The sequence below is a fragment of the Nocardioides sp. genome, assembly GCF_030150155.1.
Lineage (GTDB): Bacteria > Actinomycetota > Actinomycetes > Propionibacteriales > Nocardioidaceae > Nocardioides.
Window position 1 is genome coordinate 56,610 of record NZ_JASLGR010000044.1, and the last position, 85,177, is coordinate 141,786.

83 protein-coding genes, 2 tRNA genes and 1 pseudogene (1 of these 86 running past the window's edge) are annotated in these 85,177 nt (G+C 70.4%); 35 read left to right on the forward strand and 51 right to left on the reverse strand.

The annotated features are described in order from the left end of the window. On the forward strand, positions 1–109 hold the 3' portion of the coding sequence (locus tag Q1V88_RS13905) for a sialidase family protein (protein WP_300681887.1). Its footprint begins 2,297 nt before the window's first position; only the last 109 of its 2,406 coding nucleotides appear in the window; its start codon lies off the left edge, out of view; its stop codon occupies positions 107–109. 77 nt (positions 110–186) lie between these two features. Here the strand turns inward: Q1V88_RS13905 and Q1V88_RS13910 are convergent, their stop codons facing one another. The 20 genes from Q1V88_RS13910 to Q1V88_RS14005 all read right to left on the reverse strand — a co-directional run bounded on the left by Q1V88_RS13910 (position 187) and on the right by Q1V88_RS14005 (position 20,896). Next, positions 187–1,776, reverse strand: coding sequence for a carboxyl transferase domain-containing protein (locus Q1V88_RS13910; protein WP_300681888.1), 1,590 nt, complete (start codon positions 1,774–1,776; stop codon positions 187–189). Next, on the reverse strand, positions 1,773–2,411 hold the full coding sequence (locus Q1V88_RS13915; RefSeq protein WP_300681889.1) for a PaaI family thioesterase: 639 nt from the start codon (positions 2,409–2,411) through the stop codon (positions 1,773–1,775). Before Q1V88_RS13915 ends, Q1V88_RS13910 begins: the two co-directional genes overlap by 4 nt. 104 nt (positions 2,412–2,515) lie before the next feature. Continuing rightward, positions 2,516–3,355, reverse strand: coding sequence for an SDR family NAD(P)-dependent oxidoreductase (locus Q1V88_RS13920; protein ID WP_300681890.1), 840 nt, complete (start codon positions 3,353–3,355; stop codon positions 2,516–2,518). Next, positions 3,352–3,858 (reverse strand): nuclear transport factor 2 family protein, encoded by a 507-nt coding sequence (locus Q1V88_RS13925; RefSeq protein WP_300681891.1) that lies wholly within the window; start codon positions 3,856–3,858, stop codon positions 3,352–3,354. The genes Q1V88_RS13920 and Q1V88_RS13925 overlap by 4 nt, the downstream gene beginning before the upstream one ends. Before the next feature lie 29 nt (positions 3,859–3,887). After that, the gene (locus tag Q1V88_RS13930) at positions 3,888–4,724 is read right to left on the reverse strand and encodes an IclR family transcriptional regulator (protein WP_300681892.1); all 837 of its coding nucleotides are present in this window, start codon (positions 4,722–4,724) and stop codon (positions 3,888–3,890) included. 112 nt (positions 4,725–4,836) lie between these two features. Then, positions 4,837–5,634 (reverse strand): DUF4328 domain-containing protein, encoded by a 798-nt coding sequence (locus Q1V88_RS13935; protein WP_300681893.1) that lies wholly within the window; start codon positions 5,632–5,634, stop codon positions 4,837–4,839. Positions 5,635–5,729: 95 nt separating this feature from the next. After that, entirely contained in the window at positions 5,730–6,557 is an 828-nt protein-coding gene (locus tag Q1V88_RS13940) for an amidohydrolase family protein (protein WP_300681894.1), read from the reverse strand. A 162-nt stretch (positions 6,558–6,719) separates the two neighbouring features. Then, positions 6,720–7,970, reverse strand: coding sequence for an amidohydrolase family protein (locus Q1V88_RS13945; RefSeq protein WP_300681895.1), 1,251 nt, complete (start codon positions 7,968–7,970; stop codon positions 6,720–6,722). Positions 7,971–7,992: 22 nt separating this feature from the next. Then, positions 7,993–8,835, reverse strand: coding sequence for an alpha/beta fold hydrolase (locus Q1V88_RS13950; protein ID WP_300681896.1), 843 nt, complete (start codon positions 8,833–8,835; stop codon positions 7,993–7,995). A gap of 14 nt (positions 8,836–8,849) precedes the next feature. Further along, the gene (locus Q1V88_RS13955) at positions 8,850–9,713 is read right to left on the reverse strand and encodes an alpha/beta fold hydrolase (protein WP_300681897.1); all 864 of its coding nucleotides are present in this window, start codon (positions 9,711–9,713) and stop codon (positions 8,850–8,852) included. A gap of 26 nt (positions 9,714–9,739) precedes the next feature. Beyond that, the gene (locus Q1V88_RS13960) at positions 9,740–11,221 is read right to left on the reverse strand and encodes a sugar ABC transporter ATP-binding protein (RefSeq protein ID WP_300681898.1); all 1,482 of its coding nucleotides are present in this window, start codon (positions 11,219–11,221) and stop codon (positions 9,740–9,742) included. Beyond that, the gene (locus Q1V88_RS13965) at positions 11,218–12,246 is read right to left on the reverse strand and encodes an ABC transporter permease (RefSeq protein ID WP_300681899.1); all 1,029 of its coding nucleotides are present in this window, start codon (positions 12,244–12,246) and stop codon (positions 11,218–11,220) included. Before Q1V88_RS13965 ends, Q1V88_RS13960 begins: the two co-directional genes overlap by 4 nt. Further along, entirely contained in the window at positions 12,243–13,262 is a 1,020-nt protein-coding gene (locus Q1V88_RS13970; RefSeq protein WP_300681900.1) for a sugar ABC transporter substrate-binding protein, read from the reverse strand. The genes Q1V88_RS13965 and Q1V88_RS13970 overlap by 4 nt, the downstream gene beginning before the upstream one ends. A gap of 96 nt (positions 13,263–13,358) precedes the next feature. Then, complete coding sequence (locus Q1V88_RS13975; protein ID WP_300681901.1) at positions 13,359–14,540, reverse strand: acyl-CoA dehydrogenase family protein; 1,182 nt, start codon at positions 14,538–14,540, stop codon at positions 13,359–13,361. 11 nt (positions 14,541–14,551) lie between these two features. Then, entirely contained in the window at positions 14,552–15,436 is an 885-nt protein-coding gene (locus Q1V88_RS13980) for a VOC family protein (protein ID WP_300681902.1), read from the reverse strand. 185 nt (positions 15,437–15,621) lie between these two features. After that, positions 15,622–16,146, reverse strand: a complete 525-nt coding sequence (locus tag Q1V88_RS13985; RefSeq protein ID WP_300681903.1) for a hypothetical protein — start codon at positions 16,144–16,146, stop codon at positions 15,622–15,624. 37 nt (positions 16,147–16,183) lie between these two features. Beyond that, entirely contained in the window at positions 16,184–17,173 is a 990-nt protein-coding gene (locus Q1V88_RS13990) for a D-2-hydroxyacid dehydrogenase (RefSeq protein WP_300681904.1), read from the reverse strand. Then, positions 17,170–18,297: an alpha-hydroxy acid oxidase gene (locus Q1V88_RS13995; protein ID WP_300681905.1), complete on the reverse strand. Its 1,128-nt coding sequence runs from the start codon at positions 18,295–18,297 to the stop codon at positions 17,170–17,172. Before Q1V88_RS13995 ends, Q1V88_RS13990 begins: the two co-directional genes overlap by 4 nt. A gap of 62 nt (positions 18,298–18,359) precedes the next feature. Further along, the gene (locus Q1V88_RS14000) at positions 18,360–19,157 is read right to left on the reverse strand and encodes a class II aldolase/adducin family protein (protein ID WP_300681906.1); all 798 of its coding nucleotides are present in this window, start codon (positions 19,155–19,157) and stop codon (positions 18,360–18,362) included. 98 nt (positions 19,158–19,255) lie between these two features. After that, positions 19,256–20,896, reverse strand: coding sequence for a class I adenylate-forming enzyme family protein (locus Q1V88_RS14005; RefSeq protein ID WP_300681907.1), 1,641 nt, complete (start codon positions 20,894–20,896; stop codon positions 19,256–19,258). A 159-nt stretch (positions 20,897–21,055) separates the two neighbouring features. Here Q1V88_RS14005 and Q1V88_RS14010 point away from each other — a divergent pair, with 159 nt between their 5' ends. The 10 genes from Q1V88_RS14010 to Q1V88_RS14055 all read left to right on the forward strand — a co-directional run bounded on the left by Q1V88_RS14010 (position 21,056) and on the right by Q1V88_RS14055 (position 30,856). Beyond that, positions 21,056–21,901 carry a hypothetical protein gene (locus Q1V88_RS14010; protein ID WP_300681908.1) on the forward strand — a complete coding sequence of 282 codons (846 nt, stop codon included), beginning with the start codon at positions 21,056–21,058 and terminating at the stop codon, positions 21,899–21,901. After that, complete coding sequence (locus tag Q1V88_RS14015) at positions 21,898–22,881, forward strand: LLM class flavin-dependent oxidoreductase (RefSeq protein ID WP_300681909.1); 984 nt, start codon at positions 21,898–21,900, stop codon at positions 22,879–22,881. Before Q1V88_RS14010 ends, Q1V88_RS14015 begins: the two co-directional genes overlap by 4 nt. 70 nt (positions 22,882–22,951) lie before the next feature. Further along, complete coding sequence (locus tag Q1V88_RS14020; RefSeq protein WP_300681910.1) at positions 22,952–23,758, forward strand: FCD domain-containing protein; 807 nt, start codon at positions 22,952–22,954, stop codon at positions 23,756–23,758. A gap of 29 nt (positions 23,759–23,787) precedes the next feature. Beyond that, on the forward strand, positions 23,788–24,315 hold the full coding sequence (locus Q1V88_RS14025; protein ID WP_300681911.1) for a flavin reductase family protein: 528 nt from the start codon (positions 23,788–23,790) through the stop codon (positions 24,313–24,315). A 102-nt stretch (positions 24,316–24,417) separates the two neighbouring features. Continuing rightward, positions 24,418–24,627, forward strand: a complete 210-nt coding sequence (locus tag Q1V88_RS14030; protein WP_300681912.1) for a hypothetical protein — start codon at positions 24,418–24,420, stop codon at positions 24,625–24,627. Continuing rightward, entirely contained in the window at positions 24,624–26,708 is a 2,085-nt protein-coding gene (locus Q1V88_RS14035) for a hypothetical protein (protein ID WP_300681913.1), read from the forward strand. The genes Q1V88_RS14030 and Q1V88_RS14035 overlap by 4 nt, the downstream gene beginning before the upstream one ends. A gap of 74 nt (positions 26,709–26,782) precedes the next feature. Then, complete coding sequence (locus Q1V88_RS14040; RefSeq protein WP_300681914.1) at positions 26,783–27,790, forward strand: sensor domain-containing diguanylate cyclase; 1,008 nt, start codon at positions 26,783–26,785, stop codon at positions 27,788–27,790. A gap of 297 nt (positions 27,791–28,087) precedes the next feature. Continuing rightward, the gene (locus Q1V88_RS14045; protein ID WP_300681915.1) at positions 28,088–29,503 is read left to right on the forward strand and encodes an ATP-binding protein; all 1,416 of its coding nucleotides are present in this window, start codon (positions 28,088–28,090) and stop codon (positions 29,501–29,503) included. Then, the gene (locus Q1V88_RS14050; RefSeq protein ID WP_300681967.1) at positions 29,503–30,243 is read left to right on the forward strand and encodes an HNH endonuclease; all 741 of its coding nucleotides are present in this window, start codon (positions 29,503–29,505) and stop codon (positions 30,241–30,243) included. The genes Q1V88_RS14045 and Q1V88_RS14050 overlap by 1 nt, the downstream gene beginning before the upstream one ends. Positions 30,244–30,625: 382 nt before the next feature. After that, positions 30,626–30,856: a tyrosine-type recombinase/integrase gene (locus Q1V88_RS14055; RefSeq protein ID WP_300681916.1), complete on the forward strand. Its 231-nt coding sequence runs from the start codon at positions 30,626–30,628 to the stop codon at positions 30,854–30,856. A gap of 96 nt (positions 30,857–30,952) precedes the next feature. On the opposite strand, the gene Q1V88_RS14060 is transcribed toward Q1V88_RS14055, so the two are convergent. The 3 genes from Q1V88_RS14060 to Q1V88_RS14070 all read right to left on the reverse strand — a co-directional run bounded on the left by Q1V88_RS14060 (position 30,953) and on the right by Q1V88_RS14070 (position 33,401). After that, positions 30,953–31,026: transfer RNA gene (locus Q1V88_RS14060), tRNA-Met, on the reverse strand. 15 nt (positions 31,027–31,041) lie between these two features. After that, the gene (locus tag Q1V88_RS14065; RefSeq protein ID WP_300681917.1) at positions 31,042–31,851 is read right to left on the reverse strand and encodes an MBL fold metallo-hydrolase; all 810 of its coding nucleotides are present in this window, start codon (positions 31,849–31,851) and stop codon (positions 31,042–31,044) included. A gap of 92 nt (positions 31,852–31,943) precedes the next feature. Further along, positions 31,944–33,401 carry an amidohydrolase family protein gene (locus Q1V88_RS14070; protein ID WP_300681918.1) on the reverse strand — a complete coding sequence of 486 codons (1,458 nt, stop codon included), beginning with the start codon at positions 33,399–33,401 and terminating at the stop codon, positions 31,944–31,946. Positions 33,402–33,568: 167 nt separating this feature from the next. Here Q1V88_RS14070 and Q1V88_RS14075 point away from each other — a divergent pair, with 167 nt between their 5' ends. Together Q1V88_RS14075 and Q1V88_RS14080 are read left to right on the forward strand one after the other, a co-directional pair. Then, a complete protein-coding gene (locus tag Q1V88_RS14075; protein ID WP_300681919.1) occupies positions 33,569–34,156 on the forward strand; it encodes a TetR/AcrR family transcriptional regulator in 588 nt (195 codons plus the stop codon). Next, positions 34,153–35,391: an MFS transporter gene (locus tag Q1V88_RS14080; protein ID WP_300681920.1), complete on the forward strand. Its 1,239-nt coding sequence runs from the start codon at positions 34,153–34,155 to the stop codon at positions 35,389–35,391. The genes Q1V88_RS14075 and Q1V88_RS14080 overlap by 4 nt, the downstream gene beginning before the upstream one ends. A 6-nt stretch (positions 35,392–35,397) precedes the next feature. On the opposite strand, the gene Q1V88_RS14085 is transcribed toward Q1V88_RS14080, so the two are convergent. Beyond that, entirely contained in the window at positions 35,398–36,894 is a 1,497-nt protein-coding gene (locus Q1V88_RS14085; RefSeq protein WP_300681921.1) for an MFS transporter, read from the reverse strand. A 120-nt stretch (positions 36,895–37,014) separates the two neighbouring features. On the opposite strand from Q1V88_RS14085, the gene Q1V88_RS14090 reads away from it, so the two are divergent. The 3 genes from Q1V88_RS14090 to Q1V88_RS14100 all read left to right on the forward strand — a co-directional run bounded on the left by Q1V88_RS14090 (position 37,015) and on the right by Q1V88_RS14100 (position 40,446). Continuing rightward, positions 37,015–37,806, forward strand: a complete 792-nt coding sequence (locus Q1V88_RS14090; protein ID WP_300681922.1) for an alpha/beta hydrolase — start codon at positions 37,015–37,017, stop codon at positions 37,804–37,806. 199 nt (positions 37,807–38,005) lie between these two features. Further along, complete coding sequence (locus tag Q1V88_RS14095) at positions 38,006–39,166, forward strand: NAD(P)/FAD-dependent oxidoreductase (RefSeq protein ID WP_300681923.1); 1,161 nt, start codon at positions 38,006–38,008, stop codon at positions 39,164–39,166. Between the two features lie 29 nt (positions 39,167–39,195). Continuing rightward, the gene (locus tag Q1V88_RS14100; RefSeq protein ID WP_300681924.1) at positions 39,196–40,446 is read left to right on the forward strand and encodes an MFS transporter; all 1,251 of its coding nucleotides are present in this window, start codon (positions 39,196–39,198) and stop codon (positions 40,444–40,446) included. A gap of 52 nt (positions 40,447–40,498) precedes the next feature. Here the strand turns inward: Q1V88_RS14100 and Q1V88_RS14105 are convergent. After that, a tRNA-Met gene (locus tag Q1V88_RS14105) sits at positions 40,499–40,575 on the reverse strand. Between the two features lie 68 nt (positions 40,576–40,643). Continuing rightward, positions 40,644–41,153 (reverse strand): RimK/LysX family protein, encoded by a 510-nt coding sequence (locus tag Q1V88_RS14110; protein WP_300681925.1) that lies wholly within the window; start codon positions 41,151–41,153, stop codon positions 40,644–40,646. 17 nt (positions 41,154–41,170) lie between these two features. On the opposite strand from Q1V88_RS14110, the pseudogene Q1V88_RS14115 reads away from it, so the two are divergent. From Q1V88_RS14115 to Q1V88_RS14120, 3 genes and pseudogenes are all read left to right on the forward strand, one after another. After that, positions 41,171–42,028: pseudogene (locus Q1V88_RS14115) on the forward strand (RimK family alpha-L-glutamate ligase); the annotation flags it as partial. Next, positions 42,002–42,370, forward strand: a complete 369-nt coding sequence (locus Q1V88_RS19610; RefSeq protein WP_366914089.1) for a TrkA C-terminal domain-containing protein — start codon at positions 42,002–42,004, stop codon at positions 42,368–42,370. The pseudogene Q1V88_RS14115 and the gene Q1V88_RS19610, both read left to right, overlap by 27 nt. Before the next feature lie 83 nt (positions 42,371–42,453). Continuing rightward, a complete protein-coding gene (locus tag Q1V88_RS14120) occupies positions 42,454–42,666 on the forward strand; it encodes a hypothetical protein (protein WP_300681927.1) in 213 nt (70 codons plus the stop codon). Between the two features lie 31 nt (positions 42,667–42,697). Here the strand turns inward: Q1V88_RS14120 and Q1V88_RS14125 are convergent, their stop codons facing one another. Together Q1V88_RS14125 and ugpC are read right to left on the reverse strand one after the other, a co-directional pair. Then, a complete protein-coding gene (locus Q1V88_RS14125) occupies positions 42,698–43,894 on the reverse strand; it encodes a DUF4032 domain-containing protein (RefSeq protein WP_300681928.1) in 1,197 nt (398 codons plus the stop codon). Between the two features lie 32 nt (positions 43,895–43,926). Then, positions 43,927–45,012 carry a sn-glycerol-3-phosphate ABC transporter ATP-binding protein UgpC gene (ugpC, locus tag Q1V88_RS14130; RefSeq protein WP_300681929.1) on the reverse strand — a complete coding sequence of 362 codons (1,086 nt, stop codon included), beginning with the start codon at positions 45,010–45,012 and terminating at the stop codon, positions 43,927–43,929. Between the two features lie 213 nt (positions 45,013–45,225). On the opposite strand from ugpC, the gene Q1V88_RS14135 reads away from it, so the two are divergent. Genes Q1V88_RS14135 through Q1V88_RS14145 form a run of 3 tightly spaced genes read left to right on the forward strand, consistent with a single transcriptional unit; the run spans position 45,226 to position 48,522 of the window. Beyond that, a complete protein-coding gene (locus Q1V88_RS14135; protein WP_300681930.1) occupies positions 45,226–46,602 on the forward strand; it encodes an extracellular solute-binding protein in 1,377 nt (458 codons plus the stop codon). Positions 46,603–46,651: 49 nt separating this feature from the next. Then, on the forward strand, positions 46,652–47,596 hold the full coding sequence (locus Q1V88_RS14140; RefSeq protein ID WP_300681931.1) for a sugar ABC transporter permease: 945 nt from the start codon (positions 46,652–46,654) through the stop codon (positions 47,594–47,596). Continuing rightward, complete coding sequence (locus tag Q1V88_RS14145) at positions 47,593–48,522, forward strand: carbohydrate ABC transporter permease (RefSeq protein ID WP_300681932.1); 930 nt, start codon at positions 47,593–47,595, stop codon at positions 48,520–48,522. Before Q1V88_RS14140 ends, Q1V88_RS14145 begins: the two co-directional genes overlap by 4 nt. Positions 48,523–48,607: 85 nt before the next feature. On the opposite strand, the gene Q1V88_RS14150 is transcribed toward Q1V88_RS14145, so the two are convergent. The 7 genes from Q1V88_RS14150 to Q1V88_RS14180 form a co-directional block, all read right to left on the reverse strand. Next, positions 48,608–49,978: a GH1 family beta-glucosidase gene (locus Q1V88_RS14150; protein ID WP_300681933.1), complete on the reverse strand. Its 1,371-nt coding sequence runs from the start codon at positions 49,976–49,978 to the stop codon at positions 48,608–48,610. Positions 49,979–50,128: 150 nt separating this feature from the next. Further along, entirely contained in the window at positions 50,129–51,541 is a 1,413-nt protein-coding gene (locus tag Q1V88_RS14155) for a trypsin-like peptidase domain-containing protein (RefSeq protein WP_300681934.1), read from the reverse strand. Between the two features lie 163 nt (positions 51,542–51,704). Beyond that, positions 51,705–54,695, reverse strand: a complete 2,991-nt coding sequence (locus tag Q1V88_RS14160; RefSeq protein WP_300681935.1) for a UPF0182 family protein — start codon at positions 54,693–54,695, stop codon at positions 51,705–51,707. Further along, positions 54,692–55,192 carry a PPA1309 family protein gene (locus Q1V88_RS14165; RefSeq protein ID WP_300681936.1) on the reverse strand — a complete coding sequence of 167 codons (501 nt, stop codon included), beginning with the start codon at positions 55,190–55,192 and terminating at the stop codon, positions 54,692–54,694. The genes Q1V88_RS14160 and Q1V88_RS14165 overlap by 4 nt, the downstream gene beginning before the upstream one ends. Next, entirely contained in the window at positions 55,192–56,313 is a 1,122-nt protein-coding gene (locus Q1V88_RS14170; protein WP_300681937.1) for a PDZ domain-containing protein, read from the reverse strand. Before Q1V88_RS14170 ends, Q1V88_RS14165 begins: the two co-directional genes overlap by 1 nt. 13 nt (positions 56,314–56,326) lie before the next feature. Further along, positions 56,327–56,494, reverse strand: coding sequence for a hypothetical protein (locus tag Q1V88_RS14175; protein ID WP_300681938.1), 168 nt, complete (start codon positions 56,492–56,494; stop codon positions 56,327–56,329). Positions 56,495–56,498: 4 nt separating this feature from the next. Next, positions 56,499–56,921: a molybdenum cofactor biosynthesis protein MoaE gene (locus Q1V88_RS14180; protein ID WP_300681939.1), complete on the reverse strand. Its 423-nt coding sequence runs from the start codon at positions 56,919–56,921 to the stop codon at positions 56,499–56,501. Positions 56,922–56,969: 48 nt separating this feature from the next. Between Q1V88_RS14180 and Q1V88_RS14185 the strand changes: the two genes are divergently transcribed. Both Q1V88_RS14185 and Q1V88_RS14190 read left to right on the forward strand, forming a co-directional pair. Further along, the gene (locus tag Q1V88_RS14185) at positions 56,970–58,256 is read left to right on the forward strand and encodes a zinc-dependent metalloprotease (RefSeq protein WP_300681940.1); all 1,287 of its coding nucleotides are present in this window, start codon (positions 56,970–56,972) and stop codon (positions 58,254–58,256) included. Further along, positions 58,253–58,810, forward strand: a complete 558-nt coding sequence (locus Q1V88_RS14190; RefSeq protein WP_300681941.1) for an NUDIX domain-containing protein — start codon at positions 58,253–58,255, stop codon at positions 58,808–58,810. The genes Q1V88_RS14185 and Q1V88_RS14190 overlap by 4 nt, the downstream gene beginning before the upstream one ends. Before the next feature lie 18 nt (positions 58,811–58,828). Here Q1V88_RS14190 and Q1V88_RS14195 read toward each other — a convergent pair whose 3' ends face one another. Continuing rightward, on the reverse strand, positions 58,829–59,440 hold the full coding sequence (locus tag Q1V88_RS14195; RefSeq protein WP_300681942.1) for a M48 family metallopeptidase: 612 nt from the start codon (positions 59,438–59,440) through the stop codon (positions 58,829–58,831). Positions 59,441–59,442: 2 nt separating this feature from the next. Continuing rightward, positions 59,443–60,483, reverse strand: a complete 1,041-nt coding sequence (locus Q1V88_RS14200; RefSeq protein ID WP_300681943.1) for a PHP domain-containing protein — start codon at positions 60,481–60,483, stop codon at positions 59,443–59,445. Positions 60,484–60,952: 469 nt separating this feature from the next. On the opposite strand from Q1V88_RS14200, the gene Q1V88_RS14205 reads away from it, so the two are divergent. Both Q1V88_RS14205 and Q1V88_RS14210 read left to right on the forward strand, forming a co-directional pair. After that, positions 60,953–61,111: a DUF5679 domain-containing protein gene (locus Q1V88_RS14205; protein WP_227782839.1), complete on the forward strand. Its 159-nt coding sequence runs from the start codon at positions 60,953–60,955 to the stop codon at positions 61,109–61,111. A gap of 191 nt (positions 61,112–61,302) precedes the next feature. Further along, positions 61,303–62,166, forward strand: coding sequence for a hypothetical protein (locus Q1V88_RS14210; protein ID WP_300681944.1), 864 nt, complete (start codon positions 61,303–61,305; stop codon positions 62,164–62,166). A 73-nt stretch (positions 62,167–62,239) separates the two neighbouring features. Here Q1V88_RS14210 and Q1V88_RS14215 read toward each other — a convergent pair whose 3' ends face one another. From Q1V88_RS14215 to Q1V88_RS14245, 7 genes are all read right to left on the reverse strand, one after another. Then, positions 62,240–62,662 (reverse strand): ASCH domain-containing protein, encoded by a 423-nt coding sequence (locus Q1V88_RS14215; protein ID WP_300681945.1) that lies wholly within the window; start codon positions 62,660–62,662, stop codon positions 62,240–62,242. Beyond that, complete coding sequence (locus Q1V88_RS14220) at positions 62,662–63,471, reverse strand: VOC family protein (protein WP_300681946.1); 810 nt, start codon at positions 63,469–63,471, stop codon at positions 62,662–62,664. The genes Q1V88_RS14215 and Q1V88_RS14220 overlap by 1 nt, the downstream gene beginning before the upstream one ends. Positions 63,472–63,508: 37 nt before the next feature. Further along, positions 63,509–63,664, reverse strand: a complete 156-nt coding sequence (locus tag Q1V88_RS14225; RefSeq protein ID WP_300681947.1) for a hypothetical protein — start codon at positions 63,662–63,664, stop codon at positions 63,509–63,511. 62 nt (positions 63,665–63,726) lie between these two features. Then, positions 63,727–64,035, reverse strand: coding sequence for a WhiB family transcriptional regulator (locus Q1V88_RS14230; RefSeq protein ID WP_300681948.1), 309 nt, complete (start codon positions 64,033–64,035; stop codon positions 63,727–63,729). Between the two features lie 421 nt (positions 64,036–64,456). Beyond that, positions 64,457–66,508, reverse strand: a complete 2,052-nt coding sequence (locus Q1V88_RS14235; RefSeq protein ID WP_300681949.1) for an ATP-dependent helicase — start codon at positions 66,506–66,508, stop codon at positions 64,457–64,459. Between the two features lie 45 nt (positions 66,509–66,553). After that, on the reverse strand, positions 66,554–67,012 hold the full coding sequence (locus tag Q1V88_RS14240) for a hypothetical protein (protein ID WP_300681950.1): 459 nt from the start codon (positions 67,010–67,012) through the stop codon (positions 66,554–66,556). Between the two features lie 4 nt (positions 67,013–67,016). Then, positions 67,017–67,844 (reverse strand): carbon-nitrogen hydrolase family protein, encoded by an 828-nt coding sequence (locus Q1V88_RS14245; RefSeq protein WP_300681951.1) that lies wholly within the window; start codon positions 67,842–67,844, stop codon positions 67,017–67,019. A 104-nt stretch (positions 67,845–67,948) separates the two neighbouring features. On the opposite strand from Q1V88_RS14245, the gene Q1V88_RS14250 reads away from it, so the two are divergent. Genes Q1V88_RS14250 through Q1V88_RS14260 form a run of 3 tightly spaced genes read left to right on the forward strand, consistent with a single transcriptional unit; the run spans position 67,949 to position 69,591 of the window. Next, the gene (locus Q1V88_RS14250; RefSeq protein ID WP_300681952.1) at positions 67,949–68,761 is read left to right on the forward strand and encodes an SDR family NAD(P)-dependent oxidoreductase; all 813 of its coding nucleotides are present in this window, start codon (positions 67,949–67,951) and stop codon (positions 68,759–68,761) included. A gap of 44 nt (positions 68,762–68,805) precedes the next feature. Further along, positions 68,806–69,057 carry a mycoredoxin gene (locus Q1V88_RS14255; protein ID WP_300681953.1) on the forward strand — a complete coding sequence of 84 codons (252 nt, stop codon included), beginning with the start codon at positions 68,806–68,808 and terminating at the stop codon, positions 69,055–69,057. Positions 69,058–69,096: 39 nt separating this feature from the next. Then, a complete protein-coding gene (locus tag Q1V88_RS14260; protein WP_300681954.1) occupies positions 69,097–69,591 on the forward strand; it encodes a PH domain-containing protein in 495 nt (164 codons plus the stop codon). Here Q1V88_RS14260 and nudC read toward each other — a convergent pair whose 3' ends face one another. Beyond that, positions 69,592–70,521, reverse strand: coding sequence for an NAD(+) diphosphatase (gene nudC / locus Q1V88_RS14265; protein WP_300681955.1), 930 nt, complete (start codon positions 70,519–70,521; stop codon positions 69,592–69,594). Positions 70,522–70,577: 56 nt separating this feature from the next. Here nudC and Q1V88_RS14270 point away from each other — a divergent pair, with 56 nt between their 5' ends. Next, positions 70,578–71,705: an NAD(P)-binding domain-containing protein gene (locus tag Q1V88_RS14270; RefSeq protein WP_300681956.1), complete on the forward strand. Its 1,128-nt coding sequence runs from the start codon at positions 70,578–70,580 to the stop codon at positions 71,703–71,705. Here Q1V88_RS14270 and Q1V88_RS14275 read toward each other — a convergent pair. The 3 genes from Q1V88_RS14275 to moeB form a co-directional block, all read right to left on the reverse strand. Then, positions 71,642–74,818, reverse strand: a complete 3,177-nt coding sequence (locus Q1V88_RS14275) for an ATP-dependent DNA helicase (protein WP_300681957.1) — start codon at positions 74,816–74,818, stop codon at positions 71,642–71,644. The genes Q1V88_RS14270 and Q1V88_RS14275 overlap by 64 nt on opposite strands. Next, on the reverse strand, positions 74,815–78,012 hold the full coding sequence (locus tag Q1V88_RS14280; protein ID WP_300681958.1) for an ATP-dependent DNA helicase: 3,198 nt from the start codon (positions 78,010–78,012) through the stop codon (positions 74,815–74,817). The genes Q1V88_RS14275 and Q1V88_RS14280 overlap by 4 nt, the downstream gene beginning before the upstream one ends. Before the next feature lie 101 nt (positions 78,013–78,113). Then, positions 78,114–79,361 (reverse strand): molybdopterin-synthase adenylyltransferase MoeB, encoded by a 1,248-nt coding sequence (moeB, locus tag Q1V88_RS14285; RefSeq protein ID WP_300681959.1) that lies wholly within the window; start codon positions 79,359–79,361, stop codon positions 78,114–78,116. Positions 79,362–79,598: 237 nt separating this feature from the next. Between moeB and Q1V88_RS14290 the strand changes: the two genes are divergently transcribed. The 3 genes from Q1V88_RS14290 (at position 79,599) to Q1V88_RS14300 (ending at position 80,878) form a co-directional block, all read left to right on the forward strand. Beyond that, positions 79,599–80,177: a TetR/AcrR family transcriptional regulator gene (locus Q1V88_RS14290; protein ID WP_300681968.1), complete on the forward strand. Its 579-nt coding sequence runs from the start codon at positions 79,599–79,601 to the stop codon at positions 80,175–80,177. A gap of 38 nt (positions 80,178–80,215) precedes the next feature. Continuing rightward, positions 80,216–80,437, forward strand: a complete 222-nt coding sequence (locus tag Q1V88_RS14295) for a DUF3107 domain-containing protein (RefSeq protein ID WP_300681960.1) — start codon at positions 80,216–80,218, stop codon at positions 80,435–80,437. A 132-nt stretch (positions 80,438–80,569) separates the two neighbouring features. Further along, positions 80,570–80,878 (forward strand): hypothetical protein, encoded by a 309-nt coding sequence (locus tag Q1V88_RS14300; protein WP_300681961.1) that lies wholly within the window; start codon positions 80,570–80,572, stop codon positions 80,876–80,878. A 64-nt stretch (positions 80,879–80,942) separates the two neighbouring features. Here the strand turns inward: Q1V88_RS14300 and Q1V88_RS14305 are convergent, their stop codons facing one another. Then, the gene (locus Q1V88_RS14305; protein WP_300681962.1) at positions 80,943–81,662 is read right to left on the reverse strand and encodes a ferritin-like fold-containing protein; all 720 of its coding nucleotides are present in this window, start codon (positions 81,660–81,662) and stop codon (positions 80,943–80,945) included. Positions 81,663–81,754: 92 nt separating this feature from the next. Between Q1V88_RS14305 and Q1V88_RS14310 the strand changes: the two genes are divergently transcribed. Continuing rightward, complete coding sequence (locus Q1V88_RS14310) at positions 81,755–83,215, forward strand: DEAD/DEAH box helicase (protein WP_300681963.1); 1,461 nt, start codon at positions 81,755–81,757, stop codon at positions 83,213–83,215. Between the two features lie 7 nt (positions 83,216–83,222). On the opposite strand, the gene Q1V88_RS14315 is transcribed toward Q1V88_RS14310, so the two are convergent. Together Q1V88_RS14315 and Q1V88_RS14320 are read right to left on the reverse strand one after the other, a co-directional pair. After that, a complete protein-coding gene (locus tag Q1V88_RS14315; protein WP_300681964.1) occupies positions 83,223–83,435 on the reverse strand; it encodes a hypothetical protein in 213 nt (70 codons plus the stop codon). A 145-nt stretch (positions 83,436–83,580) separates the two neighbouring features. Beyond that, a complete protein-coding gene (locus Q1V88_RS14320; protein ID WP_300681965.1) occupies positions 83,581–83,838 on the reverse strand; it encodes a hypothetical protein in 258 nt (85 codons plus the stop codon). Between the two features lie 466 nt (positions 83,839–84,304). Between Q1V88_RS14320 and Q1V88_RS14325 the strand changes: the two genes are divergently transcribed. Continuing rightward, positions 84,305–85,177: DUF222 domain-containing protein (locus Q1V88_RS14325; RefSeq protein WP_300681966.1), on the forward strand; the 873-nt coding region annotated here is incomplete at its 3' end.

Consider the following 85,177-nt stretch of genomic DNA (forward strand, 5'->3'; position numbering starts at 1 on the left):
CAGCGCCGGCAAGGCCGACACCTTCCGGGTCGTGGCCACCGCGGCCAACGGCACGAAGGCGGTCTCGGAGGGCTACACCGCTGCGCCGGTGACGCTCACCGTGCAGTGACGGCACGCTGACAGGCCGGGGTCGGTCGCTCAGGCGGCCGGCCCCGTCCTACGTCTCCTCGCGAAAGCCGTGGCACGTCAGGGCAGGTACCCCACCCGACTCACCGGCTCCGGTGCCGCGGCCCGGCGTGAGCCCAGCGTCCGCAGACCGTCGAGCAGAGCGGTGCGCAGCTCGCGGGGGTCGATGATGTCGTCGTACGTCGCGGTGGCGGCGAGCTGCCACGGCCCGGAGGCCTGGGCGGAGACCAACGCGTCCCGGGTAGCGTCGTCGGCCCCCGAGGTCGCGGCTCCGACGCCCGCCGGGATCCCGCCCAGGGTGACGCCGGGGAACGCCAGCGACAGGCTCTGCCCCCCGAAGGCGTTCTGCCCCATGATCGAGCTGCCGAACCCGAACGCCTTGCGCAGCGTGACGTGGATCTTCGGCCCGGCGGCACGGTGCTGCGCGGCGAACATCCGGGCACCCGAGCGCAGGATCCCGGCCCGCTCGGAGGCCGATCCGGCCAGCACCCCCGGGTTGTCGGCGAGCTGGATCAACGGCAGGTGGAAGGCGGCGGCCCGCTCGACGAAGCGGGCGCCCTTCTCGGCGGCGTCGACGTCGATCGCGCCGCCCCGGACCGCAGGCTGGTTCGCCACGATCGCGACCGGCTCCCCACCCAGGCGCCCCAGGGCGGTGAGCATCGCGGTGCCGTACGCCGGCGCCAGCTCGTACAGCGAGCCCGCATCGACCAGCTCGGCCAGGACCGCGCGCATGTCGTAGGGCCGTCGTGGGTTGGGCGGGATGATCTCCAGCAGCCGGTCGAGCGAGCGAGGCCCGACATCACGAGAGTCGCCGGCCACCGGCGGCCACTGCCAGGCACTCGAGGGCAGGTAGGACAGGTAGCGCGCCACCGCGGCGACCCCGTCGGCATCGCTGCCGACCACCTGGTGCACCACCCCGGAGGCCTCGGCGTGCACCGCGGCACCGCCCAGCGCCTCCTTGGTGACCTGCTCCCCCGTCGCGGCCGTCACCAGCGGTGGTCCGGCGGAGAACAGGCAGCCGGCCGGGTCGACCAGGATCACGTGATCGGCCAGTGGTGCCGCCAGCGCACTGTGCCCGGCGGCAGGACCGGCTACCAGCACGACCACGGGGACCAGTCCGGCCAGGTCCACCATCGCCTGCAGGTCGTTGGGTGCGGGTCGGTGCGGGGTGAGGGCGTTGGTGGCGCGATGCCCGGCACCCTCCAGGATCAGCACGACGGGCACCCGCTCCCTCCCGGCGAGGTGAAGGATCCGGGCGCGCTTGGTCGCTCCGGCGGTGCCGATCGAGCCACCGGCGACGGTGACGTCCTCGGCGCCGACGTAGACCGGGCGGCCCGCGACCAGGCCCTGACCGGCGACGAACCCGTCGGCGGCGTGCCCCTCGGTGCCGGCCAGGACGCCGAGCTCGACGAAGCTGCCCGGGTCGCACAGCGCCGCGATCCGGCTCCGGGCGTCGAGCCGCCCGTGCTGGCCGGCCGCCGTCGCCGCAGCGGCCCGACGGGCCACCTTCGCGGCCCCGCCCATCGCGGCACCGGCCTCACGGCGTACGGCGAGGTCGGCGAGCAGGCCCGTCCAGCCGTCGCGGTTCTCGACGGCCTCGGAGCCGGCTGCGCCGTCGGCAGCGCTGTCGGCAGCGCGCGGAGTGGTCACGACGGCGAGGCCGCCACCTCGGCCGGCGTCGGAAGCGCCTCGATGAAGAGCCCGGTGGCGGTCACGGTGCGCTCGCCGTCGCACTCGATCCAGCCCTCCATCCAGGTCTTGCGACCCTCGACCCGGGTGATCCGGGAGCCGAGCCGGAGCGGCACGTCGAGCGGCGTACGACGGCGGTAGGTGACGTCCAGGTTGGCGGTGTAGGCCCGGCGGCCCTTGGACTGGATCACGATGCCGAGGATGCAGTCCATCAGCCAGGCCGACAGCCCGCCGTGCAGGTGCTCGCGCGGTCCCTCGTGCCGGGCGTCGGCGCAGAAGTCGGCCTGGGCGCCGTCACCGTCGGCGTCGAAGTGGACCTCCAGCGGGATGCCGAACGGGTTCATCGCCGCCAGCCGGAACGGACGGCCCTCGGCCACCGCGGCGCCCGGGGAGTCGAACGGTGCCCGGATCACCCGCGGCCGGGTCGCGGCGGCCAGCCGCCCACGCAGTGCCGCCAGCTCGGCGGTGACGGCGGCCAGCTCGGCCTCGTCGACGTCGGTGGTGCCTGCGGCCAGGACCATCGCCCGCGCCTCCTCGATCAACCCGGACAGGGTCGGGGCGTCGGCGGGGTCGGCGGTTTCCAGGACGATCGACACGGGGGTTCCTCCACAGGGGTGATGAATGACTACGGCGGACGCTAGGCCCGCAGCGGTACGCCGACCCGCGCGCTCCCGCTGATCGGAAGCGCGCCAGGTCGGGCTCAGCCGGGCAGCGCGGGCAGCGGGTCGTAGAGCGGCCCACCGCCGAACATCAGCCGCGGCGAGACCGGCCGTGCCCCACCGGGCTCGGTGAGGCCGTACTCGGCAGCCAGCTCGGCGGTGATCACCGCGGTGCCGGTCCGCTCGGCCAGGGCCGGGTCGGCCAGCAGCGCGGCCAGCACCCGACCCTGGAGCTCGGGGGTCTCGGCGTCGTCGACGGGGACCCCGGCGATGTCGCGTACCCCGCTGGCCAGAAGCTGCTCGGTACGGACCAGGCCGGGCCACAGCGACACCGCGCTCACCCCGAAGGGCTGCAGCTCGGCGGCCATGTCGAAGGTCATCTTGTCCAGGCCGGCCTTGGAGATGCCGTAGAGCACCGAGTGCAGGTAGGCCCGGGCACCGATGGAGGAGACGTTGACGATCACCCCGGAGCCCTGCCCCACCATCAGTGGTGCGACCGCATGGCTGGCCGACCAGTGCGCTCGCAGGCCGACCCCGATCAGGGTCTCCCAGTCCGAGCGCGGTCGCTCCCAGAACCGTTCGGGGTGGGCGTGGTTCATCCGCGGTCCGGCCCAGGCGTTGTTGACCAGCAGGTCGATCCGGCCTGCTGCGTCCCAGACGTCGGCGACCACCCGGTCGATGTCGGCGTCGTCGGTGTGCTCGCAGGCGTGCCCGATCCCGACCCCACCGGCGGCCTCGATCCGCTCCAGGGTGGTGACCAGCCGGTCGGTGTCGCGGCTGGTGACGTGGATGGTCCAGCCCGACTCCGCCAGGCCGACGGCGATGCCCTGGCCGACGCCGCGGGAGGCGCCGGTGACGAGGGCGACCCGGGTGGCGCTCATGAGAGCGTCTCGATGATCTGGTGGCCCTCGGGCAGTGGGGTGACCAGCGTCCAGAGCGTGCGGACCAGGCAGGTCTGGATCCGCCAGCGCCCGTCCTCGACGACGTAGGTGTCGTCGTACTCGATCGCACTCACCCGCTCGGTGCCCGCACGGCGGTCGACCTGACGGAAGCGCAGGGTCCAGCGTCCGGTCGCCCGGGTGTCGGACTCGACCTCGATGTCGGGGTGCAGGCCGTGGTGCATGTCGAAGATGACGAGCTCCCCGTCGACCCGCTCCAGGGCGATCTTCGCGAAGACGGCGGCGATGCCGTCGGCGTCCTCGAACCTCCCGATCCGTGGCCCGTAGTCGACGGTGGCGCCGTGGGCGACGAAGCACTCCCGGAAGGTGTCGGGCTCCTTGAGGTCGCACGCCCGCAGGTAGCGGTGCTTGAGCTGACGGATCGCCTCGATCGCCTCCAGTCGGGCGATCCGCTCCTCCAGGCTCGGCTGGGCTGGTGCGCTCATCGGGTGGGTCCTCTCCAGGGGTACGTCGTTCACGCCCGGCCCAGGGTGGCCGGGACCAGGTGCAGGGCGGGGCGTGGGTGGGCCCCACGGCAGCTGGTCCGGGTGGACGCGACCGCCTGTGAGACATGCTGGACCGCGGCGTGCAGCAGCGGGGCGACCTGCTCCAGCGGCGCCCGCCGGTCACCAGTCAGCGAGAGCGCGGCGACCATCCCGCGCCGGGTGTCCAGGGCCCCGGCGACGCACGAGATCCGGTCCAGGCACTCGCCTCGCTCGAAGGCCAGGCCGTTGCGGGTGCGGATCCGGTGCAGCTCCAGGTGGAGCTGCTCGCGCACGCCGATGGTGCGTGCGGTGGGGCGGTCCAGGGCACCGGCGACGCGTTCGTCGACCTCCTCGGCGGGCAGCACGGCCAGCATCGCCTTGCCCAGCGCGGTGGCATGGGCCGGCATCCGGCCGCCGACCTGGGACGGGATCGTGACCGCCTGCCGGCCGCCGACCTTGTCCAGGTAGCTCACCTCGGCGCCGTCGAGGACCGCGAGGTGGACGACCATCCCGGTCCGCAGGGCGAGCTCGTGCAGGATCGGCGCCGAGGCGGCCCGGAGGTCGAGCTGGTCGTGGTCGCAGGCGGCCAGGGCCCGGGTCCGGGAGCCGAGCCGGTAGCCCGGCTCGTCGCGCTCCACCCAGGCCAGCTTGATCAGGTGGTCGAGGATCCGGTGGGCCGTGGACCGGGCCAGGCCGGTGCGCTCGCAGACGGTCTCCAGCAGGAGGTGGGCCTCAGGACCGTCGAAGGCGTCCAGGATCGAGGTCATCCGGTCGATCATCGACGGCGGCGGTGCCGCGTCGAGCTGCTCCGGCTTCGTTGCCACCATCCGCTGTCCTCCTCGGCCCCGCCACGAGCTCGCCCTCGCGATCGCTATATGCCGAAAGATAACACTCTTGCTAGGCATAGTCGGCGGGTTCCTCCCACCGGCGCGGGGCAGATCAGAGCGGAGCGTCGGCCTTCGCCGCAGCGGTCTGGTCCTGGTCGATCCGCCGCATCACCCGGGCGAGCACGAGCGCCTGGACGGCGGTCAACACCGCGGTGACGACGTACAGGATGGCGACGGCCGAACCCCGGTCGGCGACCTCGCTGGCGCTGCCGAACGGCTCGGCGACGAGCTCGGGCAGCACCGTCGCGAACGACATCACCAGGAACGCCGTCCACCACCAGCCGACGCCGCCCCAGCCGGGACGGCCGGTCGCACGCAGCACGTCGCGCACGCACTGGTAGGGGAACCAGAGCGAGACCACCGGGACCAGCCAGCCCGCCCAGGTCCAGTTCCGCGACCGGGCATGGACGGCTCCAGGCCGCAGCGCCTCGGCATTGCGGCGCACGCCCCACAGCCAGACACAGCAGGCCGCCACGGTGCCGGCCATCACCAGGAGCCGGACGAAGTTGACCACGTCGAGCAGGGTGAAGGTGGCGTACGGGTCGCCGCCGACCAGGATCTCGGTGCCCAGCCGGCGCAGCGACGAGGGCGCCACGGCCGCACCGAGGACCTGCATCAGCGCCACCAGCCCCATCCCGGCCAGCGCCAGCAGGCCGGGGACCCGGACGCGGCGGTACTCACGCACCGGGGCCAGGGCGGGCCCGCCGGGCTGCATCGCCGGCCAGGCACCGTAGGCCGCCGGGGCACCGCCCTCGGGCTGGGCGACGTGGTCGGTCCACTGCCGACCGTCCCAGTAACGCAGGCCTCCCGGAACAGTGGGGTCGGGATACCAGTTGGCAGGGGCAGTCACGTTCGTCCTGTCGTTCAGGTGGCCGGCGCCGCGCCGGCCACCCGAATCCTAGGGGCCCGAGACCCCCTCAGGAGCGCATCTGGGCCAACCGCTGATCACATCCGGTACGCCGCTGCCGCGTTCTCGCTCCAGAACCGCTCCCGGTCCTCCTCGCTGACCCCGGCCAGCATCTCCTCGATGCCCGCCAGCAGGCGCGGGTACTGCATCGCCGAGGTCTCCAGCGGCAGGGTGGAGGCGAACATCAGGCGCTCCCAGCCGAGGATCTCCGCGGCCGTCTCGAGCCACGGCTGGAGCTTGGGCCAGGTCACCGCGGCCACACGTCCGTCGTGCGGCAGGGTGACCTGCCAGCGGTCGACGTTGCCGTCGGCGTACGTCGAGAACGCACGGCGCCACTCGTCGGTGACCGCACCTCGCGGCTCGATCACCCAACCGTCGTACCCGACCACCGAGACGATCTCGGGGTGACGCTCCAGCGCCTTGACCCAGCCGGCGACCTGCTCGGCCAGCGGGGAGATCTCGACGACGAGCTCGCGTTCGGCCAGCCACTCCAGCAGGCCGTCGACGAACGGCAGGTAGGCCGGCACACCCAGCGGCATCCGGACGCCGCGGAAGGACTCCGAGGCGCCGAGCTCCTCCAGGTCGGCGAGGATCTCGGCTCCGCCGCGACCCGGGTCGATCCCGGCGATCATCACCAGGTCGAGGTCGTGCAGCTGCGCGATCTCCTCGACCCAGGCCGCCTCCTCGACGCAGGTGGCGCGGACCTTGGCCTTCGACACGTGGACGAAGGAGTCGACCCGGCCGTCGCGATGGGCGGCGTAGACGCAGTCGGCGCCGGTGCAGCCCACCGCGCCGTCGCGATGGCGGTTGAGCATCAGCTCGCGCTCGGTCCGCCAGTCCGCGCCCGTCACATCGACGAGACGCACATGAGTGTCAATGACCCGCACCGGTTCCTCCTCGTTCGCCGCAGGTGCCACCTCGGCTCTGCGGTGTCCCACCATGACCACATCAAGAGTGTGACGCGCGCCACATCCTACTGATCGGGCACGCCCGGCAGGCGTGCCCGATCAGATGTCGTCAGTTCGTGCTCAGAACGAGTTCGGGTCGGCGATGACCGACTCGGGCACCGGGTGCCGGTAGAGCTTCGACGCGTTCTCCCAGGTGACCTTGCGGATGTTCTCCGCGCTCAGCCCACGGACGGACTCCCCGACGACGGCCTGGGTGCGCGGCCACAGCGAGTCCGAGTGCGGGTAGTCCTCCTCGACCATCACGTGGTCGACGCCGATCCGGTCGAGCAGGGCGAACGTCGACGGATCCTCCACAGCGCAGAAGTAGAAGTTCCGCTGCAGCACCTCGGCCGGGGTGAGGTCGATGCCGTCCCAGGTGCCGTACATCTCGTGGTACGTCGCCATGTGGTCGAGTCGGTCGAGCAGGGCGGGCACCCAGCCGATGCCGCCCTCGGACATGCAGATCTTGAGGTCGGGGAATTTCACCGGCAGCTTGGAGTAGAGCCAGTCCACGGTGGCGTGGATGGCGTAGGCGAAGAAGAGCACGCCGACCACGTCGGCCGGGGCGTCCTCGGAGGTCGACGGGGAGGTGCCCGAGGAGCCGATGTGCAGGTTGATCACCGTGCCGGTCTCCTCGCACGCGCGCATGATCGGGTCCCAGTGCCCCGAGTGCATCGACGGGAAGCCCTGCAGGTGCGGCGCCTCGGAGAAGGTGACCGCCTTGAACCCCTTCTCGGCGTTCTTGTAGATCTCCTCGGCCCCGATCTTCGGGTCGAGCATGAAGGGCAGCTGGCACGGGATCATCCGGTCCGGGTAGGCACCCGACCACTCCTCGATGTTCCACTGGTTCCAGGCGCGCACGGCGGCCAGGGCGAGCTCGGGGTCCTTGGTGGTCTGCTGCAGGCGGACGCCGCCGAAGCCGGCCAGGAACGACGGGAAGCACAGCGAGGCGTAGACGCCCGACAGGTCCATGTCCTTGATCCGGTGGTCGATGTCCCACGAGCCGCGACGCATGTCGGTGAAGCGGGCGGGCTCGAAGCCCCACTCGTCGATCGGGCGGCCCACGACGGCGTTGAAGCCGACGTTGGGCAGCTCCTTGCCGTCGTAGATCCACACGTCGGCGCCGTCCTTCTCCACGACGTGCGGGGCGAGGTCGACGTACTTGGCCGGCATCCGGCCCTCGAAGGTGTTCGGCGGCTCGACCATGTGGTCGTCGGCCGAGATCAGCGGGAACTTCCGATCCGCCTTGTCCGGCTCGGGCAGGAAGGTCACCTTCCCCTTCACCGCGTTGGTGAAGCTGGTGTTCCGGGTCAGCTCTTCGATGTCAGCCATGATGTGCCTTTCGTTGGGGTGTTCACGAGGTAAGGAAGTCGGTGACCAGCCGGGTGACGTCGCCCGGCCGCTCTCGGTGGGGCCGCGCACCGCAGCCCGACAGGGCGATCACGTCGGCCCGGGGCATCCGGCGGGCGCCGTACAGGGCGCCGTCGAGCAGGAAGTCGCGGTTCTCGCGGCCCCACAGCAGCTGCACCGGCTGGGTGATCCGCCAGCACTGCATCCACAGCGCCGACTCCTGCTCCCAGCCGTCGAAGGTGCGTGCGACCGCCTTGAGCCGGGCGATCGCGCCGGGCACCATCGCCCGCGCCAGCTCGACCTCGAGCTCGTGGTCGGTGATCGTGGACGGGTCGGCGACCTGGGTCTCCAGCCAGGCCAGCATCCCCGGGGCCGAGGGTCGGGCCAGGAACGCCGACAGTGCCCGGGCGCCCTCGGCCGGGCGGGCACCGGCGGAGTTGATCGACAAGATCCCCGGCGCAGTCAGCGCCAGCCGGCCGAACCGGTCGGGGTGGCTGAGCGCTGCCTGCAGGCTCACCCAGCCGCCCAGGGAGGAGGCCAGCACGGCGGTCTGCTCGATCCCGAGCTCGTCCAGGCTCGCCACCAGCCGGTCGACAGCGTCGTGCAGGTAGTCCGCCACGATCGGCAGGTCGGCCGAGAGACCGAAGCCGGGCAGGTCGAGCATCACCACCCGGAAGCCGCGCGCCAGGGTCTCGACCTGGTCGGCGAACTCGGCGGCGGAGTCGCTGCCCGGGGAGAAGCCGTGCAGCACCACCACCGGGTCGCCGGTGCCGAGCTCGCGTCCGCGCAGCCCGTTCTCCGTCGTCACCAGCCGGCCGACGCCGGAGGAGGTCAGCATGAGCGTCATCGGGCAGCCTCCGCTCACGCGTCCAGGAGGTGGCCGATCACGACCCGGTTGAACTCCCGGGCGCGCTCGGTCTGGGCCCAGTGACCGCAGCGGGACATCACGTGGAAGCTCGCGTTCGGCATCTGGGAGAACGCGAACAGGCCACCGTCGTACGGGTTGACCAGGTCCTCGCGGCCCCAGATCATCAGGGTCTCGTGGGTCAGCTGCGCGGCCTCGCGCCACAGCTGGCCACGGGTCAGGCCCTCGCCGGAGAGGAAGCTGACCCGCATCCGCTCGAAGTTCACCGCCGCCTCGGGGCGCTGGGAGCGCTCGAACCGGTCGGCGATCATCTCGTCGGTGACGTAGGACGGGTCGAAGACCATCCCCTTCATGAAGACCTCGAGCTTGTCCACGCTCGGTCCGGGCGGCGCGTTGAAGTCGTAGAGCCGGGTGTGGCCCAGGGTCGGCTCGGGGGTGAACATCCGGGTGGTCATGCCGCCGGGACCCATCAGGGCGAGCCGGTCGGCGCGGTCGGGGAAGTCCAGGGCGAACCGGGCCGCGGTGCCGCCACCAAGGGAGTTGCCGACCAGGTGGGCCTTCTCGATGCCGAGGTGGTCGAGCAGCGCCGCCAGGGTGCGGGCGCTGTGGGAGAAGTAGTCGCCCTCGAAGTCGCGGCCGTCGCTGGCGCCGAAGCCGGGCTGGTCGACGATCAGGGTCCGGAAGTGCTGGGCGAAGGCCGGCAGCGAGTCCGCGAAGTTGGCCCAGCCCGAGACGCCGGGGCCGGCGCCGTGCAGCAGCACGCAGACCGGTCCCTCCCCCGCCTCGTTGTAGTGGATGCCCAGCCCGTCGAGCTCGGCTCGGCGGGTGGTGGCGGTGTAGCTCAGGTCCGTGTCGGACACGTGGTCTCCTTCGGTTCGGTGGATGGTCAGTCGGCGTGGCCGGCAGCGGCGGCCATCAGCTCGACCTCGGTGACGTCGCCGGTGAACTCGGCGACGAGGGCGCCCTCGCGCATGATCAGGATCCGGTCGCACAGACCGATCAGCTCGGGCAGCTCCGAGGAGACCAGCAGCACGCCCATCCCCTCGGCCGCGGCCTCGTCGATCAGGCGGTAGATGTCCTGCTTGGCGCCGATGTCGATGCCGCGGGTGGGCTCGTCGAGCAGCAGTCCGCGCGGGTTGTGGTCGAGCCAGCGACCCAGCACGATCTTCTGCTGGTTGCCGCCCGACAGGGTCGAGACCGGGGCGAGGTCGTCGGGTGCCTTGAGCTGCAGTTTGGCCCGCAGCAGGTCCATCAGGGAGTCCGATGCCTGCTCCCGTACGCCGCTGAGCAGCGGCTTCGCGCCGTGCTGGACGGCCGAGGCGTTGGCCCGCACGCTCTGCTCCATCGCCAGACCGCGGGTGCGTCGGTCCTCGGGGACCAGGCCGAGCCCCGACGCGATCGCCGTACGGGGACGCAGGCGCGGCAGCCGCTGACCGGCGATCTCGACCTCGCCCTCGCGCCCGATCAGGCCGTAGATCGACTCCAGCACCTCGGAGCGTCCGCTGCCGACCAGACCGCCGATGCCGACGACCTCGCCGGCCCGGACGGTCAGGTCCAGCGGCTCGCGGGCCCCGGTGGGGAGCAGGCCGCGGGCCTGGATCACGACGTCGCCGGTCGGGGCGGGGTCGCGCCGGTAGGCGGCGTCGATGGTGCGCCCGACGAGGAGCTCGATCAGCTCGGCCTCGCTGGTCTCGGCGGTCTGCACGGTGGCGACGAACTCGCCGTCGCGCAGCACCGTGACGGAGTCGCAGATCTCCAGCACCTCGGGGATCCGGTGGCTGATGAAGACCTGCGCGGCGCCGTTGTCGCGCAGGCCCCTCATCACGTCGAAAAGACGTGCCACGTAGTCCTCGGTGAGCGAGGCGGTGGTCTCGTCGAACCCGATCACCTGGCAGTCCCAGGCCAGCACCCGGGCCACCTCGACCATGTGCCGGTCGTCCTGGGACAGCTCCCGGATCCGGGCGGTCGGGTCGATGTCGAGCCCGGCCCGGTCGAGCACCTCGGCGGCCTGACGGACCAGCCGGGGCCACGAGACCAGGCCGCGGCGCCCGACCCGGCCCAGGGCCAGGTTCTCGGCCACGGTCAGGTCCTCGCACAGCATCGGGTCCTGCATCACGACGCCGACACCGGCGTTCAGCCGGGCGTGGGCGTCGCCACCGGCCAGGGCCCGCCCGGCCACGGCGACCTCGCCGCGGTCGGGGGTGATCTGGCCCGAGATCACCTTCATCGCGGTGCTCTTGCCCGAGCCGTTCTCACCGATCAGGCCACGGACCTCCCCCGGCGCGACCTCGAAGGAGAGGTCGGCGAGGGCGACCGTGCCGCCGTACGTCTTGCGCACGCCGGCGAGCCGGAGGGCGGGGGTGCTCATGCTCTGCCTCGCGAGCGCATCCGGTCGATCCCGACGGCGACGATCAGCACGACGCCGGTGACCAGGCCCTGCCAGAACATCTGCACCTCCAGGAGGTTGAGCACGTTGGCCAGCAGCGAGACGAAGACGACGCCGACGAAGGTGCCGAAGAACGTGCTGTTGCCGCCCATGAAGGAGGAGCCACCGAGCAGCACCGCGGCGATCACCTCGAGCTCCATGCCGGTGCCGATCGACGGCGAGGCGGCCTGGATCCGGCCGGCCATCACCAGGGCGGCGATGCCGACGAAGAAGCCGTTGAGGGCGAACGCCGCCATCTGCACCCGCTCCACCGGGATGCCGGCGATCCGAGCCGCCTCCGGGTTGCCGCCGACGGCCATCAGGCTGCGGCCCAGGGTGGTGTACCGCATCAGCAGCATCGAGCCGACCAGCAGGAGCAGGGCCAGCACGACCGGCACCGAGACCGAGCCGACGGTGCCGTCACCGAGCCAGGCCACGAAGCCGAAGCCCTTCTCGTCGGAGAGCTGGACCGAGTTGCCGTTGGTCTTGAGCTGGGCGATCGCCCGGAAGACCGACATCGTGCCGAGGGTCACGACCATGAAGAAGAGCTGGAACTTCGCGATCAGCAGTCCGTTGACCAGGCCGCCGAGGGCGGCCGAGGCGAGGATCACGACCAGCACCGCGAGCGGCACCGGCAGCCCGGCCTGGATGCCGCCGAGCAGGATCACGGTGTTGAGCGCCATCAGGGAGGCGAGCGAGAGATCGATCATGCCGACGGTGATGACGTACGTCGTCCCGATGGCGAGCAGGAGCGAGACGACCGCGCCCCGCATCACGTTGTTGAGGTTCGTGTAGGTGAAGAACGAGTCGTTGGTCACCGACATGAAGACGAACATGACGACCACCAGCACGGCGATGCCGGTCCACGGCGGTGCCTTGCGCAGCAGCTCGAGGCGGTGGGCCGCCCGAGACGGCGCGGAGGTGACCTCCGGCGCCGTCCCCGGCACGGGGTTGAGAACGCTGGTCACGACGCGTTCGACCCCTTCGTGGCGGTCGCGCAGCGCTCGGTGTTGCTCGGCACGGTGGCGTTGTCCTTGGTGTACCTCGTGTAGGGCACCGAGACGAAGTCGACCTTCTCGCCGTCCTTGACCTTCTGCGCCTGGACGCTGCCGAGGTAGCCGACGGTGAACAGGTCGGCACCGAAGGAGGCGTTGATCTCGCCGGCCTTGACCGCGGCCAGCGTCTCGGCGTCGGAGTCGATCGAGATCACGGTGAGCTGCTTGCCCTGGCTCTTGGCGGCCAGGGCGGCACCGCGGGCCATCGCGCCGTTCTGGGCGAAGATCGCGTCGATGTTCGGGTCGCTGGTGAGGAGGTCCTCGACCTTGGTCTGGGCGGCCTCGGTGGTGATCTTGTCCAGGTTGATCACCCGGGCGACCTCGATGCCGGCGGCCGCTGCCTTCTCCTTGAACGCCTGGGCGCGCAGGTCCGACATCGGCTGGCCCGGCGGCGGGGAGAGCACCGCGACGCGCTTGACCCCGGTGGCCTGCTTGGTCAGGTAGTCGACCAGCATCTGCGGGACACCGGCGTCGTCGGGAGCGACGTGGCTGGAGGCGTCGGTGGCGTAGGTCCCGTCGGCGTTGGGCGAGACCGGGTCGATCACGGCCATCTTGGCGTCGATGGCGCGCTTGTAGGCCGGCTTGAGGGCGGCGGGGTCGACCGGCATCACGAAGAGGCCGTCGATCTTGCCCGAGCGGGCGATCAGGCTGTCGATGTCGTTGAGCTGCTTGTTGACGTCGCCGTCGGCCACGGTGGTGACCGGGGCGGAGAGGTGGTGCTGGTCGGCGTAGCAGGTCATCCCGGCGATGAAGTCGTCGACCGGACCGCCGCCGGAGAAGCCGTTGACGAAGGCCATCCGGACGCCGGAGCTCGTCGTGCCCTCCCCTGCCTTGGACGAGTCGCTGCCACAGGCGGCGACGCTGAGCGCGAGTCCGGCGACCGAGGCACCGGCCACCAGTCGCACGGCGGTACGGGAAATGCTGTTCATCGTTCGTTCCTCCTCAGAGTGTGCGGGCAGGGCCCGGTAGGGGGACCCGACCGGAGTGGCCGGTCGGGTCGTTGGCGTTCCGAGATCGCCGGTGCGTCAGAGGAGCGCGCCCTCGGGCTGGATCCCCATCAGGGCCAGGGCCGCCGTCTGGTACGTCGGACCGGGCATGTTGACCGCGTGGTTGAGGCCCGCGTGGGCGTCGCGCCACAGCCGCTGGAGCGGCTTGTCGGCCCGGATGGCGTTACCGCCGGTGCGGGCGAAGAGCTGGTCCACCGCGGCCACCGCACGCCAGCTGGCGCGGACCTGGTCACGGCGGGAGGCGGCGCGCAGCTCGAAGGAGGGAGTGCCTCCGGCGAGCAGGACGTCGTAGACCTGGGAGACGTTGTCCAGGATCTGGAGCCGGCTGGCACGGATCTCGCTGGCCGCCTCGGCGATGCTGGGCAGGGTGAAGGAGTCCGAGGTGATCCGGGTGCCGAAGACGTCGGCACGCTCACGCTGGTAGTCGACGGTCGCGGCCAGCGCGCCCTCGCAGATCCCGACCACGGTGGCCGAGACGGCGTTGCCGAACAGGGTGAACCACGGCATCGCGTAGAGCGGGTTGTCGCCCTTGCCGACCGCGGCGGCGGCGGTGCCGTCCACGACGGTGGCGTACTCCAGCACGCGGTAGGACGGCACGAAGGCGTCGTCGACCACGATGTCGTTGGAGCCGGTGCCCTTGAGGCCGACGGTGTTCCACGAGTCCGGCACGATCTGGAAGTCGCTGCGCGGGATCAGGAAGTGGTGGTCGGTGCCGGGCGTGGTCTGGCCGTTCTCGTCCTCGATCAGGCCACCGAGGTGGACCCAGTCGGCGTGGTCGCTGCCCGAGGAGAAGGTCCAGCGCCCGCTGAAGCGGAAGCCGCCCTCGACCCGCTTGGCGCGCCCCAGAGCGACGTACGGCGACGCGATCCAGGTGTCCTGATCGGTCCCCCACACCTCCTCCTGGACGCGCGGGTCCATCACGCCGACCTCCCACGGGTGCAGGCCGACGACGCCGCCGACCCAGCCGGCCGCGGAGCAGCCCAGCGCGCCGGCCGCCATCACTGCCTCGATGTACTCGGTGGGGGTGGACTCCAGGCCGCCGTACTCCTTGGGCTGCATCATCCGGGTCAGGCCGGTGCTCTTGACCAGCTCGACGGTCTCGTCGGGCAGGCGACCGAGCCGCTCGGCCTCCTCGGAGAGCTCGGTGATGCGGCCCTTGATCTTCTCCAGGTTCTCCAGCACGGAGGTGGTGGTCGTCATGGCTGTCTCGCTCACTGCTCGGGCAGACCGAGGACCTGGTGGCCCCACATGTCCGGGAAGGGGATGTTGACGGAGGTGTGGCTGGCCGGGTCGACCTCGATCGCCCCGGAGCCGACCTCGATCGGGAAGCCGGCCGGCGAGTTCACGTAGAACGAGAACATCTGGTCGTTGGCGTGCTGCCCGATGGTCTCGAAGAACTCGATGCCGGCGGCCTGGGCGCGGTCGTGGGCACGGCCGACGTCCTGGGGCGAGTTGAGCTCGACCATCAGGTGGATCAGGCCGCCCTTGACGAACCAGGCGTTCTTGTCGCAGCCGATCAGCGCGAGGCTGTGGTGGCGGCTGTTGGTGTGCAGGAAGTGACCGGGCGTGCCGCCCATGTCGGCGAAGTCGGTCAGGCCGAAGCCGAGGGTGCGGCGGTAGAAGCGGTTGGACTCCTCGAACGGGGCGCAGGCCAGCACCACGTGGCCCAGGCCCTGGTCGCCGGTCTTGAAGCCGGCCGGCGCGTACGCCGAGGAGAACGGCGCCTGGGCGACCTGGTGGCCCCAGAAGAACTCCAGGACGTAGCCGGCCGGGTCGATCACCCGGACGAGCTCCTCCACGGCGCGGCGCTGGGCCAGGCCCTCGACGCGCTCGTAGGCGACGCCGGCGGCGTCGAGGTCGGCCAGCAGGGCCTCGAACTCGACGTCGTTGCGCAGCTCCCAGCCGATCGCGGCGACCTCGTCGGTGGCACCGGCCTCGACGATGACGCGGTGCACGCGCTCGTCGGCGCGCAGCCACAGCTGCTCGGCGTCGTCGGTGGCGCCGACGACCAGGCCGAGGATCTCGGTGCCGAACGTGCGCCAGGCGGCGAGGTCCGTGCTGCTGACCACCAGGTAGCCCAGAGAGTGAATCTTCATCTCGATCGATCCTTCAAATCTTCTAGTAGATTATTTTGGGCGCAAAACGCCCCGTAGCACGAGCAAAGGTCGGCCTGGGCGCCTAGTGCCTCGGGGATGTGACCTGGGTCTCACCCTAGGAGCCGGAGCCGAATACTTCAATATCTTCTTGAAGATTCAGTCCGATTTGTTGCAGCGGAGGTGGTTCAGGCGTGCAGCCGGCGCAGCACCGCGGCGACCTCGTCGATCGCCTCCCGCAGGTCGGCGCGCTCGACCAGACCGGCCAGCTCCCCTGCCCCGGCGTAGCTGAGCATCGCCGGCAGGTTCGAGCGCAGCCGTGCCAGCGTCCAGGCCTCCGGGTCGCCCTCGGCGAACTGGTCGAACCGGATCACCTGGTTGGTCTGCTCGGTGTTGCGCACGTAGTGGTAGTGCGGCTCGTTGTCGAAGCAGTCGAAGCGCAGCCACTCAGCGCCGCCCTCGGTCTCCAGCACGTGCACGCAGGCACCGCCGTCGTCGATGCCGGTGTCGAAGGTCTGGTCGGGACGGCCACGGTCCACGGCGTTGGTGTTGATCGCCTCGTCGGAGAGGTTGCGGGACTCGACCACGAAGGTCACCGGGCCCGCCGGCACCTCGACGCAGTGCTCGGGGATCATCGGGATCGGCATCACCTCGAAGGTGCGGCCGAGCTGGTAGGCCTCGATGCCACTGGAGACGGCGTTGGTCATGCTCATGGGATCACTCCTGGTTGGGGGGTTGTTCGGTCGGCGGTCACGGGGCGGAGGTCGCCGCCGCGGAGGACGAGTCGGGGCCCGCCACCTGGTGCAGCGGCGCCTGCCCCGCCAGCACCCGGTGCAGGTTCTGCACGAGGAGCTCCTCGACCTGCACCAGGGCCGCGTCGGGGACGCTGGAGCAGTGCGCCGAGACACGCACTCCCGGCGCGGTCCACCACGGGCTCTCCGGTGGCAGCGGCTCGGTCTCGAAGACGTCGAGCGCGGCCCGGATCCGGCCGGCGGCGCAGGCCCGGCGCAGCGCCGGACCGTCCACCGCGTTGCCCCGACCGACGTTGATCAGCAGAGCTCCGGCCGGCAGGGCGTCGATCACGGCCGCGTCGATCAGGGCGGTGGTCTCCGGCGTCTGCGGCACCGCCGAGACCAGGTAGCGCACCGCGGCGGCGAGCCGGGGCAGCTGGTCGACGCCGCACTGCTCGACCACCCCCGGCGGCAGGTCGCCGCCCGGTGCTCGGCGTACGACGCGCACCACCATGCCCAGCACCGCGGCCAGCTCGGCGACACGCTGGTTGAGCGCCCCGAAGCCGACCAGCACCAGCTCGGCACCGCGCAGCGACTCACCGTAGAGGTGCTCCCAGCGGTGCTCGTGCTGGGCGGCCCGGATCTCGTCGAACCGCTTGGCGTCCTCGAGGATCCGGCCCAGCACGAACTCGGCGATCTCGGCGGCCGAGGTGCCGGCGGCGTTGCAGATCCGGGTGCCGTGGGCGCGCAGCCCCTCCAGCGGGAGGTGCTCGACGCCGGTGCTGACCGACTGCAGCAGCCGCAGCCCGGAGAGCCGCTCCACCGCGACCGGCGGGAAGGCGTAGCAGGCCAGCGCCTCGACCTCCTCCCAGCGGTAGTCCGCGGTGAGCTGCTCGACGCCGTCGACGCTCCAGCCCTCGAACTCACGCTCCAGGCGCTCGCGCAGCAGGGCCGAGCGCGGCCGTCGCGGCCCCATCAGGGGCTCGGTCACCAGGATCCGCCGGGTCATCGCCACCACTCCTCGTCCATCGTCGTGTCGTCGTACCGGGCACCCCAGCCGATCGGGACCTCGCGCAGCGCGGCCAGGTCGGGGGCGCCGAGCAGCCGCATGGTCTGCTCCAGCTCACAGCACAGCAGGTCGAGCACGCGGGCGGCGCCGTACTCGCCGGCCACGGCGACGCCGTAGAGGTAGGGCCGCCCGACCAGGACGGCGTCGGCGCCGAGCGCGATCGCCCGCGCGATGTCGGCCCCCGAACGGATGCCGCCGTCGAACAGCACCGGGACGGCGCCGGCGACCACGGACCGGATCACCGGCAGCGCGCGCAGCGTGGCCGGTGCCCCGTCGAGCTGGCGCCCGCCGTGGTTGGAGACGATCACGCCGTCGGCACCGGCGGCGACGGCGCGGTAGGCATCGTCGGGCAGGGTGATCCCCTTGACCAGGATCGGCCCGTCCCAGGCCTCGCGGATCCAGGCCAGGTCCGCCCACGTCGGGGGCTGGTCGAAGAGCGTGCCCATCCCGCCGTCGGGCAGGCCGTGCACCCGGTTGCCGATCCCGAGGGTGGACGGGTGGCGTGCCACCCGGGCGGCCCAGCGCGGTCGGGCCAGCACCTGCGGTGCCAGCCGTGCCATCGCGGCGGGCGAGTACGTCATCGGCAGGCTCAGACCGTGGCGCGCATCCCGATGCCGTACGCCGGCCACCGGGGTGTCCAGGGTCAGCACCAGGCCCTCGTAGCCGGCCGACCGGGCGCGGGCGAGCAGCTGCTCGGCACCGGCGCGGCCCCCGGCGAAGTAGCACTGGAACCAGCCGTGCGGGTGGCCGCCCTCGCGCGCGACCTGCTCCAGGGACCGGGTCGCGGTGGTCGAGAGCACGGCGCCCAGCCCGCGCTCGGCGGCGGCCCTGAAGACGCCCGGCTCGGCGTCGGGGTGGGAGGCCCCGACGAGACCGCACGGGGCGGTGAGCAGCGGCGCGGCCAGGGTCCGACCGAAGAGCGTGGTGCGGGTGTCGACCGTGTCGACGGCGACCCCGACCGGCTGGCGCCAGACCAGCTCGCCGAAGGCGTCCACGTTGCGGGCCGCGGTGACCTCGCGCTCGGCAGCGCCGTCGACGACGTCGTAGACGGCAGCGGGCAGCACCCGGCGTGCCCACTGCCGGGCGTGCTCGACCGAGGAGATCCGGGCGGCGCGCCGCCGGGCGTTCAGCCCAGCACCTCCGGCTCCGTCCGGAGCAGGCGCCGCACGGCACCACCCCAGTAGACCTCGGCGGCGCGCTCCAACAGCGACGCCTTCATCCCGATCATCGCCGAGCGACGCAGCTTCAGCGGCTCGTGGCCGGAGACGAGGACGTCGTACGCCAGCTTGCAGGCACGCTCGAAGGAGGCGGCCCGGTAGGTGGCCTCGATCGGGTTGGCACCGGTCACGATGACGCCGTGGTTGGCCAGGACCGCGACCTTGGCGTCACCGATCCGCTCGGCGAGCTCCTGGGCGAGCAGCGGGGTGTCGATCTCGCCGTCGTACTCCTCGACCATGACCATGTCGTCGAGGTACATCGAGCCGGTCTGGTGCACCAGCTCGGGGAGCCGTCCGAGGGCGGCCAGGACGCAGACGTAGTAGGGGTGGTTGTGCACCACGACCCGGGCGTCGGCGCGGCGACGGTGCAGCTCGGTGTGGATGTGGATGGCCGGGGTGACGTCCCAGTGGCCGCTGACCACGCGGGCGTCCTCGTCCACGACGCACATGTCCGAGGCGCTGACCTCGTCCCACCACAGTCCCCACGGGTTGACCAGCATCTCGGTCTGGCCGGGGCGCTGCCAGGTGATGTGACCGGCCATGTTCTCCGAGAAGCCCTCGTGGGCGAGCACCCGGAACGAGAGGGCGAGGGTCTGCTCGTCGGTGAGCTGGCCGCGGATCACGGGCGGCATCACCGACGGGGCCCACACCTCCAGGCCGCCCTTGCGGGGCTCGGCCTCGGTGGGGTCGACGGCTGACAGCTGCATGGTTCCTCCTGGGGACGGGATGGCGGAGCATGGGGGGGGGTGGCGAGAGGGTGGCGAGGAGTGGCGGGACGCCGGACGAGCAGGGTGCGGGGTGCGGACTACGGGGTCGGGCCGGCGAGCTCGGCCTCGACCAGCGCGGCGATGCGCTGACGCAGCTCCCCCTTGGCGACCTTGGCGCCGCTGGAGCGCGGCAGCTCGGCGACCACCTCCAGTCGCTCGGGGAAGAGCTCGCGGGAGGCGCCCTGCTCGGTGAGGTGGGCGGTGAGCCCGGCCAGGTCGAGGTCGGCGTCGGCATGGAGCTCGACGAAGAGGCAGACCCGCTCGCCGAGGACCGGGTCGGGCATCGCGACAGCGGCGGCGTGGCGCACCGCGGGGTGGGTGAGGGCGTCGGCCTCGACCACGGCCAGAGAGATGTTCTTCCCACCTCGCACCACGAACTCCGAGATCCGTCCGACGACGCTGAGGTAGCCCTCGTCGTCGATCTCGCAGATGTCGCCCATCAGCATCCAGCCCTCAGGGGTGAAGAGCTGGGCGTTGGCGGCGTCGTCACCGAGGTAGCCCAGCGACAGCGCCGGGCCGAGGCAGGCCGGCTGGCCGCGACCGGTGTCAGTCACGTCGCGGCCGGCGTCGAGGAGTCGGACCTGCATCTCGGGCACGATCCGGCCGGCGGTGGTGAGCCGGCGCTCCTCGGAGTCGGTGGTCGTGGTGCCGCTGAGCAGGCCGGTCTCGTTGGAGCCGTAGAACTGCAGGATGCGGGCGCCGGTGCGGCGCTCGAACTCGCTGGCCTTGGCGTAGGGCACCGCCTCTCCCCCGGTGAAGACGACGCGCAGCGAGCTGAGGTCGAACTCGTCGAGCGAGGGGTCGGCCAGCATCATGATGAACTGGGTGCTGACACAGCACAGCACGGTGACCCGGTGGCGCTCGATCGCCTCGGCGGCGGCGCGGGCACTGAACTTCGGCAGCACCACGGTGTGGGCGCCGAGCTTGGCCGGGGTGATGTGCGAGGTCCACAGCCCGAACCCGAACGGGGCGGGCACGATCGAGAGCATCACCTCCTCCTCGCGCAGCTCGCCGTTGGCGACGGCCTGGGTGTGGAAGTAGTGCCACCGGTTCTGGGTGTGCATCACGGCCTTGGGCAGGCCGGTGGTGCCCGAGGTGGAGTTGATCAGGTAGAGCCCGTCGGGGTCGGGCGTCACCGCAGGGGCGGGGGCGGGCTCGATCTCGCGCAGCCAGCCGCTGGGCTCACCGGCCCACGCCAGGGTGGGGGTGAACCCGTCCAGGCCGAGGACGAGGTGGCGCACCGTGACGCCGCGCTCGGCCAGGGTCGCGGCCAGGGCCTCGGCCGGGCGTCCGTCGTGGCGGGCGAAGGTGATCAGGGTGGTGGCCGAGGACTGGCCGAGCAGGTGGGCGATCTCGCGCACCCCGGCCTTGGCCCCCAGTCCCACGATGGTCGCGCCGAGCCGCTCCAGGGCGAGGAAGGCGAGGTGGATCTCGATGCCGTCGGCCAGGCAGACGGCGACCCTGTCGCCGGGTACGACGCCGGCGCCGGCGAGCAGGCCCACCAGGGTGTCGACCCCGGCATCGGTCCTCGCCCAGTCCATCGTCGTGTCCGCACTGGTCCAGGCCGGAGCCTCGGGCCGGATGCGGGCGTTCTCGGCCACGGCTCCTGCGATGGTCGAGTCACTCCACCAGCCGCGCCGCCGGTACTCCGCCGCCAGGGCTGCATCGATCTCGGTCATGTAAATGTTCTAGAACTTAGATGTGATCTATGTCAACCTCTTGCCCACGAGAACCCTGCGAACTCCGCCCGTTTGAGCGAGAATGACAGCGTCCGTCGCTTGTCACTCGGATCCAAGATGTGGCAATCTTCCATAAGATTCACGACGAAAGGAGGCCCGATGCCGACTCCGCCGGCTGTCGCGTTCCTCAGCCTCTCCCGTGCCCGCGCACCGCATCTGCACCGCGAGATCAACGCGTGGCACCAGCTCGACCACCGCCCCGAGAACCTTGCGCTGGCCGGGGTCGCGCACGGAGAGCGCTTCGTCCACTCCCCCGCACTGGCCGCCGCCTCGCGCCGTGCGGGCGAGTTCGCCGACTTCCACTACGCCAACATCTACTGGTTCGACGAGCCCGCCGGTGCCGCCGTCGAGGAGTGGGCCGAGCTGGCCGAGCAGTCGCTGCGCGAGGGCCGCCGCCCCGACGTCGACCTGGTCGACCGGGCCTACATGGACTTCTTCCGCGTCGCCGGGACCGCGCTCTCCCCCGGGCTGCGGATCGGCGGCCGAGCACTGCACTACCGGCCCGTGACCGGGGTGGTGCTGCTGGTCACCGCCCTGCCCCACGACCTCACCCGCAGCGAGCTCCAGGCCCGCCACGCCTGGGAGATCGACGAGCTGCTGCCCGCGCTGGCCGGCGTACCCGGGATCGCGGCGGCCTGGTCCCTGGAGAGCGACCCCGGCCTGGCTCCGAGCGAGTGGGCCCGGCGCGAGGCCGCGCAGGGGACCTCCGAGCGCGAGACCATCAGGGTGGTCTACCTCGCCTGCGAGATCGACCCGCCCGCCACCGCGCTGGAGCGGCTCGAGGCCGGTGCCGTCCCCGGCTGGCTGAACCCACCGGCCGGTGACCGCGCCAGCGTCCGCTTCGCCGGGGCCCTGGAGACGATCACGCCGTGGCAGTGGTCCTGGTTCGACGACGAGCACCCCACCTCCCCCGACCCCGCCGCCCCCGCCGGGGGCGAGCGATGACGCTCTCCCTGGGGCTGCTCTTCGACCTGCGCAACCCCGCCCCGTGGTCCAGGCCGTGGCCCGAGGTGTACGCCGAGGCGCTCGACCTGGTGGTCGCCGCCGAGCAACGGGGCGCCGACGCGATCTGGGCCACCGAGCACCACCTCTTCGACGACGGCTACCTGAGCCAGCCGCTGACCTTCCTGGCCGCTGCCGCGGCCCGCACCGAGCGGATCCGGCTGTGCACCGGTGTGATGCTGGCCGGCCTGCGCCACCGGCGCGACGTCAGCGAGCAGGCGGCCCTGGTCGACAACCTCAGCAACGGCCGGCTTGAGATCGGTGTCGGTGCGGGCTACGCCCCGGCCGAGTTCGAGCTCTTCGGGCAGGACCTCTCCCGCCGGATGACCCTGGCCGACCGCAGCGTCGCGGCCCTGCAGGAGGACCTGTGGGGCGCCACCCTGCAGCCCTCGCCGGTGCAGCAGCGGATCCCGCTGTGGCTGGGCTACCAGGGGCCCCAGGGCGCCCGCCGGGCCGGACGGCTCGGCGTCGGCCTGCTCTCCCCGCAGCCGGCCCTGCTGGAGCCGTACGTCGCCGGGCTGCGCGAGGGCGGCCACGATCCCGCGATCGCCCAGATGGGCGGCCTGGTGCCGCTGCTCCTCACCCGCGACCCCGAGCGCACCGCCGCCCAGGTGGCGCCGCACCTGGCCCACCAGATCCAGACCTACGCCCAGGCCCGGCTCAGCGACGGCTCGACGGCCCCGACCCCCGACCTCGGCGACCTCACCCGGGCGATGCTCGACCTCGACTCCAGCGGCCTGCGGGTGGTCACCGTCGACCAGGCCGCGGCGATCCTGCGGCCGATCATCGACACCGCCCCGATCCGTCACCTCTACTTCTGGGCCAGTGTCGCCCAGATGCCGAACGACCTGGTCGAGGAGCATCTCGACCTCACGTTCGGCGCGTTGGCCCCGCTGCTGCGTGGCTCGCAGGAGGACGCATGAAAGGCTTTCCTCGTGCGGCGCGGTGCCGACATGCGATAGACCACTCTGGTCGACTCCCGGAGAGGAAGCCATGACCCAACAAGGCCCCAGCGCGACCGGCGGTGGTGTGCGCTTCGCACGCCTCGCCGAGCAGATCGCGGACGATCTGCGCAACCGGCTGCTGGTCGGCGACCTGGCCGACGCCAAGGAGCTGGCGGTGGAGGAATCGCTCCGCGGGCACTACGGGGTCTCCAAGCCGACCTTCCGCGAGGCGATGCGGGTGCTCGAGGCCGAGGGCCTGATCACCGTCCGCCGTGGTGCGATCGGCGGTGCCCTGGTGCACCGCCCCGATGCCGAGCACGTCGCCTACAGCCTCGGGATGGCGCTGGCGGGCCGCGGGGTCCCGATCAGTGACGTCGCTGCCGCGCTGCGTGAGGTGGAGCCTGCCTGTGCCGCCGCCTGTGCGGCCCGCGAGGACCGGATGACCGAGATCGTGCCGGTGCTGACCCGGCTGCACGAGAAGGCCGTCAAGGTGGTGGACAACCTGGTCGAGGTGACCGCGCTGTCCCGGATGTTCCACGAGGCGCTCGTCGACCTGTGCGGCAACCAGTCCCTGGCGATGCTCGCCGGGGCCCTGGAGTCGCTGTGGAGCTCGCACGAGGCCGCCTGGGCCAGCCGCAGCAAGGACACCGCCCCGATCCCCCGCGCCGAGCGGCTGGGGGCGTTGGACCACCATCGCGAGCTGCTCGACGCCATCACCGCCGGGGACACCGAGCGTGCCCGGCGTACCGCTCTGGAGCACCTCAAGGTCTCCCAGATCTATCCCGGCGACGAGAACAGCGAAGTGCTGATCTCGCCGGTCTCGGTGCGTAACCGGTTCATCGCTTCCTCCGGGTGAGGGAGCCCACCTCTGTTTGGAGCCCATCGATGAGTGTCCTCACCGCCCCCACGCCGCACGAGATGCGCCGGCACATGGGTCAGTTCGCCAGCGGCGTCACCGTCGTGACCGGCACCGCCGCCGACGGGTCCCCGCTGGGCTTCGCCTGCCAGTCGTTCGCCTCGCTGTCGCTGGAGCCGCCGCTGATCCTGATCTGCGTCGACCACGGCGGCCGGTCCTGGCCGCAGATCGCGCCCCAGGGCGTCTTCACCGTGCACGTCCTCGGCGCCGACCAGGGCGAGCTGTGCGAACGCTTCGGCTCCAGCCGTGGGCGTCGCTTCGAGGGACTGGACTGGACCACGTCCGCACTGGGGACGCCGTCCCTGCCCGACGTGCTGCTGCGGGTCCACGCCCGCGTCCACCAGGTCGTCCCGGCCGGTGACCACGACATCGTGATCGGCGAGGTGGCCGGCCTGGAGCACGACCGCGACGCCAACCCGATGCTCTTCTTCCGCGGACGCCTGGGCATGCCCGACCACATCCAGGTGAGCACCGAGACCCTCGGCTGGGGCTGGTGAGCGGCGCGGGCCGATGCCCGCATCGTGAGCGCGCCGGGCACTAGTGTTCGCAGTACCCCGAGTCCTCCTCCATGACATCGGGACCCGGCGAGGAGCACCGACATGTCCGACTTCCTCAAGGAGCGCTGGCTCGCGATCGTCCTGGCGGTGATCGCGATCGTCTTCATCGTGCAGAACCGCGACAAGACCCACATCAACCTGCTCTGGATCAACATCACCTGCCCGCTGTGGCTGACCATGACGGTGATGACCCTGATCGGGATGGGGATCGGCTTCATGCTCAGCCGACACCGCGCCCGGGCGAAGGCGTGAGGCGCGGAGGCGCCCACCTCCTCACTGCGCTCGGCGCACTCCTGATCGCTGCCGGTCTGCTCGCCGGGGTGGTCAACCGCGAGGTGCTCGACGGCAGCCGCTTCGCCCAGCACGCCGACGCCATCCGGACCGACTCCACCGTCGCACGGCAGGTCGGGCTGGTGATCAGCACCGAGGTGATCGCCCAGCAGCCGGAGCTGATCGCGCTGCGCCCGCTGCTCGAGACCGCCGCCACCGCGGTGGTGTCGAGCCCGTCGCTCGGCCCGCTGGTGCGCACCACGATCGCACCGCTGCACCGCGCACTGGTCTCGGGCAGCGACGACGAGGTCGTGCTCCGGCTGGCCGACGTCGGCGCGCTGCTGGTCGCCGCGATCACCACGATCGCGCCCGACACCCAGGCCGTCATCCCCGACGACCTCGACGTGACGCTCTCCTCGATCGGGTCGCGTCAGCTCACCTCGGACCTGATCTCGACGGCCCACACCGTCGCCCTGCTGTCCTGGCTGCTCCCCCTGCTCGGGGTGGTCGCGCTGCTGGCGGCCTGCGCCCTGCGCCGGCGCGACCGGCGGGCCTGGCTGGAGGTCGTACGCCGAGGGCTGCTCGGCGTCACGGGCCTGCTGGCCCTGATCACGCTCCTGATCGGTCTGGTCGTGGGCCGCTTCGACACCGACACCCTGGGCGGTGCCCTGGTCCAGGCCGCCTGGCACGAGCTCGACGGCGCCTTCTGGAGATGGGTGATCGTGGTCGGCATCGCCGCCCTGGTGGTCACCCTGGTGAGCCGTTCCGGTCTCCGGCTGAGCCGGCAGGCGCTGCGTGCCGAGCTGACCTCCTGGATCGACGGCTCCCGCCTCACCCCCGGCGAGCGGCTCGCCCGTGCCGCCCTGGTGGTGCTGGCCGGCGTCGCCCTGATCCTCGAGCCGCTCACCGTGCTGGCCCTGCTGGCCGGCGCGGTCGGGGTGGTGCTGGTGCTGGCGGCACTGCGCGACCTGGGTGCGGCCACCCTCGCCGCACTGCCCCGGCTGGCGGCGCGGCTGCGTCCGGCCGCCCTGCGCGGCTTCGCGCTCGGCCTGGCCGCCGCGGTGGTCGTGGCGACCGTCGTGGTCGGTGCGTGGCCCGGCGGTACGTCGCTCCCCACCGCCTCCGCGAGCGGGGACGGCACCGCCTGCAACGGCCACGTCGAGCTGTGCACCCGGCCCTACAACGACGTCGCGTTCCCGGCGACCCACAACTCGATGTCGGCCGCCGACGGACGCGGCTGGTTCCTGGCCGAGCAGCCCACCGGCGTGATGGGCCAGCTCGACGCCGGCATCCGGGTCTTCCTGATCGACTCCTGGCCCGCGCAGGCGACCTCGCAGCCGAGCATCAACGCCAACACCGAGGCCAGCCGCGCCACCGCGCTCGCCCAGGCCCGCACCGACTTCGGCACCGAGGTGGTCGACTCCGCGCTCCGACTGCGCGACGCCCTGAACCTGACCCCGCGCGGCGAGGTCAAGCCGTACCTGTGCCACGCCCTGTGCGAGCTCGGCTCCACCGAGTGGATCCCGCTGATGCAGCAGGTCAGGTCGTGGATGGAGACCCATCCCCGCGAGGTGGTGACCTTCTTCATCCAGGACGAGGTCAGCCCCACCGACACCGCCACGGTCTTCGACAAGGCGGGCCTGCTCCCCTACGTCTACACCCCCGAGGCCGGCCGGCCGTGGCCGACTCTGGAGCAGATGATCGACTCCGGTCGCCGGATCGTGGTCCTGCACGAGCATCACGTCGACTCCCGAGTGCCGTGGATCCTGGACGGGGAGGTCTGGTCCCAGGACACGCCGTACGACTTCCGCAAGGCGAGCCAGTTCAGCTGCGCGCGGTTCCGTGGGCCGGCGAACGCGCCGCTCTTCCTGGTCAACCACTGGCTCAGCAACCCCGGTAGCCGGGTCGCCGACGCTGCCGTGGTCAACGCCGAGCCGGTCCTGCTGGCCCGGCTCAAGGAGTGCCAGGCCGAGCGCGGCCAGATCCCGAACTTCGTCGCCGTGGACAACTACGACAAGGGCGACCTGATCGCCTCCGTCGACGCTCTCAACGGATTCGGCTGAGGCGGCCACCGGGTCTCGTCTACGATCCTCACTCCGGCCGGCCTGCAGAACGGGGACCTGAGATGACCGCCTGGATGACGAAGCACCTGCCACCGCAGCACCGTGGCGTGACCTGGCTGCCGACCGAGCTCCATCCGCGGGAGGAGGAGCGCATCGCGGCCGTCAGGGCGCTGCACATCGTGGGGGCCAGCCCGGAGCCGGAGCTGGACCGGATCGCGGAGGTGGCGGCGTCGCTGTGCGGAGTGCCGTACGGCTCGGTCAACATCATCGACGCCGAGCAGCACTACACCGCTGCCTCCTTCGGGGCGCCGCGGGTCAACGCGAGCCGGGCCGACTCGCTGTGTGCCCTGGCGATCCTGGGCGGCTCGGTGCTGCGCTCGGAGAACGCCACCGAGGACCCGCGGTTCGCGCACAAGGCGTTCCTGGGGCAGGTCGACCCGCCGATCCGGCTCTTCGCCGCTGCACCGATCCTGACCTCGGACCGTCTCCCGATCGGCACTCTGCGCGTGTACGGCGAGCAGGTGGCCGCCCTGAGCCAGGGCCAGGTGGCCGGCCTGGAGCGGTTGGCCGAGCTCACCATGAGCGTGCTCGACATGCGAGCCGCCGCGGTCAACCTCGGCGGGCTGGCGGTCCAGGACGCCCTCACTGGGCTGCCCAACCGGCGGGCCTTCGACACCGTCGCCACCCGCCATCGCAGCGGCGAGGCGACGTACGCCTCCCTGGCCTTCCTCGACCTCAACGGGTTCAAGGCGGTCAACGACACCTTCGGCCACCAGGTCGGCGACGCCGTGCTGGCCCAGACCGCCCGCCGGATCGAGGCCGTGGCCGGCCACGGCGACCTCGTGCTGCGCATCGGCGGCGACGAGTTCGTCGCCCTCTTCGCCGAGCGCACCGACGTCGACCAGATCGAGGCCGACCTGCGCGACGCTGTCAGCGTGCCGACCGAGCTCGACGGGCGGCTCCACCAGATCCGCGCCGCGATCGGAGCGGTCAGCATCGCCGACGGCGAGGACCTCGAGGAGGCCCTGCAGCGCGGGGACGAGCTGATGTACCTGCACAAGAAGCGCCCCGGGCGCGGGTAAATGACACGAGGCTAGCCGGACAGGATTGGAACATGAGATTCCGAGGTTCATTGGTTGTTTCTCGGGATCCCACCCCTACTCGGCCGAAGAGCGGCGAAGGCGGCAACCGCTGCCTCGCTCGCCCTCTGGCACTCCCAGGCAACGCACTGCTCCGCGCCACCGCAAGGGGCCGGAGACAACCGACACGCCGTGCGACCGGATCGGGCCAACTCACAGCTTGCGAACCTTTCGACTCCTGAGAGACAGGGGATGGGTAGGTTAGTCCCGGACATCCGCCGACAACGATTGGAACCGAGCATGTACCTGCGTCGGATCGTGTGCCGCAACATCCGTGCGTTCGCGGAACTCGACATCAACCTCTGCCCGCTCTACTCACCCAGTAAGAGCGAGATGAACAGCGGTCTCTCATTGATTCAGCGGATCGATTCACTGCTCGACGACAGGAATTTGACGGAGCGACCCGGCACACCATTCCCCGGCTGGACAGTCATCACTGGCGACAACGGATCCGGAAAGTCCACGATCCTGAAGGCGATCGCACTCGCGCTCATGGGGCCAGATAAGGCCCGCTTCCTGCAACCGTCCTACGACGGCTGGGTCACCCAGGGGGCTCCGAGCGGCTCGATTTCCCTCGAGGTTCGACCCGATCCCGACATTGACAAGACCCGGTCCGGCGGTCGCCCCTACAAGGACACGTTCTGGGCCGAGGTCGATATCGAGGCAGATACTGAGCAGCCTGGCGGAGCCGTATGGCTTCTACGAGCCGGGGACAACTTCCGGAAGAAGAAGCGGGGAGCCGAGACCGGCCCCTGGCAGGCCGCTACGAGCGGCTGGTTAGGCATCGGGTACGGGCCATTCAGGCGCTTGTACGGAACCTCGCCTACAGCAGCAGGCGTTGAGGCCGATCCCCTGAAGGCCCGTTTTGCCACCCTTTTCCTGGAGGAAGCAACCCTCCGCGAAGGCGAACGCTGGCTCCAAGAACTTGACTATCGCCGAGTTCGAGCAGCTAGCACACACGAACAGAAACTCGCCGACGTCCAGCTCAACGCAGTCACTCAACTCCTCTCGGCAGACTTCCTCCGAAACGGAATGGAATTCGATACAGTCGATGCCAGCGGCGTATGGCTCTTTGACGCAGAGCGACGCAGACTTCGCCTCTCCGACATGAGCGAAGGCTACCGCGCTGCGCTCGCAATGCTTATTGACATCATCCGACACATCTTCCTTTGCTATGACGATGCATTGGACTACCTTGTCGAAGACGACGAGGGGGAGATTACGTTGGCCGCTCCTGCGGTTGTCCTGATTGACGAAGTTGACGCCCACCTTCACCCCGCCTGGCAACGTGATATCGGGACCTGGCTCACCCGCCACTTCCCCTTGGTTCAATTCATTGTTACAACCCACAGTCCACTCGTCTGCCAGGCAGCCACGGGCGGACGTGTCTTCACGCTTACAACGGACGAGACGGGTCGAACAGCTGGCGCAGTCTCTCCAATCGATTACGAGCGCCTTGTTAAGGGAGACACAGACGACGTGCTTTCCTCCCCTGCCTTCGGGCTATCGCAAACACGTTCAATCCGGGTCGTTAAGGCAATGCAACGACACGCCGAGCTTCAGCAAATGGCGCTGTTTGACCTCCCCGACACGAAGGCGAACGAGTACGAGCAGCTTGAATTGTTCTTCGAGGGCCGGCTGTCGGAGACGGAGTGATGCGACGCCTTATTCGCATCGACTGCCCGCCTACTCTCAACGTCATCCTGCAGCGGAGACAAACCAAGGTTGATAGTGGATCCGCAATAAAGGGAGAATGGAATTCCTTCCGCAAACTTCAAGCCTACCGCGACCTAAGGGCCGTCCTCGAGGAAGCGCTCGGATGGCGGCGGCGATGTGCCTATTGCAGCGACTCTCTCGGGGCGGATGTGGAGCACTTCTGGCCGAAGGAAAAGTTTCCGGGTCGAGCATTTAAGTTCGAGAACCTTTGCTTGATCTGCACACCTTGCAATCGAAAGAAGACCGACCGTTTCCCCGTGGACGCCGAAGGCCAGCCCGCGCTGATCGATCCTTTTTTTGACGACCCTTGGGATAGTGTCTTTTTCTCCCATACGACTGGCTGGATCAGTGCTCGCGTGACCGGAATCGACCCGAACGGGAACCCCATCCACGCCCAAAAGGGGGTCGCAACACTGGACGTTCTTGGCGATCTAATCAACGCTCAGCCAGTTGCGTCGTCTCGGCGCCGCTCTTGGGGAGCATTAGTTGAGCGATTCCATGAACTTGTTACCGGCAGCAGACAGGCCACAAGCCTCCAGGAAGCCTTCGGCGATATCGATGACTACGGACTTGCAGAATGGCTCATCTATCGCGAAGGAAAAGAAGCACCAGAGGTGTCCGCACTTCGCTCATCCTACCCGGCAAACTGGCTCGCGATTCGCGAGCTTCCTCGAACATAGTAGTCAAACTCCCATTCGAGAAGCTGGCTCTCTCGACCGCATCGAAATTCACCAATACCGAACATACGACTCCGCTTCAAGAAGTCGATTTAGCCAATCGTCCGGGCCTTCCCGCGTCTCCAGTCCTGCCTCTACCTCGTCGTAACACCTTTGCTGCTCAACCCACGCATCGAATGCCCCCTTAAGGGCCGCAGGTGACGAGAACCTGCCTCGCTTCGGTCGACCGACGGTCGGCGAGACTCTCGCAGTCAACGCCGGTGACTGACTCCACATCTTCGAGGACACATTGATCCACGGCCGGTCGCTGGTCCCCGGGTGCCGGCCGACGAGTGTGAGAGCTGGATTTCGGCCACCTCGATCGACCTGCACGGCCGCGAGGCGCGTGCTCGCCAGTGCCGGTACGAAGTGGGCTGGAACGCACACGTTCCGGCGCACGGTTGCGACCTGGATGGACGAGGCGGGCTACTCGCTTGCGAGTATCGCCAACCAGCCCGGCCACGCGGACACCGACGTCACGGCCAAATATCTCGGTCGCCAGGACATTGCCACGAACGCGGCCACAGTCATGGTTCTTCCGTCGATGACCAAGGAGCACCGGACAGCCATGAATTGAAGCGGCGCCTCACGCCTTCTCGGCAATGAATGGGAAACCGGGAGGAAAATAGACAGGACCTGATCTGCGTTTCCGCACATCAGGTCCTGTATTTTGTAGCGGGGACAGGATTTGAACCTGTGACCTCTGGGTTATGAGCCCAGCGAGCTACCGAGCTGCTCCACCCCGCGTCGGTGAAAGAAACACTAGTCCCTCGCCTCGCCGACACCCAAATCCCGGGCCCGGTCCAGCAGCCAGGGGTCGTGGGCGTTGACCAGCATCAGGTCGGGCTCGCCTGCCTGCCACAGCTCGCTGAGCCGGGCATGGTTGGCCTGCACGGTCGCCCAGTCCGCGGCGATCACCCGTTCCATCAGGGTCAGGGCACGCGGTGCCGACCCGCCGCTGAGCTGGCGGTGGTCGTAGAACGCGTCGCCGACGTGCAGCACCCACCGGTCCCCCGCGTCGACGGCGACCGCGGCATGACCGCGGGTGTGGCCGGGCAGCGCGATCAGCATGATGCCGGGCGCGATCGCGGTCAGCTCGCTGACGCCGGCGAACCCGCGCCAGCGCTCGGCCGAGTCGAGGGTGTGCTCGACGATCCTCGGCTGGTGCGCCCGCACCGCGGGCAGGTAGCGGCTGCGCTCGATCATCCCGCGCGGATGCAGTGCCGCCTCGTTCTCCGCCCGGGTCAGGTGCACCTGCGCCCAGGGCAGGTCCGCCACGCCGCCGGCATGGTCGGCGTCGAAGTGGGTGAGCACCACATGGCGTACGTCGTGCGGGTCGAAGCCCAGCGCGCGGACCTGGTGGATCACCGCCTCGCCGGGGTCGTAGACCGGCCGGATCAGATGCCGCGAGCTGCCCAGCCGCCCGCGGGGGTCGGCGGCGTCGGCGAGGCCGAAGCCCGCATCGACCAGCGCCAGCCCCTGCGGTGTCTCGATCAGGAGGACGTGGCAGACCAGGCCGCCGACGATGCCCGGCGGTCGCATGGTGCCGCAGTTGAGGTGGTGCACGCGCATGGTGACGCTCCGTGAGGTCGGCCTGAGAGCCCCGAGAGCCCCGAGAGCACTGGGTGCTGGACGAACAGGGCCGACCCTAGCCTCAGCGGCGCTCAGTGCCCCTCGAACATGCCCGCGTAGGCGCCGCCGAAGTTCTTCGTCGCCATCCGCTCGGCCTGGCCGAACCAGCCGTAGATCGCCGCGTCGTCGAGGTTCGGCAGCACCGAGGCGGCCTTCTCGATCCGGTCCAGGGCGTTCTCCGCGGACCGGCGTACGGCGGCGACGTCGACCCCCACCAGGCGACCGTCGCGCTTGCGCAGGACACCGTTGACCAGCACGGTGCTGACGTCGGCGGCGGTCGACTGGAGCACGATGGAGCCGATCGGGTTGCTGGAGCGGACCAGGTCCATCCGCGGCTTGACCACGATCACGTCGGCGTACTTGCCGGGAGTCAGCGACCCGATCCGGTCCCCCATCCCGAGGGCGTCGGCACTGTTGCGCGTGCCCCAGGTGAGCGCGTCGCGCACGCCGAGGTCGACGGCGACCGGCATCGTCCCGGCGGCGTGGACGGCGTCGTGGTCGGTGCACCGGGTGAGCTGGAGGCCGAGCCGCATCTGGGAGAACAGGTCACCGGAGCCGACGCCGACGATGTCGGTGCTCAGGCCCGGCGCCAGACCGGCGTCGAGGGCGGCCCGGAACGGCGGGTGCCCCATCCCCATCTGCATCTCGGTCTCCGGGGCGATGGTGACCTTGCCGCCGGTGTCGGCGATCAGCTGCCACTCGGCCCGGGTGAGCGCCGGGCAGTGGATGTGCAGGTGCCCCTCGAGCAGCAGCTCGCGGTCGTGCAGCTCGCGCAGCCCACGCAGCAGCACCGAGCTGGTCGCGGCGCCGGTGTGGGAGGCGTAGGTCAGGCCGAGCTCGCGCGCCAGCCGGATCTCGGCGGCGGTGTCCTCGAACGGGACGATGCCGAAGTCCCCCAGCAGCATCCCCATCCGGGACAGGTCGTCGTCGGCGGCGAACAGCTCGCTGCGCAGCCGACGGGCGTCGTCGAGGCGCTGCCCGTGGGTGGTGAAGTGCGCCGGCTCGTAGTCGAAGTGCTGCATCCCGTAGGCGTAGACCGAGCGGATCCCGCTGGCCCGCAGCGCCGCGACGTCGGCGTCGGCGTGGGCCGGCGTGTTCACGCAGTCGTGGCAGTCCAGGATCGTGGTGACACCGGCGTCGAGCGCCTCCCAAGCACCGACGGTGGTGGAGATGGCGGCGTCCTCGGCCTCCATGATCGAGCCGCGGCCGTAGAACGTCCGCGCCAGGAACTGCAGCAGCGACTGGTCGGCGCAGAAGCCCCGCATCAGTGCCATCCAGGTGTGCCGGTGGCTGTCGACCATGCCGGGCAGGATCCATCCGCCCCGGGCGTCGATCACCTCCGCGTCGACCCCGTCGAACGCGTCCCCGGTGCGGCCGACCTCGAGGATCCGGCCGTTCTCGATCAGCAGCGCGCCGTCGGCGATGTCGCCCAGCGTGTCGTCCTGGGTGATGACGGGGCCGCCGGTGACGACGGTTCTGTGCTGCGACATGGCGACTGCTCCTCGGGACCGATGGTGTGCGACCAGGGTGCCGGGCGTGACCCCCCTCACACCAATGCCTCTTTCGCTCCCGCTATGCGCTCACGACATGGCACCCGCCGGTCCGTGACGCCGACCGGAGGCATAAAGTGAAGTGACATTTCACTTTAAGGAGACCCGTGCCCACCCCCGCCCCGGCGCTCAAGCCCGTCAGCGACCGCCCCCGCAGCCAGAACGCCCACACCCAGGTCCTGATCGCGACCAGTGAGCTGCTCGACACGATCGAGTTCGACAAGATCACCGTCGAACGCATCGCCGCCCGCTCCGGCGTCTCGACCGCCACGATCTACAAGCACTGGCCGAGCAAGCTCGCCATCGTCGCCGAGGCCTTCGGCCGTACGACGGCCAGCAACGTCCCGATCGAGGTGAGCGCCGATCCCCGGCACGATCTGGTCACCTTCGCCGTGGCCTCGATGACCTACCACGGGCTCCCCTCGAGCCGGGTCTTCGTCCAGCTGATCGCGGCGTGCGCAGTGGAGCCGAGCGGCGCCGCCTACCTGGCGGAGTACTACCTCGGGCCGCGGCGCGACTCGATCCGGCCGCTGTGGAACGCCGCCGTCGAGGCCGGCGCGGTCCGTGACGACCTCGACTTCGACCTGGCGATGGACGTCCTCTTCGGCGCCTCGGTCTTCCGCCTGATGCGCGGCTGCGACGACACCCTCACCCGGGCCGCCGTCGAGGCCTCGCTGGCCGGGCTGCTCCGGTGAGCGCCCTCGACCTGACCGGACCCGACACACGCGCCTCCCGGTCCCGGATCCGCCGTCCCCGCACCGCGGTCGCGGTCAGCACCGGCGCCCTGGCGCTGGTGGCGGCCCAGTCGGCGGCCCCGACCCCGCTCTACCCGCTCTACGCCTCGCGCTGGCACCTCTCCGCGCTGGCCACCAGCGAGATCTTCTCCGCCTACGTACTGGGCCTGGCGGTGACCCTGCTGCTGGCCGGCTCGCTGTCCGACCACGTCGGACGCCGACCGGTGGTGATCACCGCCCTGCTGTGCGCGGCCGCCGGCATGGTCGCGCTGATGAGCGCCGACCGCCTGTCCGGCATCCTGCTCGGCCGGGTGCTCCAGGGGATCGCCTCGGGGCTCGGCTTCGGCACCCTGGGTGCCGCGATGCTCGACCACGCCCCGCAGCGTCGGCACGCCACCGTGGCGGTGATCAACGGCACCGTGCCGCCGGTCGCGCTCGGCCTGGGCGCCGTGCTCAGCGGCGTCCTGGTCGAGTTCGGGCCGTTCCACTACCAGCTGACCTACGCGATCGTGCTCGGGCTGACCCTGGTCGCGCTGGCCGTCGTCGTGCTGGTCGACGACCCGAGCCCGCACCACCCCGGCGCCTGGCGCTCGCTGATCCCGCGCCTGGCCTGCCCGCCGAGCGTGCGCACCACGTTCCTGGTCGCGGCCGGGTACCTGTGCGCGAGCTGGGCCCTGATCGGGCTCTACCTCGGCATCGGCCCGACCATCACCCGCGAGCTCTTCTCGGTCACCTCCCCCACCGTCAGCGGCCTGGCCGTCCTGCTGATGAGCGGCACCGGCGCCGTGGTCGGGATCGCCCTGGGCCGCGGCGGGGCGCGCCACATGATGCAGGTCGGCGGCGCGACGATGCTGGCCGGTGTCGCCCTGATGGCCCTGGCCGTCAGCCTGGAGAACATCGAGCTCTTCCTGCTCGCCACCGTGGTCGGCGGGGCCGGCTACGGCGGCTCCTTCCAGGGCGGCCTGCGGGCCGTGATGACGGCGACACCGCCCGCCCAGCGCGGGGCCACGATCTCGCTGCTCTACCTGGTCAGCTACGTCGCCTTCGGCACCCCGACCCTGGTCGCCGGACTGCTGATCCCGCACCTGGGCCTGGAGACGGTCGTCCTCGGCTACGGCGTGGTGGTGGTCGCCCTCACCCTGGGTGCGTGGGTCCTGCTCAGCCGTACGCCGGCCACGCAGCGCCCCGCCGCCTGAGCCGCCTCACGCCTGCGGGCTGGCCGACGGGATCATCCGCCAGGCCAGCACCGCGGCGACCGCGAGGATGACGGCGGCGACCACCGCCGTGGACTGCATCGCGGTGGTGAAGGCGTCCTGAGCGGCGAGGATGACCTTCGGGCTCTCGGCGCGATGCAGTGCTGAGGCGAGGGACTCGTGCGCGGCCTGGAGGTCGGAGACCGGCACCCCGACCGGGAGGTCGAGGGAGTTGCGGTAGAACGCCAGGTTCCACGAGCCGAGCAGGGCGATCCCGAGCGCCCCACCGAGCTCGAAGCCCGTCTCGGAGACGGCCGAGGCGGCCCCGGCACGCTCGGTGGGGACCGAGCCGACGATCGCGTCGGTGGACAGTGTCATCGCGATCCCGACCCCGAGGCCGACGATCACCAGGCCGAGGCCGAGGCCCCAGTAGCCCTCGCCCCGGGCGCTGGCCGCCATCACCACCAGGCCGATCGCCCCCAGCCCCAGACCGAGCCCGATCGAGCGACCGACCCCGACCCGGGTGATCAGGAACCCGATCAGGGCGACCACCACCATCGAGGACAGCGTGCCGGGCAGCTCGGCCAGACCGGCCTTGAGGGTGGAGTACTCCCGGACCATCTGGAGGTACTGGGAGAAGAAGAACAGCAGCCCGAAGAAGCCGAAGATCGACAGCACGTTGGCGAAGAACGCCCCACTGAACGCCGGGATCCGGAACAGGGTGACGTCGATCAGCGGCACCGCCAAGCGCAGCTGGCGCCGGATCAGGAACCATCCCGCCACCAGGCCGATCACCAGCGCCGCGATCCCGAGACCGTCGACGCCCTCGGAGACGACGTGCTTGATCGCGAAGACCAGCGGCACGATGGTGAGGATGGAGAGCAGGGCCGACAGCAGGTCGACCGGCGCTCCGGTCTCCCCCTTCGACTCGGGCAGGATCAGCCAGCCGCCGACGAAGGCGAGCGCCATCACCGGGAGGTTGATCAGGAAGACCGAGCCCCACCAGAAGTGCTCCAGCAGCGCTCCCCCGACCAGTGGTCCGAGGGCGGCGCCCGCGGTGGCGCCGACCGACCACCAGGCGATCGCGGTGGTCCGCTGCCGGGAGTCGGTGAACATCGCCCTGATGATCGACAGCGTCGAGGGCATCAGCGTCGACCCGGCCACGCCGAGCAGGGCCCGCGCCGCGATCAGGGTGTCGGCGTTGGGCGCGAAGGCGGCCGCGAGTGAGGCGGCACCGAAGGCCGCCGTACCGATCAGGAGGAGGCGCTTGCGGCCGATCCGGTCGGCGATGTTGCCCATCGTGATGAGCAGGCCCGCGAGCACGAACCCGTAGATGTCGCCGATCCACAGGATCTGGTCGGCCGACGGATCCAGGTCGGCGGTCAGGGACGGCACCGCCAGGCTCAGCACGGTCCCGTCGATGGCGAGCAGCATCACGACCAGGACGAGGACCCCGAGCCCGAGCCACTCGCGCCGACCAGCCGTCCCGCCCACCACCGTCGTCACATCCGACACCGTAAACGACGGCCGCAACCGGAGGGCAGGTCCGGGTTCTGACCCGCAGAACTCCCCGGCCGCCCGGCGGACCCGCCAGTAGCGTGGCAACGCCTGAAGGAGGACAGATTCGTGAGCAACAAGCACTCAACCGTGGTGAACCCGATCGACGGGACCTCGATCGCAGCCACCCGGATCGGCGAGGGCCGCCCCGTCGTGATCGTGCACGGCAGCATCGCCGACGGCAGCCAGTGGGACCTGGTCGCCCAGGAGCTGGCCGCCGATGCCGAGTCCTGGCTGGTCGACCGCCGGGGTCGGGGTCTGAGCGGTGACGCCACTGAGCACTCGCTGGCCCTGGAGGCCGCCGACGTCGCCGCGATGCTGGCCGAGGCCGGCCCCGACGCCGTCCTGGTCGCGCACTCGTACGGCGCGATCGTGGCCCTGGAGGCCCTGCGCTCCGGTGCCACCGCCGCGGCGGCGGTGATCTACGAGCCGCCGCTGCCCGTCGTGGGTCCGGTCGCCGGTGCGGCGCTGGAGCCGTTCGCCGCCCTGGTCGCCGAGGGCAACCTCGACGACGCCCTGGCGCTCGCCCTCACCGAGGTGGTGCACGTCCCGGCCGAGGTGGTCGCCGGCATGCGCCAGTCCCCGGCCTGGGCGCCGATGGCCGCCCTGGCCCCGACCTGGGTGCGCGAGCTGCGGGCGATCGACGCCCTGGAGCCCTCGGCGCAGGCCTACGCCACGATCACCACGCCGCTGCACTTCCTGCTCGGCGAGGTCACCGCACCGCACCACGTCGCCGCGACCGACGCCCTGCGCGAGCTGTTGCCGACCAGCACCCTGACCGTGCTGCCCGGCCAGGAGCACTTCGCTCACATGGCCGTCCCGGACCAGGTCGCCGCCGTGATCAGGACCGCCCTGGCCTGAGCCCTCACTGCCCCTACGGAAGCCGCGACCTGGAGATCCAGGCCGCGGCTTCTGTCGTCTCCGGGACAGGGTCGGCACCACCTCGCTATGCGCGCTCGTCATAGGAACTCCTCGATTAGGCATTGGCCCGACATGAGACCTGCGTCACAGGATGGAGCCACCCACCGCCACTGAGAACGCCCCCGAGGGAAGGACCGTCATGGCATCGAGCAGGACCGCGGAGATCGTCGGCGCAGGACTCGCCGGGCTGACCGCCGCCACCGCCCTGGCCCAGCGCGGCTGGACCGTGCGACTGCACGAGCGCGACTCCGAGATCCGCGCCATCGGCGCCGGCATCTACGTCTGGGGCAACGGCCTCGCCACCTTGGAGGCGCTCGGCCTGGACGCCGCGATGGAGGGCGCCCACGTCGGTCCCGCCCTGGAGAGCCGCGACCACCGCAACCGGACCATCGAGCGGGTCCCGATCAACGGCCCCGGGCAGGCCCGGGTGCTGACGATCATGCGCGACAGGCTGATCGACACCCTGGTCCGCGGCGCGCAGGAGGCCGGCGTCGAGATCCACACCGGCTCCGAGGTGGTCGAGGCCGCCCCCGACGGCACCGTGATCACCCGGTCGGGCCAGACCCGCCGCGCCGACGTCGTCCTGGCCGCCGACGGGATCAACTCCCGGATCCGCCGCCAGTACGACGTGGTGGAGCGCCGCGCCCGGATGCACCAGGGCGCCACCCGCCTCACGATCCCCCGCGCACCCGGCCTGGTGCCGCTCGCCGACCAGGAGAAGTACCTGGAGTACTTCAGCGGCCGACGGCGCGTGCTCTACACCCCCAGCAGCGCCACCAGCCTGTACGTCGCCCTGGTGGCCGACGAGGACGACCGCGCGGCCAGCCGGCTGCCCGTCGACGTCGACTCCTGGGTCCGCTCCTTCCCGCACCTGGAGCAGCTCCTCACCGCCTGCGGTGAGGCCGAGGGACGCTGGGACACCTTCGAGTTCCTCACCCTGACCCGCTGGTCGATCGGCCGGCTCGCCTTCCTCGGCGACGCCGCCCACGCCCAGCCGCCCTACCTCGGCCAGGGCGGCGGCTGCGCCATGATGAGCGCGCTCGGCCTGGCCGACACGCTCGCCGGACCGGGGCCCGTGGACCAGCTGCTCCGCGACTGGGAGCACACCCAACGTCCCGTGATCGAGCACACCCAGCGCTGGTCCTACCGGCTCCGTCTGGTCAACAACGTGCCCGACGTCGCCCGCGCCGCACTCCTGCGCGGAGCCGACCTCATCCCCACGCTCGGCGCCTCCCGGCTCCGCGCCGCCCGCACCATCCCGACCGGCGTCGACCACTTCGCCGGCGCGGTGGGCAGCTGACCCGTCCGCGCTCATCTCGGAGGACACCCATGTCTCATCCCAGCCACGACCGCACACTCCCCGACCACCCGGCCACCCGCTGGTGGATGCTCGCGCTGGTCTGTGCGGGCTTCATCGCGATGGTGGTCAACTGGTTCGACATCTCCACCGGCTTCCACGCGATCGGTGACGAGTACGGCCTCGCCATCCCCGATGTGGCCTTCCTGATCTCGATGTTCGTCGCCGCCTACGGCCTGCTCCACATCCCCGGCGGCTTCCTCGCCACCCGGTGGGGCCTGCGTCGTACGATCGCCGTCGGCCTCACCATCGAGGGGATCGGCGCGATCGGCTCGGCCTCGGCGGGCTCGTTCGCCCAGCTGGTGATGTGGCGGGCGCTGGCCGGTGCCGGTGCCTCCATCTTCGCCGCCGTCGGCATCGCCGCGGTCAGCATCTGGTTCCGCGAGCGGCACCACGGCCTGGCCCTCGGCATCTCCTCGGCGGCCTTCAGTGTCGGCACGGCGCTGGGGCTCTACACCTGGGCCGACATCACCGACGCCACCTCCTGGCGCACCGCGGTGGTGATCAGCGGGGCCCTCGCGCTCGTCGTGGCGGCGCTGAGCCTGCTGTTCTTCCGTACGCCGCGCGGCGTGGACTCCCTGGCCGGGGTCCGCCTCACCGTGGCCTCGCTCAAGGAGACCCTGGGCAACCGCAGCATCTGGATCTTCGGGTTCGCGTTCTTCGGTGCCTACGGCTCCTTCCTGGCCGCCTCCCAGCTGCTCTCCGACTACGGCGACAGTCGCGCCATCGGCAGCAGCGAGGTCGGCTTCGCCGCCTTCCTGATCGGCATCGCCGGTGTCCCGGGCAGCATCGCCGCGGGCTGGATCACCGACCGCTACCTCTCCCCGCGGATCCTGTTCATCGCCGGGGCGACCCTGGAGGCGGTCTTCCTGGCCGCGGTGCCGTTGAGCGGACCCGGCACGTTCTGGATCCCCGCCCTCGGGATCGGCTTCATGTTCAACTTCACCTTCGCGGTCTGGCAGACGGTGCCGGGCAATCTCGCGATCGCACCGGAGAACATCGGCACCGCGATCGGCCTGATGCTCTCGCTGTCGGCGATCGGCGGGTTCGTACTGCCGTGGGCGTTCGGCCTGATCACCGACCACCAGTCCTACCGGGCGGCCTGGATCTTCCTGGGCGTGGTCAGCGCGTGCACCGCGCTGCTGGGGGCGCTGGGCCGGAGTCGGTCGCGCCGCTTCGCCGTCAGGCCGACGGCGGCCCGACTGGGCGGGAGCAGCGCCTGAGCCGGAAAGCACAGAAGCCGCGACCTGGAGATCCAGGCCGCGGCTTCTGCCGTGGTAGCGGGGACAGGATTTGAACCTGTGACCTCTGGGTTATGAGCCCAGCGAGCTACCGAGCTGCTCCACCCCGCGTCGGTGAACGCAACACTACAGGGCCGAGCACGCGAACCCAACTCGCGGTGCCCACGGGCCTCCCGGGCTCAGGCGTCGACGGCCTTGTGCGCGTCGCGGATCCGGCGCTTGGGCTTCCCACCCAGGTACGACGACGCGGAGTCGACCAGGAAGCCCTGGGCCAGCAGCTCCCGCCCGACCAGCATCCGATAGCCCATCGAGTCCCGTCGGGTGAGGGTGACCTCCGCGGAGACGACCTGGTCCAGCAGACGGACGTCGAGCACGACGACGTACCGCACCTGCGCGACGCCGTTGGAGGAACGCACCGAGCGCCGGTCGGCGACCGGGAGCTCGACCTCGACCGCGTCACGCGAGGAACGCTGCAGCGGCTGGATCTCGAAGCGCACCCAGGGCTCGCCGTCGCGATCGAACTCCTCCACGCCGAACGCGTGCAGGGACGACGTCTGGGCTCCAGTGTCGATCTTGGCCTTCATCCACTCGACACCGAGGTCTGGTAGGCCTACCCATTCACGCCATCCAACCAGGCGCGTTGAATGATGGCTGTCAGAGCCAGCGTCTGCCTTTGTCACGTCCTCCATCCAACCAGGAAGTTCCAGTGAAGATCGCCATCTTGTCTCGTGCGCCCCGTGCCTACAGCACCCAGCGGCTGCGTGCAGCCGCCGATGCCCGCGGCCACGAGGTGAAGGTGCTCAACACCCTGCGGTTCTCGATCGACCTGTCCGGCGAGGACCCCGACCTGCAGTTCCGGGGCCGGCCGATCTCGGACTACGACGCGATCCTGCCGCGGATCGGGAACTCGATCACGTACTACGGCACCGCCGTGGTGCGGCAGTTCGAGCAGATGGACGTCTACACGCCCAACACCGCCGCCGGGATCACCAACAGCCGCGACAAGCTCCGCGCCGCCCAGATCCTGTCGCGCCACGCCGTGGCGATGCCGGCCACCGCGTTCGTCCGCAACCGGGCCGACGTGATCCCGGCGATCGAGCGGGTCGGCGGCGCCCCGGTCGTGCTCAAGCTGCTGGAGGGCACCCAGGGCATCGGCGTGATCCTGGCGCCGGACAAGAAGGTCGCCGAGGCGATCATCGAGACGCTGCAGTCGACCCGGCAGAACGTGCTCATCCAGAAGTTCATCAAGGAGTCCAAGGGCCGAGACATCCGCGCCCTGGTGGTCGGCGATCGGGTGGTCGCGGCGATGCGGCGCAGCGCCCAGGGCGACGAGTTCCGCTCCAACGTGCACCGCGGTGGCTCCGTGGAGCGGATCGAGATCAGCGAGGAGTACGAGCAGACCGCCGTCCGCGCCGCCCAGATCATGGGACTCAAGGTCGCCGGCGTGGACATGCTCGAGGGCGAGGACGGCCCGCTGGTGATGGAGGTGAACTCCTCCCCCGGTCTCCAGGGCATCGAGGAGGCGACCAAGCTCGACGTGGCCGGCGCCATCATCGACTACATCGCCAACCAGGTCGCGTTCCCGCAGATCGACGTACGCGAGCGGCTCTCGGTCTCGACCGGGTACGGCGTCGCCGAGCTGGTCGTGCACGGCGACGCGGACCTGGTCGGCAAGTCGCTGGGCGAGTCGGGTCTGCGCGACCGCGACATCACGGTACTCACCCTGCACCGCGGCTCCCTGGTCATCCCGAACCCGTTCTCCCAGCACGTCCTGCAGGCCGAGGACCGACTGCTGTGCTGGGGCAAGCTGGAGGAGATGCGCTCGATGATCCCCGAGCGGCCCAAGCGTCGGCCGCGGGTCAAGAAGCTGCCGAAGAACCCGATCCCGGAGTCCGAGATCGGTTGAGGCGGCATGGATTTGGGCACACCGGGTAGGACAGAAGGACGAGTCGGACCAGCTCGGTTCGTCCACCATCCACAGGAGGAACGATGAAACCACTCGCCGTGATCGCCGCCCTGGCCGCTGTCGCCTACCTGATCGCCCGCAAGACCGGCCTGCTCTCCAAGGAGCAGGTCCAGGACCTCGCCGACCAGGCCAAGAGCGTCGGGGAGAGCGCGTTGTCGACCGTGACCGACACCGTCTCCGAGGCCGTCGAGACCGTCTCCAACCACGCCTCGGACGTCCTGCCCAAGCACAGCTGAGCCTCGGGCCTCCAGCCCTGGGGGCGAGGGCTCAGGGCTGGAAGTCGAGGACCGTCTTGACGTAGTTCGAGACGGCCTCCTCGCGGCCCACGTCCTCGCCCCGGATCTCGCTCATGAACCAGCGGTGCTGGCTGATCTCGAAGAAGAGCTCGGCGTCGGACAGCTTCCCGCGCAGATGCTCCGGCACCAGCGAGAGCGTGCCGTAGTACTTGTCGTCGAGCCACTCCCGGGCCGCCTGGTCCTCCGGGATCGGGTGACCGACACCGGCCTCCCAGCGGGCCCGGAAGCGGGCCAGCTCGGCGAGCAGGCTGCGGGCCTGGTTCTCCTGGACGTCGAGGCCGGTGAGCTGGAAGAGCCGCCGGACGTGGTGTCCGGGCTCGAACACCTGGGGCTGGTAGCGCAGCCGGGAGCCGCCCTCGATCGGCACGATCTCCATCTGCTCGACGTCGAAGCCGAGCTGGTTGAGTCGGCGTACGCGCTGATCGATCCTGAAGCTCTCGTCACGTGGGATGACCTCGGGACTGGTGATCTCCCACCACAGCCGCTCGTACGTCGGCCGGAGCTGGTGGGCGATCGCGACCGGGTCCAGATCCGCCGTGGTCACGCCACTGGCCTGGACGTCGAGCAGCTCGCCGAGGATGTTGCCGGTGGCGACCTCGATGTCCCAGTCACGCTTGCCGTCGGACAGGGTCGGGTGGATCTCGCCGGTCTCGGCGTCGACCAGGTACGCCGACAGCGCCCCGGCATCACGTCGGAAGAGCGTGTTCGACAGCGAGCAGTCGCCCCAGTAGAACCCGGCGAGGTGGAGCCTGACGAAGAGCACCGCGAGGGCGTCGATCAGCCGGTCGCGGACCTGCACGCCGCGCGGGTGCAGGAAGAGGGTGCGATAGGGCACCGAGTAGGCGAGGTGCCGGGTGATCAGCAGACCACCCAGCTCCTCGCCGTCGTCGGTACGCCGTCCGGTGACGGTGCCGAAGGCCTGGACCGCCGGCACACCGCGCTCCTCGAGCTCCTTGAGCAGCCGGAACTCACCGATCACGAACCGATCGGTGGCCTCCTTGACCGCGAAGGTCTGCTCGTTGGCGCGGACGAACCTGACCACGTGCCGCGAGATGCCTCGCGGCAGGTCGATCACCTTGCGGTCGTCCCACTCCTCCAGCGGCCGGCGTAGCGGCAGATCCAGAAGCTCTGTCGCTACGCCGGAGAAGGTGAGCTTGTACTCACCCATCAGTGCTGTCTCCGCTCGTGTCGCCGGAGGTGTCAGTCACCGAGGCGCAGGCCGGAGGTGCCGTCGAACAGGTGCACCTGGGTGGGGTCGGCGACCACGCTGAGCGTGGAGCCCTTGGCCACCTTCTGGCGCGAGCCGACCCGGACCACGACGTTGTGCTCGGAGCCGTCACCGAGGTCGACGGTGCCGTAGACATAGGCGTCCGAGCCGAGCTCCTCGACCACGAGCACGGTGACCGGCAGACCGGTCTCGCCCTCGCCGGCCAGCTGCCAGGACTCCGGACGGATGCCGACGGTGACGCCGCCGCCACCCTGCTGGACCGCGGCCGCGCCCGAGGGCACGGTGTAGGCGCCGAGCTTGAGGGCGTCGCCCTCGATGGTCGCCGGCAGAAGGTTCATCTGCGGCGATCCGATGAAGCCAGCGACGAACACGTTCGCGGGCTTCTCGTACAGCGCCAGCGGCGTGTCGACCTGCTGGAGCTCACCGTCGCTCATCACCGCGACGCGGTCGCCCATCGTCATGGCCTCGACCTGGTCGTGGGTGACGTAGACGGTGGTGACGCCGAGGTCGCGCTGGAGCTTGGCGATGTCGGTACGGGTCTGGACACGCATCTTGGCGTCCAGGTTCGACAGCGGCTCGTCCATCAGAAAGACCTGCGGGTTACGCACGATGGCGCGCCCCATCGCGACGCGCTGACGCTGGCCGCCCGAGAGCGCCTTCGGCTTGCGCTCGAGGTACTCGGTCAGCCCCAGGATGCGGGCCGCCTCGGCGATCCGCTTCTCCTGCTCCTCCTTGGGCATCTTCGCCATCTTGAGCGCGAATCCCATGTTCTCCGCCACGGTCATGTGCGGGTACAGCGCGTAGTTCTGGAACACCATCGCGATGTCGCGGTCCTTCGGCGGCATCCGGGTGACGTCGCGGTCACCGATCAGGATGCGACCCGAGTTGACCTCCTCCAGCCCCGCCAGCATCCGCAACGTCGTGGACTTGCCGCAACCCGACGGTCCGACGAGCACCATGAACTCGCCGTCGTGGATTTCGAGGTCGATACCCGGGACAGCGGGACGTTCCGCGCCGGGGTACCACCGTTGGGCCTTCTCGAAGGTGATCGATGCCATGAAGATCCTTCTCCCCTCGCCGGACGACATCCGCGCCGGACAATGTGTGGACACCCCGTAGGTTACGCAAGTACCGTGACCGTCGTCACCACCTGTGTTCACGTCGTGATGGTAAATCTCGCTCAACGGGCAACCAAGAGGGACGTTATGGCCATAGCGTGACCACAGGAACCACTCCACCCCTAGTCCAACTCGATGAGGAGTTGAAGGCACATGAGCAACACGCACCTCCCCCGCTGGGGTCTTGCGTTCGGCGCTGTCGTGGCGAGCTCGGCGCTCGTCCTGTCCGGTTGCGGTAGCAGCGACAGTTCCGGCAAGGCCAGCGGCACGTCCCCCGGCGAAGGCAAGGCCGAGTGCTCGGCCCTGACGCAGTACGGCGACCTCACCGGCAAGACGGTCCACGTCTACACCGGCATCGTCGCCCCCGAGGACCAGGCGCAGAAGGACAGCTACAAGCTGTTCACCACCTGCACCGGCGCCAAGGTCGAGTACGAAGGCTCCAAGGACTTCGAGGCCCAGGTCGTCGTGCGCGCGCGTGGCGGCAACGCCCCCGACATCGCCTACGTCCCGCAGCCGGGTCTGCTCAACACGCTGGTCCAGACCGGTGCCGTCGTCGAGGCGCCGCAGAGCGTTGCCGACAACGTCGACAAGTTCTGGTCCAAGGAGTGGAAGAACTACGGCTCGGTCGACGGCAAGTTCTACGCCGCCCCGCTCGGCGCCAACGTGAAGTCGTTCGTCTGGTACTCCCCCAAGGCGTTCAAGAAGAACGGCTGGACCGTCCCCACCACGTGGGACGAGATGATGACGCTCACCAAGAAGATCTCCGAGACCGGGATCAAGCCGTGGTGTGCTGGTGCCGAGTCCGGTGAGGCCACCGGTTGGCCGCTCACCGACTGGCTCGAGGAGTCCGTGCTCCGCTTCGCCGGCCCGGAGGCCTACGACAAGTGGATCAGCCACGAGATCCCCTTCAACGACCCGTCGATCGCGACCTCGCTCAACAAGGTCGGCGACATCCTGAAGAACCCGGCCTACGTCAACGGCGGCATCGGTGACGTGAAGTCGATCGCCACCACGGCGTTCCAGGAGGGTGGCATCCCGATCACCACCGGCAAGTGCGCCCTGCACCAGCAGGCCTCGTTCTACGCCGCCAACTGGCCCAAGGGCACCGACGTCTCGGAGAACGGCGACATCTTCGCCTTCTACCTCCCGGCCGCCGACGCCAGCGCGGGCAAGCCGGTCGAGGGTGGCGGCGAGTTCGTCGCGGCCTTCAACAAGAAGACCGAGACCCAGGCGTTCCAGACCTACCTGTCGACCGACACGTGGGCCAACGAGAAGGCCAAGGCCACCCCTGACGGTGGTTGGGTCAGCGCCAACAACGGCCTCGACGTGAACAACCTGGTCAGCCCGATCGACCAGCTCTCCGCGAAGCTGCTGGCCGACCCGCAGACGGTCTTCCGCTTCGACGCCTCGGACCTCATGCCCGGCGAGGTCGGCTCGGGGTCGTTCTGGAAGGAGATGGTCAACTGGATCACCGGACAGGACACCCAGAAGACCCTCGACAACATCCAGTCGTCCTGGCCCAAGTCCTGATTCTTCAGGCACGCTAAGCACCAAGTAGAGAACGTAGTCGGGAGGTCCCATGTCCACCGGTGAGAAGTTGTTACAAGCACTTCTGATCATCGCCATCTTCTTCGCGGTGATCGCCATCATCTTGGCGGCGACCTCCCGACTGCATTCTCGGGTCGGGGAGATCATCCAGTCGGCGGCCTTCGTGCTGCCGGCGTCGCTCCTGATCGGCGTGGGGTTGCTGTACCCCGCGATCAACTCGATCTACCTGTCCTTCAAGGACCGCTACAGCAACCACTTCGTCGGCTTCGACAACTACAAGACGATCTTCACCGACGCGGATCTGCTCCGCGTACTGGCCAACACCGCGGTGTGGGTCGTGGTGACACCGATCGTCGCCACAGCGATCGGCCTGGTCTACGCCGTCCTGGTCGACCACGCCCGGTTCGAGAAGACCGCGAAGGCCCTGATCTTCCTGCCGATGGCGATCTCGCTCGTCGGCGCCTCCCTGATCTGGAAGTTCGTGTACGACGACCGGATCGGCATCCTCAACGCCACCACCGACGCCCTCGGCCTGGGTCGCCACCACTGGCTGATCAACTCGCCGTGGAACACCTTCTGGCTGATCATCATCCTGATCTGGGTCCAGGCCGGCTTCGCGATGACGGTGCTGTCGGCCTCGATCAAGGCGATCCCCAACGACATCGTGGAGGCCGCTCGCCTCGACGGCGTCGGCGGCTGGCGGATGTTCCGCTACATCACCGTGCCGAGCATCAGGCCGACGATCATCGTCGTGCTCACCACCATCACGATCACCACCCTCAAGGCGTTCGACATCGTGCGCCAGACCACCGGCGGCAACTACAAGACCAGCGTGCTCTCCTACGAGTACTACCGGCAGAGCTTCCAGTCGGCGAACTGGGGCCTGGGCTCCGCCCTCGCCGTGCTGATCTTCGTGCTCGTCCTTCCCGTCGTGATCTACAACATCCGCCAGATGCGTCAGCTGGAGGCCCGATGACCGCCGTACCGCTCCCCGACACCGCCACCCCGGCGCCGTCCCCGAAGCGCGACTCCGCCGCCGCGAGCGCCAAGAAGGCGCTCACCAGCCCCTGGGCCTCACTGGCCGCGTTCGTGATCGCGGTGCTGTGGACGATCCCCACCGCGGGTCTGCTGATCTCCTCGTTCCGCCCGGAGAACGACGTCAAGACCACCGGCTGGTGGCACGTCTTCACCAACCCGCACCTGACCCTGGAGAACTACAAGACGGTCCTGTCCGGTGGCGGCGACGCCTCCCTGGGCGGGTTCGTGATCAACTCGGTCGCCATCACGGTGCCCGCGGTGATCATCCCGATCTTCCTGGCCACGATGGCGGCGTACGCCTTCGCCTGGATGAACTTCAAGGGCCGCAACATCCTCTTCATCGCGATCTTCGCGCTGCAAATCGTCCCGATCCAGGTCACCCTGGTGCCGCTGCTCAAGCTCTACGGCAAGCTCGGCCTGCAGGGCCAGAACGCTCCGGCGGGCGGCTTCTACTCGCTGTGGCTCTCCCACACCATGTTCGCCCTGCCGCTGGCGATCTTCCTGCTGCACAACTTCATGCGCGAGATCCCCGGTGAGCTGATCGAGTCCGCCCGGATCGACGGTGCCACCCACCCGCAGATCTTCCTGCGCCTGATCCTGCCGCTGATGATGCCCGCGATCGCCGCCTTCGGCATCCTGCAGTTCCTCTGGGTCTGGAACGACCTGCTCGTCGCCCTCGTCTTCGGCGGCTACCAGATCTACCCGATCAACGCTCAGCTGGCGGCCCTGGCGGGCACCCGCGGCTCGGACTGGCACCTGCTGGCCTCGGGCGCGTTCGTCTCGCTGATCATCCCGCTGATCGTGTTCCTCTCCCTGCAGCGCTTCTTCGTCCGCGGCCTGCTGGCCGGCTCCGTCAAGGGCTGACCCACCGCGCTGCACCTGCACCAACGAACAAGGCCTTGATCCTCCTCGGAGGATCAAGGCCTTGTTGTTTGCCTCAGTGGTGGGCTCAGCGCTCCGCGAGGTAGGACTGCAGCCAGCGGTACGACGCCTTGGGCGTGCGGTCCTTCGTCTCCGGGTCGACGTGCACGATGCCGAAGTACTTCGTGTAGCCCTCGGCCCACTCGAAGTTGTCCAGCAGCGTCCACACGATGTAGGCGCGGATGTCGGCACCGGCGGCACGGGCCCGCTCGGTGGCGGCGATGTGCCCCTCCAGGTAGGCACGCCGGTCGTCGTCGGCGACCACGCCGTCGACCACCTCGGTGTCGGCGTACGCCGCACCGTTCTCCGTGATCAGGACCGGCACGCCGACCCGCTTCGCGGTGGTGATCAGCAGCTCCTCCAGACCGGCGGGCTCGACCTCCCAGCCGATGTCGGTGCGGGGGTCGCGGACCACGAAGGTGACCGGCTCGACGCCCGGGTAGGCGTCGGTCTCGGGGTGCTGGGTCTCCCCCGGCGCCAGCGGCGCGGCCTTCCCCGGACGGACCGGGGTGTAGTAGTTGATCCCCACCCAGTCCGCCGAGCCCTTGATCAGGTCGAGGTCGCCGTCACGGACCAGCTCGGGGTCGGCGAGCTCCGGGGCGACCCGGAGCAGACCCTCGTCGTAGGCGCCGTCGACCAGCGGGTCGAGCCAGACCCGGTTGCGCACCGCGTCGACACCGTCGGCGGCCAGCAGCAGCTCCGGGTCGTCGCTCTCGGGCCAGATCGGGGCCAGGTTGAGCACGATGCCGACGTCGGAGTTGCCCTGCTCGTGCAGGCGCTGGGCGACCAGACCGTGACCGAGCATCAGGTGGTGGGCGGCGCGGTGGGCCTGGCCTCCGGCACGCAGACCCGGGGCGTGCACCCCGGCGGCGTACCCGAGATAGGCGGCACACCACGGCTCGTTGTGCGTGGCCCAGACCTTGACCCGGTCACCGAGCCGGTCGTGCACGACCATCGCGTAGTCGGCATACGCCTCGGCGGTGCCACGGTCCAGCCAGCCGCCGCGGTCCTCCAGGGCCTGCGGGAGGTCCCAGTGGTAGAACGTGCCCGTCGGCGTCACGCCGCGGGCGAGCATGGCGTCGACCATCCGGTCGTAGTAGTCCAGGCCGCGGGTCTCGATCCGGCCGACGCCGTCGGGGATGATCCGGGGCCAGGCCACCGAGAAGCGGTAGTACTCCACGCCGAGGTCGCCGACCAGCTGGGCGTCCTCCTCGTAGCGGTGGTAGGAGTCCGGCGCGTGGCGCCCGTCCTTGCCGTCCTTGACCGCTCCGGGCTTGGCCGCGAACGTGTCCCAGATGGAGACGCCGCGCCCGTCCTCGGTGATCGCGCCCTCGATCTGGTACGACGCTGTGGCCGCCCCGAACACTAGTTTCTTGCCGTCAGGAAGGTAACGCGTCATACCCCGAATCCTATCGGTGCGGGTGAGCCCGATCACGTTGTCGAGACCCCCGTCCCACCTGCCGGATCGGCCCTGGACGCAGACGCCGGAACGGGCGCTGATTCCCCCCTCCACGAGGAACCAACGCCCGCTCCAGTCGGGTCGGATCGACTAGGCGATCGCACCCGTTCCCAGCGAGACCGTCGCGGACTTCGACGTCCCGCTCGAGGTCTGCCAGGTGACCTTGACCTTCTGCCCCGGGGTGGTTCCGGCGACCAGCTCCTGGAGCTGCGAGGCCGACGTCACGGCGGTGCCGTTGAAGGCGGTGATGGTGTCACCGGCGGTGATGCCGGCCTTCGCGGCGGCCTCCCCGGTGACCACCTCGGCGACGGTAGCGCCGCTCGACGTGGCCGAGAGGCCGACGCCCAGGTAGCCGGTGTAGCCGTAGCTGATCTGGCTCGAGCTGGTGCCCGAGAGGATGTCCTGGGCGATCGACTCGACCGTGCTGGCCGGGATCGCGTAGCCGACCACCGTGCTCGACCCGCTGCTGGCCGCCACGTTCATCCCGACCACGTCGCCCGAGGAGTCGAAGACCGCGCCGCCGGAGTCGCCCGGGACGATGTAGGCGTCGAGCTCGATCAGGTTGCTCAGCGTCGCCGTGTTGCCGTCGTCCTCGGAGACCGTGATGTTCTGGTCGAGGGCGGAGACCGTGCCGGGCGAGGCGGTCAGCGAGCCACCGTCACCTCCGGCGTCACCGACCGAGGTGATCGTGTCGCCGGTGGCGGCCGCCGAGCTGGCGAAGCTGACCGGGGTCAGTCCGCTGGCGTCCTTGAGCCGCAGCACCGCCACGTCGGTGGTGGCGTCGCCGCCGACGTACGTCGCCTCGTAGGTCTTCCCCGTCGACACGTCGGTCACCTTCACCGAGGTCGCGCCCGCCACCACGTGGTGGTTGGTCACGATCACGCCCGAGGAGGTCAGGATCATCCCGGTCCCGGCGGCGGTGCCGCCGTTGAGGGTCGAGGTGATCTCGACCAGGCCCTGGGACTGCGCCGCGGTGGCGTCGCTGGTCGAGTCGGCGGTCGCGCCCTGGGCGCTGGAGCCGCCGCTCTGGGTCGGGTCGGAGAGGCCGAACTGGGAGAAGTCACCGAACTGCGGGTACTGGCCGTACGTCGACGAGCCGGAGCCCGAGCCCGACTCCGACGAGCCGTAGCCGCCGTACCCCTGGGTGCTCTGGCTGCCCTGCGTGCTCTGGCCGTTGCCGTAGGTCTGGAGCGTCTGGCTGTAGCCGTTCTGCGCGGTGCTGGCCTGGTTCGAGCCGGTGTCGTTGTGCCCGTAGACGGCGGCACCGACCCCGGCGGCGGTGCCGCAGCCGACCAGGAAGGCCGCCGTCGCCGCCACCCCGAGACGCCACTTCGCCGGCAGCCGGCGACGGTGCGCCACGGTCGGCTCGGGGGTGGGAGCCGGGGTGGCGAACTGGACCGGGACCCAGGTCGGGGCCTGGGCGGCCGCGGTGGGAACAGGGGTGGCGGCGGTGTCGGTGCCGTCGTTCTCAGGCGTGGGGTTCGAGGCTTCGCTGTCGCTCATCGGTCTCATCTCCAGTTCGTAGGACCTTCATGACGATGCTCTCCACCGAATCTGTGACATCACTGGAAAACGTCGAAGGAGGACCCAGGAACTGCCTACAAGGTTCCTGAGAACGACGATCGGGCCGCCCCCGCAGGGACGGCCCGATTCGTGTCGCTCGGTGCTACTGGAGCTTGCTCAGCGCGGCCTGCACCTTCTCCTCGGCCTGCTTGAGCAGGGCCTCCCGCTTGGCGTAGTCCCCCAGTCGGCCCGCCGCATCGGCGTCGGTGAAGAGGGTCTGGGCCTGGTCGAGGAGCTGCTTGGCCGTCGCGTTGCCGGCCGGGGTGCTCGGCGTCGTCGACGGCGAGGCACCGCCCGACGGCGACGCCGACGGACTGGCCGACGGCGTCGACGAGCCGGTTCCACTGCCCGTCCCGGAGCCGGTGTCCTTCGACACCAGCGCCGAGCTCAGCGCCTCGGCCAGCGTCCTGCCGTAGCCGACCTTGTTGTCGTAGGAGGCCAGCACATAGGCCAGCACCGGGTACGGCGACGTGGTGGCCTGCCGGGCATAGACCGGCATCAGGTACACCAGGCCGTGCGAGCTGGTCGGGATGGTCAGCAGCGAGCCGTAGTTCAGCAGCCCCTGGGAGCTGGTGTACGGCAGCAGCGCCTGCCGGATCGCGGCGTTGTTCTTCATGTCCGAGGCGACCTGGCTCGGCCCCTGGGTCTGCTGGTCGGGTCGCTCCAGCACCTGGATCTTGCCGTAGCCGGCCGACGTCGCATCGGAGTTGACCGTCATCACCGCGGACAGGTTGTTACGCCGGTACGGCGTGAACGTGGTGCTCAACGACCAGGTCTGTGCCTGCGTGCCGGTGGTCGCGTCCTTCTGGTCGAGGAACATCCGGTAGGCGGGCTGCAGCGCCGTCGAGGTCGCCCCCAGGTTCGGGTCGGTGGGGACCTCCCACCAGTCCGAGCCGTTGAGGAAGTCCGACGCACTGGTGACGTGGTACTTGGCCAGCTGGTAGCGCTGCACCTTGAACAGGTCCTCGGGGTAGCGCAGGTGCGGGGTGAGCCACGTCGGGATCTGCGACTTGGCCTTGACCGTCCCGGGGAAGACCTTGGACCAGGCCTTCAGGATCGGGTCGGACTCGTCCCAGGCGTAGAGCGTGACGGTGCCGTCGTACGCGTCGACGGTCGCCTTGACCGCGTTGCGCATGTAGTTGATCTCGTCGGTCGGCACGGTGCGCAGGCCGGTGTCGGTCTTCTGCGAGTCGGCCGTCATCGTCTTGTACGACTCCTTCTCGGCGCCCGGGTAGCGGCTCGTCGTGGTGTAGCCGTCGAGCACCCAGGTGATCCGGCCGTCGGCCACCACCGGGTAGGCGTCGTCGTCCAGCGTCAGCCACGGCGCGACCTTGGCCACGCGCTCCTTGGGGGTGCGGTCGTAGAGCACCTGGGAGTTCGCGTTGACCCGCGAGGAGAGCAGGATGTTCGCCGAGTTGAACTTGATCGCGTAGAGCAGCTGGCGCCAGGTGGAGCCGATCTTGACGCCACCCTTGCCGTCGTACGTCGAGGTGGTGTCCTCGGCGGTCTTCGCCCCCTTGGACGGGTCGGTGACGGTGGTGCCCGACTTGCTGGCGGTGCCCAGGTCGACCTCGACCGGGGCGGCACCCTTCTCGCGTCCGACGATGGAGTACGTCGGCGAGTCCTCGCCGAAGTAGACGCGCTGCTCGAACTCGCCCGGCCCCGCCGTCACCAGGTCGTTCTGGGCCGGCTCGATGCCCTCGGCGAACTGGATGTCGCTCGACTCGGCCGTGTCGGCCTTGTTGCGCTGGTTGGCGTAGGCCGCGATCACACCGGAGCCGTGGGTGTAGACGGTGTGCAGGTTGGTCCAGTTCTGGTCCTTGGTGCTGAGCCCGGACTGGGTCAGCTCACGCACACCGAGCACGAGGGCGCGGTCCTTGCCGGCGATGTCGTAGCGGTCCACGTCCAGGTTGCTGGCCACGCCGTAGTACGACCGGCCCTGCTGCTGCTCCTGGAAGAGGTCGTGCACGAGCTTCGGGTCGACCAAGGGGGCCGAGCGGGTCTGGTTGTCCAGGGCCGTGGCCGTGGTCTCCTGGGCCTTGGCGTCCTGGTCGTAGTTGCTGACCGTGACGTGCTGGTCGTCGATCGCGAACGCCTGCCGGGTCTGGGCGATGTTCGTCGCCTGGTAGGAGTTCTCCTTGTCCTGCTTGGACGGGTTGACCTGGACGCCCTGCACGATCGCGGGCCAGATCAGGCCGAGCAGGATCGCCGAGACCGCCATCAGCGCGACCCCGACACCGGGCAGCAGCCAGGTGCGTCGCCACACGTTGACCAGGAAGAGCACCGCACAGATCAGGGCGATCCCGGTCAGGGTGGACTTCGCCGGCAGCACGGCGTGGTCGTCGGTGAACCCGATGCCGGTGAACAGCGGCGAGTCCGACGTGGTCAGGTCGTAGCGGTCGAGCCAGTAGTCGGCCGCCTTGGCCAGCACGAAGATGGCCAGCAGCACCGAGATCTGCACCTGGGCCGGCCCGGAGAGACGGTCACCGGGGCTCTGCAGCCGGATGCCGCCGTACAGGTAGTGGACGAGCAGGTTGGCGACCACCGCGATCACGGCGGCGGCCATCACGAACGAGACCACCATGTGCAGCCAGGGCAGGTCGAAGACGTAGAAGCCGAGGTCCTTGTGGAAGTACGGGTCCTTCTGACCGAAGGAGCCACCGTGCAGCCACAGCTCGAAGGTGCGCCAGTTGCCGGCCGCCGAGGCGCCGGCGAAGGCACCGCCGACCAGGGAGATGCCGAGCCACAGGTAGGTGCGGATCGGGTTGATCGCCTCGCGGTAGCGCTCGGTGCCCGACTGCAGCATCGCCGGGTGCAGGAACGGGCGGGTGCGGAACGCGGCCCACATCGCCGCCGCCAGCGCCACCGCCATCACCAGGCCGAAGCCGAGGAAGAGGCCGATCTTGACCCACACGATCTTGGTGAAGACCGAGCCGTAGCCGAGCGCGTCGAACCAGAGGTGGTCGGTCCACAGTCCCGCGAAGCCGGTCAGCGCGAAGAGCGCGGCGATCGCGATGATGACCACCCAGATCACGGTCCGGGTGCGGCGCGACACCCCCTGCACGGGTCCGGGGTCGTCAAACAGGTCACTCACTGGTCCTCCTCGAGCACAGCACGGAGGAGATCAACGAGTGCGGGCACCAGATCGTCCCCGGTCACCACGGCCTCGGGCCGATCGTGCACCCGCGAGCGCGCCGCGCAGTACGCCGATCCGGCGCGGGTCACGCCCGCGATCACCCGCATGTGCTCCTGCTCGCCGCCCTCCGCGGTGGGGACGCCCGCCTCGGCGGGCCGCTCCACCACGACCGCGATCCCGACCACGTTGTCGTCGAACGCGATCGTCGGGAGCACCTGCTCCAGCGGCTCGTCGAAGTGGTCCTGCTCGATCGGGGTCAGGCTGCCGGGCTCGATCTGGCCCGGCTCCAGGCCGAGCAGCGAGGCCAGGCTGGGCTGGGCCGCAGCGAACGCGGCGGTGTCGACCAGGGCGTAGAGGGTGGCCGGACGGTCCCAGCCGGACTGGGCGGCGTGGGCCTCCAGCTCCATCACGACGTCGGACAGGGCTGCATCTGGGGCGAAGGTCGACTCACTCATCACGAAGCAGCCTTGCAGGTCGGGAGCGTGGCGTCATGATCGGCGACCCAGCTCTGGATGGACTCACGGGCGTCGTGCATGGTCGTCACCTTCACCAGCCTGATCTTCTTGTTCTCCGCGTCGACGGCGCCGATCGCCTCGTCGCAGTTGTCGGCGGGCACCAGGAAGAGCTTGGCGCCGTCGCGGGTCGCCCCGGCGATCTTCTGCTGGATGCCGCCGATCGCGCCGACCGAGCCGTCGGGCTCGATCTCGCCGGTGCCGGCGATGGTGTTGCCACCGGTCAGGGAGCCGGGCGTGAGGGTGTCGTAGATCGCGAGGCTGAAGATCAGACCCGCGCTGGGGCCACCGATCGAGTCGCTGATGTTGACCCCGACCTTGACCGGGAGGTCGTAGCCGATCCCGATGCTGGCCCCGATCCGCGGCGTGCCGTCGTGGTCCTTCGGGGTGAGGGAGACGTGCAGGGTCTTGCCGTCGCGCACGATGGTGACGTCGCGGGAGGCGCCGGTCGGCGTGCTGCGGATCGCCTTGAGCAGCCCGTCCGGGTCGACCTTCGCGCCGTCGACGGCGACCACCGTGTCGCCGGACTTGAGCTTGCCCGAGGCCGGCTCCCCGCTGACCACCTGGACGATCTTGGTGACCTCGGGGACCTTCGCGCCGAGCTCACGCAGCGCCACCGCGGTCGCGGTGTCCTGGGAGGAGGCCATCTGCGCGGCACCCTCGGCCCGGGACTGGTCGTTGGACTCGCCCTTGGAGTACACCGAGTCCCACGGATAGACGGCGTCGCGCTTGTTCAGCCACGCCCCGACCAGGTCGACCAGGTGCAGCTTGGTGTCGGGCGAGGTCACCGAGACCGTCACCATCCGCAGCTGACCGTCGTCGCGATAGACCTTGTACGACGACCCGCTGGGCACCTCCACGATCGGCTTGCCATCGTTGCTGCCCAGGACGTCCACGGTCAGACCGGGCCGGTAGACGACGTACGGCATCGGCGCGAGGAAGACCACGCCGGCCAGGCAGACCGTCAGCACCAGCGCGATCACCCCCGCCCAGACGCGTCGTGACATCACGAAGCCGGGGTCGCCCGTAGGCGTCGGCGGCGGGGTCGTCTCAGGCCCAGACATGGGCCCAAGACTGTCAGAACCGGCCAACCTGCTTCTGCTGGCCCCGGGCCAGCGCCTCGCCCATCCGCCGCGCGGCCTCCTCGCGGCTCATCTCGGGCCGCTCCCGACCACGCCAGCTCACCCAGAGCGCGGCGAGCACCGTCACCACGACCGCGGGCAGGAGCCAGAGCAGGATCAGCACCCCCTCAGGGTAGGCCGACCCACTCCGTGGAGCCATCGACGAAACGCTGGTGCTTCCAGATCGGCACCCGTTCCTTGAGGGTGTCGATCAGTGCCCGGGTGGCCTCGAAGGCGTCGCCACGGTGGGCCGCCGCGGTGCCGAGCACGACCGCGAGGTCGCCGACCTCCAGGGAGCCGACCCGGTGGATCACGGCCACCGCGCCGACCTGATGGGCGGCGGCGATCTCGGCGGCGACGGCCTCCAGCTCGGCCAGGGCCTGCGGATGCGCCTCGTAGACCAGACCGCTCACCCCGGAGCCGTGATCGTGGTCGCGGACCCGCCCGATGAAGAGGTCGACTCCCCCGCAGGCGGGGTCGTCGAGCGCGGCCATCACCTCGGCCACGTCCAGCGGTGGCTCGCGCAGAGCGACGAGGCGTACGACGTTCACCCGCCTCACCCTAGGGCGTCGCTCCCACCCACACCCTAGTCTTGACCTATGGCTGAGAATCCGAACCCCTTCGGTGGTGGCGACCTCCCGTTCGACCTGAACGCCCTGTTCGCCCAGGTGCAGTCGCTGTTCAGCGACTACGACGGCCCGATCAACTGGCCCGCGACGCTCGACCTCGCCCGCAAGGCCGCTGCGGCCACGCCCGACCCGACCCCGACCGCGGGCCAGTCCTCGGCGACCGCCGACGCGCTCCGGCTCGCGGACCTGTGGATCGACCCCACGACCTCCTTCCCCAGCGGCGTGCAGACCGCCCAGGCCTGGTCCAAGGCCGAGTGGCTGGTCAACACCGCCGACGTGTGGCACGGCCTGATCGAGCCGATCGCCGCGTCCTCGGTGCGCACCGTCGGCAACCAGATGCCCGAGGACCTCAAGGCCGTGGCCGGCCCGTTCTCCGGCTTCATGGGCAAGGCGATCGGCGCGATGATCGCCCAGCAGGCCGGCCAGGGTCTGGGCACCCTCGCCGGCGAGGTGCTGGCCAGCTCCGAGATCGGCATCCCGCTGTCCACCCCCGGCCGGGCCGGGATCCTCACCCAGAACCTCAAGACCTTCGCCGAGGGGCTCGAGGGCGTCTCCGAGGCCGACGTGCTGCTCTACGTCGCGCTGCGTGAGGCGGCCCACCAGCGGCTCTTCGCCGGGGTGCCGTGGCTGCGCCAGCACGTGATCGACGCGGTGACGGCGTACGCCGCCGGGGTCGAGGTCAACCTCGGCGCGATCCAGCGCCAGGTCGAGGACAAGCTGTCGGGGATGAACCCGATGGACCCCGCGGCGATGCAGGAGCTGATGGGCGACGCCAGCCTCTTCGCGATCGAGCCGTCCCCGGCCCAGCGCGCCGCCCAGGAGCGCCTGGAGATCGTGCTGGCCCTGGTCGAGGGCTGGGTGGACGAGATCGTCACCGAGGCCACCCGGGAGCGGATGCCGGCTGCCACCGCGCTGGCCGAGGCGTTCCGTCGTCGGCGTGCCGAGGGCGGCCCGGCCGAGCAGGCCTTCGCCACCCTGGTCGGCCTGGAGTTGCGTCCGCGCCGGCTGCGCGACGCCGCCACGCTGTGGGGCTCGCTGCGGGCCCGGCAGGGTGCCGAGGCGCGCGACGGCGTCTGGATGTCCCCGGCGCTGCTGCCCACCGCCGCCGACCTGGACGACCCGCTCGGCTTCCGTGAGGGTGCCGACGCCCTGGAGCTGACCGACGCCGAGTTCGACGCCGGCCTGCAGGCACTGCTCGACGGTCCGGCCAAGCCTGACACCGACGGCACCGACGGCGCTGACGGCGAGCAGGCGTGAGCCTGTACGACGCCACCCTGGCCGCCCTGCGCGGCTGGACGGCGCCCTCGGCCGAGCAGGCCGCGCTGCGGGACCGGTTCGTGGCCTACCTGGAGTCCGATCCGAACGGCACCTCGCGGACCAGTGCCCCCGACCACATCACCTGTGGCGCACTCGTCCTCGACCACACCGGCACCCGGGTGCTGCTGAACCTGCACGGCAAGGCCGGGATCTGGGTCGCCTTCGGCGGCCACTGCGAGCCCGAGGACGCCTCGCCGCTGGCCGCGGCGACCCGGGAGCTGGCGGAGGAGTCGGGGCTGAGCGCGTTCGAGGTCGACCCCGAGATCGCCCAGCTCGACGTCCATCCGGTGGACTTCTGCACCCCGCACGGCCACGTGCACCACCTCGACATCCGGTTCGTGGCGCGCGCCGGGGCCGACGCGCAGGAGCAGATCAGCGACGAGTCCCTGGACCTGCGCTGGTTCGACGTCGACGACGTGCCCACCCAGGAGGCGTCGATGCTCGCGCTGATCGGGATCGCCCGGGAGCGCTTCGCCGCGGTCGCGGGCTCCTAGGGGCTCTGCGCTGTCGACTCAGTCGACCGGGTCGAGCTCGCGGTCGAACCCCTCGACGTCGTCGAAGTCGTCATCGTCGGTGCCGTCGTCGGCATGGCCCGGCGGCTCGTCCAGGCGCGCGGCGGTGGACCAGCCGAGCAGATAGCCCTTGGCACGCTCGGCCTGCGGGTAGCGGTCCACCCACGCCCAGAACTTGGTGTCGTGGTTGGGCTCCAGCAGGTGGGCGAGCTCGTGGATCAGCACGTAGTCGATCACCCACGACGGCATCGGCTGGAGCCGGGTGCTGAGCCGGATCGCGCGGTCGCTCGGCGTACAGCTGCCCCAGCGCGAGCGCTGGTTGGTCACCCAGCGCACCGACTCCGGGTTGGCCATCCCGCCGAGGTAGGAGTCCGAGAGCGCGCGGGCCCGACGCATCAGGTCGGCGTCGCTGGGCTTCTTGCGCTTGCGCCGCTCCGAGCGCTGCAGCCGGGCGACCATCTGCTCGACCCACTCGGCCTCCTCCTTCTTGGAGAGGCGGTCGGGGATGAGCACGATGATGGTGTCGCCGTCGCGGTAGGCAGAGACCGTCCGGCGCCGACGCTTGCTGCGCCGCACCTCGATCTTCGGGCCACTCCCCGATGGGTCTGCCATGCCTAGACCTTAGGCGTAGCCCAGCCCAGAAGGCGGTCGATCGGCCAGGTGTTCACGATCCGGTCGTGTACCAGCCCGAGCTCCTCGGCCCGTTCGCAGCCGTAGATCTGGAGGTCGAGCTGGCCCGGGGCGTGCGCGTCGGAGTCGATCGAGAACAGGCAGCCGACCTCGATCGCGAGCTCCAGCAGCCGGGTCGGCGGGTCGCGGCGCTCGGGCCGGGCGTTGATCTCGACGGCGACGTCGTGGGCCGCACAGGCCTCGAAGACGGCCCGGGCGTCGAACTCGGACTCCTCGCGCCGGCCACGGCTGCCGCCGGTGAGGCGGCCGGTGCAGTGGCCCAGGACGTTGGTGAACGGGCTCTCCACGGCGGCCACCATCCGGGCGGTCATGGCGCCCGCGGGCATCGCGAGCTTGCTGTGCACGCTCGCCACGCGTACGTCGAGGCGGGCGAGCATCTCCTCGTTCTGGTCCAGACCGCCGTCGTCGAGGATGTCGACCTCGATGCCGCTGAGCAGCCGGAACCGCTCCCCCTTCGCGTTCGGGGCCAGATCGGCGGCCAGGTCGGCGTTGACCTGCTCGATCACGTCGAGCTGCTGGGCCAGCCGGGCCGCGGACAGGCCCCGGGCGACCTTGAGCCGGGGGCTGTGGTCGGTCAGGACCAGGTAGTCGTGGCCGAGCTCGGCGGCGGTGCGGGCCATCTCCGCGATCGGCGATCCGCCGTCGCTCCAGTCGCTGTGGGAGTGCAGGTCGCCGCGCAGCGCGGCGCGGGTCGCCTGGCCCGTGGCGGTCAGCGGGCCGCCGTACTCCTCCTCGACACGCCGAAGACGATCGGGAACTTCTCCGCGGGTCGCCTGGGTGATCACGGCCGCCGTGGTGGCGCCGATGCCGGTCAGCTCGGTGAGGGTACCGGCGGCCACACGGGCGGCGATCTCGTCCTGGCTCAGGGTGCTCAGCGTGGTGACGGCGGCGCGGTAGGCCTTGACCTTGTAGGTGTCCTCACGAGCGCGCTCGAGTAAAAAAGCGATCCGACGCAAGGCCGACACGGCATCTGGGGTGGATTCCACCTCCACAATTTTTCCTCCACACCTGGGGAAACGCCATCCGTGCAGGTCAGAGCGGCGTTTCGGGTCCGACGAGGAGGGGTTACCCACAGCCCTCTCCCTAGGTTGTCTACAGGCTCCACGGCGTTTCGCACAGGCTGTCCACAAGGTTTTCCACAGGGGTGGAATTTTGCGCGTTGACGGCGTTACCGAGGCCTCCTAGGTTTCTTCTTCAGATGAGACCCCCGGCGCCGCCGGACGTCCTGAGCAAGGGGAAGGCCCGGGACGATCCAGGACACCGGGGGTCTCGCTCTCGTTTCGACCGCGACACGCTCACTCGAAGTGTGCTTCACGCTTGAGCGTGCCGTAGGGTCGAGGCGGTTCGGGGCACAGCGCCCCAGCTTCGGCAAGGCCCTCCTCACGAGGACCGAACCGCAATGACCATCGAAATACCTAGGGCAAGGGGGCCATCATGGCTGAGACCTGGAGCGGCGAGTTCTACTGCGTGAAGTGCAAGGAGAAGCGCGAGGCGACCGGCGAGATCAAGGTCAACGACAAGGGCACCAAGATGGCTAAGGCCGTTTGCCCGGTCTGCAGCACCAACCTCAACCGCATCCTCGGCAAGGCCTGAGGATTCGCCTTCGCGAGTTGAGCAACAGACTTCGGCCCCCGGACCACTCGTTTGGTCCGGGGGCCTTGTCGTCGAATTCCGGGTTCACCACCGCCGAGATCCGGGTTCACCACCGGTGAGATCCGGGTTCACCACCGCAGCCTGTGGAGAACTTCCGCGCCGCAGGGACCGTTCGTGCCACCCTCGGCGCCATGAGACGCCCCTTCCTGCGGCCCGGCTTCGAGGTGCTGCGCCGCGACGACCATCACCTGCAGGTCGGACTCGAGCATCCGACCCGCGTCGTACTGCCGGATCACCCTGCCGTACGTCGCCTCCTGCACGATCTCACCGACGGGACGCTCTCGGTGGTGCCGGCCGAGGAGCCTGCGGCGGCGCAGGCACTGACCCGGCTCCGTACGGCGGGCCTGCTGCTGGAGGCCCCGGCCCGGCACGATGAGCGGCACCAGGCCTCGGCGTACGGCCCGGACTGGCCGCGACGGAGCCAGGCGCGTGCGGCCGCCGGTGTCGCCGTCTCGGGCCCCGACGACCTCAGCCGTGCGCTGGCTGCCCTGCTGCACGCCGACGGCATCGGTACCTGCTCCACCGACGCGACCGTGCCGGACCCGCTGCACACCGCGGCCGGTGTCGGTGTGACGGTCGTGATGGTGGCGGGTGTGGTGCCGCGCGAGTCGCTGGACCAGGTCGCTACGCCGACGTTGCCGGTCTCCTTCGCGGAGGGCCGCAGCGAGATCGGCCCGTTCCTGGTCCCGGGGCACAGCCCGTGCCTGCGGTGCGCCGACGCCGCCCGCCGCGACCTCGATCCACGCTGGCCACTCCTGGTCGAGCAGGCCGCCCACCGCGAGGCCATGTCCCCACCGCTTCCGCTGGTGCTGCCCCACCTCGCGCTCGCCCTGATCGCCCGGGACGTACTCGCCTGGATCGACGGCGAGACCCCGGCGACCTGGGGCGCCACAGTCACGATCGACCGCCGCGGGCTGCCGTCGCGCACCCCGTGGGCCCAGCACCCCGCCTGTGGCTGCTCGTGGGCCACCCAGCTCCTCGCCGACGGCGCGTGAGGTGTGGTGAACCCGGATCTCACCCGTGGCGAACCCGGATTTCACCCGTGGTGAACCCGGATCTCGGCGGTGGTTAACCCGGAAGTCGGCGGAGGAGGCGGAAGGCCACACAGACCACCAGGGTGTCGTCGTCGACGGTGAAGGTCGGGTCGTCCAGCTCGGCACGGACCTCGGCCGAGTGCCAGAACTCCTCGTGCCCGGCGCGCCACTGCGCGACGGTGCTGAACCCCTCGCCCTCGGCGATCGCGTGCTCCAGCGTGACGTCGGCCAGCCGGCAGACGGTGACGGCGACGTTCTCGGTGACGCAGACCGGCTGACCGTCCGAGTCGACGACCGCCTCCCGGTCGCCGACCTGCGGCAGCGGCTCGCCGTCGTGCTCCCACCCGATCACCAGCGACGACGTCGAGGTCTTCTCCCCGGCGAGGATGGCGCCCACGAGGCGGTCGCGCAGCGGTCCGGGGAAGGCGTACTCCCCGATCGGCAGATCCTCACTCATCAGGGCGCTCCGGGCGGCGGGACGTCGGCGGGGATGCGGCCGGTGTCAGGGCTCCGGGTGGTGAGGCAGGTGACCAGCTCACCGGGCGTCTCGACGACGGTCCAGCGCGGGCCCTCCCCGATCACGCGGGCGCCCAGGTCGCTCCAGCGCGCCAGCTCGGCGGCCCGGTCGTCGCAGGAGACGTCCAGGTGGGACGAGGTCTCCCCCACCTGCCGCCGCTGGAGCAGCACCCGCAGCGGCCAGGCCGCAGGGGTCCACAGCCGCGCCCAGGCGTCGTCGCCGCGCAGCGGCCAGCCGGTCAGGGCCGCCCAGAAGGCGCACTCGGCGTCCCAGGCCTCCGAGGCGATGTCGAGGCAGACCTGATCGACGCGCGAGCGTCCGCCGGGCCAGGCAGCCGGCGCCGGGGCGATCGGAGCGTTGGTGCCGGAGTCGGGGAGGAGACAGAACGGCACCCCGGCGGGTGAGGCCATCACGGCGTACGACGTCTGGGTGACGAGACGGGCGCCGTGCCGCTCCGCGTGGCGGACGGCCCCGGCGAGGTCGACGCTGCCCGAGGCACCCGGTCCGACGTGCAGATCGAGGTGGACACCGGGCTCACCGTCGATCAGACGCTGGAGCCAGAGGTAGGGGGTGCCGGTCTCGGGCTGGAGCACGGCGTAGTTGGGGTCGTTGTCCGAGGACAGCTGGGGGCGGAACCCGGTCGCGGCACCCCAGAACGCCTTCCCGAGGCCGAAGCTCTCGTCGGGGAGGTCGAGGGTGGCGTTGAGCCAGGTCCAGGTGGGGGCCACGGTGGCCGCGACGTCGTTCATCGCGGCCACCGTAGCGGCTCACCGGCTCGGGCGAGGGTCACAGTGCCCGAGCGAGTGCGAGGCGTGCTGCCTGGGCGGCACGCTCTGCCTTGCGGGCCAGACGCCGGGCTCGGGCGATCTCATAGGAACGCCGGATCTCGGTCGCCTGGCTCAGGTGCGCCTCGGAGTGAGCGCGCACCAGGTCTTCGGCCATGAAGTCCACGGTGGTGTCTCCTGAAGGTGAGGTGATGGCGGAACGGGTGGAAGGTCCACGGCTCATGCCGCGTCCTTGCGCGGCCGCCCACGCGGCCGCTTCCGGGGGATGACGACGCCCTGGAGGAAGAGCTCGCCACCCCACACGCCCCACGGCTCGCGGCGCGCGAGGGCACCGTCGAGACAGAGGGACTGCAGGGGGCATGCCAGGCACAGGGCCTTGGCGGACTCGACGTCGCTGGGCGACTCGGCGAACCACAGCTCCGGGTTGTTCACCCGGCAGGGAAGCAGTTCGCGATTGACCGTGTCCGCCAGGTAGGCGAGCCCAGCCTCGGGCGCCTGGTAGGCGCGATCGAGAACGCTGGTGGTCATGACAGATCTCCTAGGGGTGAGTGGGCGAATGACGTTGTGAAAAATCGGGGTCTGAGAAACAGAAAGGCCGCGGACCCGTTGTTCGGGTTCCGCGGCCTGGTGGCTGCTGATCGTCGTTCCTACGACGTCAGTGAGCTCCAGGCAGGGGTCCCCCATCGGGTGGCCGTTGCGGCCCAAATACCGGTCGTGACATTGCGGCCCTCGGGACGGAGGTGGTCGCAGACGACGGCGGACAGCACGGAAGACGGCTTGTAAGCCGGCTTGAGCGTCTTCAGCTTCATCATCAGGGCCACCTCCTCGGCGGGATCACACACGAACCACTCGTGCTTTTTCGGGACGAGATGACCCTACGAGTCATCCCAGGGAGAGCGCAAACGAATTAATTCATTTGTTTCTGAACGTGCTTCTGAACGCGCCTGGATCAGGCGGAGACGTGGGCCTGAACGACCTCGAGCACTGCCTCGCCGTAGGTCTCCAGCTTGGTCCGCCCGACACCGTGCAGACGGAGCAGCTGAGCCATCGAGGTCGGCGCGGCCTCGGCGATCGCCTCCAGGGTGGCGTCGGTGAAGACCACGAACGCAGGCTTGGAGATCTCCTCCGCGGTCGCCTTGCGCCACGAGCGCAGCGCCTCGAACAGCGCCTCGTCGTACGGCGCCGGGCACTCCTCGTGACGGCGTCGGGCCTTCTCGGTCGACGTGGTCAGCGGCCGGCCGCAGCCCTGGCACATCCGGGCGCCGCGGCTGCCGCGGGAGGCGGCCGGGGCGGGACGGGCGGAGTCGGGCAGCAGCGGCTCCAGGAACCGCGAGGGCTTGCGAGAGCCGCGCCCGCCGGGCTGGCGAGCGGCAGCCCACGACAGCGACAGGTCGCGTCGGGCGCGGGTGATGCCGACGTACAGCAGGCGTCGTTCCTCCTCGATCGCGGCCGGCGAGTCGAGGGAGTAGGAGAACGGCAGCGTGCCGTCCTGGAGGCCGACGAGGAAGACCGAGTCCCACTCCAGGCCCTTGGCGGCGTGGAACGTCGCCAAGGTGACCGAGTCGGCGACGGGGGCGTGCTGGTCGGCGGCGCGATGGTCGAGGTCGTCGACGAAGTCGGAGAGGCTCGCCGACGGGTTGGCCTCGACGTACGCCGTGGCCTGGTCGACCAGGGCCTGCCAGGACTCCCACCGGTCGCGGACCTGGCCCCGCGCCGAGGGCGGCTGCTGGGTCCAGCCCATCCCGGCCAGGGTGGCGTGCACCGTCTCCAGCAGCTCGTCGGCCTCACCGGAGCGGGCCGCACCGCGAAGCCGGGTGACGGCCTCACGGACCTCGGCACGGTCGAAGAAGCGTGCCGCACCGCGCACCGTGTAGGGGATGCTCGCCGCCGACAGAGCCTCCTCGTAGGCCTCGGACTGGGCGTTGATCCGGAACAGGATCGCGATCTCGGAGTAGGGCCGGCCCTCGGCCCGCAGCGCCTTGATCTGGGCCGCCACCGCGCTGGCCTCGGCGACCTCGTCGGTGCGGCCGAAGAAGCCGACCGCGGGCCCCGCCGGACGCTGGGCGCGCAGGTCGACGCCGGCCGACTCGGTGCCCTTGAGCAGGTCGTTGGCGATGGTGATCACCTGCGGCGTGGAGCGGTAGTTGCGGACCAGCTCGATCGAGGTGACGTGGTCGAACTTGCGGGTGAAGCCGCGCAGGTAGTCGGCGTCGGCACCAGCGAAGGAGTAGATGGTCTGCGCCGGATCGCCCACGACGCAGATCTCGTCGCGGCCACCGAGCCACAGGTCGAGCAGGGCCGACTGGAGCGGGGAGACGTCTTGGAACTCGTCGACGACGAACCACTTGTACTGCCGGCGCACCTGGGCCGCGACCCGTTCGTCCTCGGCGAGCATCCCGGCGGTGAGGAGGAGCACGTCCTCCATGTCCATCCGGCCCTGGCCGCGCTTGGTCTCCTCGTAGGCGGCGAAGACCTTGCCCACCGAGGCCGGATCGACGCCGTCGACCGAGCGACCGCGCCGCGGTGCGACCTGGGCGTAGGAGTCGGGGTGGACGTTGGAGACCTTGGCCCACTCGATCTCGGAGGCGAGGTCGCGCAGGGTGGCCTGGTCGGTGCTCATCCGCTGCCGCCGGGCCGCCTGGCCGACGATCGGGAGCTTGGACTCGATCAGCGAAGGCAGCTCGGTCTTGTAGACGTGCGGCCAGAAGTAGCGCAGCTGGCGCAGCGCGGCGGAGTGGAAGGTGCGGGCCTGAACCGCCCCGGCGCCCATCCCCCGCAGCCGCGCCCGCATCTCGCCGGCGGCGCGGGTGGTGAAGGTGACGGCGAGGATCTCGCTGGGGGCGTAGACGCCGGTGGCGACGCCGTACGCGATCCGGTGCGTGATCGCCCTGGTCTTGCCCGTGCCGGCTCCGGCCAGGACCCGCACGGGGCCTCGCAACGCCTCGGCGACCCGCCGCTGCTCGGGGTCCAGCGCGTCGAGCAGAAGGTCGGGGTCAGGCACGCGATCAACCCTAGACTCCCCCGCCGACAGAACCCGATCGACGGGTCAGTCGCAGTAGTCGCAGGCCTTCGAGCCGGCCGGCAGCTGCATGAAGCAGCGCGGGCAGACCGCCGGGGCGGGCGTCTCGGGCACGGCCGGGGTCGGCCGGGCGGTGGCGCGGGTCGGCCGCGCGGAGCCGGGCACCCGCGAGCGGGCGGACTTGAGGGTGTCGGCGGCGATCGCCTCGCGCAGGCTCATCACGGTCAGCTCGAGCCGGGTCAGGACCGTCCGCAGGTCGGCGGGCAGCTCGTCCTCGCTCAGCAGGTCACCGGTGAGCTTGCGGTACGCCGCCACGACCAGCACCCGGGCGTCGTACTGCTTCCCGCGCTCGACCACCATCAGGTCGGCGGCCTCGGCGTCGAGGCCGAGCTCCTCGTAGCGCTCGCTCAGCGCCTCCGGATCCTTCGGGTAGTCCCGGATGGCCGCGAGAAGGTTGATCTTGGACAGGCGACCTAGGGAAGACACACCCTCAGGGTAAGGACTCCGTGCCCGGCCGAGCCAGTTTGACGTCGGCCCGGCGGACGGACCGGACACCGAGGTCGGCACGTCGCTCGGCCCACATCCGCTGCCCGGCCCGCGCCTGCGCGATCAGGTCGGGGTCGAGCGCGGCGATCGCGAGCCCCTCGCCGCCCTCGACCCGGGCCACCGCCGTGCCGAACGGGTCGTAGATCGCGGTGCCGCCGATGAAGGAGCTCGGCGCCCCGACCAGGCCCGCGAACGCGACGTAGATCCCGTTGTCCAGAGCCCGTGCGGCCATGTGCAGCTCGCAACGGCGCTCGCCGCCGGGGAAGAACGCCCCGCTGCACAGGTAGGCCTCGACGCCGTCGGCCGCCGCGTCAGCGGCGTGCTCGGGGAAGTTCGCGTCGTAGCAGACCGCCAGGCCGAGCCGCCGCTCGGCGACGACCAGGCTCGCCCCGCCCTCACCGGCGACGAAGCGGTGCCGCTCGGAGGCGTAGAGATGCTGCTTCGCGTACGCCGCCACGGGCCGCTCCCCCGGCGCCAGCACCACATCGGCCAGCCGAGCCGCCCCAGCACCGGAGAGTGCGGTGTTGAGCACCACCACCGCACCGGTCTCCTCGACCGCCGCCTGGAGCGGGGCGACCCACCGGTCCTCGTCGAGCCGCGGCAGCGCGCGGGCGAACACCTGGTCGTCGTACCCGGTGACGAAGGCCTCCGGGAAGAGCACCACGTCGGCCCCGGCCTCGGCCGCGCGGCGCACCCACCGGGCCGCGGAGGCGACATTGCGCTCGACCTCGCCGGGGAGCGCTTCGGCCTGGACGGCGGCGAGGGTGAGCACCTGCTCAGCCTAGGGTCGCGGCCGTCCGCACCGCCGCGCAGACCGCGACCACCTAGAACATGTTCTACTATTGCCTCACCTCTCCCCTGCCGACAGGACTCCCCATGCGCACCCTGCACAACCGCGTCGCCGTGATCACCGGTGCCGGCTCCGGCATCGGCCGTGAGATCGCCCTGGACCTCGCCACGAGGGGCTGCCACATCGCCGCGGTCGACATCCGTCCCGAGGGGATCGAGGAGACCGCGGCGGCGGTGCGTGAGCTCGGTCGGCACGCCTCCACCCATGTCGCCGACGTCTCCGACGCCACCCGGATGGCGGCGCTGCCAGCGGAGGTGGTCGCCGCGCACGGGCGGGTGCACATCCTGGTCAACAACGCCGGTGTGACCTCAGCAGGTGTCTTCGAGCAGGAGCGGATCGAGGACCTGCAGTGGATCGTCGGGATCAACATGTGGGGCGTCGTGCACGGCTGCCATGCGTTCCTGCCGCTGCTCAAGGAGGCCGACGAGGCGCACATCGTCAACGTCTCCTCGATGGTCGGACTGATGGGGATGCCGCACAACGCCAGCTACGCGCTGACCAAGGGGGCGGTGAAGACCTTCTCCGAGGCGCTCCGTGCCGAGTTGGTCGCCACCGAGGTCGGCGTCACCACCGTCTTCCCCGGCGCCCACCGGACCGCGATCACCGAGGGCGCCCGCGGCTCGATGGGCACCAAGCTCACCGAGATGGGGCGCTCCCGGTTCACCGGCATCGCGATGCGCTCCCCCCAGCGCCTGGCCCGTCGGGTCGGCAACGCCATCGAGCACGGCCGGGCCCGGGTCGTGGCCGGCCCGGACGCCCACCTGATCGACGCCTGGGCGCGGATCGCGCCGGGCCGGATCGGCCTACTGGGTCACGTGACGGGGCGCGGGGCGTCCTGAGCCCGCATGGGAACAAACCCTCGCCCCCAGCTCGTTGGCCCGACATGAGCACTGCGACCTTCACGATGTACTCCACCCCCTGGTGCGGCTACTGCCAGCGCCTCAAGGCCCAGCTCGGCCGCGAGGGGATCACCTTCGAGGAGATCGACATCGAAGCGGTGCCGGGCACCGCGGAGATCGTGGAGAAGGTCAACAACGGCAACCGGACCGTGCCCACGCTGGTCTACAGCGACGGCTCCGCGCAGACCAACCCGAGCCTGCGCGACGTCAAGGAGAAGCTGGCCTCCCTCGGCTGAGGCCTGCCCCCGGCCGCGTCGCGATGCGATGATGCCCCTATGGGCATCTCCACTCGACTGCTGAACGACGGCGAGGACGTCGTCGTCAGCACGCGCACGCACCCCAAGGCGCTGATCCTCCCGGCCATCGTGCTGGTGGTCAGCCTCGCGATCGGGCTGGCGGTGCAGATCCGCACCAGCACCGCGATCCTCCAGATCGTGGTCTGGATCCTGGTCGTGGCCGCGTTCGTGATCTGGTGTGTGTGGCCGTTGATGAACTGGCTCGCGGCGACGTACACGATCACCAACCGTCGCCTGATCACCCGGCACGGGGTGCTGACCCGGCGCGGGCACGACATCCCGCTCTCGCGCGTCAGTGACGTCGAGTACGAGATGGACCTGATCGACCGGGTGCTGGGCTGCGGCACCCTGATCATCAGCGACGCCAGTACCGACGGCGAGGTGAAGCTCCCCGACATCCCGCGCGTCGAGGAGGTCCAGCGTCAGCTGAACCACCTGATCCACGTCACCGACGGTGGCAAGCGGGGCGAGTGATTACCAGCTCCCCGGCAGGCGGTGACCCATCCAGCCCTCGATCAGGGACCTGCTGATCGAGACGCCGCCGGGGAGCACCAGGGTGCCGGCCTGGGCGCCCTCGAGCAGCTGGGCCCGGGTGAACCAGCCGACCTCGGCCAGCTCGTCGTCGTCCAGGGAGGTGTCGCGCGAGAGCGCGGTGCCGGTGAAGCCGAGCATCATCGACGCCGGCAGCGGCCAGGGCTGGTTGCCGACGTAGGAGACAGCTCCCACCCGTACGCCGGCCTCCTCGGCCACCTCGCGCCGGACCGCGTCCTCCAGGGACTCCCCCGGCTCGCAGAACCCCGCCAGAGTGGAGAACCGACCCACCGGCCACTCGCCCTTGCGCCCCAACAGGCAGGCCTCCTCGGGAGAGCCCGGCTCGCCGTGGGTGATCAGCATGATCACGGCCGGGTCGGTGCGCGGGAAGTGCTGGTGACCGTCACTGCAGACCAGCACGTGGCCCGAGGACTGCAGCACCAGCGGCCCACCACAGCGGGAGCAGAACCGGGTCGCGGCCAGCCACTCGGCCATCCCGATCGCGTGGAAGACCAGCGACGGGCTCGCCTCGGGTGCCGTCTCGGCGACCGGCGCGTCCTGATCGGGCAGCCGCACCCCAGCCAGCTCGGGCAGCAGCGCCCGCAGCGGGCGCCAGGTCTCGGCGGCGTGATCCTTGCCGACGATGACGGCGAAGAAGGTCCGGCCACGGAACTCGCCCAGCAGCAGGCGATGCCCCTCAGGAGCCTGCCGCGGGCTCACCCAGGTCAGCGGGGAGGCGACCTTCGTGCGTGCCACCACCAACACCCGCGACGACGGGTCGGCCCACCGTTCGGCCTCCCAGTCATCATCCCCGCGATGCAACGCGAGCCTGTCGTGCGCGCCCTCGTGCAGGCGTTCGTGGGCATGGATCACACCCCCCAACGTAGACCTGCGGTGAATAACGCGTAAGCCCGCGGTGTTCCACCGACGTGACCACAGCGACCGGAGTGCTCGACTCGATCGTGATCGGCGCCGGCCAGGCCGGTCTCTCGGCGAGCCACCATCTGTCCCGCCGTGGCATCGACCACGTCGTCCTCGACGCCGAGCAGCGCCCCGGCGGCGCCTGGCAGCACCGCTGGGACGCCCTCACCCTGGCCGACGTGCACGGCATCGCCGAGCTCCCCGACGCCGAGCCGCTGCCGACCGACTCGACGGCCGCCGCGGCCCGCGCGAACGTCGCGGTGCCGACGTACTTCTCCTCCTATGAGACCGAGCAGCAGGTGCCGGTCCTGCGGCCCGTCAAGGTCGACCGGGTGAGCAGCCGCGACGACGCGCTGCTGGCCGTCACCGCCGGTGAGCGGACCTGGCTCGGTCGGACCCTGGTCAACGCCACCGGCACCTGGACGCAGCCGTACTGGCCGTTCTACCCCGGGCGCGAGACGTTCCTGGGCGAGCAGCTGCACACCCACGACTACCCCGGTCCCGAGCACTTCCGCGGCCGCCGGGTGCTGGTCGTCGGCGGCGGTGCCTCCGCGGTCCAGTTCCTGGGCACCCTGGGGCCGATCACCGACGTGGTCTGGGTGACCCGCCGGCCGCCGGTGTGGCGCACCGACCGGTTCGACGCCGAGGCCGGGCACGACGCGGTGGCGCTGGTCGAGGATCGCGTACGCCGTGGGCTGCCGCCGACCTCGGTGGTCTCGGTGACCGGACTGATGCTGCGGCCCCAGGAGGCCGAGGCGGCACGGCTCGGGGTCTATGACCGACGACTGCCGATGTTCTCCTCGATCGAGCCCGACGGGGTGCGCTGGGCCGACGGCTCCTTCGAGGCCGTCGACGTGATCCTGTGGGCGACCGGCTTCAGGCCGGCGATCGCGCACCTGGCACCGCTGCGGCTACGCAGCGAGGCCGGTGGCATCCAGCTGGACCGGTTCGGCACGACGGCGGTGGTCGACCCGCGGATCCAGCTGGTCGGCTACGGCCCCTCGGCCTCGACCATCGGAGCCAACCGCGCGGGACGGTTCGCTGCCCGCGGGGTCGCTGCCTGGCTGCGCGATCACCCGCCGAGCAACGCCTCCAGCTCCGTCCTGTCGAGCAGGTCGGGCGGCTCGACCAGCTGACCGCTGCGGACGTAGTAGAACGCCGCCCGGACCTGGGCCGGGTCGACTCCCTGGAGCTCGGCCCAGGCCAGCCGGTAGATGCTGAGCTGGAGCGGGTCGGCACTCGCGGTCCTGCTGGTCTTCCAGTCCACGATCAGCCAGCGCCCCTCGGGCTCGGCGTAGACGGCATCCATCCGGCCGCGCACCACCTGTCCGGCCAGCACCAGCGCGAACGGGACCTCCACCTGGGCCGGCGGCCGGTCGGCGAACGGACCCGACTCGAACCCGGCGATCACCTCGTCGAGCTCGGCGTCGGTGGTGATCCCGGCGTCACCGGCACCGGGCAGGTCGTCGAGGTCGAAGAGGTCCTGCTGGTCGAAGCGGGCCTCGACCCAGGCGTGGAACCGAGTGCCGAACCGGGCCGCCGTGGATGGCTCGTGCGGCATCGGCCGGGCCAGCTCGCGGGCGAAGGCGTCGGGGTCCTCGCGTAGCCGGGTCAGTGCGGTGGCCGAGAGCGAGTCGGGGCGGGCCACCGTGATGTCGTCGGAGACGGCGGCACGGGCCTCCTCCAGCAGCCGCCCGATCTCGTCGTCCCACTCCGCGACGCGGGCGGCCTCGATCATGTCGAGCCCCTCGTCGCCGTCCGCCGGTGCGGCGGCCGGGTCCAGGGAGGCGACCAGGGCGGCAGCACGGGACCGCAGGACGCCCTCGGTGCCGGGACCCTCGGGCGGCCAGGGGTGCCGCTCGATCTCGGCCGTGAACGGGTTCGGGGTGCCACGCTCGGGCTTGTCCAGCCAGACCACCTCGACCCCGGCCGCACGCAGCCGGTCGCGGACGATCACCTGGTACTCCGAGGGGCCCAGCGGGGTCTTGGTCTCCTTCCAACAGAAGGAGGTGACCGAGAGCCGATCCTCGGCCCGGGTGAAGGCGACGTACCCCAGGCGGCGCTCCTCCGCGGCGCCGTGCTCCTTCACCGCGGCCCGGTAGGCGTCGATGGCGGCCTTGTCGTAGCCGGTCAGGTGCGGCAGGTCGTGGGCGTCGCGGCGCAGGTGGGAAGGCAGCTCGGCAGGCGTGGCCAGCCAGATCGACCGGCCCCGATTGGACGGGAAGACCGTCTCGCAGACCCCGATCAGGAAGACCTCGGCGAACTCCAGGCCCTTGGAGCGGTGCACGGTGAGCAGCTTGACCGAGTCGACGGCGCTCGGCGTGGCCAGCTCCATTCCGCTGCCCTGCTCGTCCTCGGCGGTCAGGTAGGCCAGCAGCGCCGCCATCGAGACGTCGCCGTCGATCGCCTGGAAGTCGGCGACCGCCTTGATGAACAGGTCCAGGTTGTCGCGCCGGGAGGCCGCCGCGGCGCTGACGGCCGAGGCCAGCTCGATGTCCACCCCGGTGGTGTCGACCACCCGGCGTACGACGTCGAGCAACGGCTCGGACGCGTGCGAGCGCAGCATCCGCAGCTCCGCAGCGAGCATCGCGAACCGCTCCAGGGCCTCGGGTGAGTAGTCGCCCTCCCCGGGGTCGGCGAGCGCGTCGTCCAGCGCCGCGAGCTCGGAGGGGTCGACGCCGTCGGCGATGGACTCCAGGGCCTCGGCGATGCTGCCCTCCTCACTGCCCGGCCCGTTCCCGGCCAGCTCTCGGGCCCGCGAGGCCAGCAGCTTGAGGTCACGCGGGCCGATCGCCCAGCGCGGGCCGCTCAGCACGGTGAGCAGCGACGCGTTCGCGGTGACGTCGTGGAGCAGGTGCAGCAGGGCGACGATCTCGGCCACCTCGGGCAGCCGGAGCAGGCCCGACAGGCCGACGATCTCGACCGGGATCCCGGCCGCGGAGAGCACGTCGTAGGCCTTCGCCGCCGACCCGTTGTCGCGGGTCAGCACCGCGATCGTGGACCACGACGGCGTGGCCATCGCCGCATGCACGCGGGCGATCTCCTCGGCCAGCCAGCGATGCTCCTCGGCCTGGCTGGAGAAGACCTGGGCGCTCAGTCGCCCCTCGCCCCGGCGCGGGTCCGGCACCAGCGGTAGCACCCCGGGGGTGGCCTCGTAGAGCGGGGCGGCCAACTCGTTGGCCACCGCCAGGATCTCGCTGCCCGAGCGTCGGTTGACGGTCAGGTTGTAGCGCCGACCCTCACCGTGCCGGGGCCGGAAGTGCTCGTGGAAGCCGAGGATGTTGGAGACCGAGGCACCTCGCCAGCCGTAGATCGCCTGGTTCGGGTCGCCGACCGCCATCACCGCATGGCCGCCGGTGAAGAGCCGCGACAGCATGATCGCCTGGGCGGTGGAGGTGTCCTGGTACTCGTCGAGCATGACGACCTTGAACTTCGCCCGCTCCAGGTCACCGACCTCCGGCTGCTCCTCGGCGAGCCGGGCCGCCAGCGCGATCTGGTCGCTGAAGTCCATCAGCCCCAGGTCGGCCTTGAGCCGGCGGTAGGTCTCGACCAGGTCGAGCAGCTCCCCGCGCCGGTCGAGGGTGTTGATCGCGTCGGCGTACGTCGACAGGTAGGTCTTGCGCGGCTTGGTCGCCGCCTCCTCCTCGATCCGCTCGGCGACCAGCGCCCGGCGGGCCACCTCGTCGGCGAGCCGGACGTCGGCCGGCGTACGGAGGTGTTCGGAGAGCTGACCGTCGAGGGCGAGCAGGTTCTGGATCGCCGTCGGCGGGTGGTCGGTGAGCACCGAGACCTGGCCGACGTGACGGTCCAGGGCGCGGGCGCCGAGCTGGTAGCGGGCCGCGTCGGTGACCACCCGGGTGTCGGGCTCATGACCGATCCGCAGGCCATGCTCGCTCAGCAGCGCCGCCGCATAGGCGTTGTACGTCGACACCGTCGGTTCCAGGATCTCGCCCTCGGCACTCTCCCCCAGCGCTCCGGCCTCCCGCAGCGACGCCCTGATCTTGGCGTGCAGCTGGGCGGTGGCCTTGGTGGTGAAGGTGAGGCCGAGCACCTCGTCGGGACGGACCTGTCCGGTCAGCACCAGGTAGACCACCCGCGCCGCCATCAGGGTGGTCTTGCCCGAGCCGGCCCCGGCGATCACGACGACAGGCTCCAGCGGGGCGGTGATCGCCGCCCACTGCTCGGGTGAGGCGGGATGCCTCTCCCCCATCACCGCCTGCAGCTGGGCCGGCGTGGTGATCTCCATCATCGGGTCACCGCCCTCGCGCCGCGGGCCGGGCAGAGGCTGGTGAAGGAGCACCGTTCGCAGTGCGGTCCGGGCTGGGCGGGCATGGTCTCGCGTCGCAGCAGGGCGGCCGCCTCCTCCAGGGAGCCCTTGAGCGCCTCGCGCTCGGGGCTGGCGTCGGTGTGGATCGACTGGGCGAGCACCTTCACCCCGGGGACGAGGTCCTTCTCGCCGAGCTCGATCAGCTCGCCGCCGCCGCTGCTGGTGCCCGGGGCGCGCTGCTCGAGGGCACCGCGGTCGATGGCGAGCTGGTAGAGCGCCAGCTGGACGTTGCGCTGCACGGCGGGACCGCTGGGCAGGGTGCGGCCGGTCTTGAAGTCGACCACGACGACCCGGCCCTGGTGGTCGAGCTCGAGACGGTCGGCACGGCCCCGCAGCCGGACCGTCTCCCCGGAGTCGAGGGCCACCTCGCAGGAGAAGTCGATCTCGGTGCCGAGCGGGCGGCGGGTGTTGGCCTCGTGCCACTCCAGGAACCGCTCCAGGGCACGCCGGATCCGGTCGTGCTCGCGGGCGTCGGACCAGCTGGTGCGGAAGGTCAGCCGGCTCCAGACGGAGTCGACATGGGCCATCAGCTGGTCGAGCTCGGGGGCCAGCTCACCGTCGGCGACCCGCTGCGCGACGGCGTGCACGATCGAGCCGACGTTGGCGGCCTGGTGGCTGGCCGCGGCACCGCCGGCCTCGCGTTCGAGGAACCAGTGCATCGGGCACTCGATCAGCCCCTCCAGCACCGTCGCCGAGATCGTCACCGGTGCGTCGGCCGGGCGCAGCGGGGTGACCGCACGGGTCATCGCCTGGGTGCCCCACCACGTCGACGGGTCGGCGGCGGGGACCAGCGGCCGTTCACCGCGGGTCTGGGCGGCGAGCATCGCCAGCCGGCGCGCAGCAGCCAGCCGGAGCGGCTCGGAGGTGTCGGGGTCGGCGCTGACCCGGCGCAGCTCGGCGACCAGACCGCCCAAGGAGAGCGGGCGGCGCGGGCGTCCCACGACGTGCTCCACGCCGACGCCGAGCTCGTCGAGGAAGCGGCTGGGCTGCTCGCCGTCGTCGGCGTCGGAGCGGACCGCTGTCACGATCAGCCGGTCGCGGGCGCGGGTGGCGGCGACGTAGAACAGCCGGCGCTCCTCGGCCAGCAGCTCACGGATCCCCAGCGGCGGGATCAGCTCGCCGGTGCCGATCCGGTCGGGCTGGAGCAGCGAGGAGCGGCGTCGCAGGTCGGGCCAGGCCTCGGCCTGGACGTGGGCCACGACGACCAGGCGCCACTCCAGACCCTTGGAACGGTGCGCGGTGAGCAGCCGGACGGCCGCACCTCGGGCACCGCGGTCGGCCAGGGTGTCGGCGGGGATCTGCTGGGCGCTCAGCGTGGCCAGGAAGGTGCGGGCGTCGGTGTGGTCCCGCTTGGCCTCGACCCGGGCCGCAGCGTCGAAGAGCGCCACGATCGCGTCCAGGTCGCGGTGGGCGCGACGTGCGGCCCCGCCCCCGGCGTCGACCCCACGGCGCAGCCGCTCGGGCCACGACGTCGAGCTCCACAGCTCCCACAGCAGCAGCTCGGGGCTCTGGCCGGCCTCGGCCATCGCCCGGACCCGGTGCAGCAGCGCGACCAGCGCCTCCACCCGGCCCAGCGAGGCGTCGGCCAGCCCGGCGACGAAGTCGGGCCGCAGCACCGCCTCGCGCAGCAGCTCGGGCGAGGAGCGCACCTTGCGGTCCTCGGCCGCGGCCAGCGCCTTCTCCCGCACTCGCAGGGCCCGCGCGAGACGGCGTACGTCGGGAGCGGCGAGGCCCCCCAGGGGACCGGTCAGCAGGGCCTGGATCTGGGCCGGGTCGAGGTAGCCGGCCGTCTCCGGGTCGTCGTTGTCCAGGTTGAGGGCCGCCCGCAGCGCCGCCAGCAGCGGCTCGACGGCGGGGTCACGCACCAGCGGGAGCTCGTCGCCGGCGACCTCGACCGGGACGCCGAGCGCCCCCAGGGCACGGCGCAGCGGCGGGATCGAGGTCCGGCCGGAGCGGACCAGCACGGCCATCTCGTCCCAGCCGATGCCGTCCTCGAGGTGGGCACGGCGCAGCAGGTCGGCGAGGTGCTCGGCCTCGGCCCGCTCGGTGTCGAAGGTGAGGGCCTGCACCCGGCCGCCGGCGTGGGAGGCCTGCGGTGCCAGGAACGCCTCGCGGGCCTCGGCGTCGATCGTGCCGGGCAGACCGATCCGCCCGGCGACCCGCTGGGCGGCGACCAGGAGCCGGTCGCCGAAGCGGCGGGTGGTGCGCAGCGCGACCACCGGGGCCGGGGTGCCCGAGGCGGTCGGGAAGGTGGTCGGGAACTCCAGGATGCCGCGCACCTCGGCCCCCCGGAAGGCGTAGATGGACTGGTGCGGGTCACCGACGGCGACCAGGTTGCGGCCGTCCCCGGTGATCGCACGGAGCAGGTCGAGCTGGCCGGGGTCGGTGTCCTGGAACTCGTCGACGAAGACGTGGGCGAACCGTGCCCGCAGCTCGGCGCGGTGCGCCTCGGCCTCCAGCACGGCGCGCCGGATCAGGTCGGAGTAGTCGATCGCGCCCTGGGCGTCGAGGTTCTGCAGGTACTCCTCCATGAAGAGGCCGGCGGCGACGAACTCGGGCACTCCCCCGGCGGTGCCGAGGTCGGCGAGGTCCCAGCCCTCCAGCCCCTTCTCCCGGGCCCGGGACAGGACGCCCTGGACCTCCCGGGCGAAGCCGCGGGTCTGCATCGCCCGAGTCAGGGACTCGGGCCACCGGCTCTGGTCGGTGCCGGCCAGCAGGTCGCGCAGGATGACGTCCTGCTCCGGGGCACTCAGCAGCCGCAGCGGTCCCTCGTAGAGGTCGGCGGGCGCGTACTTCCGGATCAGGCCGTAGGCGAAGGAGTGGAACGTCATGCACGGGTTGGCCGTCATGGTGCGGCCCAGCCGGGCGATGATCCGGTCCCGGAGCTGTTCGGCGGCCTTGCGGGAGAAGGTCAGCGCGAGCACCGACTCCGGGCTCGCCCCGCGGCCCTCGATCCGCTCGACGATCGCCTCCACCAGGGTGGTGGTCTTCCCGGTGCCGGGACCGGCCAGGACCAGCAGCGGCCCGCCGGGATGGTCGACGACGCGACGCTGGTACTCGTCCAGGGTGGGCGGCACGGGAGCCGGAGCCGGTCCTGCCAGACGGTACGTCGTCACCGGAGCAGTCTGTCAGGCGGCACCGACAACTACGGGCCGATCCCCGAGATGCCGACGGCGGCCCTCCCCGAAGGAAGGACCGCCGTCGATCTGGACCTGCGTCAGTACGACGGCTGGCTCGGGTCGATCTGGTTGACCCAGGCCACCACGCCGCCACCGACGTGGACGGCGTCGCCGTAGCCGGCGCCCTTGGCGATCGCCAGGCACTCAGCCGAGCGGACACCGGACTTGCAGTGCAGCACGAGCTGCTTCTGGCCGTCGTTGGTCAGCTCGGCGAGCTTGGACAGCGCCTCGCCGGTGAGGAACTCACCCTTGGGCACCAGCACCGAGTTCGGGATCTGGTTGATCTCGTACTCGTTGGGCTCGCGGACGTCGACCAGCACGAAGTCGCGCTCACCGGACTCGGCCTCCTTGAACCAGCTCTCCAGGGTCGTCACGGAGATGGTCGAGCCGACAGCCGCCTCGGCGGCGTCCTCGGAGACGGCACCGCAGAAGACCTCATAGTCGATCAGGGACTCGACGGTCGGGTGGTCACCACACAGCGCGCAGTTCGGGTCCTTGCGCAGACGGACCTTGCGGTACTCCATCTCGAGCGCGTCGTAGATCATCAGCTCGCCGACCAGCGGGTCGCCGATGCCGGTGAGCAGCTTGATCCCCTCGGTGACCTGGATCGAGCCGATGGAGGCGCACAGCACACCCAGCACGCCGCCCTCGGCGCAGGAGGGGACCATGCCCGGCGGCGGCGGCTCGGGGTAGAGGCAGCGGTAGCAGGGCGCATTCTCGGCGGCCTTGGCCAGCTCGGGGTTCTTCGAGTTGCGCAGACCGGCGGCGTAGACCGAGGCCTGGCCGTCGAAGCGGTAGATCGAGCCCCAGACGTAGGGGATGCCGAGGAAGTACGCGGCGTCGTTGACCATGTAGCGGGTCGCGAAGTTGTCGGTCCCGTCGATGATCAGGTCCCAGCCCTCGAAGACCCGGAAGACGTTGTCGTTGTCGAGACGCTCGTTGTAGAGCACGACCTCGACCAGCGGGTTCACGTCGGCGATGGCGGCCTTGGCCGACTCGGCCTTGGGCTGTCCGATCGTGGACTGCTTGTGGATGATCTGGCGCTGGAGGTTCGACTCGTCGACCTCGTCGAACTCGACGATGCCGATCGTGCCGACTCCGGCGGCGGCCAGGTAGAGCAGCGCGGGCGAGCCGAGGCCACCGGCACCGATCACCAGCACACGAGCGTTCTTGAGGCGCTTCTGGCCGGCCATGCCGACGTCAGGAATGATCAGGTGGCGGCTGTAACGACGCACCTCATCGATGGTGAGCTCCTCGGCGGGCTCCACGAGCGGCGGCAGACTCACGCGCTCTCCTCCTTGCGGATGTCAACGGGTTGACCTGTGTTCTTCCCGGGTTGAGACTCAACGCCGGCGTACCCGACCATTGTTCCCGCATCACCGACAGGTCCCTCCACCGCATCCCGGGATCTGGACGGGACCTACCGACAGGTAGCCTTGTCGGACCATTCACCGGATGTGACCCGGAAGCAGGAACGCGTGACGACCGAGTTTGACCTGGATGCCCGACCCCGCGGGGGCCGGATGCCGCGCCGCGAGCGACGCGCGCAGCTCCTCGAGTCTGCCCTGGAGGTCTTCGTCGCCCAGGGCTACCACGCGGCGGCGATGGATGACATCGCCGACCGGGCCGGGGTCTCCAAGCCGGTCCTGTACCAGCACTTCCCCGGCAAGTTCGAGCTCTACCTCGCTCTGCTGGAGCAGTCCTGCGACCACATGATCGAGGCCGTCCGCGACGCGCTCGCCGCGACCAACGACAACAAGCAGCGGGTGGCTGCGACGATCAGCGCCTTCTACACGTACGTCGCCAACGAGACCGGTGCCTTCCGGCTGGTCTTCGAGTCCGACCTGACCAACGAGCCCGCGGTGCGGGACCAGGTCGACCGGGTGACCAACGAGTGCGCCGAGGCGATCGCCGACGTGATCGCCGACGACACCGGCCTGCCCCGTGCCGCCTCGCTGCTGCTGGCGGTCTCCCTGGTGGGAATGGCCCAGCAGTCCTCACGGTTCTGGCTGGAGGCCGATGGGGGCCTCGAACGTGAGCAGGCAGCCGCCCTGGTGGCAGGCTTGGCCTGGCGCGGCATCGGTGGCTACCCGAAGTCGTAGTCCGCACAACCCGACCACAGCACAACAGAGGAGTCAGCGTGGAGGTCAAGATCGGCGTGCAGTACGCCGCCCGTGAACTGGTCATCGAGACCGAGGAGTCGGCCGAGACCGTCGAGGCCGCCGTGTCGGCCGCCATCGCCGCGGACACGCTCCTGTCCCTCACCGACATCAAGGGCAAGAAGGTCTTCGTACCGGCCGCGAAGATCACCTACGTCGAGCTCGGCAGCGCCGTGCAGAACGCCGTCGGCTTCCGCAGCTGACCTGATCCACCCACCGCATTCGGCGCCCGACACTCCGGGCGCCGAATGCTGTTCATGCTGACCTTTTCAGGGAAAGATCAGGAAACGACGCCATTTCTCGGTGGCGACGTTCCTCCTTCGAAAGGGAATCTCATGAGCGTCCTCTGGTTCATCATCACCACCCTCGTGGGCGGCCTGATCATCGGCTGGCTCGGCAAGGTGGTCGCACCCGGCAGCAAGGACAACATCGCGTTCTTGCCGATGTGGATTGTCGGCATCATCGGCATGTTGCTCGGCAGCTTCCTCTACTACTGGATCTTCGGCGTCCAGAAGGGCTTCGACGGCAACGCCTTCAACACCACCAAGGGCATCGACTGGTGGCGCCACGTCTGGCAGATCGTGGTGACCGCGATCCTGGTCGCCGTTGCGACCACGGTGATGCCGAGCACCCGCCGACGCTGACTACCACCTCCACGCCGAAGGGCGCCCGCGATGATCGCGGGCGCCCTTCGTGTGTCTGGGTGCGTCAGTGCGCCAGGCCGAGGCGGCCCATCCGCTCCACGTGACGGCTGGTGATCCGGGCGAACATCTCGCCGATCCCGGCCAGGTCGAGCTCGCCGAAGGTGGCGTTGCCGGCCAGGATCTCGCTCAGCGCCTCCCGCGAGGCGGCCACGTGCTGGGTCTGGGTCAGGGCCTCCCCCATCAGGCGGCGGCCCCACAGCGCGAGCCGGCCACCCAGGGTCGGGTCGGCGGCGATGCCGGCCTCGATCCGCTCGATCGCGAACGCCGCCTCGTCACCGTCGGTCAGCGCCGTCTGGATCAGCGTCCGTGTGTCGACGTCGAGGAATCCGGAGATCTCCCGGTAGAAGTCGGCCACGATCCCGTCGCCGACGTACGCCTTGACCAACGCCTCCCACCAGTCGCTGGGCGCGGTGAAGGCGTGGAACTGGTCGATCGCCTCCTGGAACGGGGCCATCGCGTCGTAGGGGCCGTCGGTCAGCTCGGCCAGGCGCGCCCGGATCGGCTCGACCTTGGCGTACTGCGCGGTCGCCATGCCGAGCAGCGCGACCTTGTCGGTGAGCGTCGGCGCCAGCGCCGCATCGTCGGTCAGGCGCTCGAACGCCGAGATCTCGCCGTACCCGATCGCACCGAGCAGATCGACGATCGCGCTCTTGTAGACGGGGTCGGAGAAGGGGTCACCCGGAGCAGGGTTGGAACCGGGGTCGGACTGTGTCGATGCCACCACCCCATCAGCCTACCGATAGACTCGGTCCTGTATGTGCGCGGCTGACGCTTGACGCTCGGCCGCTTCGTCGAACTGAAAGCACCCAACTCAACATGCCTACTTTCCGCGACCTGGGCGTTCTGCCCGAGATCTGCGACGCCCTGGAGTCCAAGGGCATCATCGAGCCCTTCGCCATCCAGGAGATGACCCTCTCGGTCGCCCTGGAGGGCACCGACCTGATCGGTCAGGCCCGCACCGGCACCGGCAAGACCTTCGCCTTCGGCATCCCGGCCGTGCAGCGCATCGGCGCGCAGGCCAACGGCAAGCCGCAGGCCCTCGTCGTCGCTCCGACCCGTGAGCTCGCGCTCCAGGTCTTCCACGACATCGAGCTGCTCTCCTCCAACCTGGGCCTGCGGGTCCTCTCGATCTACGGTGGCGTCGGCTTCGAGCCCCAGATCGAGGCGCTGGAGGCCGGCGTCGACATCGTCGTCGGTACGCCGGGCCGGATCATCGACATGGTCAACCGCAAGCACCTCGACCTCTCCGAGATCAAGACCCTGGTGCTCGACGAGGCCGACGAGATGCTCGACCTCGGCTTCCTGCCCGACGTCGAGAAGATCCTGGCCAAGACCCCCAAGAGCCGCCAGACGATGCTCTTCAGCGCCACGATGCCCGCGGCGATCATCTCCCTGGCCCGCACCCACCTGGTCAGCCCGATGAACATCCGGGCCGAGGCGTCGTACGAGAACGCCACGCACAAGACCACCACGCAGTTCGTCTACCAGGCCCACGACCTGGACAAGCCGGAGATGATCGGCCGCCTGCTCCAGGGCGAGCCCGAGGGCGGCGTCGGCAAGGTCGTCGTCTTCGCCCGCACCAAGCGCCAGGCCCAGCGGGTCGCCGACGACCTCGTCGAACGCGGCTTCAACGCCGGTTCGCTGCACGGCGACATGGCCCAGGTCGCCCGCGAGAAGGCGATGCAGCGCTTCCGTGACGACAAGATCCAGATCCTGGTCGCCACCGACGTCGCCGCCCGCGGTATCGACGTCACCGGCGTGAGCCACGTGATCAACTACACGACGCCCGACGACGAGAAGACCTACGTCCACCGGATCGGCCGCACCGGCCGCGCCGGTGCCACCGGCGTCGCTGTCACGCTGGTCGACTGGGCCGACATCCACAAGTGGAAGATGATCAACAAGGCCCTCGACCTGGACTTCGACGACCCGGCCGAGACGTACTCCTCCTCGGACAACTTCCTCGCCGACCACCACATCGTCAAGGGCACCAAGGGTCGGATCAAGAAGGCCGCTCCTGTCGAGCGCAAGGAGCGTCCCGCCGCCAAGGACGCTGGCTCCGGCGAGCGCGCCCCGCGCACCCGCAACCGGACCCGCACCCGTTCACGCAACGGCGAGAAGGTCGAGGGCGGCGCGAGCGCCGAGGCCACCGTGCCGGCCGGCGCCCCTGCCGCCGAGGGCGAGGGCGAGGCCAAGGCCCCGTCGCGCACCCGCCGTCGCCGTCGCCGCCCGTCCTCGGGCTCCGGCTCGGAGGCAACCGCCTCCGCCGCCGAGTGACCCTCTGCTAGTCCACTGAACGCGAGCCTCCTGCGAGGCTCGCGTTCAGTGTCTCTACGACCAGCTCGGCGTCGCGCTGGGCCAGGTCGTCCGGGTACGCCGGCAGCAGGTCGTCCCAGACCGGCAGCCAGGATCCGAAGAACTGGGTCTGGCCCTCGGGCCGGGCGAAGAACCACACGTCAGCGCTGAGCGGGCATTGGCCGAGAACGGTCGGACCCACACCGGAGTGCCTTCCTACGTCCGGGTCGCCCGCACCCTCGGCGTAAGGGTCGCTACTCTGGTCGGCGGTGTCGAGTAGTTCAACCTGTGCCCAGGCGGGAGAAGCCCGCCCCAACGACATCGGGACGGGCTTCTGTTTCTTCTAACTAGGCAGCCCTGTTGAGCCAGTCCGTCTGCTCGGTTCCCACGTTGCAGGTGCCCCATGCACCGCTCATGGTTGCCACCATGAGTTTGTCATTGGAATCGATAGCCGGGACCAGGCGGTCACGTACCTGTTCGGCAGACAGGCTCGACTCAACGATCCAGACCGACTCCATCGCGTGGCACCAGCCTGGGAAGGACTTGATCGCCTCGATCACTTTCGTGTAGTTGCGACTGGGGTTGGAGAGGTCGTAGGTGACCACATGTGTACTCATAATGAAGATCCTCACTGCTCGGGTAATTGCTTACTGACTGCGAGGGCCCTAGGCTCATGGTTGGTATTGGCTCGAGCTTCGGGCCCTCTATTAGGCCGGTTTCCAGCCGACCTGCTTTGGCCCCCGGCTGCAGTCGGGGGCCTCTGCGTTGTGGAGAAGCAGGGCAAACCCGGCATCCCATGTGAACTAGATGTGGAGAACTACATCCCTGTAAGTACTACATCTAGCGATAAGTGTCCCCTAGGCCCCCGGCAGCCTGTCAAGCGGCGACGGAATTACATCGGCGCGTCCTGCGGACAAGCACAGTTCGAAGCGGTAGAAAGCCGCCCTCATCATGGCGCTCATCCTTGCTTCGCTCGCCCGTACCCCCTACTGCCCGAGATCCGAGGAGGGGGCGACGGTCGTGCCGATCGTTCGTCAGGTTTTGTCGGTGGCTTCCCATACTGTGATGGGTATGAAGCCGAAGGGCGGAGCGGGAGTGACCAGCAGTGCTGAGGCACTGTTGGAGGGCTGGCGTGTGGACCAGGTCAAGGCCCGCCGTCGTGAGGTGAAGGCTCTCGACAAGGCGATCCGCTGGCTCACCGTGGTGGCCGACGCTGAGCCTGCTGAGCAGCGGTACGGCCTGGAGATGCCCGTCGGTGGTGACGGCTGTCCTCGCATCGGGGAGGAAGCAGTGGCCGAGTTCGCTGCGTTCGCTCAGATGAGCCCCCACGCTGCACTGGCCTATCTGGCTGACGCCTGGGACCTGGCGTGGCGGTTCCCCGAGACTCTGGCTGCCGTCCGAGAAGGTCGGGTTGAGGTGTGGCGTGCCCGTCAGGTCGCCGCAACGCTCCGCAGCGTCCCCGCTGAGGGTGCGCGGTACGTCGACGAGGCCATCGCGCCGATCGCCCATCGGGTCGGGATGGCCCGCCTCCGACGCATGGTCGTCTTCGCCGAGATCCTGAGTGACCCCGACGCGGCGGTCGCCCGAGCTCGGGCAGCAGCCGAGGGCCGGGCGATCAGTGTCTCCGGGACCGGGCAGCCCGACGGCCTCGCGGACGTGTTCGGCCGCCTGGATGCCGCTGACGCGGCTGACTTCGAGGCAGCGATCCAGGAGGTCGCCGCCCACCTCGCCACCCTCGACGCAACCAACCCAGACTCTGAGCCCGAACCTCTGGACGTCCGCCGCGCCAAGGCAGTCGGAGTCATCGCGCGGCGCCACCTCGCCGGTATAGCCGGTTCAGGGACGTCGGAGGTGGTCGTGACGCGGGTGGTGCACACCTACGTCCACCTCACCCCCGACTCACCCGTCGCCGAAGTCGAAGCCGGCAACACTCTCGCCCCGGTC

Coding starts and splice junctions, on each gene's coding strand:
- Q1V88_RS14170 (WP_300681937.1), bottom strand. CDS start 56,313: ATGTCTGGGCCTGAGACGACCCCGCCGCCGACGCCTACGGGCGACCCC.
- Q1V88_RS14155 (WP_300681934.1), bottom strand. CDS start 51,541: ATGAGCGACAGCGAAGCCTCGAACCCCACGCCTGAGAACGACGGCACC.
- ugpC (WP_300681929.1), bottom strand. CDS start 45,012: ATGGCATCGATCACCTTCGAGAAGGCCCAACGGTGGTACCCCGGCGCG.
- Q1V88_RS13930 (WP_300681892.1), bottom strand. CDS start 4,724: ATGGTGGCAACGAAGCCGGAGCAGCTCGACGCGGCACCGCCGCCGTCG.
- Q1V88_RS14220 (WP_300681946.1), bottom strand. CDS start 63,471: ATGAACGACGTCGCGGCCACCGTGGCCCCCACCTGGACCTGGCTCAAC.
- Q1V88_RS14165 (WP_300681936.1), bottom strand. CDS start 55,192: ATGAGTGAGTCGACCTTCGCCCCAGATGCAGCCCTGTCCGACGTCGTG.
- Q1V88_RS13975 (WP_300681901.1), bottom strand. CDS start 14,540: ATGACGACCACCACCTCCGTGCTGGAGAACCTGGAGAAGATCAAGGGC.
- Q1V88_RS14260 (WP_300681954.1), top strand. CDS start 69,097: ATGGGCATCTCCACTCGACTGCTGAACGACGGCGAGGACGTCGTCGTC.
- Q1V88_RS14065 (WP_300681917.1), bottom strand. CDS start 31,851: ATGCGCGTGCACCACCTCAACTGCGGCACCATGCGACCGCCGGGCATC.
- Q1V88_RS14210 (WP_300681944.1), top strand. CDS start 61,303: ATGAGACGCCCCTTCCTGCGGCCCGGCTTCGAGGTGCTGCGCCGCGAC.
- Q1V88_RS14095 (WP_300681923.1), top strand. CDS start 38,006: ATGGCATCGAGCAGGACCGCGGAGATCGTCGGCGCAGGACTCGCCGGG.
- Q1V88_RS14135 (WP_300681930.1), top strand. CDS start 45,226: ATGAGCAACACGCACCTCCCCCGCTGGGGTCTTGCGTTCGGCGCTGTC.
- Q1V88_RS14050 (WP_300681967.1), top strand. CDS start 29,503: ATGCGACGCCTTATTCGCATCGACTGCCCGCCTACTCTCAACGTCATC.
- Q1V88_RS14000 (WP_300681906.1), bottom strand. CDS start 19,157: ATGCAGCTGTCAGCCGTCGACCCCACCGAGGCCGAGCCCCGCAAGGGC.
- Q1V88_RS13980 (WP_300681902.1), bottom strand. CDS start 15,436: ATGAAGATTCACTCTCTGGGCTACCTGGTGGTCAGCAGCACGGACCTC.
- Q1V88_RS14005 (WP_300681907.1), bottom strand. CDS start 20,896: ATGACCGAGATCGATGCAGCCCTGGCGGCGGAGTACCGGCGGCGCGGC.
- Q1V88_RS14230 (WP_300681948.1), bottom strand. CDS start 64,035: ATGACCACCAGCGTTCTCGATCGCGCCTACCAGGCGCCCGAGGCTGGG.
- Q1V88_RS14010 (WP_300681908.1), top strand. CDS start 21,056: ATGCCGACTCCGCCGGCTGTCGCGTTCCTCAGCCTCTCCCGTGCCCGC.
- Q1V88_RS13970 (WP_300681900.1), bottom strand. CDS start 13,262: ATGAACAGCATTTCCCGTACCGCCGTGCGACTGGTGGCCGGTGCCTCG.
- Q1V88_RS14145 (WP_300681932.1), top strand. CDS start 47,593: ATGACCGCCGTACCGCTCCCCGACACCGCCACCCCGGCGCCGTCCCCG.
- Q1V88_RS14300 (WP_300681961.1), top strand. CDS start 80,570: ATGAGCGTCCTCTGGTTCATCATCACCACCCTCGTGGGCGGCCTGATC.
- Q1V88_RS14110 (WP_300681925.1), bottom strand. CDS start 41,153: ATGGAGGACGTGACAAAGGCAGACGCTGGCTCTGACAGCCATCATTCA.
- Q1V88_RS14120 (WP_300681927.1), top strand. CDS start 42,454: ATGAAACCACTCGCCGTGATCGCCGCCCTGGCCGCTGTCGCCTACCTG.
- Q1V88_RS13945 (WP_300681895.1), bottom strand. CDS start 7,970: ATGGCTGACATCGAAGAGCTGACCCGGAACACCAGCTTCACCAACGCG.
- Q1V88_RS14015 (WP_300681909.1), top strand. CDS start 21,898: ATGACGCTCTCCCTGGGGCTGCTCTTCGACCTGCGCAACCCCGCCCCG.
- Q1V88_RS14140 (WP_300681931.1), top strand. CDS start 46,652: ATGTCCACCGGTGAGAAGTTGTTACAAGCACTTCTGATCATCGCCATC.
- Q1V88_RS13990 (WP_300681904.1), bottom strand. CDS start 17,173: ATGACCCGGCGGATCCTGGTGACCGAGCCCCTGATGGGGCCGCGACGG.
- Q1V88_RS14020 (WP_300681910.1), top strand. CDS start 22,952: ATGACCCAACAAGGCCCCAGCGCGACCGGCGGTGGTGTGCGCTTCGCA.
- Q1V88_RS14310 (WP_300681963.1), top strand. CDS start 81,755: ATGCCTACTTTCCGCGACCTGGGCGTTCTGCCCGAGATCTGCGACGCC.
- Q1V88_RS14275 (WP_300681957.1), bottom strand. CDS start 74,818: ATGATGGAGATCACCACGCCGGCCCAGCTGCAGGCGGTGATGGGGGAG.
- Q1V88_RS14290 (WP_300681968.1), top strand. CDS start 79,599: ATGCCGCGCCGCGAGCGACGCGCGCAGCTCCTCGAGTCTGCCCTGGAG.
- Q1V88_RS14030 (WP_300681912.1), top strand. CDS start 24,418: ATGTCCGACTTCCTCAAGGAGCGCTGGCTCGCGATCGTCCTGGCGGTG.
- Q1V88_RS14185 (WP_300681940.1), top strand. CDS start 56,970: ATGGCTGAGAATCCGAACCCCTTCGGTGGTGGCGACCTCCCGTTCGAC.
- Q1V88_RS14100 (WP_300681924.1), top strand. CDS start 39,196: ATGTCTCATCCCAGCCACGACCGCACACTCCCCGACCACCCGGCCACC.
- Q1V88_RS14025 (WP_300681911.1), top strand. CDS start 23,788: ATGAGTGTCCTCACCGCCCCCACGCCGCACGAGATGCGCCGGCACATG.
- Q1V88_RS14045 (WP_300681915.1), top strand. CDS start 28,088: ATGTACCTGCGTCGGATCGTGTGCCGCAACATCCGTGCGTTCGCGGAA.
- Q1V88_RS14070 (WP_300681918.1), bottom strand. CDS start 33,401: ATGTCGCAGCACAGAACCGTCGTCACCGGCGGCCCCGTCATCACCCAG.
- Q1V88_RS14125 (WP_300681928.1), bottom strand. CDS start 43,894: ATGGGTGAGTACAAGCTCACCTTCTCCGGCGTAGCGACAGAGCTTCTG.
- Q1V88_RS14225 (WP_300681947.1), bottom strand. CDS start 63,664: ATGGCCGAAGACCTGGTGCGCGCTCACTCCGAGGCGCACCTGAGCCAG.
- Q1V88_RS13920 (WP_300681890.1), bottom strand. CDS start 3,355: ATGAGCGCCACCCGGGTCGCCCTCGTCACCGGCGCCTCCCGCGGCGTC.
- Q1V88_RS14255 (WP_300681953.1), top strand. CDS start 68,806: ATGAGCACTGCGACCTTCACGATGTACTCCACCCCCTGGTGCGGCTAC.
- Q1V88_RS14150 (WP_300681933.1), bottom strand. CDS start 49,978: ATGACGCGTTACCTTCCTGACGGCAAGAAACTAGTGTTCGGGGCGGCC.
- Q1V88_RS14250 (WP_300681952.1), top strand. CDS start 67,949: ATGCGCACCCTGCACAACCGCGTCGCCGTGATCACCGGTGCCGGCTCC.
- Q1V88_RS13925 (WP_300681891.1), bottom strand. CDS start 3,858: ATGAGCGCACCAGCCCAGCCGAGCCTGGAGGAGCGGATCGCCCGACTG.
- Q1V88_RS13950 (WP_300681896.1), bottom strand. CDS start 8,835: ATGACGCTCATGCTGACCTCCTCCGGCGTCGGCCGGCTGGTGACGACG.
- Q1V88_RS14195 (WP_300681942.1), bottom strand. CDS start 59,440: ATGGCAGACCCATCGGGGAGTGGCCCGAAGATCGAGGTGCGGCGCAGC.
- Q1V88_RS13985 (WP_300681903.1), bottom strand. CDS start 16,146: ATGAGCATGACCAACGCCGTCTCCAGTGGCATCGAGGCCTACCAGCTC.
- Q1V88_RS14040 (WP_300681914.1), top strand. CDS start 26,783: ATGACGAAGCACCTGCCACCGCAGCACCGTGGCGTGACCTGGCTGCCG.
- Q1V88_RS14215 (WP_300681945.1), bottom strand. CDS start 62,662: ATGAGTGAGGATCTGCCGATCGGGGAGTACGCCTTCCCCGGACCGCTG.
- Q1V88_RS14205 (WP_227782839.1), top strand. CDS start 60,953: ATGGCTGAGACCTGGAGCGGCGAGTTCTACTGCGTGAAGTGCAAGGAG.
- Q1V88_RS13960 (WP_300681898.1), bottom strand. CDS start 11,221: ATGAGCACCCCCGCCCTCCGGCTCGCCGGCGTGCGCAAGACGTACGGC.